At 59.9% G+C, this 115,343-nt stretch carries 91 protein-coding genes (1 of these 91 only partly in view); 48 read left to right on the top strand and 43 right to left on the bottom strand.

Annotated elements, in window-relative coordinates; all coding sequences use genetic code 11:
* Positions 1 to 85 precede the first annotated feature (85 nt).
* The 3 genes from C7534_RS17415 (at position 86) to mapR (ending at position 3,483) form a co-directional block, all read left to right on the top strand.
* Positions 86 to 319: a DUF3203 family protein gene (locus C7534_RS17415; RefSeq protein ID WP_109786492.1), complete on the top strand. Its 234-nt coding sequence runs from the start codon at positions 86 to 88 to the stop codon at positions 317 to 319.
* Between the two features lie 195 nt (positions 320 to 514).
* Entirely contained in the window at positions 515 to 1,942 is a 1,428-nt protein-coding gene (gene ccoG / locus C7534_RS17420; protein WP_109786493.1) for a cytochrome c oxidase accessory protein CcoG, read from the top strand.
* 131 nt (positions 1,943 to 2,073) lie between these two features.
* Complete coding sequence (gene mapR, locus C7534_RS17425) at positions 2,074 to 3,483, top strand: GntR family transcriptional regulator MpaR (protein WP_046032189.1); 1,410 nt, start codon at positions 2,074 to 2,076, stop codon at positions 3,481 to 3,483.
* A 145-nt stretch (positions 3,484 to 3,628) separates the two neighbouring features.
* On the opposite strand, the gene C7534_RS17430 is transcribed toward mapR, so the two are convergent.
* The 7 genes from C7534_RS17430 to tpx form a co-directional block, all read right to left on the bottom strand.
* Entirely contained in the window at positions 3,629 to 4,375 is a 747-nt protein-coding gene (locus C7534_RS17430; RefSeq protein WP_109786494.1) for an SDR family oxidoreductase, read from the bottom strand.
* A 274-nt stretch (positions 4,376 to 4,649) separates the two neighbouring features.
* Positions 4,650 to 6,731 (bottom strand): putative bifunctional diguanylate cyclase/phosphodiesterase, encoded by a 2,082-nt coding sequence (locus C7534_RS17435; protein ID WP_046032187.1) that lies wholly within the window; start codon positions 6,729 to 6,731, stop codon positions 4,650 to 4,652.
* A 375-nt stretch (positions 6,732 to 7,106) separates the two neighbouring features.
* The gene (locus tag C7534_RS17440; RefSeq protein ID WP_109786495.1) at positions 7,107 to 8,588 is read right to left on the bottom strand and encodes an efflux transporter outer membrane subunit; all 1,482 of its coding nucleotides are present in this window, start codon (positions 8,586 to 8,588) and stop codon (positions 7,107 to 7,109) included.
* On the bottom strand, positions 8,585 to 11,692 hold the full coding sequence (locus C7534_RS17445; protein WP_046032185.1) for an efflux RND transporter permease subunit: 3,108 nt from the start codon (positions 11,690 to 11,692) through the stop codon (positions 8,585 to 8,587). Before C7534_RS17445 ends, C7534_RS17440 begins: the two co-directional genes overlap by 4 nt.
* Positions 11,689 to 14,793: an MdtB/MuxB family multidrug efflux RND transporter permease subunit gene (locus C7534_RS17450; protein ID WP_109786496.1), complete on the bottom strand. Its 3,105-nt coding sequence runs from the start codon at positions 14,791 to 14,793 to the stop codon at positions 11,689 to 11,691. The genes C7534_RS17445 and C7534_RS17450 overlap by 4 nt, the downstream gene beginning before the upstream one ends.
* Positions 14,790 to 16,106: an MdtA/MuxA family multidrug efflux RND transporter periplasmic adaptor subunit gene (locus C7534_RS17455; RefSeq protein ID WP_109786497.1), complete on the bottom strand. Its 1,317-nt coding sequence runs from the start codon at positions 16,104 to 16,106 to the stop codon at positions 14,790 to 14,792. The genes C7534_RS17450 and C7534_RS17455 overlap by 4 nt, the downstream gene beginning before the upstream one ends.
* A 179-nt stretch (positions 16,107 to 16,285) precedes the next feature.
* On the bottom strand, positions 16,286 to 16,786 hold the full coding sequence (tpx, locus tag C7534_RS17460; protein ID WP_046032182.1) for a thiol peroxidase: 501 nt from the start codon (positions 16,784 to 16,786) through the stop codon (positions 16,286 to 16,288).
* 332 nt (positions 16,787 to 17,118) lie between these two features.
* On the opposite strand from tpx, the gene C7534_RS17465 reads away from it, so the two are divergent.
* The 14 genes from C7534_RS17465 to C7534_RS17530 all read left to right on the top strand — a co-directional run bounded on the left by C7534_RS17465 (position 17,119) and on the right by C7534_RS17530 (position 36,031).
* Positions 17,119 to 17,544 (top strand): YciI family protein, encoded by a 426-nt coding sequence (locus C7534_RS17465; RefSeq protein WP_109786498.1) that lies wholly within the window; start codon positions 17,119 to 17,121, stop codon positions 17,542 to 17,544.
* Positions 17,545 to 18,206: 662 nt separating this feature from the next.
* The gene (locus tag C7534_RS17470; protein ID WP_256594777.1) at positions 18,207 to 19,064 is read left to right on the top strand and encodes a transporter; all 858 of its coding nucleotides are present in this window, start codon (positions 18,207 to 18,209) and stop codon (positions 19,062 to 19,064) included.
* Positions 19,065 to 19,075: 11 nt separating this feature from the next.
* Entirely contained in the window at positions 19,076 to 20,056 is a 981-nt protein-coding gene (locus C7534_RS17475) for an AAA family ATPase (protein WP_109786499.1), read from the top strand.
* An 8-nt stretch (positions 20,057 to 20,064) separates the two neighbouring features.
* Positions 20,065 to 20,994 (top strand): DUF58 domain-containing protein, encoded by a 930-nt coding sequence (locus tag C7534_RS17480; protein WP_109786500.1) that lies wholly within the window; start codon positions 20,065 to 20,067, stop codon positions 20,992 to 20,994.
* Positions 20,991 to 21,479, top strand: coding sequence for a DUF4381 domain-containing protein (locus tag C7534_RS17485; RefSeq protein ID WP_109786501.1), 489 nt, complete (start codon positions 20,991 to 20,993; stop codon positions 21,477 to 21,479). The genes C7534_RS17480 and C7534_RS17485 overlap by 4 nt, the downstream gene beginning before the upstream one ends.
* Complete coding sequence (locus C7534_RS17490; RefSeq protein ID WP_109786502.1) at positions 21,466 to 22,458, top strand: vWA domain-containing protein; 993 nt, start codon at positions 21,466 to 21,468, stop codon at positions 22,456 to 22,458. Before C7534_RS17485 ends, C7534_RS17490 begins: the two co-directional genes overlap by 14 nt.
* Entirely contained in the window at positions 22,459 to 24,039 is a 1,581-nt protein-coding gene (locus tag C7534_RS17495; RefSeq protein WP_109786503.1) for a VWA domain-containing protein, read from the top strand.
* Complete coding sequence (locus C7534_RS17500; RefSeq protein ID WP_109786504.1) at positions 24,036 to 25,355, top strand: BatD family protein; 1,320 nt, start codon at positions 24,036 to 24,038, stop codon at positions 25,353 to 25,355. The genes C7534_RS17495 and C7534_RS17500 overlap by 4 nt, the downstream gene beginning before the upstream one ends.
* Positions 25,352 to 26,380: an HAD family hydrolase gene (locus C7534_RS17505; RefSeq protein WP_109786505.1), complete on the top strand. Its 1,029-nt coding sequence runs from the start codon at positions 25,352 to 25,354 to the stop codon at positions 26,378 to 26,380. Before C7534_RS17500 ends, C7534_RS17505 begins: the two co-directional genes overlap by 4 nt.
* Positions 26,381 to 26,452: 72 nt before the next feature.
* Positions 26,453 to 28,042, top strand: coding sequence for an arylsulfatase (locus C7534_RS17510; protein ID WP_046032173.1), 1,590 nt, complete (start codon positions 26,453 to 26,455; stop codon positions 28,040 to 28,042).
* 240 nt (positions 28,043 to 28,282) lie between these two features.
* Positions 28,283 to 30,805 carry a fused MFS/spermidine synthase gene (locus C7534_RS17515; RefSeq protein ID WP_109786506.1) on the top strand — a complete coding sequence of 841 codons (2,523 nt, stop codon included), beginning with the start codon at positions 28,283 to 28,285 and terminating at the stop codon, positions 30,803 to 30,805.
* 96 nt (positions 30,806 to 30,901) lie between these two features.
* Positions 30,902 to 32,524, top strand: coding sequence for a J domain-containing protein (locus C7534_RS17520; protein WP_109786507.1), 1,623 nt, complete (start codon positions 30,902 to 30,904; stop codon positions 32,522 to 32,524).
* A complete protein-coding gene (locus C7534_RS17525) occupies positions 32,521 to 33,516 on the top strand; it encodes a DUF3829 domain-containing protein (RefSeq protein ID WP_158283923.1) in 996 nt (331 codons plus the stop codon). Before C7534_RS17520 ends, C7534_RS17525 begins: the two co-directional genes overlap by 4 nt.
* Before the next feature lie 160 nt (positions 33,517 to 33,676).
* The gene (locus tag C7534_RS17530; RefSeq protein ID WP_109786509.1) at positions 33,677 to 36,031 is read left to right on the top strand and encodes a tetratricopeptide repeat protein; all 2,355 of its coding nucleotides are present in this window, start codon (positions 33,677 to 33,679) and stop codon (positions 36,029 to 36,031) included.
* 176 nt (positions 36,032 to 36,207) lie between these two features.
* On the opposite strand, the gene C7534_RS17535 is transcribed toward C7534_RS17530, so the two are convergent.
* The 4 genes from C7534_RS17535 to C7534_RS17550 form a co-directional block, all read right to left on the bottom strand.
* Positions 36,208 to 37,176, bottom strand: a complete 969-nt coding sequence (locus C7534_RS17535; RefSeq protein ID WP_109786510.1) for a hypothetical protein — start codon at positions 37,174 to 37,176, stop codon at positions 36,208 to 36,210.
* 72 nt (positions 37,177 to 37,248) lie between these two features.
* On the bottom strand, positions 37,249 to 38,058 hold the full coding sequence (locus C7534_RS17540) for a DUF6694 family lipoprotein (protein ID WP_109786511.1): 810 nt from the start codon (positions 38,056 to 38,058) through the stop codon (positions 37,249 to 37,251).
* Positions 38,059 to 38,288: 230 nt separating this feature from the next.
* The gene (locus C7534_RS17545) at positions 38,289 to 38,768 is read right to left on the bottom strand and encodes a DUF934 domain-containing protein (protein ID WP_109786512.1); all 480 of its coding nucleotides are present in this window, start codon (positions 38,766 to 38,768) and stop codon (positions 38,289 to 38,291) included.
* A complete protein-coding gene (locus tag C7534_RS17550) occupies positions 38,765 to 40,438 on the bottom strand; it encodes a nitrite/sulfite reductase (protein ID WP_109786513.1) in 1,674 nt (557 codons plus the stop codon). The genes C7534_RS17545 and C7534_RS17550 overlap by 4 nt, the downstream gene beginning before the upstream one ends.
* A gap of 423 nt (positions 40,439 to 40,861) precedes the next feature.
* On the opposite strand from C7534_RS17550, the gene ccoN reads away from it, so the two are divergent.
* Positions 40,862 to 42,289, top strand: a complete 1,428-nt coding sequence (gene ccoN, locus C7534_RS17560; protein WP_109786515.1) for a cytochrome-c oxidase, cbb3-type subunit I — start codon at positions 40,862 to 40,864, stop codon at positions 42,287 to 42,289.
* A 15-nt stretch (positions 42,290 to 42,304) separates the two neighbouring features.
* The gene (locus tag C7534_RS17565) at positions 42,305 to 42,526 is read left to right on the top strand and encodes a CcoQ/FixQ family Cbb3-type cytochrome c oxidase assembly chaperone (protein WP_109786516.1); all 222 of its coding nucleotides are present in this window, start codon (positions 42,305 to 42,307) and stop codon (positions 42,524 to 42,526) included.
* 121 nt (positions 42,527 to 42,647) lie between these two features.
* Here C7534_RS17565 and C7534_RS17570 read toward each other — a convergent pair whose 3' ends face one another.
* Complete coding sequence (locus C7534_RS17570) at positions 42,648 to 43,157, bottom strand: hypothetical protein (RefSeq protein ID WP_109786517.1); 510 nt, start codon at positions 43,155 to 43,157, stop codon at positions 42,648 to 42,650.
* Between the two features lie 240 nt (positions 43,158 to 43,397).
* Here C7534_RS17570 and C7534_RS17575 point away from each other — a divergent pair, with 240 nt between their 5' ends.
* Positions 43,398 to 44,090 (top strand): aspartate/glutamate racemase family protein, encoded by a 693-nt coding sequence (locus C7534_RS17575; protein ID WP_046032163.1) that lies wholly within the window; start codon positions 43,398 to 43,400, stop codon positions 44,088 to 44,090.
* Position 44,091: 1 nt separating this feature from the next.
* Here C7534_RS17575 and C7534_RS17580 read toward each other — a convergent pair whose 3' ends face one another.
* The 3 genes from C7534_RS17580 to C7534_RS17590 all read right to left on the bottom strand — a co-directional run bounded on the left by C7534_RS17580 (position 44,092) and on the right by C7534_RS17590 (position 46,154).
* The gene (locus tag C7534_RS17580) at positions 44,092 to 44,613 is read right to left on the bottom strand and encodes a GNAT family N-acetyltransferase (RefSeq protein ID WP_109786518.1); all 522 of its coding nucleotides are present in this window, start codon (positions 44,611 to 44,613) and stop codon (positions 44,092 to 44,094) included.
* A 92-nt stretch (positions 44,614 to 44,705) separates the two neighbouring features.
* Positions 44,706 to 45,626 (bottom strand): LysR family transcriptional regulator, encoded by a 921-nt coding sequence (locus tag C7534_RS17585; protein ID WP_109786519.1) that lies wholly within the window; start codon positions 45,624 to 45,626, stop codon positions 44,706 to 44,708.
* Between the two features lie 87 nt (positions 45,627 to 45,713).
* Entirely contained in the window at positions 45,714 to 46,154 is a 441-nt protein-coding gene (locus tag C7534_RS17590; RefSeq protein ID WP_046032160.1) for a carboxymuconolactone decarboxylase family protein, read from the bottom strand.
* Positions 46,155 to 46,360: 206 nt separating this feature from the next.
* Here C7534_RS17590 and pdxR point away from each other — a divergent pair, with 206 nt between their 5' ends.
* The 4 genes from pdxR (at position 46,361) to C7534_RS17615 (ending at position 49,848) form a co-directional block, all read left to right on the top strand.
* The gene (gene pdxR, locus C7534_RS17595) at positions 46,361 to 47,794 is read left to right on the top strand and encodes a MocR-like pyridoxine biosynthesis transcription factor PdxR (RefSeq protein WP_046032159.1); all 1,434 of its coding nucleotides are present in this window, start codon (positions 46,361 to 46,363) and stop codon (positions 47,792 to 47,794) included.
* Positions 47,795 to 47,917: 123 nt separating this feature from the next.
* Positions 47,918 to 48,211 (top strand): antibiotic biosynthesis monooxygenase family protein, encoded by a 294-nt coding sequence (locus C7534_RS17600; RefSeq protein WP_046032158.1) that lies wholly within the window; start codon positions 47,918 to 47,920, stop codon positions 48,209 to 48,211.
* Positions 48,212 to 48,494: 283 nt separating this feature from the next.
* Positions 48,495 to 48,908, top strand: coding sequence for a cupin domain-containing protein (locus C7534_RS17610; protein WP_109786520.1), 414 nt, complete (start codon positions 48,495 to 48,497; stop codon positions 48,906 to 48,908).
* 229 nt (positions 48,909 to 49,137) lie between these two features.
* Positions 49,138 to 49,848 (top strand): ATPase, encoded by a 711-nt coding sequence (locus C7534_RS17615; protein WP_109786521.1) that lies wholly within the window; start codon positions 49,138 to 49,140, stop codon positions 49,846 to 49,848.
* A 159-nt stretch (positions 49,849 to 50,007) separates the two neighbouring features.
* Here the strand turns inward: C7534_RS17615 and C7534_RS17620 are convergent, their stop codons facing one another.
* Positions 50,008 to 54,909 carry an NAD-glutamate dehydrogenase gene (locus C7534_RS17620; protein WP_109786522.1) on the bottom strand — a complete coding sequence of 1,634 codons (4,902 nt, stop codon included), beginning with the start codon at positions 54,907 to 54,909 and terminating at the stop codon, positions 50,008 to 50,010.
* A 503-nt stretch (positions 54,910 to 55,412) separates the two neighbouring features.
* On the opposite strand from C7534_RS17620, the gene C7534_RS17625 reads away from it, so the two are divergent.
* The 10 genes from C7534_RS17625 to C7534_RS17670 all read left to right on the top strand — a co-directional run bounded on the left by C7534_RS17625 (position 55,413) and on the right by C7534_RS17670 (position 68,632).
* The gene (locus C7534_RS17625) at positions 55,413 to 55,766 is read left to right on the top strand and encodes a hypothetical protein (RefSeq protein WP_109786523.1); all 354 of its coding nucleotides are present in this window, start codon (positions 55,413 to 55,415) and stop codon (positions 55,764 to 55,766) included.
* A 291-nt stretch (positions 55,767 to 56,057) separates the two neighbouring features.
* Complete coding sequence (locus C7534_RS17630) at positions 56,058 to 57,017, top strand: AAA family ATPase (protein WP_046032153.1); 960 nt, start codon at positions 56,058 to 56,060, stop codon at positions 57,015 to 57,017.
* A gap of 5 nt (positions 57,018 to 57,022) precedes the next feature.
* Positions 57,023 to 57,967, top strand: a complete 945-nt coding sequence (locus C7534_RS17635) for a DUF58 domain-containing protein (RefSeq protein WP_046032152.1) — start codon at positions 57,023 to 57,025, stop codon at positions 57,965 to 57,967.
* Entirely contained in the window at positions 57,964 to 58,458 is a 495-nt protein-coding gene (locus C7534_RS17640) for a DUF4381 domain-containing protein (RefSeq protein WP_109786524.1), read from the top strand. The genes C7534_RS17635 and C7534_RS17640 overlap by 4 nt, the downstream gene beginning before the upstream one ends.
* Positions 58,451 to 59,530, top strand: a complete 1,080-nt coding sequence (locus tag C7534_RS17645) for a vWA domain-containing protein (protein WP_109786525.1) — start codon at positions 58,451 to 58,453, stop codon at positions 59,528 to 59,530. Before C7534_RS17640 ends, C7534_RS17645 begins: the two co-directional genes overlap by 8 nt.
* Positions 59,527 to 61,263, top strand: coding sequence for a tetratricopeptide repeat protein (locus C7534_RS17650; RefSeq protein ID WP_046032149.1), 1,737 nt, complete (start codon positions 59,527 to 59,529; stop codon positions 61,261 to 61,263). Before C7534_RS17645 ends, C7534_RS17650 begins: the two co-directional genes overlap by 4 nt.
* A complete protein-coding gene (locus tag C7534_RS17655; RefSeq protein WP_046032148.1) occupies positions 61,260 to 62,900 on the top strand; it encodes a BatD family protein in 1,641 nt (546 codons plus the stop codon). Before C7534_RS17650 ends, C7534_RS17655 begins: the two co-directional genes overlap by 4 nt.
* A 256-nt stretch (positions 62,901 to 63,156) precedes the next feature.
* Positions 63,157 to 64,401, top strand: coding sequence for an exonuclease SbcCD subunit D C-terminal domain-containing protein (locus C7534_RS17660; RefSeq protein WP_109786526.1), 1,245 nt, complete (start codon positions 63,157 to 63,159; stop codon positions 64,399 to 64,401).
* Positions 64,398 to 68,039, top strand: coding sequence for an AAA family ATPase (locus tag C7534_RS17665; protein WP_109786527.1), 3,642 nt, complete (start codon positions 64,398 to 64,400; stop codon positions 68,037 to 68,039). The genes C7534_RS17660 and C7534_RS17665 overlap by 4 nt, the downstream gene beginning before the upstream one ends.
* The gene (locus C7534_RS17670; protein ID WP_046032145.1) at positions 68,036 to 68,632 is read left to right on the top strand and encodes a glutathione S-transferase; all 597 of its coding nucleotides are present in this window, start codon (positions 68,036 to 68,038) and stop codon (positions 68,630 to 68,632) included. Before C7534_RS17665 ends, C7534_RS17670 begins: the two co-directional genes overlap by 4 nt.
* A 159-nt stretch (positions 68,633 to 68,791) precedes the next feature.
* Here the strand turns inward: C7534_RS17670 and C7534_RS17675 are convergent, their stop codons facing one another.
* The 9 genes from C7534_RS17675 to C7534_RS17710 all read right to left on the bottom strand — a co-directional run bounded on the left by C7534_RS17675 (position 68,792) and on the right by C7534_RS17710 (position 75,753).
* The gene (locus C7534_RS17675; RefSeq protein ID WP_046032144.1) at positions 68,792 to 69,049 is read right to left on the bottom strand and encodes a hypothetical protein; all 258 of its coding nucleotides are present in this window, start codon (positions 69,047 to 69,049) and stop codon (positions 68,792 to 68,794) included.
* Positions 69,046 to 69,258, bottom strand: coding sequence for a hypothetical protein (locus C7534_RS17680; RefSeq protein ID WP_109786528.1), 213 nt, complete (start codon positions 69,256 to 69,258; stop codon positions 69,046 to 69,048). The genes C7534_RS17675 and C7534_RS17680 overlap by 4 nt, the downstream gene beginning before the upstream one ends.
* A gap of 115 nt (positions 69,259 to 69,373) precedes the next feature.
* Positions 69,374 to 69,499 (bottom strand): hypothetical protein, encoded by a 126-nt coding sequence (locus C7534_RS32840; protein WP_256577230.1) that lies wholly within the window; start codon positions 69,497 to 69,499, stop codon positions 69,374 to 69,376.
* A gap of 211 nt (positions 69,500 to 69,710) precedes the next feature.
* Positions 69,711 to 69,890, bottom strand: a complete 180-nt coding sequence (locus C7534_RS17685; RefSeq protein ID WP_046032142.1) for a hypothetical protein — start codon at positions 69,888 to 69,890, stop codon at positions 69,711 to 69,713.
* Between the two features lie 156 nt (positions 69,891 to 70,046).
* The gene (locus tag C7534_RS17690; protein WP_109786529.1) at positions 70,047 to 71,216 is read right to left on the bottom strand and encodes a lactonase family protein; all 1,170 of its coding nucleotides are present in this window, start codon (positions 71,214 to 71,216) and stop codon (positions 70,047 to 70,049) included.
* A complete protein-coding gene (locus C7534_RS17695) occupies positions 71,209 to 71,502 on the bottom strand; it encodes a DUF5629 family protein (RefSeq protein WP_109786530.1) in 294 nt (97 codons plus the stop codon). The genes C7534_RS17690 and C7534_RS17695 overlap by 8 nt, the downstream gene beginning before the upstream one ends.
* A gap of 200 nt (positions 71,503 to 71,702) precedes the next feature.
* Entirely contained in the window at positions 71,703 to 73,283 is a 1,581-nt protein-coding gene (locus C7534_RS17700) for an aldehyde dehydrogenase (NADP(+)) (protein WP_109786531.1), read from the bottom strand.
* 10 nt (positions 73,284 to 73,293) lie between these two features.
* The gene (gene araD1, locus C7534_RS17705; RefSeq protein ID WP_109786532.1) at positions 73,294 to 74,286 is read right to left on the bottom strand and encodes an AraD1 family protein; all 993 of its coding nucleotides are present in this window, start codon (positions 74,284 to 74,286) and stop codon (positions 73,294 to 73,296) included.
* 144 nt (positions 74,287 to 74,430) lie between these two features.
* Complete coding sequence (locus C7534_RS17710; RefSeq protein WP_109786533.1) at positions 74,431 to 75,753, bottom strand: MFS transporter; 1,323 nt, start codon at positions 75,751 to 75,753, stop codon at positions 74,431 to 74,433.
* Positions 75,754 to 75,946: 193 nt separating this feature from the next.
* Between C7534_RS17710 and C7534_RS17715 the strand changes: the two genes are divergently transcribed.
* A complete protein-coding gene (locus C7534_RS17715) occupies positions 75,947 to 77,683 on the top strand; it encodes an IlvD/Edd family dehydratase (RefSeq protein WP_109786534.1) in 1,737 nt (578 codons plus the stop codon).
* A gap of 219 nt (positions 77,684 to 77,902) precedes the next feature.
* Entirely contained in the window at positions 77,903 to 78,622 is a 720-nt protein-coding gene (locus tag C7534_RS17720; protein ID WP_109786535.1) for a FadR/GntR family transcriptional regulator, read from the top strand.
* 196 nt (positions 78,623 to 78,818) lie between these two features.
* On the opposite strand, the gene C7534_RS17725 is transcribed toward C7534_RS17720, so the two are convergent.
* From C7534_RS17725 to C7534_RS17765, 8 genes are all read right to left on the bottom strand, one after another.
* On the bottom strand, positions 78,819 to 81,194 hold the full coding sequence (locus C7534_RS17725; RefSeq protein WP_046032134.1) for an efflux RND transporter permease subunit: 2,376 nt from the start codon (positions 81,192 to 81,194) through the stop codon (positions 78,819 to 78,821).
* Between the two features lie 25 nt (positions 81,195 to 81,219).
* The gene (locus C7534_RS17730) at positions 81,220 to 82,272 is read right to left on the bottom strand and encodes a WD40/YVTN/BNR-like repeat-containing protein (protein WP_046032133.1); all 1,053 of its coding nucleotides are present in this window, start codon (positions 82,270 to 82,272) and stop codon (positions 81,220 to 81,222) included.
* Positions 82,273 to 83,482: 1,210 nt separating this feature from the next.
* A complete protein-coding gene (pepN, locus tag C7534_RS17740) occupies positions 83,483 to 86,140 on the bottom strand; it encodes an aminopeptidase N (protein ID WP_109786536.1) in 2,658 nt (885 codons plus the stop codon).
* Positions 86,141 to 86,150: 10 nt separating this feature from the next.
* Positions 86,151 to 86,981 (bottom strand): DUF2797 domain-containing protein, encoded by an 831-nt coding sequence (locus tag C7534_RS17745; protein ID WP_046032130.1) that lies wholly within the window; start codon positions 86,979 to 86,981, stop codon positions 86,151 to 86,153.
* A complete protein-coding gene (locus C7534_RS17750) occupies positions 86,978 to 87,238 on the bottom strand; it encodes a YeaC family protein (protein ID WP_046032129.1) in 261 nt (86 codons plus the stop codon). The genes C7534_RS17745 and C7534_RS17750 overlap by 4 nt, the downstream gene beginning before the upstream one ends.
* A 33-nt stretch (positions 87,239 to 87,271) precedes the next feature.
* Positions 87,272 to 88,141, bottom strand: a complete 870-nt coding sequence (locus C7534_RS17755) for a rhomboid family intramembrane serine protease (protein ID WP_046032128.1) — start codon at positions 88,139 to 88,141, stop codon at positions 87,272 to 87,274.
* Positions 88,138 to 89,112, bottom strand: coding sequence for a metallophosphoesterase (locus C7534_RS17760; protein WP_408981000.1), 975 nt, complete (start codon positions 89,110 to 89,112; stop codon positions 88,138 to 88,140). Before C7534_RS17760 ends, C7534_RS17755 begins: the two co-directional genes overlap by 4 nt.
* Positions 89,109 to 89,999, bottom strand: a complete 891-nt coding sequence (locus C7534_RS17765) for an NAD(+) kinase (protein ID WP_027923400.1) — start codon at positions 89,997 to 89,999, stop codon at positions 89,109 to 89,111. Before C7534_RS17765 ends, C7534_RS17760 begins: the two co-directional genes overlap by 4 nt.
* A 108-nt stretch (positions 90,000 to 90,107) precedes the next feature.
* Here C7534_RS17765 and C7534_RS17770 point away from each other — a divergent pair, with 108 nt between their 5' ends.
* Positions 90,108 to 91,058 carry a DUF1853 family protein gene (locus tag C7534_RS17770; protein ID WP_046032126.1) on the top strand — a complete coding sequence of 317 codons (951 nt, stop codon included), beginning with the start codon at positions 90,108 to 90,110 and terminating at the stop codon, positions 91,056 to 91,058.
* Positions 91,059 to 91,187: 129 nt separating this feature from the next.
* Here the strand turns inward: C7534_RS17770 and C7534_RS17775 are convergent, their stop codons facing one another.
* Together C7534_RS17775 and C7534_RS17780 are read right to left on the bottom strand one after the other, a co-directional pair.
* On the bottom strand, positions 91,188 to 92,471 hold the full coding sequence (locus C7534_RS17775) for an arsenic transporter (RefSeq protein WP_109786538.1): 1,284 nt from the start codon (positions 92,469 to 92,471) through the stop codon (positions 91,188 to 91,190).
* Positions 92,472 to 92,648: 177 nt separating this feature from the next.
* The gene (locus C7534_RS17780; protein ID WP_046032124.1) at positions 92,649 to 93,752 is read right to left on the bottom strand and encodes a DUF2855 family protein; all 1,104 of its coding nucleotides are present in this window, start codon (positions 93,750 to 93,752) and stop codon (positions 92,649 to 92,651) included.
* Between the two features lie 55 nt (positions 93,753 to 93,807).
* On the opposite strand from C7534_RS17780, the gene C7534_RS17785 reads away from it, so the two are divergent.
* Positions 93,808 to 94,467: a TetR/AcrR family transcriptional regulator gene (locus tag C7534_RS17785; protein WP_109786539.1), complete on the top strand. Its 660-nt coding sequence runs from the start codon at positions 93,808 to 93,810 to the stop codon at positions 94,465 to 94,467.
* Positions 94,468 to 94,582: 115 nt separating this feature from the next.
* On the opposite strand, the gene C7534_RS17795 is transcribed toward C7534_RS17785, so the two are convergent.
* Positions 94,583 to 95,143, bottom strand: a complete 561-nt coding sequence (locus C7534_RS17795; protein WP_046032122.1) for an NADPH-dependent FMN reductase — start codon at positions 95,141 to 95,143, stop codon at positions 94,583 to 94,585.
* 176 nt (positions 95,144 to 95,319) lie between these two features.
* Between C7534_RS17795 and C7534_RS17800 the strand changes: the two genes are divergently transcribed.
* The gene (locus C7534_RS17800) at positions 95,320 to 95,580 is read left to right on the top strand and encodes a hypothetical protein (protein WP_046032121.1); all 261 of its coding nucleotides are present in this window, start codon (positions 95,320 to 95,322) and stop codon (positions 95,578 to 95,580) included.
* 88 nt (positions 95,581 to 95,668) lie between these two features.
* On the top strand, positions 95,669 to 96,562 hold the full coding sequence (locus C7534_RS17805) for a LysR family transcriptional regulator (protein ID WP_046032120.1): 894 nt from the start codon (positions 95,669 to 95,671) through the stop codon (positions 96,560 to 96,562).
* On the opposite strand, the gene C7534_RS17810 is transcribed toward C7534_RS17805, so the two are convergent.
* The 5 genes from C7534_RS17810 to C7534_RS17835 form a co-directional block, all read right to left on the bottom strand.
* Complete coding sequence (locus C7534_RS17810; RefSeq protein ID WP_109786540.1) at positions 96,528 to 97,142, bottom strand: GNAT family N-acetyltransferase; 615 nt, start codon at positions 97,140 to 97,142, stop codon at positions 96,528 to 96,530. The two genes, C7534_RS17805 and C7534_RS17810, sit on opposite strands and share 35 nt — an antisense overlap.
* Before the next feature lie 14 nt (positions 97,143 to 97,156).
* On the bottom strand, positions 97,157 to 99,412 hold the full coding sequence (locus C7534_RS17815) for an Orn/Lys/Arg decarboxylase N-terminal domain-containing protein (protein WP_109786541.1): 2,256 nt from the start codon (positions 99,410 to 99,412) through the stop codon (positions 97,157 to 97,159).
* Positions 99,413 to 99,674: 262 nt separating this feature from the next.
* Positions 99,675 to 100,433 (bottom strand): DNA polymerase III subunit epsilon, encoded by a 759-nt coding sequence (gene dnaQ, locus C7534_RS17820; RefSeq protein ID WP_109786542.1) that lies wholly within the window; start codon positions 100,431 to 100,433, stop codon positions 99,675 to 99,677.
* A 204-nt stretch (positions 100,434 to 100,637) separates the two neighbouring features.
* A complete protein-coding gene (rnhA, locus tag C7534_RS17830; protein WP_007944583.1) occupies positions 100,638 to 101,090 on the bottom strand; it encodes a ribonuclease HI in 453 nt (150 codons plus the stop codon).
* Positions 101,091 to 101,182: 92 nt separating this feature from the next.
* A complete protein-coding gene (locus C7534_RS17835; protein ID WP_046032116.1) occupies positions 101,183 to 101,941 on the bottom strand; it encodes a methyltransferase domain-containing protein in 759 nt (252 codons plus the stop codon).
* 65 nt (positions 101,942 to 102,006) lie between these two features.
* Between C7534_RS17835 and gloB the strand changes: the two genes are divergently transcribed.
* From gloB to fabI, 8 genes are all read left to right on the top strand, one after another.
* Positions 102,007 to 102,774, top strand: a complete 768-nt coding sequence (gene gloB, locus C7534_RS17840) for a hydroxyacylglutathione hydrolase (RefSeq protein ID WP_046032115.1) — start codon at positions 102,007 to 102,009, stop codon at positions 102,772 to 102,774.
* Positions 102,775 to 102,873: 99 nt separating this feature from the next.
* A complete protein-coding gene (locus C7534_RS17845) occupies positions 102,874 to 104,316 on the top strand; it encodes a transglycosylase SLT domain-containing protein (protein ID WP_109786544.1) in 1,443 nt (480 codons plus the stop codon).
* A gap of 319 nt (positions 104,317 to 104,635) precedes the next feature.
* Entirely contained in the window at positions 104,636 to 106,450 is a 1,815-nt protein-coding gene (locus C7534_RS17850; RefSeq protein WP_442963221.1) for an extracellular solute-binding protein, read from the top strand.
* A complete protein-coding gene (locus tag C7534_RS17855) occupies positions 106,447 to 108,288 on the top strand; it encodes an extracellular solute-binding protein (protein ID WP_046032112.1) in 1,842 nt (613 codons plus the stop codon). Before C7534_RS17850 ends, C7534_RS17855 begins: the two co-directional genes overlap by 4 nt.
* A gap of 4 nt (positions 108,289 to 108,292) precedes the next feature.
* Positions 108,293 to 109,366 (top strand): microcin C ABC transporter permease YejB, encoded by a 1,074-nt coding sequence (locus tag C7534_RS17860; RefSeq protein ID WP_109786546.1) that lies wholly within the window; start codon positions 108,293 to 108,295, stop codon positions 109,364 to 109,366.
* Position 109,367: 1 nt separating this feature from the next.
* Positions 109,368 to 110,387 (top strand): ABC transporter permease, encoded by a 1,020-nt coding sequence (locus C7534_RS17865; RefSeq protein ID WP_109786547.1) that lies wholly within the window; start codon positions 109,368 to 109,370, stop codon positions 110,385 to 110,387.
* A gap of 1 nt (position 110,388) precedes the next feature.
* Positions 110,389 to 111,999, top strand: coding sequence for an ABC transporter ATP-binding protein (locus C7534_RS17870; protein ID WP_109786548.1), 1,611 nt, complete (start codon positions 110,389 to 110,391; stop codon positions 111,997 to 111,999).
* Positions 112,000 to 112,018: 19 nt separating this feature from the next.
* Positions 112,019 to 112,813 carry an enoyl-ACP reductase FabI gene (gene fabI / locus C7534_RS17875; protein ID WP_046032108.1) on the top strand — a complete coding sequence of 265 codons (795 nt, stop codon included), beginning with the start codon at positions 112,019 to 112,021 and terminating at the stop codon, positions 112,811 to 112,813.
* A gap of 184 nt (positions 112,814 to 112,997) precedes the next feature.
* On the opposite strand, the gene C7534_RS17880 is transcribed toward fabI, so the two are convergent.
* Positions 112,998 to 114,221, bottom strand: coding sequence for a delta-60 repeat domain-containing protein (locus C7534_RS17880; protein ID WP_109786549.1), 1,224 nt, complete (start codon positions 114,219 to 114,221; stop codon positions 112,998 to 113,000).
* 403 nt (positions 114,222 to 114,624) lie between these two features.
* Positions 114,625 to 115,343: the 3' portion of a LysR family transcriptional regulator gene (locus C7534_RS17890; protein ID WP_109786550.1), read on the bottom strand. The gene runs 142 nt beyond the window's last position; only the last 719 of its 861 coding nucleotides appear in the window; its start codon lies off the right edge, out of view — the gene reads right to left on this strand; its stop codon occupies positions 114,625 to 114,627.

The raw sequence follows: 115,343 nt of genomic DNA on the forward strand, positions 1-115,343 counted from the left end.
CGCTGACCACTAATCGGTTGCAGCGAACGATGGTCGTCAAATGCGCCCTAACGTTCATGTACTAGCAGAAAAAAGGACCCGCCCCATGACCGTGCGCATCGAAAACCAGACCTGCTTTTTTATCCTGGAGAACGGCGAGGAAATTCGCCTGTGCCCCGACGTCACCATCATCACCGACTCGGAAAAAGCCATGTCCGCTGTCGACCTGAACGGACAGCGCGTCTACATCACCGAAGCAGAAGCCGACGCATTGACCGTAGCAGGCGCGGTGGATGGTCGCCGGCATTTGAAGGTCACCGACAGTGATTCGGTGATTTGACTGACGCTGATCAACACTGTCCGCGCACGTCTGATTCACGCACGCACGTCCTGCTGTGGCAGGTGCTTCAAGTTGTCGCAGGTAGCGGGTCAGCGCTCATCTGATCCGCTTTTTATTGCAATACCTGAGTCTGTTATGCAAACAGATCGACGCTCATAGTGCGCTGGCCTGATGGAGGCTGATGAGCGACAGACCATGAGCGATAGAATCCCCGTCCGATTAGTTGAAAGCGCCCCTGTACAGACTTTTGAGCCTTCGCGTCCAAAGCTGAAGGCCAAGTCCAGCGACAACTTGATCCATACCCGCAGTTTTACCGGCCTGTTCCGCACCTTGCGCCTGAGCGGTGCGGGTTTTCTGTTTTTACTGTTTTTCGGCACGGTGTGGCTGAACTGGGGCGACCGCCAGGCGGTGCTCTGGGACCTTTCCGAAAGCAAATTCCACATCTTTGGCGCGACCTTCTGGCCGCAGGATTTCATCCTGCTCTCGGCGCTGCTGATCATCGCCGCATTCGGCTTGTTTGCGATCACCGTGTTCGCGGGCCGGGTCTGGTGCGGGTACACCTGCCCGCAGAGTTCCTGGACCTGGATCTTCATGTGGTGCGAGAAGATCACGGAAGGCGAGCGCAACCAGCGAATCAAGCTGCAAGCCGCGCCATGGGGCTTGAACAAACTCTTGCGCCGCTCAGCCAAGCACACGCTGTGGCTGGCGATCAGCCTGCTCACCGGCCTGACATTTGTCGGCTACTTCACACCGATCCGGCCGCTGGCCGAAGAACTGCTGACCTGGCATATGGGCGGTGTCAGCCTGTTCTGGGTGCTGTTCTTTACCGGTGCCACTTACATCAACGCCGGTTGGTTGCGTGAAGCCGTGTGCATGCACATGTGCCCGTATGCGCGGTTCCAGAGTGTGATGTTCGACAAGGACACCCTGACCATTTCTTATGATGCTGCCCGAGGCGAAAATCGTGGCCCGCGCAAACGTGAGGTGAAACCGGCCGAAGTCGGCCTGGGTGACTGCATCGACTGTCAGTTGTGCGTGCAGGTCTGCCCGACCGGCATCGACATTCGCGATGGCTTGCAGATGGAATGCATTGGTTGCGCGGCCTGCATCGACGCCTGTGATTCGATCATGGACAAAATGGGCTACGCCCGCGGGCTGATCAGCTATACCTCGGAGCATGAATTGCAGGGTGGCAAGACGCACCTGCTACGGCCACGGCTGATCGGTTACACGGCGGTGCTGCTGGTGATGATCGGCGCCCTCGCCCTCGCGCTGGTGGAGCGGCCAATGGTGTCGCTGGACGTGAGCAAGGACCGTGGACTGTTCCGCGAGAACAGCCAGGGCCAGATCGAAAACATCTACAGCCTGAAGGTCATCAACAAAACACAGCAGCGTCAGGACTATCGTTTGACCTTGGTCGAGGGTGACGGCTTTCAGTTGCAGGGCAAAACGCAGCTGAGCCTGGCGCCCGGCGAGATTGTCGATGTGCCGGTGTCGGTGGCAATGACCACGGAGCGGCCAGCCAGCAGCTCGCAGGCGATCACGTTCAGGGTTGTTGACAGTGATGAACCGGACATTTATAGCGAAGCGAAGAGCCGGTTTGTTGCGCCGATGAACCGCTGATCCCTTAGACTGCGGTGCTGCCATTCGCGGGCAAGCCCGCTCCCACAAGGACATCGCAATACCTGTGGGAGCGAGCCTGCTCGCGAAGAAGTCACCTCGGTTTTTCTGAATATCACCCATCCAGGCACCCGATGAAACGCTACGAAAAATTCGCCGACGACATCGCCGAACTGATCCGCTCCGGCGTCCTCGGTCCCGGCCAGCGCGTGCCATCCGTGCGCTACGCCAGTCAAACCTACGGCGTCAGTCCGTCCACGGTGTTCCAGGCCTATTACCTGCTCGAACGCCGAGGCCTGATCCGCGCCCGGCCGCGCTCCGGCTACTTCGTCAACGCCCACGCCCCGAGCCCGTTTTCGGAGCCGGTAATCAGCAGCCAAGTCAACGAGTCCACCGAAGTCGACGTCAGTGAACTGGTGTTCTCGGTGCTCGACTCGATCAAGGACCCTAATACCGTCGCGTTCGGCTCCGCCTTTCCCAGCCCCTCCCTGTTCCCGCTGCAACGCCTGTCGCGCTCGCTGGCCAGCGCTGCCCGGGAAATGGACCCGCGCATGGTCGTCACTGACATGTCGCCCGGCAACCCGCAATTGCGTCGACAAATCGCCCTGCGCTACATGGTCGGCGGGCTGATGCTGCCGATGGAAGAGTTGCTGATCACCAACGGCGCGCTGGAAGCCTTGAACCTGTGCCTGCAAGCGGTCACGGAACCCGGCGACCTGGTGGCTATTGAAGCGCCGGCGTTCTACGCGTGCCTGCAAATTCTGGAACGCCTGAAACTCAAAGCGGTGGAGATTCCGGTGCACCCTCGGGACGGCATCGACCTGGGTGTACTGGCCCAGACGCTGGAACGTCATCCGATCAAAGTCTGCTGGTGCATGACCAGCTTCCAGAACCCCATGGGCGCGACCATGCCCGAGGCGAAAAAGCAGGAATTGGTCGAGTTGCTGCGCCGTCATCAAGTACCGCTGATTGAAGATGATGTCTACGCCGAGCTGTATTACGGTCAGCAGGCGCCGAAACCGGCCAAGGCGTTTGATACGCAAGGGTTGGTGATGCATTGCGGCTCGTTCGCCAAAAGCCTGGCCCCCGGATACCGCATCGGTTGGGTCGCCGCCGGGCGTTACGCGCAAAAAATTGAACGCTTGAAACTCATGACCTCACTGTGCGCCTCGATGCCGGCGCAGGCAGCCATCGCCGATTACCTGCAACACGGTGGTTACGACCGGCATTTGCGTAAGTTGCGTTACGCCCTCGAAGAACAGCAAAGCGCCATGCTCGCCGCCATCGCCCGCTATTTTCCGGCACAGACCCGCGTCAGCCAACCGGCCGGCGGCTATTTCCTGTGGCTGGAATTACCGGCGCAGATGGATTCGCTGAAGTTGTTCCAGATGGCTTTGGCGCAGGGCATCAGCATCGCGCCGGGGCCGATTTTTTCGCCGACGCAGCGGTTTCGCAACTGCATCCGCTTGAATTACGGCAGCCCCTGGAATGAGGCGGCGGAGAAAGCCATGGAGACGTTGGGGCGGATTGTGCGGTCGTTCTGAACGATTGATGGTGCCGCTCGTTCCCACGCTCTGCGTGGGAATGCCGCTACGGACGCTCCGCGTTCGGCACTGGAAAGTGACGCAGAGCGTCACAGGATGCATTCCCACGCAGAGCGTGGGAACGATCAATCCCAATGGCTGAGGCTTACCGCCCACCGCCGAGATCAACAAACGTCCCGGTCGCATAAGAAGCCTTGTCCGACAACAACCAGACAATCGCCTCCGCTACTTCATCCGGGCGTCCGCCGCGCGCCATCGGAATCGCCGATTCAAGCTTGCTGACCCGGTCCGGGTCACCGCTCAGGGCATGGAAGTCGGTGAAGATGAAGCCCGGCCGCACGGCATTGACGCGAATGCCCTCGCCCGCGACCTCCTTGGACAAGCCGATGGTAAAGCTGTCCAGCGCACCTTTGGACGCGGCGTAATCCACGTACTCGTTGGGCGAGCCCAAACGCGAGGCCACCGAAGACACGTTAACGATGCTGCCACCCTGTCCGCCGTGTTTGGGTGACATGCGCAGGACCGCGTGCTTGGCGCAAAGTATCGGTGCCAGGACGTTGGTCTTGAGGATTTTGAGAATGCGGAATTCGGACATTTCGTCGACCCGGGATTTGTGCCCGACGGTGCCGGCGTTGTTCACCAGCGCCGTGATCCGACCCAGTTCAGTGTCCACCCGGTGGAACAGAGCGATCACTTCATCTTCAATGCTGACATCTGCGCGCACCGCAATGGCTTGAGCGCCCAGTGCTCGAACTTGCTCCAGCACGCTTTGCGCGGCGGTCTCGTCAGATTGGTAGTTGATACAAACCCGATATCCCTGCCTGGCGGCCAACAGAGCAGTAGCGGCACCGATACCGCGACCGCCACCGGTGATGACGATGACTTTGTCCATGTAGGCGTTCCCCCATTCCAGCGTAAGCAATCGGAATCAAGGATAACCGTCATTGCCGGCTTTTGCATGGTCACACATCAACAGACATTAGCAACACCCCGCCACACTACCGTCCGTAGCAGCTACCGAGCCTGCGAGGCTGCGTCCGGCTGCGAAGCAGTCGTAAACCCGATACACGCGGTCTTTCTGAAATACCGCGCCGCCAGATTTCACGACAGCTTCGCTGCCGAACGCAGCCTCGCAGGCTCGGCAGCTGCTACAGACGGTGGGATCTTCAGGCCGTCGACAGTTTCTCTGCGCGCCGGATGTCCACCATGAAGCGGTCGGCCGGCTGCGGGTGCCCCAGCAGATAGCCTTGCAACGAATCACACCCCAGTTTGGTCAGGAAGTCTTGCTGCACGCCGGTTTCGACACCTTCGGCGACGATCCGCAAGCCCAGGGCCTGACCGAGTGCAACAATCGCCGAGACAATCGCCGCGTCGTCGCTGTCGTGTTCCAAGTCGCGGACAAACCCACGGTCAATCTTCAACTCATTAGCGGGCAGGCGCTTGAGGTACATCAAGCTCGAATAACCCGTCCCGAAATCATCGATGGACAGATCGACGCCCATGGTCGAGAGCTCCTGCAACACCGTCATGCTGGCGTCCGCATCGCTCATGGCGGTGGTTTCGGTAATTTCCAGGGTCAGGCTATTGGCCGGCAGCCGGTGTGTGCTCAGGGCCTTGGCCACACTTTGAACCAGGCCTGCATGGCAGAACTGCAACGCCGAGAGGTTCACCGCGATCCGCCAGTCGGTGTAACCCTGCACATACCATTCGCGCATCTGACGGCAGGCTTCGTTGAGCACCCACTCGCCAAGCGGAATGATCAGCCCGGTCTTTTCCGCCAGATCAATAAAAGTGTCCGGCAGCATCATGCCCCGTGTCGGGTGTTCCCACCGCAGCAGCGCTTCGGCGCCCACCGGCCGGCCGTTGCTGGCGTCGAACTTGGGCTGGTAATAGAGGCTGAACTGTTCCTGATCGAGCGCATTGCGCAGGTCTTGCAACAATTGAAGCTGTTTGCGCGCGTTGCTGTTCATCGACGCGTCGAAGAAGCTGTAGCCGTTTTTACCGGCGCCCTTGGCGTGGTACATCGCCGCGTCGGCGTTCATCAGCAAATCCTGGGCGTTCTGGCCGTTACCCGGGTATAGCGCGATGCCGACGCTGGCGGAAATCTGCAAGTCATGTTCAGCCACCCGGAACGAGCGCGCGATCAACCCCACCTGACGCGCCGCCAGGCCGAGCGCGTCATCCGGCTCGGCGAGCCGCACCAGCAGCACAAATTCATCGCCGCCGATGCGCGCCAACGTATCCTGGCTACGCAAATCTTCACGCAGGCGCAACCCGACTTCGCGCAACAACTGATCGCCCATGTGGTGGCCAAAGGCATCGTTGACCGGTTTGAAACCGTCCAGGTCGATGAACATCAGCGCAAAACAGCCACCCTGCTCCTTGACCTTGGACATGGCCTGTTCGATGCGATCAGCCAGCAAGACGCGATTGGGCAAACCGGTCAGGGGGTCGTGCAAGGCCAGTTGGGTCAGTTCGCGGTTAGCCTCGGTCAGTGAGCGCGCCAGGTCAGCGGTGCGTGCTTCCAGTCGCGCATCGAGCACTGACGTCAGCAAAGCGATGCTCAACACCGCCAGCGTGGTGATCAGCACCAGATTGTCCAGGCCCTTGCCATTCAAGCCGCTGGCAGCAGCGCCACAGAAACTGCCCTCAGGAAAGCGCGCTGCCGCCATGCCGGTGTAGTGCATGCCGACGATGGCGATGCCCATGACCACCGCCGCGCCGCCACGGAACAGACCCACATACGGCGTGTGCTGTCGCAGCCGGAAGGCGATCCAGAGAGCCACGCCCGAGGCACCAACGGCGATCAGCAGCGAGGTGCCAAACAGCGTCGGGTCGTAATCGATGCCCGGTTGCATGCGCATGGCGGCCATGCCGGTGTAGTGCATCGCACTGATCCCGGCACCCATCACCAACGCGCCGAACGCCAGTTGCCAGGCCGGCAACCGTGGCTGGCTGACCAGCCACAGGGCAAATCCGCAAGAAAGGATCGCGGTCAGCAGCGACAGCAATGTGATGGTGAAGTCGTAGCCCAGGTCGATCGGCAAATTGAACGCGAGCATGCCGATGAAGTGCATCGACCACACCCCGATGCCCATGGCGAAGGCTCCGCCCGCCGTCCACAAATGCACCGCCCGGCCTCTGGCCGTAGCGATACGCCCGGTCAGGTCGAGCGCGGTATAGGACGCGAGAATCGCTACACAGAGCGAAATGATAACCAGCGTGGGGGAATAGCTACCGATCAGCATGAGACTTCTCGCGAGCGCCCGGCGTAGAGGGTTTTTACTCTGGGGGCAAATGCCGGCGATTGTACTGATTGCGTAAAAGAACGCACTTACAAAATAACCAAATAGCCATCAACCCGATGAAACGCTTGTTTGATGCCCACAAGGCTGCGTTAGCTTGTAGCAGCTGCCGAGCAGCGCGAGGCTGCGTTCGGCTGCGAAGCAGTCGTAAATCCACCGCACGCGGTTTTCCTGAAACACCGCGTCGCCTGGTTTCACGACTGCTTCGCAGCCGAACGCAGCCTCGCGCTGCTCGACAGCTGCTACAAGCTAACGCTGCCTCGCGCTGCTCGACAGCTGCTACGAGCAAACGCGGGCTCGGCAGCGACTACAGGGGGTCTACTGGTTTTCGCTGACCTGCAACGCCCCGTCCCAACCGCCACCCAGCGCGGCAATCAATTGCACGCTGGCAATCAACCGGCTCTGCAATAAATCCAGCACGTTGCGCTCGTTACTCAGTGCCGTGGCTTGAACCACCACCACATCCAGATAAGCAATCAAACCGGCCTTGTACTGATTCTGGGTCAGGCGCAACGAGATACGCGCTGCCTCCAGCGCTTCCTGGCGCACGCCGGCTTCCTGCTCCAGCACCTTGAGCTGCACCAGGTAGTTTTCCACTTCACGGAAGCCATCGAGCACGGTCTGGCGGTACTTGGCCACCGTCTCGTCGTAGGCGGCTTCGCTGCGATCGACTTCGGCCGAACGCTGGCCGCCATCAAACAAGGTCATTGCCAACTGCGGTCCGACCGACCAGAAGCGATTGGGTACGCTGATCCAGTTGGAATAGGTGCTGCTGCTATACCCGCCGTTCATGCTCAAGGTGAAATCCGGGTAATAGGCTGCCTTGGCCACGCCGATGTTGGCGTTGGCCGCCATCACCGAACGCTCGGCGGAAGCGATGTCCGGGCGACGTTCCAGCAATTGCGAAGGCAGGCCCACCGGCACTTCGGGCAAGGTCGGAATGGTGGTGGTTTCCGCCAGACTAAACTCGGCCGGGGGCAGCCCGATCAATACAGCGATGGCGTTCTCGAACTGGGCGCGCTGCCAGATCAGGTCAACCATGTCTGCCTGCGTGCTTTTGAGTTGAGTCTGCGCCTGCGCCACCGCGTCTCGCCCGGACACACCGGCGCGGTATTGGTTTTCGGTCATTGTCAGCGAACGCTGATAAGCCTCGACCGTCGCTTCAAGCAAGCGCTTCTGTTCATCGATCACGCGCAATTGCAGGTAGTTCTGCACCAGCTCCGACTGCTGACTCAGACGCATGGCAGCCAGGTCGGCATAGCTTGCCTGGGCGTTGGCGGTGTCGGCTTCAAGGCCTCGGCGTAATTTGCCCCACACGTCCGCTTCCCAACTGACACCGGCCTGGGCGGTGTAGGTGTCACGAATACCGCTGGAGGAGCTGGTCAGGCTCGAATTGCTGCTGCCGGTGCCCTGGCTGGAGCGGTTTTTACCGACGGTCAAATCAACCGTCGGAAAAAACGCCCCGCGGGCACTGCGCACCAAGGCTTGTGCCTGGCGGTATTGTGCCTCGGACTGGGCCACGGTCTGGTTGGAGCTGTTGAGTTTTTCGATCAGGCCATTGAGCTGCTGATCGCCATACAACTCCCACCAGGCACCGCGTGCCAGGGAATCGCTGGGGCTGGCCTGACGCCACCCCGCCGCTTCCTTGTACTGCACCGGCGCGGCCGCTTGCGGGCGCTGATAATCCGGGCCCACGGCACATGCGCTGAGCATTGCCGCGCACAGCGCCAGGCTCAGCAAACGCGAGCCTCGGGCAGCGGCCAGCGGGGCGGCCAGATGGATAAGCGAACGGTCAGTCATAGCGGAGTTTCCAAAGCAGCATCGGTACGTACCCCACGCCATTTATTGAAGCGATGGCGCAGTTTGTCGAGATAGAGGTAAACCACTGGCGTGGTGTAAAGGGTCAGCACCTGGCTGAAGATCAGCCCGCCGATGATGGTCAGGCCCAGTGGCTGGCGCATTTCCGCACCTTCGGCACGGCTCAGCAGCAACGGCACGGCACCGAGGATCGCCGCCAGCGTGGTCATCAGGATCGGTCGCAGGCGTTGCAGGCAAGCACTGCGAATCGACTCCAGCGGTGCCAGGCCTTGATGGCGTTCAAGTTGCAGCGCGAGGTCGATCATCAGGATGGCGTTTTTCTTCACCACGCCAATCAGCAGGAACAGGCCCAGCAGCGAAATCAAACTGAACTCGCCGCCCAGCGCGTAGATCGAGAGCAATGCACCGACCCCGGCCGACGGCAAGGTCGACAGAATCGTCAGCGGATGAATGTAGCTTTCATACAGCACACCCAACACCAGATAGACCGCCAACAGCGCGCCGAGAATCATCCACGGCTGGCTCTTCTGGGTCGCGGCGAACGCATCGGCGGTGCCCGCCATTTTCGCGATCACGTCTTCGGGAAGTCCGAGCGTGGCAATCGCCCTTTCGATGGCTGCGGCGCCCTGCTCTACCGTCACGCCTTCGGCCATGTCGAACGACAGGCTTTCGGAGGCAAACTGGCCTTCGTGGCTGACCCGGTCGTTTTCCAGGCTTCTTTCGTAATGGGCGATGGTCGACAACGGAATCCGTGCGCCATCGGCTGTAATCACCTGCACCTGTTTGAGGGTGATCGGGTCCTGTGCGTATTTCGGATTGACCTCCATCACCACCTGATATTGGTTGAGGCTGTCGTAAATCGTTGAGATTTGCCGCTGGCTATAGGCGTTGTTAAGCACCGAGGTGACCATGTCCATGTCGACGCCCAGGCGCTTGGCCTGATCGCGATCGACAATCAGCGTGACCTGTTGCGCACCACGACCTTCCCGAGCGTCAATCGCCGTCAACTCCGGCAGCGCCTTGAGCGCGGTGACGACTTTTGGATACCACTCGCGTAACGCGCCCAGATCACCGCTTTGCAGGATGTAGGAATACTGCGACGACGTCTGTTCGCGACCGCCGCCAAATTGCAGGTCCTGGTCCGCCATCAGCATCAACTGTGCGCCAGGGACCTTGGGCATTTCCTTGCGCAGGCGCTCGATGACTTTTTGCGCGGAAATGTTGCGTTCCTTGATCGGTTTCAGGCGCACCAGCATGAACGCGTTATTGGTGCCGTTGCTGCCGCCAATGAACCCGGCGACGCTTTCCACCGCATCGTCCTTGAGCACGGCACGGCGGAAGGTTTCCATTTTCGGCTGCATCACGCTGAACGACAGACCGTCGTCACCGCGCACGAAACCGATGAGCTGACCGGTATCCTGCTGCGGCAAAAACGTCTTGGGCACCACCACGTACAACGCGATATTCACTCCGATCGTCACAAACAGGCTGAGCAAGGTCAATCGGCGGTGGCGCAATACCCAGTCGAGGCTCGTCGCGTATTTGCCGACCATCCATTCGTTGGCGCGCTGGCTCCAGCGCTGCAAACGGTTTTCCTGGCCCGGCGTATGCGGCTTCAGCCAACGGGCGCAGAGCATCGGCGTCAGCGTCAGCGAAACCACCAGCGACACGACGATGGACGCTGCCAGGGTGATGGAAAACTCACGGAACAGGCTTTCAATGATGCCGCCCATGAACAGGATCGACAGGAACACCGCGACCAATGAAACGTTCATCGACAGCAAGGTAAAGCCGACTTCCTGGGCGCCCAGGTACGCGGCTTTCATCGGTGGCACGCCTTCGTCGATGTGCCGGGAGATGTTCTCCAGTACAACGATGGCGTCGTCGACCACCAGACCGGTGGCCAGGATCAGCGCCATCAGCGACAGGTTATTCAGCGAGAAGCCATAGAGGTACATCACCGCAAAGGTGCCCACCAGCGACACCGGGACCGCCAGTGTCGGAATCAGCGAGGCACGGAAGTTACCGAGGAACAGGAAGACCACCAGAATCACCAGCGTCACCGCGATCAGCAGGGTCATTTCCGCTTCGTGCAGGGTCGCCTTGATCACCGGCGAACGGTCCATCGCCAGGTTCAGCTTGACACTGGCCGGCAGCACCGCCTGCAACGCCGGCAGCTGCGCCTTGATCTCGTTGACCGTCTCGATGATGTTGGCGCCCGCCTGACGGTTGATCACCAGCAACACCGCCGCGTCGTCGTTGAAGAAGCCGCTGTTGTAGCGGTCCTCGACGCCATCGCTGACCTTGGCCACATCCTTCAGACGCAAGGCTGCACCGCCGTTGTAGTGGATGATGAGCGACTCGTAATCCTTGGCTTTTTCCAGCTGATCGTTGGCCTGCACTTGCCACAACCGCTCGCCGTCTTCGACCGAGCCCTTGGGCCGACGCACGTTGGCATTGGCGATGGTGTTGCGCACATCATCCAGCGCCACGCCGTACTGATTGAGCGCCTGCGGCTCGAGTTCGATACGCACCGCCGGCAACGAACTGCCGCCGATCTGCACTTCGCCCACGCCCTGCACTTGTGACAGGCTCTGGGACAGGATCGTCGAGGCCAGATCGTAGAGTTGGCCCTTTTCCAGCACGTCCGACGTCAGCGACAACACCATGATCGGTGCCTGGGACGGGTTGACCTTTTTGTAGGTCGGCATGCTGCGCATCCCGCTCGGCAGCAGGTTGCGCGAGGCGTTGATCGCGGCTTGCACTTCCCGGGCCGCACCGTTGATGTCGCGGTCGAGGTCAAATTGCAGGATCACCCGGGTCGAGCCCTGACTGGAGCGGCTGCTCATGGTGTTGACCCCGGCGATGGTGCCAAAGGACCGCTCCAGCGGCGTAGCCACGGTCGAGGCCATGACCTCGGGACTCGCGCCGGGCAGACTGGCCTGCACCACGATCACCGGGAAATCCATCTGAGGCAGCGGTGACACCGGCAACAGGCCGAAACTCACGCCGCCCAGCAACATGATCGCCAGGCTCAGCAACATCGTCGCGACCGGGCGCTTGATGAAAGGTCCGGACAGGTTCATGGCTGCTCTACCGCTTCCACGGCTTCAGACTTACGGCCCCAGCGCCGACCGAGGCGATCGAAGTACAAGTAGATGACGGGCGTGGTGAACAAGGTCAGCACCTGACTCAGCAGCAAACCACCGACCATCACCAACCCCAGCGGTTGACGTAATTCCGCGCCGGAACCAGTGGCCAGCATCAGCGGCACGGCGCCGAACAACGCCGCCAGGGTGGTCATCAGAATGGGCCGAAAACGAAGCAACGCGGCTTGATAGATCGCGGTTTCCGGGTCGATGCCCTGATTGCGCTCTGCATCGAGGGCGAAGTCGATCATCATGATCGCGTTTTTCTTCACGATGCCGATCAGCAAAATGATGCCGATGATCGCGATCATGCCCAGGTCATTGCCGCTCAGGATCAAGGCCAGCAACGCGCCGACCGCCGCCGAAGGCAAGGTCGAGAGAATGGTGATCGGGTGGATGTAGCTCTCGTACAACACGCCGAGCACGATGTACATGGTCACCACCGCCGCCAGAATCAGCAGCAAGGTGCTCGACAGCGAGGCCTGGAACGCCTCGGCCGCGCCCTGGAACTGCGTCTGCACGCCAATCGGCATGCCGATGTCTTTCTGCACCTGGTCGATGATCTCGACGGCATGCCCCAGCGCCACGCCCGGTGCCAGGTTGAACGACATCATCACCGCCGGGAACTGGCCGATGTGGGTGATTGCCAGTTGCGCCTGACGCTCTTCGATGTGCGCGAGGCTGGACAGGCGGACTTGCCCGCCGTCGGTAGTTTTCACGTGAATCTGATTCAGCGCATCCGGGCCGATCTTCTCCCCGGACTGCGATTGCAGCACCACGCGGTACTGGCTGGCCTGGGTGTAGATGGTCGAAATCTGCCGCTGGCCAAAAGCGTCGTACAGCGCATCGGTGATGTTCGACACCGACACCCCGACCCGCGAAGCGGCATCACGGTCGATCACCAGATAGACCTGCAAACCCTTGTCCTGCAAGTCGCTGGCAACGTCGGTCAGCTCGGGTCGTTGGGCCAGCGCTTCGACGAGGCGCCCGCTCCACCGGCTCAGCAGCTCTGCATCTGGCGATGACATGCTGAACTGGTATTGGGTGCGGCTGACGCGGTCTTCGATGGTCAAGTCCTGCACCGGCTGCATGAACAGGCGAATGCCTACCAGCTTGTTCACTTCAGGTTGCAGGCGTGCAATCACCTCGGTTGCGCCCACGTCACGATTGCTGTGGGACTTGAGGTTGATCAGCAGGCGACCGCTGTTCAGCGTCGAGTTGTCACCGTCCACACCAATGTAGGACGACAGGCTTTCAACCGCCGGGTCGGCAAGGATCACCTTGGCCAGCGCTTGCTGACGGTCACTCATGGCCGCGAAGGAAATCGACTGCGGCGCCTCGGAAATCCCCTGGATCACCCCGGTGTCCTGCACCGGGAAGAAGCCTTTTGGCACCACCATGTAAAGGAATACGGTCAACGCCAGGGTGCCGACGGCCACCATCAACGTCAGTGGCTGGTGCTTGAGCACCCACTGCAATTTGCGCCCGTAAGCGGCGATCATCCAGTCAATCGCCGCGCCGCTGGCCCGGTAGAAACGGCCCTGCTCTTCTTCCTTGGGTTCACGCTTGAGCAAACGCGCGCACATCATTGGCGTCAGGGTCAGGGACACCACCAGCGAAATCAGGATCGCCACCGCCAGGGTGATCGCAAACTCCCGGAACAGGCGCCCCACCACGTCAGCCATGAACAGCAGCGGAATCAGTACCGCGATCAGCGACAGCGTCAGGGAAATCAGGGTGAAACCGATTTGCTTCGCGCCCTTGAGCGCTGCATTCAGCGGGCTGTCGCCCTCTTCTATAAACCGGGAAATGTTCTCCAGCATCACGATCGCATCGTCCACCACAAAACCGGTGGCGATGGTCAGTGCCATCAGGGTCAGGTTATTCACCGAGAAACCGGCGAGGTACATCACGCCGAACGTGCCGATCAACGACAGCGGCACGGCAATCGAAGGAATGATCGTGGCACTGGCGCGGCGCAGAAACAGGAAAGTAACCATCACCACCAATGCGATGGCGATCAGCAATTCATGCTGCACGTCCTTGACCGAGGCGCGAATGGTTTGGGTGCGGTCGGTCAGTACCGTGACGTCGAGGCCGGCCGGCAGGTTGTCGGTGATGCTTGGCAGCAAAGCCTTGATCCGGTCGACCACTTCAATGACGTTGGCACCGGGCTGGCGCTGAATGTTGAGCAGCACGGCCTGGTTTTCATTGGCCCACGCCGCCAGGCGTTCGTTTTCGGCGCCGTCGACGATTTCCGCGACATCCTTGAGTCGCAACGGCGCACCGTTGGCGTAGGCCAGAATGAGGTTGGCGTAATCCTTGGGCGAAGTCAGTTGATCGTTGGCATCGAGCATCGACACCCGGGTCGGGCCGTCGAAGTTGCCTTTGGGTTGGTTGACGTTGGAGGCGCCGATCAGCGTGCGCACATCCGACAAGTTCAGACCGTTGGCCGCCAGGGCCTCGGGGTTGACCTTGATCCGCACCGCCTGGCGCTGCCCCCCGGCAATGCTGACCATGCCGACGCCGCTGATCTGGGCGATTTTCTGCGCCATGCGCGTGTCAACCAGGTCATTGAGCTTGGGCAACAACATGGTTTTGGAGGTAATGGCCAGGGTCAGCACCGGGGTGTCCGCCGGGTTGACCTTGTTGTACACCGGCGGTGCCGGCAGGTCCTTGGGCAGCAAATTGGTGGCGGCGTTGATCGCGGCTTGCACCTGCTGTTCGGCGACGTCCATGTTGATGTCGAGACTGAAGCGCAGCGTCAGCACCGAGGCACCGCCCGAACTGGTCGAAGCCATCTGGGTCAGGCCGGGCATTTGCCCGAACTGGCGCTCCAGTGGCGCCGTGACCGCGCTGGTCATGACATCGGGGCTGGCACCGGGATAGAACGTCATGACGCGAATCGTCGGGTAGTCGACTTGTGGCAACGCCGACACCGGCAGCAACCGATAGGCAATCAAACCGGCCAGCACAATGGCCAGCATGCTCAGGGTCGTGGCGACCGGGCGAAGGATGAACAGCCGCGAGATGTTCATGCGCCGCCCTTTTTCGCCTTGTCGGCGGCTGCCGGCTCAGTCATGTCCGCCGCCGATTTGCCTTGCAGGTGTTCGGTCGGGGTGGCCGGCACTTCCTGGGGGTTATTGACCACTTCGACTTCGCTGCCTTCCTTCAAGCGGTCGGTGCCTTCAAGCACTACGCGATCCCCGGGGGCCAGGCCTTCGGTGACCACGGTATTGAGCCCGTCGCTGGCGCCGACTTTCAACGCGCGAATGGTGACTTTTTTGTCGCCGTCCAGGGCATAGACGAAGGTGCCGTTGGTGCCGAACTGAATCGCCGCCGACGGCGCGAGCACCACCCCTTTGAGGGTGTCGGCCAGCAAGTGGACGTTGACGAACTGATTGGGGAACAGCGCTTGATCGCGGTTCTCGTAGCGTGCCTTGAACTTCAGCGTACCGGTGGTGACGTCGATCTGGTTGTCCAGGCTTTGCAGCACACCGGTGGCCTGCAATTGGGTGTCGCCACGATCCCAGGCTTCGGCGGGCAGTTTGGCCCCGGTGCGATAGCGTGCCAGTACAACGTCGAGGCTGTTTTCCGGCAAGGTGAAAGCAACGCTGATCGGCTGGGTCTGGGTGATGATCGCCAGCGCCGTGGTGTCGTTGGCGGCGACGAGGTTGCCGACGTCCAGCTGACGCAGGCCTACACGCCCGGTAATCGGTGCGCGGATCTTGGTGAATTCGAGATTGAGTTTGGCGTCGTTGACCGCCGCCTGGTTGGTCTTGACGGTGCCTTGGTACTGACCGACGAGGGCCTCGGCGGTGTCCAGGGTTTGCTTGGCGATACTGTCTTCACGGTACAGGCCGCGATAACGCTCGACATCGACCTGGGCGTTCTTCAATTGCGCCTGGTTTTGCAGCAACGTGCCTTCAGCCTGGAGCAAGGCGTTCTGGTACGGGCGTGGGTCGATTTCTGCCAGCAGGTCACCGGCCTTGACCATCTGCCCTTCTTCGAAGGAAATCTTGATCAGCTCCCCGCCCACACGGCTGCGCACATTGATGGTGTTGAGTGCAGTGACAGTGCCGAGCGCTTTGTAGTACAGCGGGAAATCACCCTTGACCGCAGGGGCCACACGCACGGGCACCGGGCCGGTCGCCCCGCCGAAGCCCGGGCGCATGCCACCGGACTTGCCGGTATGGCCGGCCACGGCTTTCTGCCCTGTGCCCTCCTTGTGAGTCGCACTGGTGGGCCAGAATTTCCAGCACACGCCTGCGATGACCAACAGGACAAGCAGGCCGAACAGCCAGCGACGAGGACTACGGGGAGCGGAGGATTGCATTGAATGATCAACCATTGGGCGCGTGGGCTTCTTCTACATGAGGCTGAACGATAAGCACTGGCGGCTATTAAGCAAAGCGGCTTTACCGGCAATTTACCTTCGGCTTACGTAACAGGTTGTTTGGCCAAGACACTGAATCACAAATGAAAACGGCCTGGACAGGGCCAGGCCGTTAACAATTGTAAAGCTGTCGCTTATTTCAGAACGGCGAGTGCAGCTTCGTAGTTCGGTTCTTCAGCGATTTCCTTGACCAGTTCGCTGTGCAGGACGTTGTCGTTTTCATCCAGAACCACGACCGCACGGGCGGTCAGGCCTTTGAGCGGGCCGTCTGCGATGGCAACGCCGTAGTTCTCGATGAACTCGGCACCACGCAGGGTCGACAGGTTTTGCACGTTTTCCAGGCCTTCGGCGCCGCAGAAGCGTGCCTGGGCGAACGGCAGGTCAGCGGAGATGCACAGCACAACGGTGTTGGCGACATCGTTGGCCTGGGCGTTGAACTTGCGTACCGAAGTGGCGCAGGTCGGGGTGTCGACGCTTGGGAAGATGTTCAGCACTTTGCGCTTGCCGGCAAAGTCTTTCAGGGTGACGTCGGACAGATTGCCGGCAACCAGGGAAAAGGCTGGCGCCTTGGAACCGGCTTGTGGCAGTTGGCCGTTGACTTGAACCGGGTTGCCTTTAAGAGTGACTTGAGCCATGAACTGAGTCCTTCTGAACGTTGTGGTGGAGAATTTTGAAGAGGCCGAAGTTAACCACGAAATCGCCCGACGACCTATGCCCAGATACAAATCGTGAAGTCTTGCTGGCGAAACTGGATACAACCCTTCCAAACCCCGCATGGCCACAGGCACGCAGCCCGGGTTGCTCTATAGCGTACAGCCCTCCCCGGCCACCACTTGGTGTTCTTGACGAAAGGCAACCGAAAACCCACGGGCTCAATCGCTGGTCTTTAATTTGGCAGCACTGTCGATTTAGACGACGTTCATTCGACTAGTCAGCGAGTCCAGTCAAATCCAGCGGAGATACAGCCATGCGATTCATGATCATCATCAAAGCCAGCCAGGATTCCGAAGCCGGCATCATGCCCAGCGAAGAACTGCTGACCGCCATGGGCAACTACAACGAAGAACTGGTCAAGGCAGGCATCTTCGTCGAAGGCGAAGGCCTGCAACCCAGCAGCAAAGGCACACGTGTTCACTTTTCAGGGGACAAACGCACCGTCATCGACGGCCCGTTCGCCGAAACCAAGGAGCTGATTGCCGGCTACTGGATATGGCAGGTGCAGTCGAAACAGGAGGCGATCGATTGGGTCAAGCGCTGCCCGAACCCAATGCCGGGCACCGAGGCCGAGATCGAGATTCGCCAGGTGTTCGAAGCTGAGGATTTCGGTGCCGAGTTCACCCCGGAACTGCGCGAGCAGGAAGAACGACTGCGCGCCGAGGCCAAAAAACGCTGAACATTTTCAGGCCGGGTTTGCCGGGTGCACGCGTGATTGTTTTACGCGGTGTATCAGGTGAATCCGGCGTCGCCTGAACACCAGGATCGGCGGTAACCCCATGATTTGGTATTAACTTTTTAGTACACACAAATAACGAAGTTCTGTGCACAAAATCAAAGATTTAATCCTTTTGACTGGAAAAGTCGTGACTAGCTGCTAGCGTCAGATTTGTCCTACGGGCTTGGTGGGAAATTGATTACGTATTAACGGCCAGGAAGTGCCGAGTAACCCAATGAGCCAGAAGGGAATCGGGAATGATGTTTCAGCATAAAAAAAATAACGCTTTGTTGTTGGCGGCAGCACGCTTTTCGCCCGCCGTTTACGTGCAGGCCAATAACGCCGATGCACTCAACAAAATTAACCCTGCACGGAACCTTTCGCTCAGCGCCGCCCAGTCATCCGGCACTCGCCTCGCTCCCCATAACGCCAGCGTCACCTGCCTCGGCGCCCCGAACCTGTTCGACATTTCAAGTCCGAAAGCACACCCGCGGCCAATGGATAATGCCGCCACTGACACTCGTTGGCGCAAAGCCATGAACCACGCACCCAAAACCTGCTGGAGCACCGTGATGGGACTGAAGACGACAAGGAAAGCCGCATTCACCGCACTCACGCTATCCATGACGCCACTGGCGGGCCAAGCGGACAACGCGCGTGACTGGCAGAACCTGCCGACCGACCTGAACATGGTGTTCGGCTATTACAACCTCGTTAATAGCAACACGCCGATCGATACGTCATTGCCGCTTGATGGCTTGTCCCTGAACGCGGACCTGTACATCGCCCGTTTTGCCCGCTCGTTTGCCATCGACGGGCGTAACAGTGCGGTTCAGGTCCTGCAACCTTACGCCGACGTTTCCGCCTCGTTCGATAATGGCCAGTTCTTCAATGGCACCAAGCACAACGGCGGTCTGGGCGATACGCAGGTGGTGCTGGTGCACAACGTTTTTGGTGGCCCGGCGCTGACCCCGCAAGAATTCGCCACCTGGACACCCGAGACCTTTCTGACGGGGGCGTTGTGGATCACCGCGCCCACCGGTGATTACGACAAGGACCGGGTCATCAACATCGGCGCCAACCGCTGGGCGTTCAAGCCGGAAATTGCCTTCGGCACGCCGATTGGCCCGACCTGGCTTGAACTCAACACCTACGTCTCGCTGTACGGCGACAACGACGATTACCACGGCGACGGCACACTTGAGCAAAAAGCGCTGTATTCCATCGAAGGTCACTACAGCTACAGCTTCAACCGCGCGCTGTGGGCCTCGATCGATGGCACCTACAACCGAGGCGGCGAAACCAAAATCAATGGTGACTGGCAGGACAACAAACAGGAAAGCAGCCTGTTGGGTGCCACGGTCGGCTTCATGCTGTCGCCCCAGTTTGGCGGGTTGATCGCCTATTCGGACACGGTGTCCGAGCGCAGCGGCTCCCCCGACGTCAACACCTGGACCTTACGCTTGCAATACGCCTGGTAAAGGAAACGCCCATGACCGCACTCAATGACCTCAACGCCCTGCAAGCCAGCATCGCCGAAAGCGTACTTGGGCAGGATCAGGTAATCCGCCAGATTCTGCTGGGGCTGTTGGCCAACGGCCATTTGCTCCTGGAAAGCTTGCCCGGCCTGGCCAAGACCCGCACGGTCAAGGCACTGGCCCGGCACCTGGACGCGAAGATGAGCCGCATCCAGTTCACCCCTGACCTGCTGCCGTCGGACATCACCGGCGCCGAAGTGCTGCATCAGGTCGATGGCCAAAACCAGATCCAGTTCCAGCCCGGCCCGCTGTTCGGCAACCTGATCCTCGCCGACGAAATCAACCGTGCCCCGGCCAAGGTCCAGGCGGCGCTGCTGGAAGCCATGGAAGAACGGCAAATCACCGTGGCCGGCAACAGCCATGTGCTGCCGGAACTGTTCATCGTGGTCGCCACGCAAAACCCGATTGAACAGGAAGGCACCTACCCCCTGCCGGAAGCGCAGATGGACCGGTTTCTGATGAAGGTGTTGCTGGATTACCCGACCGCGGAAAACGAGAGCCAGGTGTTGCGATTGCTGCGCGAAGAAGAATTTGCGGCAGGCGCTAAAACGGCCCCGACCCAAGGTTTTGCACTGTCTCAGGAGGTGGTTTTCGCGGCCCGTCACGAAGTCAGCGCCGTTCACGTCTCCCCGGCCATCGACCGCTACCTGATCGACCTGATCAACGCCACCCGCCACCCGGCGGACTATGACGCCGATCTCGGCCGCTGGATCGCTATCGGCGCCAGTCCTCGGGGCGGTATCGGCCTTGACCGCTGTGCCCGCGCCGATGCCTGGCTACAAGGGCAGGATTTCGTTTCGCCGGACAATGTGCGCGCCGTGGCCCACCCGGTGCTGCGTCATCGCTTGCAACTGAGTTACGACGCGGTGGCGGATGGCGTAACGGCCGACCAGGTGCTCGACCGCTTGCTCGACAAAGTTGCAATACCGGCCTGAGGTTGAAAATGAAAAGCACGGACGGCCTGGTCTATGTCTCTCTGGCGCAATTGATGGCGTTGGAGTTCAAGGCCCGTGACTTGAGTTTTCTGGCGCGCCAGCCCCAGGGCAGCCTCCTCGCCGGCAACCATGCTTCGCGGCTGCGTGGTCGCGGGTTGAATTTCGACGAACTGCGCCGCTATCAACCGGGCGACGATTTGCGTCATCTGGACTGGCGAGCGTCACTGCGCACCGGCAAACCGGTGGTGCGAACCTTCACCGAAGAGCGTGACCGCCCCGCGTTGATTCTGGTCGACCAGCGCATGTCGATGTTCTTCGGCTCGCAACGCAGTTTTAAATCGGCGATTGCCGCCGAACTCGGCGCGCTGGCGGCGTGGATGACCTTCAACGCCGGTGACCGGGTCGGCGGTCTGGTCTTCAATGACAAACGCATCGACAGCATCGCCCCGCTACGCAGTCGCAAACGCCTCGAGGCCTTTTGCAGCCGTATCGCCGAGCAGAATCAGCTGCTCAATGCCGCCAACCCGGACGCCGAAGGTGAGGACCAACTCGACAAGGTCTTGCAACATTGCCTGGCGGTGGCCGGCCATGATCATTTGATCTGCATCGTCAGCGACTTTGCCGGCGCCGGTGAACGCACCTTGCAATTAATGCGGCAATTGGCGGCGCACAACGATGTGATCGCGATGCAGGTGTATGACCCCTTGGCGCTGAACCTGCCGAAAAACGGCCGTTTACTGGTGACCCAAGGCCAATTGCAGGTGGAACTGGCGGTCGAGCAACGCAGCGTGCATCAGCCGCTGGGGGATTTTCTCAGCGGTCGGCTCAAGGATGTCGCGACGTTGCTGCGTCGTAGCCAGGTGCCGCTGATGATGTTCAGTACCGCGACCGATGCGCAGGAACAGCTGCGAGCCGAACTCGGCAGAGGCCGGCGATGAATCCGAACATCCCGAGCATCGACCAACTGAAGGAAATCGCACTGCCGGCGCCGGTCAGTTATGCGCCGCAGACGTGGGGTTGGTGGGCGCTGCTCAGTGTGTTGGTGCTTGCCGTGTTGCTGGTCAGCGCACGGCGGTATTGGCAATGGCGCCGTGATCGTTATCGGCGTGAAGCGCTGGTGCGACTGGCTGAACTGCAAAGCAGTGACGATCAACTGAGGGCCCTGCGCGAACTCCCGGAACTGCTCAAACGCGTCGCCCTGTCCATGCCCACTACATACCCTGTGGCAGCACTTGGGGGTGAGGACTGGCAAACGTTTTTGGTGCGCCACAGTCCGCAGCCCCTGCCGGCAGATTTCAGCCAGCAACTCGCGCAGTTGGCCTATGCGCCGAACAGCACACTGCTGACGCTCAAGGAAGAACAGCGCGAGCGGCTGTTCAACACCAGCAAACGTTGGGTGGAGCAGCATCATGTGGCAGTTTGATTACCCTTGGCTGCTGATCCTTTTGCCACTGCCATGGTTGGCCTACCGCTTCCTGCCTGATTACCGCGAAGCCCGCAGCGCCGTGCGCGTGCCTTTTTTCAGCGCCATGAGCCGCGCGGTCGGTCAGGCACCGAGCCAGGCCGGGACACGCAGCAATCGCTGGCAACTGGTCTTGAACCTGATGGTCTGGGCATTGTTGTTGCTGGCGGCGGCTCGACCGGAACTGGTCGAAAAACCCATCGAACGCCAACAACCGGTGCGCGACCTGATGCTGGCCATCGACATTTCCCAATCGATGGAAACCAACGATTTCACCGACGCCAACGGGCAAAAAATCAATCGCCTGGCGGCGGTCAAGGAAGTGGTCCACAGCTTTATCGACAAACGTAAAGACGATCGCCTTGGCCTGATCGTGTTTGGCAGCGGCGCCTATCCGCAGGCACCGCTGACGCTGGATCACGCCAGTCTGTCGCTGTTGCTCGATGACACCGGCATTGGCATGGCTGGCCCGAACACCGCGATTGGCGATGCGATCGGCTTGAGCTTGAAATTGCTTGAGCAGACGCATGAACCCGAGAAAGTGCTGATCCTGCTGACCGACGGCAACGACACCAGCAGCGCGATTACCCCGGACCACGCCGCGGCCATGGCAGCCGCCAAAGGCGTGGTGATTCACACCATCGGTATCGGTGACCCGAACGCCTCCGGAGAAGCCAAGGTCAACCTGCAAGGTTTGCAGCAAATCGCCGAAGCCACGGGCGGCAAGTTCTTTCGCGCCGAGGACCGCAATGCATTGAATCAGGTGTACAGCACCCTCGACAAACTGACCCCACACCAGGTTAAAACCCTCAGTCATCAGCCGAAAAAGGATTTGTTCTGGTGGCCACTGGGGGCCGCTATCGGTTTGCTCGCGCTCTACCATTTGGGCGCCCTGCTCCGGCCTCATTTGATGCTCGCGCGTCAGCGGCAGGAGGGGTGAGTGGATATAAACCTCAGCGAGTTCCATTTCCTGCGCCCACTGTGGCTGTTGCTGGTGCCGTTCGGCGCCTTGTTGCCCTGGCTCTGGCGGCGCAGCCGTGACGTACAGCGGCGCTTGCGCAGCAATATTGCCGAACACTTGCTGCCGCACTTGCTGATAACGCCACAGGACCAACAACGTTTGCGCCCCGTGCATCTGGTGTGCGCAGTGTTGGTGCTGGGTGCCCTCGCGGCGGCCGGCCCCACCTGGGAGCAGGACCGTCCGGACTTTCTGGAAAACCGCGCGCCGCTGATCATCGCCATCGACCTGTCGCCCTCCATGGACGCCACGGATGTGCAGCCCAGTCGACTGGAAGCGGCCAAACACAAACTGCACGACCTGATCCAGCGCCGAGCGGGGTCACGCAGTGGTTTGATCGCGTATGCCGGCAGCGCCCATTTGGTGCTGCCGCCGACCGACGACCCCGAACTGCTCAACACCTTCATCCAGGCCCTGAGTACAGACCTGATCGCCAAACAGGGCAAAGACGTCGGCGCGGTCATCGAGCAAGCCAAACGGCTGCTGGCTGCCGACAAAAGCCCGGGCACGCTGTTGCTGATCACAGACGGCGCCGATACATCACAACTTGGCGGTCTCGATAAGCAATTGAACGATAGCCCGCTGCAAGTGCTGATTCTGGCGGTCGGCAGTGCAGACGGCGGGATCATCCATGACGCCAATGGCCAACCGCGCACCGACAGTAATGGTCGCCCGGTGTTGGGCAGTTTTGATCAGGCGGCGCTCGAAAAACTGGCTTCCGCAGTCGACGCGCCGTTGGGCAGCCTGACGCTCAATGACGATGACCTGCAATGGATTGAACTGCACGCCCAGCAGCATTTCCAGGCCGCCAGCGATGAACAGCGCGAACTGCACTGGAAAGACGCCGGTTATTGGTTGTGCTGGCCGTTGCTGCTGATCGGGTTGTTCAGCGTGCGCCGGGGCTGGAGCCTGAACTGGATGGCAGGCCTGTTATTGGCACTGGGCATTGGCTGGCAACCGGCTCCCGCCGAAGCCAACGCGTTGACCGATGCGTTTTTCACCCCCGACCAGCAAGGTCGCTGGGCGTTCGAGCACGAACATTTCCCGCAAGCCGCCGCGCATTTTGTCGACCCCTACTGGAAAGGTATCGCGGCCTACAACGCGGCGGATTTCGACCTGGCACTGGCCAGTTTTGCGCGACTGGAAACGCCGCAAGCGTATTTCTACCTGGGCAATATTTACGTGCGTCGTTTCAAATTTGACCAGGCGATTGCCGCGTACACCCAGACGCTGAAGTTGCAGCCGCAGTTCCCCGAGGCCACGGCCAATCTGGCGTTGGCGATTGCCTTGCAGAAAGACACCGACAGCGCCGCGCAGAATGCGCCCGAGGTCAAACCAGACGAAATCAAAATGGACAAAGCGCCGGGCAAGGGCCAGAGCAAAGCCGTGCAGACCGAGCAAGCAACGTCCGATGCACAGTGGCTGGAAAACCTGAGCACTTCACCGGCGAAGTTCCTGAAGCAGAAGTTCAGTTTGCAGGATCAGGCGGGGGGCAAACCATGAGTCTTTCGATAGACCGTGTCGTGGCCCTGCTCCTTTGCCTGTTCACCACCGCGGCATTGGCCGCTGAACCAGAGCTGAAAGTCCAGGTGAGCCTGCAACCCACCAACAATGTCATGGTTGGCAGCGTTGTCGAACTGCAACTCGACGTCTTCACCGACAGCTGGTTCACCGAAGCCCCCACCCTGCCCGACCTGAAGCTGTCCGGCGCACTGGTCATGCCGCCGGACGGTCATGCCGAACACCTCAATCAGACGCTCGACGGCAAGTCATTGAGCGGCATGCGCTACCGCTACCGGATCACCCCCAATCTCGCTCAGGGCTTCGACATACCCGCGCTGACCGTGCGCGCCACACCCGGTCAGGCCACCACTGAGCTCAGCGCCCAAAGCCAGCCCTTGCACTTCGACGCCGCGCAACCGCCAGGGTTTGAACCCGGCGAACCGGTATTGGTCGCGCAAGGGCTGCGCTTTACGCAAAAAATCGTCAACTCGGCGACGCCCCTCAAAGTCGGCGACAGCGTTACCCGGGAATTGACGTTGCAAGCCGATGGCGCCCTGGCGATGTCCTTGCCGACGCCATCACTGAGTGATGTCAACGGTCTGAGCCGTTACCCGAAAGCCCCCCAGATCAGCAACCTCGGTGACGGTCGGGGCAATTTCAGCAGTGGCCAGCGCATCGACACCGTGACCTACCGGATCGACACCGATGGCTCGCACAGCTTGCCGCCAATCTCATTGAAATGGTGGGATGCCGGCACCCGCCAGGCCCGTACCGCCCAAGTCCCGGCGGTCACCTTCCAGGCCACCGCCAACAGCGCTTATCGCCCGGTGTTTTCAATTACCGCAGACCTGAAAAAACTCGGTCAGCCCAGTCGCCTGTACCTCTCCGGGCATTGGCTGGCATTGATTGCACTGCTGCTGGCCATTGCCGTGCTCGGCTGGTTTACCCGCCCGCTCCTCCACCGTGCCTACCTTGCTGTCCAGGCCCGGCGCCGTGCCCGGCACGCCGTTTGGCTGGCGTCCGCCGACTACGCCTGGCGGCAGATTCCGGCGCAGATCGACGGCCAACCTGCCCAATTGAGCGCGCTGTACCTGTGGGCCAGGCGCCGGCGCATGGGACTGAAGCTGAGCGCTCTAGGACCGCGCCTGCAGGACTTTTTGCGCGCCTGTTATGGCAGTGAATCGGCCAAAGATCAGGCGTTGCGTCAATTCAACGAATCCTTGGCTACGCTGAACAGTCAGGCTGCGCCCAACAAGACACCTGCCGCGCCGGCATTACGGCCACTCAACCCCGTTCACGAGAAGGAATTCCCATGACGAGTCCGATATCACTGCGCCAACTTCACGGGTTCAAGTTTTTGCTGGCGCTGGCCCTGAGCCTGCCGTTGCTGGTTCAGGCTGCAGAGCCGTTGCCCTCCTGGAATGATGGCCCGTCCAAGAAGAGCATCATCGAGTTCGTCCAGGCTGTCACCGATCAGAGCAGCAAGGACTTCGTCAAACCCGAGGAGCGCATTGCGGTGTTCGACAACGACGGCACCCTGTGGAGCGAGCAGCCAATGTATTTCGAGCTGCTGTTTGCCCTTGAGGAAGTCAAGCGCACCGCAGCGCAGCACCCGGAATGGAAAACCACACAGCCGTTCAAAGCGGTGCTGGAAAACGACCACAAGGCGCTGGAAGCCGCCGGCCTGGAAGGCATCATGAAGATCTTCGTTGCCACCCACACCGGCATGACCACCGAAGCGTTCGACGACTACGCCAAGACCTGGCTGGCCCAGGCCAAACATCCAAAGACCGGCAAGCTGTATACCGAAATGGTCTTCCAGCCGATGCTGGAATTGCTCGACTACCTGCGCAGCCAGGACTTCAAAACCTACATCGTGTCCGGCGGCGACACCGGGTTCATGCGCGCCTTCGCCGAGAAGTCCTATGGCGTCCCGCCGGAGCAAGTGATCGGTACGACGTTTGTCACAGCGTTTGAGTACAAGGACGGCAAGGCCTCGATCCTGCGCACGCCAAAACTGGCACACAACGATGACGGGGCGGGCAAGCCCGAAAGCATCAACGCGGTGATCGGACGCCGGCCAATTCTGGCCTTCGGCAACTCTGACGGCGACCAGCAAATGTTGCAGTGGACCGCCGCCGGGTCGGGCAAACGATTCATGGGGTTAGTGCATCACACCGACGCCAAGCGTGAATGGGCGTACGACCGTGACTCCAAAATCGGGCGTCTGGACAAGGCCCTGGACGAAGCAAAATCCCGTGGCTGGACTGTCGTGGACATGGCCGCCGAGTGGCGCCGGATCTACCCGCACGAGTCCGCCACCCCAGAGCAAGTGCAATAAAAAGCGTGACGCAGGACTGCAATAAACGTTTGTCGCATTAGGCGGCGCAAGTCAGAAAAAGGAGCAAGTCAGATGACTCGCATACACAAGTGGCTACCGAAACTCGCCCTCGTGGCAGCCTCGGTGATGGCGATTTCGGCAACAGCCGGGGCCGCTGAAAAACCCAACATCCTGGTGATCTTTGGCGATGACATCGGCCAGACCAACATCAGCGCCTATTCCATGGGTGTGGTCGGGTACAAGACTCCCAATATCGACCGCATTGCCAAAGAAGGCATGATGTTCACCGACTACTATGCGGAGAACAGCTGCACGGCAGGACGGTCATCCTTCATCACGGGTCAGACGCCGCTGCGTACCGGTCTGTCGAAAGTTGGCGCGCCGGGTGCACCCGTGGGCCTGCAAAAACGCGACATCACCATCGCCCAGGCACTCAAGTCCCAGGGTTATGCGACCGGCCAGTTCGGCAAGAACCACCTGGGCGACAAGGACGAATACCTGCCGACCAACCACGGTTTCGATGAATTCTTCGGCAACCTGTACCACCTCAATGCCGAAGAAGAACCTGAACGCCCGTATTGGCCCAAGGACGACCCTGCGTTCCTCAAGTCATACGCTCCGCGTGGTGTGATCCACAGCTTTGCCGACGGCAAGATCGAAGACACCGGCGCATTGACCACCAAGCGCATGGAAACCATCGACGACGAGACCACCGCCGCCGCCCAAGCGTTCATCGAGAAGCAGGTCAAGGCAGACAAACCGTTCTTCGTCTGGATGAACACCACCCGCATGCACTTGTTCACCCACGTGCGCGAGTCGATGAAGGGCCAGAGCGGCATGCCCGGCAACGACTATGCGGACGGCATGCTTGAGCACGACGGCGACGTCGGCAAACTGCTGAAAACCCTCGATGACCTGAAAGTCACCGACAACACCATCGTCGTCTATACCACCGACAACGGCCCGAACCAGTTCTCCTGGCCGGATGCGGCGACCACACCGTTCCGTAACGAGAAGAACTCCAACTGGGAAGGCGCCTACCGGGTGCCGGCGATTGTTCGCTGGCCAGGAAAGATCAAGGCCGGTGAAGTCTCCAACGAGATGTTCTCGGGCCTGGACTGGTTCCCGACCCTGCTGGCAGTCGCCGGTGAAGACAGCGTAAAAGACAAGCTGCTCAAAGGCTGGGCGCCGGTAGCGGGTGGCACCAACTTCAAGGTGCACCTGGACGGCTACAACCAACTGCCTTACCTGACCGGCCAACAGCCTAAGGGCGAGCGCAAGGAGTTCTACTACTTCAACGACGACGGTTTGCTGGTGTCGATGCGTTTCGACAACTGGAAAGCGGTGTTCTGCGAACAACGTGCACCAGGCGGTTTCAAGGTGTGGAGTGAGCCGTTTGTGTGCCTGCGGGTGCCAAAAATCTTCAACCTGAGAATGGACCCGTATGAACGCGCCGATGTGGTTTCCGATCAGTATTACGATTGGCTGACCAAAAACGTCTATCTGGCGGCCGTGGCCACGGGTAAAGCGGCGGTGTTCCTCCAGACCTTTATCGACTATCCGCCAAGCCAGAAACCGGCCAGCTTCAGCGTTGACCAGATTCGTGCTGCGGTAGACGCCAAAATCGCTGAAAAAATGAAAGCTGCACCGGCTGCACAGTAACACTGCGTGACTGCCGCTCGCCTTAACCGGCGAGCGGCCCTATTTTGTGTGAACACAACCCTGTAGCAGCTGCCGAAGGCTGCGTTCGAGGACGAAGTCCTCGTCAAACATGCGCCTCGGCCTATCTGACACACCGAGTGGTCCGGATTACCACTGCTGCGCAGCGGGACGCCGCCTTCGGCAGCTGCTACGGGGTGTTGTGTTCATCGTCAGAAGATGTTTTGCACAAGGCAATCCGCAATGTCCTCACGTGTCGCCAGCAAGTCGTCGGCCATACCTGCCCCGCAAACCGCCACCTCCCCGACCCTGCTGATTCCAGCATTGCTGCTGTTCGTCTCGGGCGCGGCGGCGCTGGTGTACCAGGTGCTGTGGATCAAGCAACTGTCGTTGGTCGTCGGCGTTGAGGTGTACGCCATCACCACCGGCATCAGCGCCTTTTTTGCCGGGCTGGCGCTGGGGGGATTGCTGTTCGGGCGCTGGGCTGATCGCTTGCAGCAACCGGTGTTGTTGTATGCCGGGCTTGAAGTGCTGGTGGCGGTACTGGGCGTTGGCGCGACCTTCGCCATGAGCATGGCGGCCAGTCCTTTTGCCTGGCTGGAACAGCACATCGGATTGCTGGCCTGGGTGTTGCCCTTTGCGCTGGTGGGCATTCCCGCGCTGTTGATGGGCGGCACGCTGCCGGTGCTGGTGCGCTCGTTGGCCAGCGACCCGCACCATTTGGGCAAGGCTGGCGGACAACTCTATGCCGCCAATACCGCGGGCGCGATTGCCGGCACCTTGCTTGCTGCCTTCGTGTTGATCGCCACCCTCGGCGTGCGCGGCAGTGCCCTCGCCGCCGCCATGCTGAACCTGGTGGGCGCCGCCGGTGCCCTGTGGTTTCAACGCCAGCGCCCGGCGGTGGTCCAGGAGCCGACCCGGCATCACGAACACAAAGCGCCGGATCGCCTGGCCCTGTGGCTGTATTCCATCGCAGGCGGTGTGGCACTGGGTTACGAAGTGGTCTGGTCGCAATCCATCGTGCAATTCATGAGCACCCGCACCTACGCCTTTGCCGTGGTGTTGGCGACGTACCTCACGGGGTTGTTCATCGGCAGCGCGCTGCTGGCCCGTCGGGTTGATCGTATTCGCGATCCATGGGGCATATTTGGCTTGCTGATCGCCGGGGCCGGCTTGATCGCATTGCTGGAAGTGGCGTTTCTCGGGCGCTGGCTGGTGTTCTTGCAATCCCAGGCCGAAACCGCCGCGCTGGCGATGGGCGGCAGCGAATTGCTGGGCATGAGCGCACGGTTTGCCATGGCCGCGCTGAGCATCGTGTTTGTCCCGACCTTGCTGTTGGGGGCGGCGTTTCCTTTGGCGCTGCGATTGAGTGTCGGCCCTGAGCGCGTCGGTCGGGATGTGGGCGCCGTGGTGGCGTTCAACACCCTGGGTGGGATCGTCGGCGTGATGCTCTGCGGATTCTTGCTGATTCCGCTGCTGGGGCTGGTGCGAACCTTGGGACTGTTGGCGATTGTGGCAGCAGGGATCGGCTATTTCGCCGTGCGCAAGGGCCATCACGTCAAGAAAGGCCGGCGTCAGGGCGTGGTCGCCATCGGACTGCTGTCGGTGGTCGTGGCGCTGTTCACTCCGGTCGACAAACTCGCCAGCCTGCTGCCCGGCGCCCGCAACGGCACGTTGGCGTTCTATGAAGAAGGACGTGGCGGCACCGTCGCCGTGGTCACGCAGGGCAAGGGTCAGAAGAGCTTTCAGCGCTTGTATATCCAGGGCGTGTCAAACACCGGTGACGCCATGCCATCGCTGCGCTACATGCGGATTCAGGCGCTGCTGCCACTGCTGATCCATAACGGCGAACCGCACTCGGCGCTGGTGATCGGTTTCGGCACTGGCATTACCGCAGGCGCCCTGACCCGCTATCCGGGCCTTGAACACCGTGTGGTCGCGGAGTTGCTACCGTCGGTGGTCAAAGCCGCGCCGTTGTTCAAGGGCAACTTCAATGCCGCTGCCGATCCGACGGTCGATGTTCGCCTGCGCGACGGTCGCCAGGAGCTGCTGCGCAGTGCGCAGCGCTACGACCTGATCACTCTCGAACCGCCACCGCCCTCCGCCGCTGGCGTCGTGAACCTGTATTCGCGCGACTTCTACCAATTGGCCGCCAGTCGCCTGGAGACACAGGGCCTGGTCGCGCAATGGCTGCCACTGCCGACGCAGAACATCGACGATTCGCGTTCGCTGGTGCGCAGCTTTCTCGATGTATTCCCCTACGCCACGCTGTGGACCAGCGAATTCCACGAAATGCTGCTGGTGGGCTCGATGGAGCCGATTGAACTGGACGCTGCGAAAATCAGCCAGCGCTTCCAGCAGGACACCGTGCGCAGTACGTTGCAAGACGTGGGCATCGGTTCGGCGCCGGCCTTGATGGCGACCTGGGTGACCGATCGCGCCGGGCTCGAACGCTTCGCAGGCGATGCCCTGGCGGTGACCGATGATCAACCACGGATCGAATACGCCCCCTGGGTGCGCGCCAAGGAAATCAGCCGCGTGCTGCCGGCGTTGCTGGATTTGCGCCTGCCACCGCCGCTGCTCAATGCCGATGCCGGTTTCATCGAGCGCATGAATGCCCATCAGCAGCGCCTGATGCAGTTCTATCGGGCGAGCCTGCACGCCTATGACGGTGACCGCGACGCCTGGGCCAGGGACATCCGTGAAGTGATGATGGGTGATGGCGGCAATCCGTATTACCGCTGGTTTGTCGGTGACGGGACATAAGACTCGAGGACATTTCGACGCGAAACAGGTAGGGTGCGCAAAATCAAATGGCCATCACTGAATCGCGTCGCAGGTTTTCATGGAGTTGCACCCACAATGAGTTGCTGGACTGTCCTGGGCCTTTCGGCAGACGCCGATACGCGCACGATCAAACGTCACTACGCCGCCCTGCTCAAACAGACGCGTCCGGACGAAGATCCCGAAGGGTTCCAGCGCCTGCGCGAGGCCTATGAACAGGCACTGACCGCCAAGGAATGGGAACAGTTCAGTGAGCAGGACCCACAGGAAGAAGCGTCGTGGGACCTGACCGATCTGTCGGGGACACAAATCGACGTGCTGCAACAGGTTACGCGCTCGCTCAACGACGTCAGCCTTGGTGAGCTGCAGCAACGCCATGCGCTGGCCCTCGAACACGGCGCGCTGGATGTCTTGGAAGACGAGGTGCTGCGCCATTGCGTCGAGCATCCCGACACGTCCGAAGACCTGTTGGAGTGGGCGATCAAGACTTTCCAGTGGTTCAGCGCCTGGCAACGTCTGGAACTCGACGAGGAGCAGATCTATCAGGTGTTGGCGCAGCGGCGCCAAGGCATCACGCACACTTTGCGCGAGGCACTTGAACGCGAAGACGCCGAAGGTTTTTTGCAGGCCTATGCCCAGTGTTTTCGCCATCAATGGCTCAAGGGCGAGCACCATCGCCAGTGGTTCAACGGGCTGCTGAGCCAGTTATTGCTGGAAAGTCGTTTCTGGTCATCGACGATTTTTGAAGCGGTCTCAACCGGGCAAGGCTGGCATGCCGGGCCCGCCAGCCCCTGCCCGAAAACCGAATGGCAGCGCCTGGTGGACCGTCACGAAGCGCCGATCTTCCTCGCCAGGCAACAACACCTGGCCACTCAACCGGCCGCCACCCCCGAGCATCGCGCCGCTCGCCTGCTGCTGGCACCGGGCAGCTTCAGTCAACGCCGGGCGTTGGCCCGACGCTTGCGCGACGATGATTGGACGCAGTGCCGTCAGCTGAGCTCAGCGCTGTACGCCAACCACCCGAAGCTCTGCGAGGCCATGCCCGGCGGCACGCCGTTCTTCTGGCGCGAGTGGGAACACACTTTCGACAGCTGGCCGATCTACCTCGGCATCGCCCTCGCCTGCCTGATTGGCAGCTTTGTTCTATACGCCCCCAATGGCGAGCGCCTCGGGAGCTTGATCGGCGTCGCAGTGTTCTGGTCAGTGATATTTTCAGCCGGCGGTTGGGTACTGCACTGGCTGATGCATCAGTTCGCCCATCGCGTGTGGTTGCTCGATGATCGACTCAGTGCGTACCTGTTACCCGGGTTCAACCCGCCACCGTTTGGCGTACTGCGCGACCTGTTGCCTTGCGCCGTGATGGCGGCAGGCATTGGTAAGGTGTATGGCCTGATCGGCAGTGGCGTTTACGTCGCCACGCTTGTGGCTGTGGGTCTGATTCGCCGGTACGAGGGCAAGCCACGCGTCTCTTGGAAGCCCTCCAATCCGTGGATCAAACGCAGCCTTGCAGGTGCAGGGATTTTGCTGTTGGTGGCGTTGCTGGGCGTGTTCAAAGTGATCTCCAGCCAAGGCACGGTCAATCGCAATCAGGGCCTGCAACAATGGACAGAACGCTTGTGCAGCCGCATGCCGGCCAGTACCAGCGAATGTGGCGCACCGGCCACGATGGAACAGTGGTACGGCAAGGAGGCCGGACAATGACTCGGGAATGGTTGTTCCCCGTGGGGATATTCTGGGGGGTGATTACCCTCGGGATGATCGGGGCTGGAAAACCCCTGACCACGTTCGACCTGTGGCTGGACAAACACGATGCGCCCATCACTGCGCAAGCCAATGCATTGAGCCCGGTCATCAACTGCATCAATCGGGTCGACGTGCAATGGCACCTCGCTTACGAGCGTTACACGTCACCGGCGCAACTCGGGGAACCCGTTCGGAACTGGATGGCCAACCAACATGATTTCGACGACGGCGTTGCCACTACAGTGAACGAGGCCCAAAGGGATGTCTGTTCGCCGAAAATCAGTGAGAAACTCTCGATCCTTGGCTACGAAAAGTCGCTAGTGACGCTGGCAGACGACTACGTGCAGGCACTGGAGCGCGTGACGCCGCTCACGCTGAAAATCCGTTTTTACCAGCAACCGGTTTTCTCACAGCCCACCTATGAATTGCCGCCCGAATTCGCCGTGCAATTTCAGCCCAGGGCTGACGCGTACCTTTTGGCCTCTGCGGCGTTAAGACAGCGTGTCGAAACGCTGGACCTTGAACAACGACGCGAGCAGCTGAAACTGATCGAAGCCCGACATGGCAAAGACATTCATTGGTACCTGCTGGACTACATGATTCAAGCCAAAGACACACTGAACGTGGTCAGCGACGGGGTCAAAAACCGCAGCCTGACCCCGCAGGCGCTGGCCTTGACCACCCGAGAGCTGCAACTGGCCTGGGATTACCGGCAGCAATTCAACCATGCAGAGTTACCCGAAACGAGAAAACGCAACGAAGTGCCGCGCTACCTCTGGGACCACATTACCGGGCCTGCGCAGAAGTACCTCGATGCCTTGAATACCTTGCACAACGACTGGCAGAACAAGGCTGAACCGCAGCGATTGAGCGAAGACTTTTATGCCGTGACGCGGGGGTATGACTCGCTCGTCAGCCACTACAACCGAATGGCTCGCTTTGATTATTGAAGAGGCGAGTTCCGCGACAGGTCGCTAAAAAACTCACTATTGACCCAACGCTGCCGGCCATTTCACAACCGTCATTTGACAGATGCCCGGCATCCGGCAAAGCTGCATCAAGCTTGATCGCGCGCCCAAGGGCAAACGCACCTGGACTATGGAAGTCGCAATGCCGAAACATAAAAATAAAGCAGCAAGCCCAAACCCTGATTCGCAACCGAACCTGATCAATCGCTACCTTTTTCCTGTAACCATCGGCACATTGCTGCTGGCGGTCATCGCCATCGGCTGGTTTCTGTTCAGCAGTTCACCGGCACCGCTCAAGCCTGTTCCCGTCAGCGCCCCTGTCGCGCAACAGGCCAAACCGCAACCGGTCGCGATGGCCCCGGCGAAGATGGTCGATGAACAACAGTGCCAGGGTTGCCACAGCGAGCAGGTCAAGGACTGGCAAGGCTCCCATCACCAATTGGCGATGCAACCGGCCAATGCCGAAACGATGCTGGGCGACTTCAATAACGTCACGTTCAAGGCCGAGAACGAAACCACCGTGTTCTCACGCAAGGACGATGGATTCTGGGTCAATACACCAGGCATTGATGGCAAGAATGCCGATTTCAAGGTGGCTTATACCTTTGGTATCGCGCCGTTGCAGCAATACCTGATCGAGGTCGGCGAAGGACGTTTGCAACCCTTGGGCGTGGCCTGGGATACCGAAAAACACCGCTGGTTCCACCTCTATCCCGGCCAGGGTGTGAACTTCAAGAATCCGTTGCACTGGAGCAAGCCAAGCCAGAACGCCAACTTCATGTGCGTCGAGTGCCATACCACAGGCTATAAACGCAATTTCGATGCCGCCAAAAACACCTTTGACAGTCAATGGAACAGCCTCGGTGTCGGCTGCCAGGCATGCCACGGCCCGGCCTCCAATCACCTGGAATGGACGGCGAAAAAAGGTGATTTGATTCACGCCGGTTTTGCCGTCGACCTCAAGGACAAGAACGCAACTGTCGAAATCGAAACCTGTGCCCGCTGCCATTCGCGCCGCGCCCCGCTGAGTGATGGCTACACCGTTGGCAAACGCCTGATGGATGACTACCTGCCAAGCGCCCTGACCCGCGAGTTGTATGCACTGGACGGCAAGATCAAGGACGAGGTGTTCGAACATGGCTCCTTCGCCCAAAGCAAGATGTTCGACAAAGGCGTGCGTTGCAGCAACTGCCACAACCCGCACAGCAGTGAGCTGAAAGCCCCGGGCAACGGTGTTTGCCTGCAATGCCACAACACGGCGGGCAAGACGTCGGTGGAAGGCGTCGACGGTAAAGGCCTGCAAGCGAAAAACTACGATTCCATCGAACACACTCGCCACACCATGGGCCAACCGGGCTCGCAGTGCGTGGATTGCCACATGCCCGGCAAATTCTATATGGGCAATGACTTCCGGCATGACCACAGCTTCAGTATCCCGGACCCGGAGCGGGCGAAAAAACTGGGAACACCGGATGCCTGCCTCACTTGCCACCAGGGTAAGGACGGCGACAAGGTCACTGAGCAATTCAAACTCTGGAACAGCGCGCCAACCGCGCAGGCCCCGCGTTATGACGAAAGCCTGTGGCTGATTCGCAACGGCCAGCCCGGTGCGGCGCAAGCTTTGTACGAGCAATTGCAACGGAGCAATTTGCCGGCGATTCAACGGGCAACCTTGCTCGCCGAATTGCCGATGTACCCGAGTGAACAGGCGCTGAAACTGGCCACCAAGGACTTGAGCAACCCGGCCCCCCTGGTGCGTGAAAGCGCCGTGCGGGCCATCAGCGCATTCTTGCCGCCGCCCGAACGTGCGCCGCTGTTGTCGCCGTTGCTGGCAGACCCGGTGAAGGCGGTGCGCATCGCCGCGGCCCGCGATTTGCTGGGTCTGGCCAGTAACGGATTGGGCAATGCCCAAGCGAATTGGAATGCGGCCATTGCGGAGTACGAAGCGGTACAGATGAGCCTGCTGGAACGGGCCGAAGCCAATCTCAACCTGGCGATGCTCTATCAGGCCAGCGGCCGCAATAACGAGGTCGAAAAATACCTGCGCACGGCCCTCGAACGCGATCCGGATTTCTACCCGGCGCTGGTGACGCTGGTGCAATGGCTGGAAGCCAATGGTCGCAGCCAGGAGGCTCAGACGCTGCTGGCACAAGCCTTGAAAGACCACCCGGACGCAGCGCTGTTGCAATACACCCAAGGCCTGTCGCTGGTGCGGGCAGGCAAATCGGACCAGGCCATGCCAGCGTTACGCAAAGCCGCACAACTGGAACCGCAGAACGCCCAATACGGCTACGTGCTGGCCGTGGCGTTACACGACAAAGGCAAGGTTGAAGAGGCCTGCGAAGTGCTGGAGCAATTGTTGAAAGTGCAGCCGGCCAACCGCAATGCGCGGCTGTCGTTGATCCAGTACTACCTGGCCAATGGACAAGAGCCCAAGGCACAGGTGTTGTTGCAGGGCTGGAAGAAAATGAACATGGGCGATCCGGCGTTGAAATAACCCTTGATCCACACCGCCTGTAGCAGCTGCCGAGCCTGCGAGGCTGCGTTCGGCGACGCAGTCGTCGTGAAATCAAACGATGCGGTTTTTCAGGAAACCGCGTTCGCCGGGTTTACGACGACTGCGTCGCCGAACGCAGCCTCGCGGGCTCGGCAGCTGCTACACGGGTCGTGGGACTACCACGAAGAACCACTCTTCAACGCCAGCTCCCGCCGACTGTTGGCTCGCATCGCCTTGATCAGCGACACCGTCCCCACCAGCAAAATCGCCGCCGCAAACAAAAAGTCGATTTTGTACAGCTGGAAGTCATTCAGCGGCCCCACCAAAAACACCCGTATTGCCCCGACGCTGACCAGCGTCGCCAGAAAGTCGATACCCGGCTCGTCGCGATAAAACACGTGCAGCAGCGGCAGGCAGATCACCAGCAGCAACAGCAGGACAATCACCTTGAATGAGCCCTTGCGCTCGACACTGAACGCACACTCATTGGCGGCATACGGTTTGTAGTCTTCCTCGCGCGCCAGCGAGTTTTTCTCGTTGATGTACTCCGCGCGGTTGTACTTTTGAATCGGCGTAAAGGTGTTCGACATCTCCATGCTGGTGGTGATGTGCTTGAAATTCAGGTCGATGCGCTCGTTGCCCTTGAGGTAATACAGCACCGGCTTGTAACCGTAGCGGTAAGTGTCGAACGGGAAGTCCGTCGCCCTCCCCTGAACGCCGATCGTTCGGAGTTCGAGTTCGGCATAGGCACTCTTGTTGAGCGACGACAGGTTGCGGCTCAGGGGCTTGATTTTGACCTGCTCCAGAAACACCGGGGTGACGCCGTAAGACCACTGCAACGGTTCCAGGCGCAGCCGCAGTTCGTTGCGGCCCAGGTCATATCGATCAAACGTTCGCTCAGAGACGATGACAGTGCCCGCGAGTGCGAACTCACCACGCACATTGTTGGTGATGCGCAGTGTCAGGCGATCCTTGCCCAAAGTGGCGGCATCACTGGCCGGCGGTGTGCCGCACCAGGCGTAACTGTCTCGCGCCCCCGCGAGTTGGCCCTCGCGGTCCTCTTGAAACAGATAAAAGTAACTGCCCCACAAGGCCAACATCAGCAACAGCGCGATCAGCCCCAACACCTTCTTGCCCACACTCACGGCCAGACTCCTTTCTCTGTTTCTTCCATGCAGCCGAAAACCCGTTGACGTGGGTTCCGAAAATGCCAGTGATTAGTTAACGGCGTATTTGTTTTGCAGCGCTTGCAAGCGCTCGGTTTGTTGCGGGGTCAGGCCACTGGCATCGAACAGCACGGCGCCATCGGCCCCAACGAGTTTGATGATTTCCAGGCTGAACAATGCTTCTGCGGGCGCATCAAGCTTGCCCCATTCGCTGAACTGGTTCGGCGTAATTTCCCAGGTAGGTGACTCGCCCGGCTCGATACCGCCAGGAATCGGCAATTCAACGGTGCCCACGAACCATGGCGTGGCGCGGCCCGCGCTGGCCACGGTGCCTTTGAAACCGACACGGGCGATGGAGAACGTCGTGCCGTTCTTGACCTTGGCCACCACCACCGGTTGACCGTGCGGCGCCGCCGAATTCTTGTTCTTCTCCGTGAAATAAAATTCCGACTTGAGAATCTGGAACTTCGCCATCTCTACCTTGGCAATCTGGGCCGCCTGCTGGATGTCCTGCAGTTGCTTGATCTCGGCGAGGGCTTGCTGCTTTTCCTTCAATGCGCGTTCGGTGCGCAGATTGGCGGCGATGACGGCGACGTCCTCAGCGGTTTTTCCGTTGAGCGTGGTGCGCACGTTATTTTTGGCCTGCTCCGCCGATACCTGGCCACTCAAGGCCTCGCCGATATTGCTGAAGGTGATGAGTTTCAAATCTTCCAGGAGTTGGGCTTTCTTGTCTTGCGGCAGGTCTGCCGTGACTTTATCCAGCGATGAAGTGAGGCTCTCATCGCTAGTGCCGTCCAGTTTCGGACCACCACAACCGGCCAACATCAATGTCACCAACCCTGCCGCGAACATCCTGCGCATACCCGACTCCTTTTTGATAATGCGCGGACTCTACCAAAATGCCACCACTGGCCCAAGCAAAAACACGCCCTGTAGCAGCTGCAGAGCCTGCGAGGCTGCGTTCGGCGACGCAGTCGCCGTGAAATCAGGCTCTGCGGTGTGACAGGAAAACCGCATTCGAAGGGTTTACGACGACTGCGTCGCCGAACGCAGCCTCGCAGGCTCGTCAGCTGCTACAAAATGGTGTGTTGTCAGCGTCGTCTGAACAACGGCCGAGGCTCAATCACCGAACGGCCGTACAACACGCTCATCCCGGCCAACCCCTTCAGCGCATCCTCGGCCGATTTGTCTTCGCGCACCGCGAAGCTGTCGAACCCGCATTGGCGCATATGGCTGAGTTGATCGCGCAGCACATCACCGATCGCGCGCAGTTCACCGGTCCATCCCATGCGGGTGCGCAGCAAGTACGCCTGGCTGTAACCGCGACCGTCACGAAAGCTCGGAAAATCCAGGGCAATCAACGGCAGCGTCTCAAACCATGGGTTAAGGCGTTCCACCTCATCATCCGGCCCCAGCCACACCGCATGCTGTGCAGGATTGAGCAGCCAGCGGTTCAACGGCAAAATCAGTGACCCGGCAGGCATTTCACCCTCCTGGTCCCTGACCAGCACCCACGGATCGTCAGCCACAATCCGCGCCACACCCTCCTCCAGCCGCAGCAGATTGTTCATGCCGTCACCTCCAGTACCTTCGGATACACCTGCTCCTTGAACGGCTCAAGACCGATGCGTAGCAGGGTGTCAACGAACAGTTCTTCGCTCTCGCGGTAATCGACAAACGTGTCGATGATCCGCTCGATTACCTCGGGTACTTCGGTGGCGCTGAAGGACGGGCCGATGACCTTGCCCAGCGCACTGTTCTTGCCCTGGCTGCCGCCGAGGGTGATCTGGTACCACTCGCTGCCGTTCTTGTCGACGCCCAGAATGCCGATGTTGCCGATGTGGTGGTGGCCGCAGGCATTCATGCAACCCGAAATGTTGAGGCTGATGTCGCCCAGGTCGTGAAGGTAATCCAGGTCCTCGAAACGTGCCTGAATGGCCTGGGCAATCGGGATCGATTTGGCATTGGCCAGTGCGCAGAAGTCGCCGCCGGGGCAAGCGATGATGTCGGTCAGCAAACCGACGTTGGCGCAACCCAGCCCCTGCTCGCAGGCCAGGCACCACAGCGTATGGAGATCCGCCTTGGGCACATCCGGCAGCACGATATTCTGTTCATGGGCGATGCGGATTTCACCGAAACCGAATTGCTCGGACCACTCGGCCACGGCCTGCAGTTGCTCGGTCGTCACATCCCCGGGTGGCGAGGCGATCCCGGGTTTCGTCGACAGCACCACGCTGGTGTAACCCGCGACCTTGTGCGGTTGAACATTGCGGGTGACCCAGCGTGCGAACGCCGGGTTCTCGGCCAGGCGTGTGCCAAATTCCAGGTCAATGTCGGGCAGTGAACGGTAGTCGGGGGCCACGAAAGCACTGGCGACACGCTCATACTCGGTGCTGGTCAACTGCGCCGGCCCGTCCTTGAGGTACTGCCACTCCTCCTCCACTTCCTTGGCGAACGCTTCGATCCCCAGGGCTTTGACCAATATCTTGATCCGCGCCTTGTACTTGTTGTCCCGCCGACCGTGGCGGTTGTAAACCCGCAGCACCGCTTCGACATAGGACAGCAAATGCTGCCACGGCAAGCCCTCGCGGATCTGCAAGCCAAGGATCGGCGTGCGCCCCAACCCGCCACCCACAATGACCCGCAACAGCTTTTGTCCATGGTCATCGCGATAAAGATAAAGACCTATGTCATGCATCATGATGGCGGCGCGGTCCTGCTCCGCCGAACAGATGGCGATCTTGAACTTGCGCGGCAGGAACAGGAATTCCGGGTTGATGGTCGACCATTGACGCAAGATTTCCGCCAGCGGACGTGGGTCCATCAGCTCGTCCGCCGCCACACCGGCGAACGCTTCGGTGGTGATGTTGCGCACGCAGTTGCCAGACGTCTGGATCGCATGCATTTGCACCTGCGCCAGGCGTTCGAGAATGTCCGGCACTTGAGCCAGCTCGATCCAGTTGAACTGCATGTTCTGCCGGGTGGTGAAGTGGCCATAACCGCGATCGTAATCCCGGGCGATGCTCGCCAGCGTACGCATCTGGCCGGCGCTGAGCGTGCCATAGGGAATCGCCACGCGCAGCATGTAAGCGTGCTTTTGCATGTACAGGCCGTTCTGTAAACGCAACGGCAGGAACTCTTCTTCGCTCAGCTCGCCGGCCATGAAGCGTTCGACCTGATCGCGAAACTGCGCAACCCGTTCGAAGACCAGGGCCCGGTCATAGTCATCGTATTGATACATGTGGCGACCTCATCAGGGTTGTTCGCACGCTCTGCACCTGTAGCAGCTGTCGAGCACCGCGAGGCAGCGTCCGGCTGCGAAGCAGTCGTAAATCCTGTGCACGCGGTTCAACTGACAGACCGAGTCGCATGGTTTGACGACTGCTTCGCAGCCGGACGCTGCCTCGCGGTGCTCGACAGCTGCTACAGGGGGGTGGCGGTGTTTGTGGGTCGACTATGGACCTGCGGCGCAGTGCGTTACAGATTCAGGTAAACACTAAAAAACCGTATCAGAGCGCAGCAGATGACCGCAGGCAAACCTCGCATCTGATCCGCATAACTTTGGTTTTTCTGAGTCTGTTTTGTTTCAGGCAGGGTTTCTACAGTCGACAACCTGCCAGGCCGGGTGGTCTGGCAAGACTTTGCAACCGTGGAAGCATTGACCATGAGCACAGCAACAATCGGACAGGCCTATAACTACAAGGTCGTGCGCCAATTCGTCGTGGCAACCATCGTATGGGGTGTCATAGGGATGGCGATGGGGGTGTGGATCGCCTCGCAACTGGTATGGCCCGAGATGAACCTCGACCTGCCGTGGACCACCTTCGGCCGCTTGCGCCCGTTGCACACCAGCCTGGTGATTTTCGGTTTTGCCGGTAGCGCGCAATTTGCCGCCAGTTACTACGCCGTACAGCGCACCTGCCAGGTGCGGCTGTACTCCGACACCCTGGCCGCATTCACTTTTTGGGGGTGGCAATCGGTGATCGTGATCATGCTGGTCACCCTGCCGCTGGGCTATACCACCACCAAGGAATACGCCGAGATCGAGTTTAGCGGCGCGGTGTGGATGACCGTGGTCTGGGTCGCTTACGCCATCGTGTTTTTCACCACCGTGGTGCAGCGCAAGACCAAACATATCTACGTCGGCAACTGGTTCTTCGGCGCGTTCATCGTGGTCATTGCGATGTTGCACGTGGTCAATCACCTGTCGATTCCGGTGGACTGGTTCAAGTCCTATCCGGTGTATTCCGGGGCGACCGACGCCATGGTGCAGTGGTGGTACGGGCACAACGCGGTGGGGTTTTTCCTGACCACCGGTTTCCTCGGGATGATGTATTACTTTGTGCCCAAACAGGTCGGGCGCCCGGTGTATTCCTATCGCCTGTCCATCGTGCATTTCTGGGCGCTGATCACCCTGTACATCTGGGCCGGTCCGCACCACTTGCACTACACCGCATTGCCAGACTGGGCGCAGTCGCTGGGCATGGCGATGTCGCTGATCCTGCTGGCGCCGAGCTGGGGCGGGATGATCAACGGCATGATGACGCTCTCGGGCGCCTGGCATAAATTGCGCACCGACCCGATCCTGCGGTTTCTGGTGCTGTCGCTGGCGTTCTACGGCATGTCGACCTTCGAAGGCCCGATGATGGCGATTAAAACGGTCAACGCCCTCTCCCACTACACCGACTGGACCATCGGCCATGTGCACGCCGGGGCACTGGGCTGGGTGGCGATGATCACGTTCGGCGCGGTGTACCACATGGTGCCGAAAGTCTTCGGCCGCGAGCAGATGCACAGCATCGGCCTGATCAACGCGCACTTCTGGCTCGCCACCATCGGCACCGTGCTGTACATCGCGTCGATGTGGGTCAACGGCATTACCCAGGGCTTGATGTGGCGTGCAATCAACGACGACGGCACGCTGACCTACTCCTTCGTCGAAGCCTTGCAGGCCAGCCATCCGGGGTATGTGGTGCGCTTTATCGGCGGCGTGTTCTTCCTCAGCGGCATGCTGTTGATGGCCTACAACACCTGGCGCACGGTGCGGGTGGCGGACGTGATGATGGCTGAACGTGAAGCGCAGTTTGCCTGAGGCAAGGAGCCATACATGTATGAAGTTCTGTTGAATGCGATGGTCGTATCAGTGCTTTGGCTGGGGGTTGAGTACAGCCTCAAGCGGCAGACGCCGCAGAGTCTGGAGGATGCCAGCCTGATTCCATTTGCCGACGACCCCGAGGTGGCGCGGCGGGTGGAACTGGCCACCGGGAAGGTTGTGAATGCAGTGGCGCCGGAAGAGGTGAAGCCCGGTTGGATCAACCTCGACATCTGACCCACCACCTGTCCGTTGTAGGAGCCGAGCTTGCTCGCGATGCGGCCATTCCAGCCAACATCAATGTTGACTGTCAGTCCGTCATCGCGAGCAAGCTCGGCTCCTACACGGGGGGATTGGGTCAGTCAGGGAGGACCTGGCCGCGATCGCGCGGAATCAGGAGCTGCAACTGCTGCGCCAGAAAGTTTGCATCGAACGCAAACGTGTCTGGGTCTTTCAAGCCGTTGGTCTTGCGCCACTGCCAACTGGTCGACGGCGGCAGGCACACCAGCGACACGCTGCCATAGCGCGCAGCCGTCAGCCCCATCACCGCCAATGAAATCTGACCGCCAGCACCCATTACATCCGGCACGAACTCCACCGGCTTGCCGGCGATGACAATTGACAGCTTCTCAGTCTTGAACATCGACGTCTCGACCGGCACGCTCGGCCCTGAAGCGACATACGCCTCACGACTCACTTCCAACAGATTGGGCGCCTGGACCGGTTCCAGCCACTGCTGGATCTGATCGAACAACTCACCGATACGCGTCGCCCAAACCGCCGATTGCGATTCAAACAGTTGCTTCTTGTGCGCTTCACTTTCTGCGTAGTGGCGAAGCATCTCGCCCAGTTGCTGTACGTCGTCCATTGCGGTGTTCCTTTCGTTGGAGCGGTGCTGCGGACATTGAGCATGGCAGATCCACGCCGATGACGTACGTAAAAGTCCACCGGCCTCTTGCGCCGCCCGAACCCGCGTCAGAAAAGACACCATGACACTTCACTGAAAGATCGGCGGTACAGTTGTTTTCCGCTGGAATCCGCCCACGAACCTAGGGACACTCGATCCTCGGGTGACTTTCCGACACAGATCATCGCTTGAGGAGATCCAATGCGCACCATCGGCCTTATCGGCGGCATGAGCTGGGAGTCCAGCGCCGAATATTATCGCCTCATCAACCAACAGGTCCGCGACCAGCTCGGGCCGCTACGCTCGGCGCAACTGCTGATGTACAGCGTCGACTTCGGTCCGGTCGAACAGGCCCAGCACGCCGGGCGTTGGGACGATGCGGCGGCGATTCTGGTGGATGCCGCGCAACGGCTGCAAGCGGGCGGTGCCGAGTGTGTGGTGCTGTGTACCAACACCATGCACAAGGTCGCCGCGCAGATTCAGGCCGCGATCAACATTCCGTTCCTGCACATCGCCGACCCGACCGGTCAAGCGGCGGTCGATGCCGGTACGTTGAAGGTCGGATTGCTGGGGACTGCGTTCACCATGGAACAGGACTTTCTCAAGGATCGCCTGAGCGCAATGGGGCTGACAGTGCTGGTGCCAGAAGCCGAGGAACGCCAGGCGGTGCACCGGATCATCTACGACGAATTGTGCGTCGGCGTGATCAGCGACACATCGCGCGAGGTCTATCAGCAGGTGATTGAGTCGCTGACCCAGCGCGGTGCACAGGCGATCATCCTCGGTTGCACCGAAATCGGCCTGCTGATCAAACCCGAACACAGCGCCCTGCCCCTGCTCGACACCACCGAACTGCATGCGCAGGCGGCGGTGGCGTTCGCACTGGGCGACTGAGTCAATCGGCGTTAAGCGTGCGACGCAGACGCGCCATGCTCAAGGTGTCGACCAGTCGGCCGTCACGCACGGCGTAGTCACGGAACAGGCCTTCGGTCTCGAAACCGAACTTTCGGTACAGACCGATGGCGGCTTCGTTGTCGGCGTACACCGAAAGCTCGACCCGTTGCAGATTCATCCAGTTGTCGGCGATGTCCAGCACCGCCGCCAACAGCTTCGAACCCACGCCTTTACCCTGCCATGCCACCGCGACGCCCATGCCGATACTGCCGGCATGGCTGCGGCGGATCCGCGAAAACTGCTCCAGGCCAATGTTGCCGATGACCGAGCCCTGATGCAGCGCGACCAGTTTCACCAGGCGCTCGTTATCCGAGGCCAGGCGTTGGCGCCAGATCTCGGTGGATTGAAATGGCATTTGCAGGACCTGACGGGTAATGGCCGGGTCGTTGTAGAGCGCGGTGACGCCCTCAATATGGGATTCGCTGAAACGTTCGAGGGTGATAAACGGTTCGGTGACGGGCATGGGTGATTCATCCTTGATGCAGACATGGCCGCTTACTGTACAACGCTACTTCCTGTAGGCGTGAGCCTGCTCACGCCTACAATTGACTGCGTTCAGCTCTCGAACCACTCCCGGCGCTCATTGAAGGTGTTGTGGATCAACTCGACAATCATCTGCACGTCGCCCTCTCCCTGTGTTTCGGCGTTGGCCGCCATCCACACCTGACGTTGCATCGGCTGTTCGAACAACCCCGGCAATGCAATCAGTCCGCGGTCAAACTGGCTCATGTAGCGCGGCAGCAAGCCGATGCAAGCGCTGCATCGGATCATCTCCAGCATCAGCTCATAAGAATGCAAGTGCACCACGCCGGCCAGACGCTGATCGACCACGCTGTTCCACGGCCGAAAACTCTCGACCTGACGGTCATACTGCCATTGCACCAGCAGGAAGTCGGCCAGGTCATCGAGGCTGTCAGGCCGCGCCGCGACGCGCGAATAGCGTTTGGCGATGTGCGGCAGGTATTCAAGACGCGCCAGCCGCCGGGGCTCGCTGACGGCGAAACTCGGACCGGGCAGCGGCGAATCCGGGCCGGCCAGCCACAGCACTACGTCCGCGCTGACCGCTTGCAGGGCCAATTCGCTGTCGAGGGTGATGATGTCCAGACGCACACTGGCATTGCGTCGCAACAAAGCGACCAGATCGCGGCCGAGTATGTCGTGCAGAATCGACTCCGCCACCGCCAGGCGAATCAACGGTTGCTCTATCACCGGCGCATCGCGCTCGTGGGCCAGGGCGATCAACTGTGCCTGCAGCGCCAACCCGTCACGACTCAGGGCCAGGCCACTGTCCTGATGATTGAACAGCGTGCACTGCAACTGCGCTTCAAGCTGCACCAGATGTTTGCGTAACTGGGTGGATTTGATATTGAGGCTGCGGGCGGCCTGCATGAAGCACCCGCAACGGGCGCTGACCCTGAAAGACTGCGCCAGCACCGGGTCGATGCCGGCAGCGCGAGTGGACTCCATGAATGACATCAATGACTCCTTGTCGATCGATCCTTGAAAACCTCATCCTGCGCAGCGTTTATGAACCTGATGTGACACCGGGGAGGGAAAATCGATTCAGCCGCCGGGAGTTTGCCGAAAACTCACGGCGAGGCGGTTCCAGCTGTTGATGGTGGTGACGGCAATCGTCAGGTCGACCATCTCGCCTTCATTGAACTGCTCGCGCGCCAAGGCGTAGACGTCGTCGGGCACATGGCTTTCAGACAGCAAGGTAACGGCCTCGGTCCAGGCCAGTGCTGCGCGTTCCCTGGGGTTGAAAAAGCCGCTGTCGCGCCAGACCACGATCGAATACAGGCGACGATCGGTCTCGCCCAGGCGCCGTGCATCCACTGAATGCATGTCGGTGCAAAAGGCGCAGCCGTTGAGTTGCGAGGCGCGGATTTTGATCAGGTGCAGCAGCGCGGGTTCGATACTGAGGTTGCTGGTCAAGGCTTCCATGGCAATCATCGCTTTCATCGCTTTGGGCGATGCGCTGTAGTAATCCAGGCGGGAACTCATGGGGCGACCTCGTGAAGCGATGATGTTTTTTCACGGTAGTCGTCGAGGCCGCGGTGTGACAGATCCAATTCTGCGAAATACCCCCGCACCACTCGGCACCAGACCAATCCCCGGTTTTTCCACTGCGCAACTTCTGCGCAGCCGCCCATGCGGGTAATCTGGCGCGACGCACACGCGCCTCAATTTGCCCCTGGAGCCCCAACGGTATGGAACTTCACGTTGTCATCAACGGCCGCAAGGACCTGGCAGGCCAGTTGTACAACCAGCTGCGCAGTGCCATCGAATCCGGACGCCTGGCCGCCGGGACGCAGCTGCCGCCCAGTCGTTTGCTGGCCGAACAGTTGGGGATATCGCGCAAGACCATTTCCGACACGTACGCGCAGCTGACCTATGAAAATTTCCTCACCGGGGTGATTGGCAAAGGCACCTACGTGAATGCCCGACCGGCAAAAATCGCCCGCAAACAAAGCCATACCGAGTTGGCGAGTTACGACGTCATTGAATCCTGGCGCAATCTGCCGGTGTTCCTGCGTCACCCCACGCTGGAAGGGTCGTTGCGTTACGACTTCATTGGCGGCGCCACCAGCAAGGGCCAGTTCCCGCAGGATGACTGGCGACGCTGCACCTCCCACGCCTTGCGCCAGATTGCCGGCTCCAAAGGTTTCTACAGCCTGCCCGAAGGCCTGCCGGCGCTGCGCAATGCCATTGCGCGGCACATCGCGTTCTCGCGCGGGGTCAATTGTCAGGACGAAGACGTGGTGGTGTGCAATGGCGCGCAACAAGCGCTGGACCTGATTTCCCGGGTGATGACGCGCCCCGGCAGCATTGTCGCCATGGAAGATCCGGGCTACCCGCCGGCCCGCCTGTTGTTCGGCTCGCACGGTGCCACGGTGATCGGTGTGCCGGTGGATGCCGAAGGCATTCAGGTGGATAAAATCCCCCTCGGCACACGGCTGATTTACGTCACGCCGTCGCATCAATTCCCGCTCGGTTTGCCGATGAGCCAGGAGCGTCGGGTGGCGCTGCTGGAACGGGCTTATGAACTGGGCGCGATCATTATCGAAGACGATTACGACAGCGAGTTTCGCTACGAGGGCCGCCCCACGGATTCGCTGCAAAGCATGGATGAGCGCGGGATCGTCGCTTACGTCGGCACCTTCTCGAAAACCTTGCTGCCGGAATTGCGCCTCGGTTATGCAATATTGCCGCCGGCGATTCTCGAAGCGGTGATCCGCGCCAAGCAACTCACCGACCTGCACACGTCCACGTTGCCACAGTGGGCGCTGGCCAAATTCATCGCCGAGGGCTGCCTGCTCAAGCATATCCGGCGCTGCCATACGATTTATGCCGGGCGTCGCGAACGGATTCTGGCGCGCATGGCGGGCGACCTGTCGCCGTGGCTGGAGCCGGTGCCCACCACGGCCGGGTTCCACATGGTGGTGATGTGCAAAGTGCCTATCGATCTTCCATTGGTGATAGAACTGGCAAAAAAAGTCGAAGTCGGGCTCTACTCCATCGAGGCCTTTTACTTTCAGCAGACGCCGCAGGCCGGGCTGTTGCTGGGTTTTGGCGCCATTGAAACCCTGGACATCGATACGGCCCTGGACCGTTTGCGCGACATTTTGCAGCAGGTTGCCTGACAGATTGGTCTGCGCCTTTACCGGGCGATTGGCTATTGGTGGTCCGCAGCAGCAGGCCTATCCTGCATAAGCGTTATCCCTCAATGAGCAGGATTCGTCCGGCCTGATTCAGGAGTGTGAGCAATGTCCCAAGAAGTGATCAATACCGTACAGGTGCAGGCCGTCGCTGGCCGCTCGGATGAACTGGGCAAGCAACTGCAAAAGATTGTCGAAACCCTGCGTGAACTACCGGGCTGCGACTCCTATATGGTCGACCGCTGCCCCGAGGACACCAACCGCTGGACCGTCAGCGCTCGCTGGCAATCGGAAGCGGCCATGCACTCGCATTTCAATTGCCCCGAAGTTCAGGGTTTTATCGGTCTGATTGACAACCAATTGGCAAATGCCGTGGATTTCAACAGCTTTCCGATCCGCTAAAACCCCAAGCACCCACCGCACCCGCCTCGTAGCAGCCGTCGAGCAGCGCGAGGCGGCGTTCGGCTGTGCAGCAGTCGTGATATTTGGCGATGCGGTGTTTCAGGAATATCACATGTTCAGGTTTTACGACTGCTGCGCAGCCGAACGCCGCCTCGCGCTGCTCGGCAGCTGCTACAGATTTTCGTTGGATTGGTCCCCTCGCCTTCGCGAATATTGGCTGTTTGATTGCCCTGCCCTGCGGACTATCGTTGCTCCAGACGATAACCACCGCAGGTGATAAACCATGAAAGCTTTGCGTTTCCTTGCTGCCCCCCTTGCTGCCCTCGCCCTGACTGTTTCGGCCGCCGCCCTTGCTCACGAAGGCCCGTCTGAAAAGGTCACGGTATTGCAGGACCAAATGCTCAAGAACGTGCCCAATAAAAAGGCGCTGATGATTGAAGTGGACTACGAGCCAGGCCAGTCTTCCATCGCCCACAAGCACGAAGGCACCGCCATGGCTTACGTGATATCGGGGGAGATAGTTTCTCAAGTGAAAGGTGAGCAGCCGAAAACCTACAAGGCCGGTGAGTATTGGTATGAAGCGGCCGGGTCGGAACATTTGGTGTCGAAGAATGCCAGTGCCACCCAGCCTGCCAAACTCTTGGTGTTCATGGTATTGGCACCCGATGAGAAAGTTTTGATCCCGTTGGAAAACTGATAGCTGTAACGCCAGCCATAAATAAACAGGCCCAAATGAGACATTCGGGCCTTTTTATTTCCAGGCGTCATTAACTGAACGCTTTTAAACCAAACAAAACTATTGCCGTACCCATAAGCTCATCTACTGGCTAGTTTCTTTTGCAACGACAGGTTTAGTCTGGAATCACCGCCGACACTACTCGGCAACTTAAGCTTTCCGACTCAAGTTGTTTCACTGGAGATACACCATGAAACGTGTGCTTGTCAGTGCATTCACAATGACTGCTCTTTTATCTGGCTGCTCGATCCCCACGGCGCCAACTTCCGTCTCTTACCTGGACGGTCTCTTGCCTGAGCCCGTGGGTCGCAGCAACGCCACGCAAGTAAACAATGGCCATAACGTTGCGCTCGGCGTTGTCTACAGCCGAAACACCCAGGCCAACCGCTCCTACCTTCAAGACTATCAGGCCAACGCCGGCACCGGTTTCGGCCAGAGCCTGCTGGTTCAACCGATTCACGACGCCTACGTCAGCACCTCCCAACCCGACCTGGCTGTGGATTGGGTCAAGGCATCCCTGGGGCGGCAGTTTGGCTCGGTCACGGTGTACCCGGACATGCAAAGCCTGAGGGCGGCGAAACCGGATGTGATCGCCATTGTCGACAGCCGCAGTCAATTGATTACCTCGCGCAGTTCGGATATAGCGGCTGATGTCAGTGCCGATTTCTATGATGCGAACTTCAACTACATTGGCACGGCACAAGGGCATGATGCTAAAGCACTGACTCCGGTCTGGGCCGACTTTAAACGCACTGAAGAGATAGTCGCGGACATTAACGAACAACAGAATGTTCAAGTTCGGGTATTGCAGAAGTTTGACCAGTCGCTCAGTAATTTATTGACCAAGCCGACAGATAAAGTATCCATGCTAGATAACACTTCTAGCCAAAAATTATATTAAGGCTAGTGGCCTTGTCGCGGGCAAGCCCGCCCCCACATTGGAATGCATTGTAATTGTGGGAGCGGGCTTGCCCGCGATAAGGCCTGAACTGACACCTTGTAACCATCAGGCAAAAAAAACCCGCATGTCTCCATGCGGGCTTTTTCATTCAGCGCCTGATCAGGCCGCCGGTTCCAGCTCTTCGCTGGCAACCGCAGTGGTAGTCACCACCGCTTGCCCGCTCAACGCCAGGTCCAGCAACTCACGGTTGGCCACCGCATACATGGCGTAGTCCGTGCCGCTGGCGGCACGAATTTCAACCAGCATGGCGCGCCAGCGTTCGATCATGCCTTCGTGCGCTTCCATCCACAGCGCCAGGCGTGTTTCCACGTCCTGAGTGCCGTCGCCCTGTTGCAGGACGGAGATGGTGATCGCACGTTGCTGCCAGTCGACGTCGTCGCGGAACGCTTCACGGGCCAGGGCTTGCCAGTTGTTTTCAACCGGCAGAGCGCTGATCTGTTGCAGGTACCAGGTGATGTCCAGCGCGCTGCCGACGGCGAAGTAAGCCTTCGCTACGTCTGCTGCGTTCTGACCGGTCACATCCGACGCTTCGATGATCGGCAACAGGGTGTACAGGTGAGTGGTGCCTGCAACCATGCGCGCCAACAACTCCGGAACGCCAGCGGCGACGTACGCCTGATAGCGGGTCTGCCAGCCTTCGCGGGTCGGGCCTTCCAGCAGTTCGTCGAGCTTGAGGCCCAGCGCTGCGAGATGTGGACCGAAGTGCGCGACGTCACGAGCGGCATTCTGCTCGTTGCGACGGCTGCGCAGGAACCAGCGTGTGGCGCGACGGCCCAGACGCATCAGCTCGTCCATCAGCTCCAGTTGAACGTCGGCCGACACCTGGTAGTCCAGGGCTTCGATCTGACGGAACCAGTGCGGGAGGTGGAAAATGTCACGCACGATCACGTAGGCGCCGGCCACGTTCGCCGGGCTCATGCCGGTCGACTCTTTGAGTCGTTGAACGAAGGTGATGCCCATGTGGTTGACCAGGTCGTTGGCGATCTGGGTGCTGACGATTTCGCGCTTCAGACGGTGACGGCGCATGGCTTCGGAGAACTTGCTCACCAGCGTCGGCGGGAAAGCGGTTTCCATGTCGCGGGTCAGGTAGTCGTCATCCGGCACCAGGGAGCCCAGCAGCTGCTCCTTGAGGTCGATCTTGCTGTACGAAATCAGCACCGACAGCTCGGCACGGGTCAGGCCATGGCCTGCCGCAACGCGCTCGTTGATGGCCTCTTCAGTCGGCAGGAACTCGATGGCGCGATCCAGCTTGCCGCGACCTTCCAGATCGTTCATCAGACGCTTGTATTCAGCGATCCGCGGCAAGGCACGACGCGCCGCCAGGGACAGGGCCTGAGTCTGCTTGTAGTTGTTGCCCAACACCAGGCCACCGACTTCGTCGGTCATGCTCGCCAGCAACAGGTTACGTTGCTTGTCGGTCATGTCGCCGGCTTGAACCACTTCGTTCAGCAGGATCTTGATGTTCACTTCGTGGTCGGAGCAATCCACGCCACCGGCGTTGTCGATGAAGTCGGTGTTGGAACCGCCGCCATTGAGGCCGAACTCGACACGACCCAGTTGGGTCATGCCCAGGTTACCGCCCTCGCCCACAACTTTGCAGCGCAGTTCGTTGCCGTTCACGCGCAGTGCATCGTTGGCCTTGTCGCCGACATCGGCGTGGCTTTCGCTGCTGGCCTTGACGTACGTACCGATGCCGCCGTTCCACAACAGGTCTACCGGGGCCTTGAGCAAGGCATTGAGCAGTTCGGTCGGGGTCAGCTTGTCGGCCTGAATGTCGAAACGCTCTTGCATCTGCGGGGAGATCGCGATGCTCTTCGCGCTACGGGAGAAGATCCCGCCGCCTTCGGACATGATGCTGGTGTCGTAATCCGACCAGGCCGAACGCGGCAGGTCGAACAGGCGCTGACGCTCGGCGAAGCTGCTGGCAGGCTCCGGGTTCGGGTCGATGAAGATGTGCAAGTGGTTGAATGCGGCCACCAGTTGCAGGGTCTCGGACATCAACAGGCCGTTACCGAATACGTCACCGGCCATGTCGCCGACACCGACCACGGTGATGCTGTCTTTCTGAACATTGATGCCGCGTTCGCGGAAGTGACGTTGCACGCCAACCCACGCGCCCTTGGCGGTGATGCCCATTTTCTTGTGGTCGTAACCGGCCGAGCCGCCCGAGGCGAATGCATCGCCGAGCCAGAAGCCGTAGTCGATGGCAATACCGTTGGCGATGTCGGAGAAGGTCGCAGTGCCCTTGTCCGCAGCGACTACCAGGTACGGGTCATCGTCGTCATGACGCACGACGTTGGCCGGCGGAACCAGCGCGCCGTCCTTCAAGTTGTCGGTGATGTCCAACAGACCCGAAATGAAGATGCGGTAGCAGGCGATACCCTCGGCCGCGATCTCGTCACGGCTGCCGCCCAGTGGCAGGCGACGCGGCAGGAAGCCGCCCTTCGCGCCGACCGGCACGATGACCGAGTTCTTCACTTGCTGGGCTTTTACCAGGCCCAGGACTTCGGTGCGGAAGTCTTCTTCACGGTCAGACCAGCGCAGACCACCACGAGCGACGTTGCCGAAGCGCAGGTGCACGCCTTCGACGCGAGGCGAGTAAACGAAGATTTCGAACTTCGGTACTGGCTTTGGCAGCTCTGGAATCTGGTGCGGATTGAACTTGAAGCTGAAGTACGACTTGTTATGGCCGTTGGCGTCAGTCTGGTAGAAGTTGGTGCGCAGAGTGGCTTTGACCAGGTCCAGGTAACGACGCAGGATGCGGTCTTCGTTCAGCACCTGGACGTCGTCCAGTGCGCTCAGAATCGCGTGTTCCAGACGTTGTTGCTTGTCTTCCAGATCATCACCGGACAGCTTGCGTGCCAGGTAGAAACGGGTTTTGAACAACCGGGTCAATTCGCGAGCGATGTCGGTGTGGTTGTTCAGGGTGCTGGCGATGTAGCCCAGGTCGAAGCCCAGACGGATCTGCTTCATGTAGCGAGCGTAAGCACGCAGCAGCGCCACATCGCGCCACGGCAGGCCGGCGGTCAGTACCAGACGGTTGAACGCATCGTTCTCGGCATCGCCACGCACGATGTGGACGAACGCGTCCTGCAAGGTGTCGTTGAGCTGCTGGATGTCGAGTTCCAGGCCTTCGGCAGCGGTGAACGCGAAGTCGTGAATCCAGAACTCGCGACCGTTGGTGTGACGCAGGCGATACGGGAATTCACCCAGCACGCGCAGGCCGAGGTTTTCCAGGATCGGCAGCACGTCGGACAGTGCCAGCGGCGTATCGGCGTGATACAGCTTGCAATGCAGCATGCGCTGGCCGGAAACCTGACCCAGCGGCTGATAGAAGCTCATGACCAGTGGGTTTTTTTCGCTCAGGCTCAGCAGGTGTTGCATGTCGACCACAGCCGAGTGAGCGGCAAACCGCTCGCGGTAACCGGCCGGGAAGCCTTTCGGGAAGTCGGCCAGCACGTTGGTGCCGTGGGCTTCGCCGAAGCTTTCGACGGTCAGTGCGGCGTAGTCGTCCTGCCAGCTGCGGCAGGCTTGCACCACTTCTTTTTCCAGCAGCAACGGGTCGATGTCGATGCGGTTTTTCGGGTCAACACGCAGAATCAGCTGTACGCGGGCCAGCACGGATTCGGAGAAGAACGTCCAGAATTCGCAGTCCGAGGCTTTCAGGCGATCCATCAGCACTTGCTGGATCTTCTGGCGCACTTCGGTGGAATAGATGTCGCGTGGCACGTAAGCCAGGCAGTAGCAGAAACGGCCGTACGGGTCTTTGCGCAGGAACACGCGAATCTTGTTGCGTTCCTGGATCTGCACGATCGACATCACGGTGCTGAACAGTTCGTCGACCGGCGTCTGGAACAGGTCATCGCGCGGCAGTACTTCGACCACCTGCGCCAGTTCCTTGCCCAGGTGGGCCTTGGCCTGGAAGCCGGAACGGCGTTCGATTTCCTCGACCTTGCGACGGATGTACGGAATGACCCGCACGCTCTCGCCATACACCGAGGAGGTGTACAGGCCCATGAAACGGCATTCCTTGATGACATTGCCGTCAGCGTCGATTTCGCGGATCGACACGTAATCCGGGTAAGCCGGACGGTGTACACGGCTTGGGTGCGCGGCCTTGGCGAAGGACAGCAGGGTCGGTTCGCGCAGGTAGTTCACGGCGTAGTCTTCGATGCGCAGGTCATCGTAGGTCAGGCCGGTACGCAGCAGTTTGGTCAAGCCCAGGAAGGAGTCCTGGTCGTAGACGATGTGGCCGCCGTCGGCTTCATCGCGCACCACGAACTCTTCGTAGCCCAGGAACGTGAAGTGGTTGCCCACCAGCCATTCCAGGAAGCTTTTGATTTCGCCTTTTTCTTCCGGGTCGACAGCGAACTGGCTGTTGTCCAGGCCGGTCAGGATTTCCTGGACCTTGGCTTTCATCGGCTCGAAATCGGCGACCGCGACGCGGACTTCACCTAGCACCTGCTCCAGCTCTTTGCTCAGGACATTGAGCTCGGCGGTGTTGGCGCAACGGTCGATTTCCAGGTACATCAGCGATTCTTGAAGAATGCCTTCGCCCTGGGTGCCTTTAGGCAGGATTTCCAGCAATTCGCCTTTGCTGCCGCGACGCACGCTCAGCACAGTGGTTTGCAGGGTATGAATGCTGTAGCCGCGACGGTTCAGCTCGGTACGCACCGAGTCCACCAGGAATGGCAGGTCGTGGTGCAGCACTTCGACCGCGGTGTGGGTCGACTGCCAGCCGTGGCGTTCGTAGTCAGGGTTGTAGACGCGCACTTGCGGTTGAGCGTGATCGAAGCGCTCAAGCAGGCGCCACGCAGAAAGGGTGCAGCCGGCGAGGTCGGACAACCGACGCTGGGTCAGCTCGTCCAGGGAAATGATGCCAAAGAATTGTTCGGCGAACAGCGCCACTTGTGGCAGTGCCTGTTCACTGATGTGCTGTGCCAGTGCCGCTTGCAGTTGGTGCTGGAAGTCGGCTTTGCTGGCTGCGGTGAAGAACGCCATCTGTGGTACTCCGCTTGGGCTTGTTATTGATGGAAGCGTCGCGTGCAAAACCCCTTTCGGGGTGGTCCGTCACCCGGTTCCTGATTCTCGGGCAGAGGAAACAGGGCGACAGGTGGGTGAAGCTGGACGAGACACTCAGGTCACATTCACCTTCCATGAATGGGCATCTGCAAAAACGACTGGACTGCATGCAGCGCAATGTCTTTACAGGTGCTCATCCGTTGCGCAGCTTAACGAGTGCGGCAAGGCCCGTGCTTGCGGTGCTGCGACATATTCGGTCATCGGTACGCAGCTAATGGCCCACGCCTCGAACAACACTAGCAGCCGTGGCCGAAAACGGGCGTTTTATCCCCGGTTTTACGGCACTCGCGTACCAGAAATGACCAGCAACACTTCAAGTGTCCACGCCCCTCCTCTGACACTCGACCGAGCAGAAATTCCCTTCCACTGGCACAATTGCGCTTTGTTCGTCTTCACCATGCTCGCCGAGCCAGGAATTGCCCATGCAAATGACCACCGACCTCTTGATTGTGAACCCTTGCGATGACGAGGAAGACAACATGGCCATGCTCGCCTGCCACAGCACTCAGGGCGATATGTTCCTGATGACCCGCTACCCGGATGAAGACGAACTGGAAATTACTCTCGATGGCGAGCCTTCGACGCTGGACGGGGTCAAAGTCACTCTGAGCCCTACCCGCCTGCTGATCGAAATCGCGGCGGCGGATGCGGATGCGCTGAATGGGGATGACTCGCTGGAAATCATTCACAACACCGATGCCAGTGATCTGGCTGAAGTAGAAGAAACACTACGTAACATTCTTGACGGGACTGGTACTTATATAAGCGAGCTTTGATAGCGCCTGAGCGGGCCTCATCGCGGGCAAGCCCGGCTCCCACAGGTTCGGAGGTGTTGCAAGCATCGCAAGCGCACCGCCGATACTTGTGGGCGCCGGGCTTGCCCGCGATAGCGTCCGAAAGAACGCCACCAGCCTGCGAGCCTGAAAACTTCCAACCCTTCGCCAATCATTTCCCGCACTTTGCACAAAATGCCGTTAGTCGCCGCCCCCCGCGATGGATTAAAGTAACGCCCCCAGCCCTGGCGTTATTCGAACGTCTTCGGTCACCCTTTCCAGGAACAGTCATCGATGGAACATCGTGAAGCGCTGCTCGCGCTGCGAACCTTTCTTTCAACGCAGATTCTCGGCCAGGAAAAACTCATCGAGCGCTTGCTCATCGCTTTGCTTGCCGACGGCCACATGCTGGTCGAGGGCGCCCCGGGCCTGGCCAAGACCAAGGCCATCAAAGAGCTTGCCGAAGGTATCGAAGCCCAGTTCCACCGCATCCAGTTCACCCCTGACTTGTTGCCTGCCGACATTACCGGCACGGAAATCTATCGCCCGGAAACCGGCAGCTTTGTGTTCCAGCAAGGCCCGATCTTCCACAACCTGGTACTGGCGGACGAAATCAACCGCGCCCCGGCCAAGGTTCAATCGGCGCTGCTCGAAGCCATGGCCGAACGTCAGGTCAGTGTCGGGCGCAGCACGTATGAGCTCTCGCCGCTGTTTCTGGTGATGGCGACGCAAAACCCGATTGAGCAGGAAGGCACCTACCCGCTGCCCGAAGCCCAGCTCGACCGCTTCCTGATGCACGTAAAAATCGGTTTCCCGGACGCAACGGTGGAACGCAAGATCCTGCAGCAGGCCCGTGGTGAAGCCCTGAACGGCGAAACCAAACCGGAACGCCGGGTCAGCCAGCAGGCGATCTTCGCCGCGCGCAAGGAAATCCTCGGTTTGTACATGGCCGACGCCGTGGAGGAATACCTGGTGCAACTGGTCATGGCCACGCGCAACCCTGGCAAGTTCGACCCGGAGATGGCCGACTGGATCGCCTACGGCGCCAGCCCTCGTGGCTCTATCGCGCTGGACCGTTGCGCACGGGCTCACGCGTGGCTGGCCGGGCGCGACTTCGTCAGCCCTGAAGACATCCAGGCCGTGCTGTTTGACGTGTTGCGCCATCGCATCATCCTGTCCTTTGAAGCCGAAGCTGCTGGCATCGACCAGGACCGGGTGGTCCAGCGGATTCTCGACGTCGTAGCTGTCGCTTGACCCCGATGAACGCCCTTGCGCCGCCCGAGCCGGGCATCCGCGTCAGCCTCGCCGAGCTGATCGAGATGCGCCATCGCGTGCGTGAAGTGCAGTTGTTTTCCACGCCGAGCCAACGCAGCCCGCTGATCGGCCTGCACCACTCCAAGTTTCGTGGACGCGGTGTGGATTTCGACCAGGTGCGGGTTTATCAGGCCGGCGACGATGTGCGCACCATTGACTGGCGCGTGACGGCACGCACCCAGGAGCCCCACACCAAGCTGTTCCATGAAGAACGCGAACGGCCGATTTTCATCATGGTCGAGCAAAGCTGCCGGCTGTTCTTCAGCTCGGGCCTGATGTTCAAATCGGTCCTTGCCGCCCAGGCCGCCAGTCTGATCGGGTGGGCCGCACTGGGCCATAACGACCGGGTGGGCGGACTGGTGTTCGGCGACAACGAGCACTACGAAATCAAACCCCGGCGCAGCAAACAAAGTCTGCTGCAATTGCTCAATCGGCTGGTGCGGGTCAATCAATCGCTGCACGCCGAAACCGAGCAGAACCGTGATTCTTTGAACATGGCACTGCGTCGGGCGCGGGAAGTGTTGCGCCCCGGCAGTCTGGTTATCGTCATCTGCGACGAGCGCGCCCTGACCGAAGGCTCGGAACAACAACTGAGCCTGCTGTCGCGCCATTGCGACCTGTTGCTCCTGCCTTTGTCCGATCCACTGGACCATGCCCTGCCTGCCGCAGGCTTGCTGCGTTTTGCCGAACGTGGCGCGCAACTGGAGCTCGACACGCTCAATTACGACCTGCGCCAGACCTATCGCGCACAAGCCGAAGCGCGCATCGCTCGCTGGGAACTGCTTGCACAAAAACTGCGCGTCTTGTTGATGCCCTTAAGCACCCAGACCGAGATGGTCGAGCAACTGCGCGAATACCTGAACCCACAAAAACCGGGGAAAGGTCGATGAGCAGTCTCGATCAACTGCAACCGCTGATTACCCCGCCACCCATCGAGTTCTGGCCACCCGCGCCGGGCTGGTGGTTATTACTTTTATTGCTGCCACTGATCGGCGTTGGCCTGTGGCGGTTGCGACACGTGTTTGCGCGCACACAGCCCGTCGTTCGCGCCGAACAGCCACTGGACCCGGTGCGTGTCGCTGCGCTGGCCGAACTGGCACTGATGCCCAAACCCTACGACGGTGCGCCGGCCGGTGCCTGGCTACAGCAACTCAATGGCTTGCTCAAGCGCCTGTGCCGCAACCATTACCCCTACAGCCAGAGCCACACCCTCAACGGGCGCAAATGGCTGGCGTTTCTCGACAACCGCTGCCCGGCTGCCGGCCTGACGCGCTGGATGGTCCTGGTCGAAGGTGCCTACAAACCCGAATGCAAACTCGACGACAAGGCCATCGCCGGCCTGACCCAAGCCGTCGACACCTGGATTCGCAAGCATGTTTGAGTTCGCCTGGCCGTGGATTTTTGCCTTGCTGCCCCTGCCTTGGCTGATGCGCGTGTTGCTGCCGGTCGCCGACAGCGGCGAGCCGGCACTTAAAGTCAGTTTCCTCAGCGACCTCGAAGGCCTCACTCGACGCCGCGCCCGGGCGAATCTGCCGGCCTGGCGTCAACAGGCACCGTTCATGCTGCTGTGGCTGTTGCTGCTGATCGCCGCCGCGCGCCCGCAATGGCTCGGCGAGCCGCTGCCGATTGCCGCCAGTGGCCGCGACTTGCTGGTGGCGGTGGACGTGTCCGGCTCGATGGATTTCCCCGACATGCAGTGGCAAGAGGAAGACGTCAGCCGTTTGAGCCTCGTGCAGCATTTACTCGGTGATTTCCTGGAAAGCCGCGATGGCGATCGGGTCGGTCTGATTCTGTTTGGCAGCCAGGCCTACCTGCAAGCCCCGCTGACCTTCGACCGGCACACCGTGCGGGTCTGGCTCGACGAAGCGCGCATCGGCATCGCTGGCAAGAACACCGCCATCGGCGACGCCATTGGCCTGGCCCTTAAACGCCTGCGCACACGTCCGGCACAGAGCCGTGTGCTGATTCTGGTCACCGACGGCGCCAACAACGGAGGCGAAATCGACCCGTTGACTGCTGCGCGGCTGGCGGCAAACGAAGGGGTAAAAATCTACCCGATCGGCATTGGTGCCAACCCGGAAGAAAGCGGCACACTGGGCTTTCTGGGCATCAACCCGAGCCTGGACCTCGACGAACCGGCCCTGCAAGCCATCGCCCAAGCCACCGGCGGTCAATACTTCCGTGCCCATGACGGCAACGAACTGCAAGCCATCAAGGACACCCTGGACAAACTCGAACCGGTGACGCAACAACCCACCCAGGCCCGTCCGGCGCAGGCGTTGTATCACTGGCCGCTGGCGATGGCGTTGCTGTTGAGCATGTTGTTGGTGGTGCGCGAACGCTGGCCGGATAACCCGTTTCTACGCTTGTTTACCAAGGATCTGTTCTTGCACTCGCCACTGCCTGACTGGCGTCAGCGTCTCAAACGCCTGCGCTCGCGGAGACGCCGATGAGCGCGCTCTGGCCTTTCTGGTTCCGCCCATGGTGGCTGTTGCTGTTGCCGATATTGGGCTGGTTGCTGTGGCAACTCTGGCACCGGCAAAAACGTGCCGGGCGCTGGCAGATGATTCTGCCGCCGGCCTTCCATGCCGCCCTGCTCAGTGGCGGCAACGGACGCGACAGCAAACTGCCATGGGTGGTCCTCGGACTGGCCTGGATGTTGACCGTACTGGCACTGCTGGGGCCGAGCTGGCAACGGGTCGAACAAGCCAGTCAGAAACCTGCCGACCCGCTGGTGGTGGTGCTTGAACTGACCCCGGAAATGCTCGCCACCGACGTGGCGCCGAACCGGCTTGAACAGGCACGACGCAAGCTGCTCGACCTGCTGCAAGTGCGCAGCGACGCCCAGACCGCCATCGTCGTCTACGCCGGCAGCGCCCACACGTTGGTGCCGTTGTCGGATGACCTGTCGACCAGCCGCAACCTGCTGGACGCGCTGAAACCTTCACTGATGCCCGAAGCCGGCCATCGCGCCGATCTCGCGGTAAACAAAGCCCTTGCATTGCTGAGCCAGGGCGCCTTGGGCGACGGGCGGATTTTGCTGATCGGCTCGACCCTGACCGAACAGGAACGCCAAGGTATTCGTCAGGCACTGGCGGGGCACTCGACGCAGTTTTTGATGCTGGGCATTGGCACCGCCGAAGGTGCACCAGTCGCTCAGGAGGACGGCAGCTTCCTCAAGGACAGTGACGGCGCGATTCTGGTGCCACGCCTGGACACCCCCAACCTGAAAGCCTTTGCCAGCGATCTCGGCGGAGAGTATCGCCAGGCGCGTCTGGATGATTCAGACCTGCGCGCACTGGGCCTGCTCGATGGCCCGCGTGCGCTGCGCAACGACGGGCAAACGCTGCGACTGGACACTTGGGCCGACCAGGGTTACTGGCTGTTGCTACCACTGTTGCTGTTGGCGGCCTGTGCCGGACGGCGCGGCTGGCTGTTCTGCCTGCCATTGCTGTTGATGCTGCCGCAACCGAGTTATGCCTTCGACTTCCAGGACTTGTGGTTGCGCCCGGATCAACGGGGTCTGCACCTGCTCAACCAAGACCACCCGGCCAGGGCGGCACAGTATTTTCAGGACCCGCAGTGGCAAGGTGTGGCGCTGTATGAAGCCGGCGACTACAGTGGCGCCGCCCAGCGGTTCGCCCAAGGCAATGATGCCCATGCCCACTACAATCGTGGCAACGCCCTGGCCAAAAGCGGTGAGCTGGAAGCCGCGCTGGATGCCTACGAACAGGCGCTGGAACTTCAACCGGATTTGCGTCCGGCCTTGACCAACAAGGCGTTGGTGGAAAGTCTGCTGAAGCAGAAAAACACCCCAGCGCCCGTGGAGCCGGAAACCAGCGACGACAGCGAGGCGCAAAACGCCGAGCAGGAGCAGCCAGGCGCCGCCACGCAACCGACGAGCAATGGTGAACCGCAAACTGACGCACAACCGGCCACCGCGGAGACCGAACAACAGACCACCACGCCGCCGAAACCCGGCGGCAATGAAGTCCCGGGCAGCGAGTTGGCCGACGAGCAAAGCACCAAACCGCCACCGCGCCCGACCAGCGACACGCTCCAGGGCGAGCAGCTTCAGGCGCTGGAGCAATGGTTACGCAAGATCCCGGATGATCCGGGTGAATTGCTCAGGCGCAAATTCTGGTACGAACAGCAACAACATCAGGATCAGGGAAAAACTCGATGACCCGCTTCACCCTCTTCATGCTTGCCTTGTTGTGCTGCACCTTTCAGGCCCAGGCGTCGGGGCTCGTCGCCAGTGTCGATCGCAGTCGCCTGAACTCCGGCGAGACGGTCGAACTGACCCTGGAATCCAGCGACGTGACACAGTTCGGCAAGCCGGACCTGACCCCGCTCGAACCCCTGTTCGAAGTACGCGACACCCGCCAGGTCAACCAGTTGAACACCCTCAGTGGCGACAACCGCGCGACCACGCGCTGGATTATCACGTTGCTGCCCAAGGAAAACGGCAGCGTGACGATTCCACCCTTGCAACTGGGCGAGGTGCAGAGCCAGCCCATTACGGTGCAAGTGGTCGAGAGCGAAAACCAGGACACCGCGAGCAAACTGGCGCCGGTGTTTATCGATGTCAGCCTCGACCAGACCAGTGTGTACGTACAGGCGCAGGCGATCCTGACCTTGCGCATCTACCATTCGGTGTCGCTGTACGACGACAGCAGCCTGACCCCGTTGCAGGTGCCCGACGCGCGTATCGAACAACTGGGCGAGTCACGCACCTATGAAAAAGTCATCAACGGGCTGCGCCATGGCGTGATCGAAATGCGCTACGCGATCTACCCGCAACACAGCGGCGAACTGACCATTCCAGCGCAAATATTCAGCGCCACGCTGGTCGACACTCAACCCGCTCAGGACGCCGCTGCACAGGGGCCAAAAACCGGGAAACTGATGCGTGTCAGCTCCACGCAAACGTTACTGACGGTCAAGGCCAAACCCATCACTTACCCCGCGGACCTGCCCTGGTTGCCGGCCCGCAGCGTGAGCCTGGGCGAAAGCTGGAACCCGCAACCGGACCATGCACAGGTGGGCGATTCGTTCACCCGCAGCCTGACCTTGAAGGTAGAAGGCCAGGCCAGCTCGCAATTGCCGCCCTTGCCCGCCACTGACGTCAGCGGCTTGCGGCGTTATCCGGATCAACCGATGCTGAGCAACGAGAACAGTGAGCGCGGCCTGATCGGCATTCGCGAAGACCGTGAAGCCCTGGTTCCGGCCCGCAGCGGCGCCATCGAGCTGCCGACGGTGGACGTGGTCTGGTGGAACACCTTCGAAGATCATCTGGAACACAGCAGCCTGCCGGCGCGCACCCTGCAAGTCGCCAACAACCCAAGCATGCTGGTCGACGCGCCGGCCGGGACGCCTCAAGTCAGCTCGGCTGCCGACAACGAAACCCTGTGGCGCTGGAAACTCAGCACGCTGATCCTGGCCTGCACCACCCTGCTCGGCTTCGGCCTCTGGTGGCGTGCCCGCTGGCAACCGGCGATCCTGCGCGCCACACAAACCGGCCCGAGCCCGCGCACCGTCCTCGACGAACTCAAGCGCGCCTGCCAGGCCAACGACTCACACGCCACCCGCCAGGCGCTCGACGCCTGGGCCCGGCAACAACCGGAAACCCTGGCCGACATGGCCGCCCGTTTCGTGCCGCTGTCCGATGCCCTCGACGGCCTGAACGGCGCGCTCTACAGCGAAACCGGCCAATACTGGCAAGGCGAAGAACTGTGGCGCGCGATCAAGGCCATCCCGATTGCCGAACGGGTTCACGACCCGGTGGGTGACAGTGGGTTGCCGCCGCTTTATCCCAAATAATCACCCTCTGTAGCAGCGGCCGAGCCCGCGAGGCTGCGTCCGGCTGCGCAGCAGTCGCAATGTCTGCATACGCGGTTTGCCAGACAATCCGCGTTGCAGGATTTACGACTGCTGCGCACTCGGACGCCGGCTTCGCCAGCTGCTACAGGGTTTTCGTGTTGCTGGCCACATCGGCTGTGTTTGCCAGTAAACTCCCTCCCCTTTAGCCGCCATCATTCCCCCCGCGGCCATCACCTTATTTCCTACGGAGTACGCCTTGCGTCTGTTTCACACCTCCGACTGGCACCTTGGGCAGAACCTGCACGGCCAGGAGCGCGACTTTGAGCACGCCTGTTTCCTCGAATGGCTGTTGCGCCAGCTGAAGCTGGACCAGCCTGATGTGCTGCTGATCGCCGGCGATATCTTTGACACCGTCAACCCGCCGGTCAAAGCCCAGGAGCGCCTCTACGATTTCATCGTCAGCGCCCATGAGCAGCAACCTTTGCTGACCATCGTGATGATCGCTGGCAACCACGATTCCGGCTCGCGGATCGAACTGCCCGCGCCGTTGATGCGGCGCTTGCGCACTCACGCCCTCGGTCGCGTGCTGTGGCTCGATGACGGCCAACTGGACGCTGAACGCCTGCTGCTGCCGCTGCCCGACGCCTCCGGCGAAATTGCCGGTTGGTGCCTGGCGCTGCCGTTCCTGCGCCCCGCTGAAGTCACCGGCGCACAGTTGGGCGACAACTACTTGCGCGGCATCGGCCAGGTGCATGAATGGCTGATCGAAGCAGCCAACGCCAAACGCAAGCCGGGCCAGGCGCTGATTGCCATCAGCCATGCGCACATGGCCGGCGGTTCGGTCTCGGAAGACTCCGAGCGCAGCCTGATCATCGGCAACGCCGAGGCCCTGCCCGCCAGTCTGTTCGGGCCAAGCATCAGTTACGTTGCCCTTGGCCATCTGCACAAGCCGCAGAAGGTCAATGGCGAAGAGCGCATCCGCTACAGCGGCTCGCCCATTCCGCTGTCGTTCTCCGAGATCAGCTATCAGCATCAGATCCTCGACATCACGCTCGACGGCGAAACCCTGGTTAGCGTCGAGCCCAAGCTGATTCCCCGCGCCGTCAACCTGCAACGCATCGGCCCGGCGCCGTTGGCGGACATCCTCCTGCAACTGGCCGACCTGCCGAATATCGATCTGCTGGCCGACATCCAGCGCCAGCCGTGGCTGGAAGTGCGGGTGCGTCTCGATGAACCGCAACCCGACTTGCGCCACCAGGTTGAAACTGCCCTGCAAGGCAAAGCCGTGCGCCTGGTGCGCATCGCCGCCGAATACGCCGGAAACGGCAGCCGCGATGGCGTCGATGACAGCACCACCCTGGTCGAACTCGATCAGCTCACGCCGCAGGAGCTGTTCAGCCGCGCGTGGCAGGACAGCTATGGCAGCGAGGTCGATGAGCAAACGCTGAAGGACTTTGCCGAGTTGTTGCAAGACGTGCAGATGGAGAGCGAACAGCCATGAAAATCCTCGCGATCCGCCTGAAAAACCTCGCCTCCCTGGCCGGGCCGTTTGAAATTGATTTCACCGCTGAGCCATTGGCCAGTGCCGGTCTGTTCGCGATTACGGGGCCGACCGGTGCCGGCAAAAGCACACTGCTTGATGCCTTGTGCCTGGCGCTGTTTGGCGCCGTGCCGCGCCTGAGCAATGCTCAAGTGTCCGCTAAAGCGCCGGACGCCGACGGTGAAATCAGTACCGGCGACCCGCGCACGCTGCTGCGTCGCGGCACGGGTGAAGGCTATGCCGAAGTTGATTTCGTCGGCATCGATGGCCGCCGCTACCGTGCGCGCTGGGAAGCCAATCGCGCACGGGAAAAGGCCGGTGGCAAGCTGCAAGCCAGTCGTCAGAGTTTGCGCGACATCGATCAGGACCAACTGCTGGCGAGCCAGAAAGTCGAGTTCAAAACCCAACTCGAAGCCGTACTGGGCCTGAACTTCGAGCAGTTCACCCGCGCCGTGTTGCTCGCCCAGAGTGAGTTCAGTGCGTTCCTCAAGGCCAATGACAACGAACGCAGCGAACTGCTGGAAAAGCTCACCGACACCGCGCTCTACACCCAACTCGGGCGCCGCGCGTTCGACAAGACCAAAGAAGCACGCGAAGCCCACAAGCTGTTGCAGGACCAGGCCACGGGCGTGACGCCACTGTCGCCCGAAGCGCGGGTCGAGCTGGATGAGCGCTTTAATGAGGCGCAGCAACAGCTGAAGACTCAACAGGCGCAGCTCAAACAACTTGAGTTGCAGCACACCTGGCTCAAGGAGTTGCGTCAACTACAGGACGAACAGCAGAGCGCCGCCGAGCAACTGACCGGTGCTCAGCAACATTGGGACGGTCTTGCCGACCAACGCTTGAAGCTGACGCGTCTGGAACAACTGGCCCCGCAACGCCATCAATTTGCGCGAACAACCGAACTCACCTCGCAGCTCACGCCGCTGGCAGCGCAGATCCAGCAGCACATCGAGCAGCAAACCGCGCTGAACGAACGGCAAGCACAACTCGAGGCCAGTCTGAGCACTGCGCAGGCTGCACTGGTCGAGGCGCAAAGCCAACACGCCGCCAATGCACCGTTGCTGCGACAGGCCTTTGAAGAACAGAGCACCCTCGCCCGCCTGGTCAAGGAAACCGCCACCAGCGCCGACCTCAAGCAACACGCCGAACAGGCCTGCGCTCAAGGGCAGAGCACCATTCAAGGCCTGCTTGAGCAACAGCAGCAAGTGGCCGCGCGCCTGCAACGGATGGCCGGAGAGCTGGAACAGAGCGTTCACCTGGCGCCGTTGAGCGATGCGTGGAATGCCTACCGCGATCGCCTGCAACAACTGATGTTGATCGGCAATCGTTTGAACAAAGGCCAAGCGGAACTGACCGCCCTGGAGCAAAACGCTACCCGCGCCAGCGAAGAACTGACCGCGCAAAAGCAACAGCTGGAAGTGCTCTATAAAGAGGCCGGCGCCGAGCCTGAAGCGGTGGCCGAACAGATCCAGTTGCTCGGCACCCTGTTGCAGGACAACCGCAAACAACTCCGTGCGTTCGAGGAGCTGACAAGGCTGTGGGCCAGTCAGCAAGACCTGGACAAGCGCAGCGCCGAACTGCACCAGCGCCAACTCACGGCCCAGCAGGCGCGTGATCGCCTGACGCAGGACGGTGTGAAGGCCAAGAATGAATTGGCGGTCGCCGAACAGACCCTGAGCGTCACCCGCGAACTGCTGGAGCGTCAGCGTCTGGCCCGCAGCGCCAGTGTCGAAGAGTTGCGCGGGCAGTTGCAGGACGATCAACCGTGCCCGGTGTGTGGCAGCGCTGACCATCCTTATCATCAGCCCGAAGCGCTGTTGCAAAGCCTCGGTCGGCATGATGAAAGCGAACAGGCCAACGCGCAGAAAGCCGTCGATCTGTTGAAGGAAAAACTCACCGACTTGCGCGGCGAAGTGGGTGGTTTGATTGCTCAGCAAAAAGAGCTGCTGCAACAGCAAGAACAGCTCGTGACACAACAGCAGGGCCTGACACCAAGCCTCGAAGCGCACTCGCTGTCAGCCCAACTGCTGGCCCAGGACGCCGTCAAGCGTGACGCATGGCTGGCCCAGCAAAACAGCCAGTTGAACCAAAGCATCACGCAAGACGAACAACGCCAAGCCGCCCTGCTCACCCTGCAACAGGACGCCGCGCGCCTACAGCAGCAACTGCGCAACGCGGAGTCGGCCAGCCAGCAGGCCACTCAACACCTGGTCAACCAGCAACGCGAGTTGAGCAGTGATCGCCAGCGTCTGGATGAGGAACTGACTGCGTTCAGCACCTTGCTGCCGGCAGACACCCTGCAAGCCTTGCGCAACGAACCTGCCGCGACGTTCATGCAACTCGACCGGCAGATCGCCCAACGCCTGGAGCAACTCGACCAGCAGCGCGACGAGCTGAGCGAGCAGCAGCAACGCCAGCAGACGCTGGAGAAAGAACAGGACCGCCAACTGACACGCGTCCAGCAACTGGACGCGACTCAGCAGCAGTTCAACGCGCTCGCCGAGCAGCAACAGGCTTGCCAGCGCAAACTATCGCAATTGTTGGGCGAGCACCGCAGCGCCGAGCACTGGCTGGAGCAATTGGACAAGGCCGTCGAACAGGCCCGTCATGCCCAAACCTCGGCCTCTCAGGAACTGCAAAGTGTGCTCACGCGCCTGGTGCAATTGGCCGCCGAGCTCAAGGCACAGCAAGATCGCTCACTGGCGTTGGAAGCCGAAAACCGTGAGTTGGCGGGCAAGATTGCCGACTGGCGCGCCCAGCACCCGGAACTGGACGACGCCGGCCTGGAAACCCTGCTGAGCGTCGACGATCAGCAGGTCAGTGAACTGCGCGAACACTTGCAGCACAGTGAAAAAGCCATTGAGCAGGCCAAGGTTCGCGTGCAGGAGCGCGATCAGCGCCTGCTCAATCATCAGGCGCAACACAATGGCAACCTCGACGCCGAGCAATTGGCCACGGCCCTCACCGACGTGCAAAACCTGTTTGCCGCCAGCGAACACCGCTGCGCCGAACTGCGCGCCGAACAGGCCGAGGATCAGCGCCGGCAGAACGCCAATCAGGCCCTGGCCCAGCAGATCGCCGATGCTTACACCGAGTTCCAGCGCTGGGCACGCCTGAATGCGTTGATCGGTTCGGCCACCGGCGATACCTTCCGCAAAATCGCCCAGGCCTACAACCTTGATCTGCTGGTGCATCACGCCAACGTGCAGTTGCGCCAACTGGTGCGCCGTTATCGGTTGAAGCGCGGCGGTAGCATGCTGGGGTTGCTGGTGATGGACACCGAGATGGGCGATGAACTGCGCTCGGTGCATTCGCTGTCCGGCGGCGAGACATTCCTGGTGTCGCTGGCGCTGGCCCTGGGTCTGGCGTCGATGGCGTCGAGCACGCTGAAAATCGAGTCGCTGTTCATCGACGAAGGCTTCGGCAGCCTCGATCCGGAGTCCCTGCAATTGGCCATGGACGCGCTCGACGGCTTGCAAGCCCAGGGCCGCAAGGTGGCGGTGATTTCCCACGTTCAGGAAATGCACGAACGGATTCCGGTGCAGATTCAGGTCCATCGCCAGGGCAATGGCTTGAGCACCCTGGAGGTGAAATGAATACGCTGTATTCCTTCCGCCGCTGCCCCTACGCCATGCGCGCCCGCATGGCGCTGCGCTACGCGGGGGTCGCGGTGAACATTGTCGAAGTCAGCCTCAAGGCCAAACCCGCCGAGATGCTCGCCCTGTCGAGCAAAGGCACGGTGCCGGTGCTGGACGCGGATGGCCGGGTCATCGATGAAAGCCTGGCGATCATGCATTGGGCGTTGGCGCAGAACGATCCGCAAGACTGGTTGCTCAACGAGGATGCCGCCGGACAAGCGCGCATCGCCGCCCTGATCGAGACGAACGATCAGGCGTTCAAGGTGCATCTGAATCGCTACAAATACGCCGAACGCTACCCCGAGCAACCGATGGCGGTTTATCGGGCCGAAGGTGAGGCGTTTTTGCGCACGCTTGACGCATTGCTGGAGGGTCGCGATTACTTGCTGGCGGACCATCCAAGCCTGGCAGATGTCGCCTTGATGCCGTTCGTGCGCCAATTCGCCCACGTCGATCGCGAGTGGTTCGCGCAGACGCCATACGTGCGGCTGCAGGCCTGGTTGCAGCGGTTTCTGGAGTCAGACCTGTTTACCGGCGTGATGCACAAGTAACCCCCTGTAGCAGCTGGCGCAGCCTGCGTCCGGCTGCGCAGCAGTCGTAAATCCTGCTTGCTCGGTTTGTCTGATACACCGCATGTGCTGATTTTACGACTGCTGCGCAGCCGGACGCAGGCTGCGCCAGCTGCTACAGGATCGCGTTGTCTGGGGGATTCAGGCGAACACTTCACACATCTGCAACACCGAGCAGTCCACCTGGAACGGCCCGAAGAAATCGACCTGGCGTTTGATCGGCGGATTGCCGGCCAGCAGCCCCATGGCCTTTTGCGTTTCGATGTTGCGAGAGAGGTCGTGTTTGGCCTCGATCGAGCGTGCCACGGAACCTACTGAGCCCTGCCCTATTCCCAGTAACGAAAATCCATTGGTGATGAAGGCCAGGAAGGCAATCACCCAGAGATTGCGCCCTTTCATGCCCCGACCACTCCCGCCAGCTCTACGTGTTCAACCCCTGCGTTTTGCGCACGGTGTTCGAACTGGATGGCGGGATTAGCGACCTGAATCGGCGCGTCGGTGGTGTAGTGCGATTGAGCCGAGAGGCTGAAGACCAACACCATCGCCACGTAAAGACCGATGGCCAGGTAGGCGCCGTGTTTGGCAGAAGTGAGGATTGAACGGGCCATGGTGATCTCCGTGGGCATGTGTCGATGCGCACAGAATCAATCAAAAAAGCCGTAGCAACCACTCAGGGTTATCCATAGTGACCATCAGCTTCGTTGATCATTAAGCCCGTCTATTTCAGTCTTCGATAAAACTCATCAAGCGCTCACGGGCCGCATCCGGCTCGTCTGGAACGGGCTGGGCAGTCGAAGAAATGGGGGCGGAATAGAGGAAAAGAAGAACCACTGCCAGACGCATCGCCATGCTATCGATCCCTTGTTTTTAGAATTGGACTGAAAAAGGCAGCGTCCAATCTAAACATATGGCCATGTGATATCAAGGCGCACGTTAATGGCAATGTGATGCTGTCGTAAACGCGCTATGCAGGAGCGACATCACTCAGGTTTCTCGAAGCTGTTCAGCTTGATCGACGTCAGTGACTTCGCTCCTGCATAAAAGGTGCAGGGCTGAAATTTCAGTGTTGGGTTTTGTGATCCAGGGCGGCGTAGAAGTTGGCGCTCTGTTGCAGGTATTTCTGGGTGTAGCTCTGGGCGTGGGATTTTTTGTCGCTGATTTCAACGTTGGCACTGGCTGGCAGCGCAACGGAGGCAGAGATGGCAGAAGCGGCGATAACGGAGAAGAGATTGAAGTTCATGGCGGTATTCCTCGTGTTCAGTTGGCTTGCTTGCCCGGTGGGGCCGTGAAGCAAACTTAACCTTCGAGGCTCGGCATCTTGAAATGCTTTGTAGCATTAGCAGATATCAGCAGCATTAATAGAAGGATGCAGGCCCCTTGAACCGGGGCCTGCGGCCTATTGACGCAGCAGGAACTTGAGATCGCTGGGTGCGTCCATCGGCAATTTCTGCACGGTTTTACCCAGCAAACCGGTCTTGGCATCGCGTTCGACGACGACAATCTGGTTGCTCTTCTGATTGGCAATCAACACGAAATGGCCACTGGGATCGAGGCTGAACTCACGCGGATGATCACCTTCCACTGAGCGACGTTGCAGTTCCTTCAGGTGGCCGGTCGCAGGGTCGATGGCGAACACCAGCAACTGATTGGCGGTGCCGCGGTTGCTGACATAGAGGAATTTGCCATCCGCCGAAGCATGCAGCGCCGCGGCTGCTTTATCGGACACAGGCTGGCCGGCCGCCAGGTCGATCATTTGTGTTTGCTCAAGTGTGCCGTCCTTGTAATCGAACACGGCCACCTGCGCACTCATCTCCATGGTCAGCCAAGCGTGCTTGCCATCGGCACTGAACAGCAAATGACGCGGCCCACTGCCCGGCGGCAACGGCACGAACGCAGGCGTTGCAGGCGTTAATGGCAGGTCCGGATTGGCTTTGGGGTCGAAGCGGTAAACAAAGACCTTGTCTGCCCCCAGGTCATTGGAGAACACGTAATGGCCGTCCGGCGAGGAGACGGTCGAATGCACGTGCGCCGACAGCTGCCGCTCGGGATTGACCCGACTCGCGGGATGACTGCTCATCTGCACCACAGGTTTCAGCGTGCCATCAGCGCCCACCGGCAACACCGCGAGCGTGCCGCCTGGATCTTCAGCTACCGAGTAGTTGCTGACAAACAAATGACTGGCATCACCGCTGAGGCTTGAATGCGTCGGCTCATTGCCCAGGCTTTGCACCTGATTGATCAGGCTCAGCGCATGGGTCTTGGGATCGATCACAAAACTGCTGACGCGCCCGACCGGGTCTTTCTGCCCCGGGCCGTTTTCGTTGACCACGAACAGGTGACGCTGATCCTTGGCCAGGGTCAGCCACGAAGGGTTTTCGCTGTTGACCACTTGCAGTGGCCGGGCGTTGATCTGCCCGGTCGAGCTGTCGAAGTTCAGGCGATAAATCCCCTGGCTCTGCCCGGCCGTGTAGGAGCCGACCAGCAACTGAAGGTTGTCGGCCGACGCAACCTGAACGCCCATTGCGCCGATACTGCCGGCCATCAACAGGGGCCAGAGATTACGCATCCTCCAGCTCATCATCGTCGTCATGACCACCAATAGCGGTCAAGCACACGAGGCGATGCTCGCCGGAATCACCAGTGATCACCCAGCTTTGCAGGGTCGGATCGAAGGTTGCCGCCTGAACCTGCGCCGGAGTGAACTCCCAATGCTTGGCCGCTCGGCCGTCCATGCATTCGATGTGCAGGTTGTCGAATTCATCAAGGGCAAATTCGAATGCGTGCAACCCGTCGATTTCCACCATGTCGCAGTGTTCGAGGGTGTTGAGCAAGGTGTCGGTTACGGCAGTCATGGCAATCAATCTTTAAATGGGAAAAACGCAATGATAGCTCAAAGCGCGGGCAGCCCAGTGCCGACCGCAAAACGCCGGCTCAACACAGAACAAATGGGGGAGCGGGCTTGCCCGCGATTACGATTTAACATTCAACATCAATGCTGGCTGTCAGTCCGCCATCGCGGGCAAGCCCGCTCCCACAGGGGGGGAACGATCAGCTACAGCGCTTCCCGGGACGGTTGCCCATCCACCAACCGCTGGATACGCAGCGGATTGCCATTCTTCAGCGGCTCCGGCAACAGGCTGTCCGGGTAGTTCTGGAAGCACACCGGGCGCAGAAAACGGTCGATCGCCAAGGTGCCCACCGACGTGCCGCGCGCATCCGACGTTGCCGGGTACGGCCCGCCGTGGACCATCGCATCGCAGACTTCCACACCGGTCGGATAACCGTTGAGCAGAATCCGTCCGACCTTTTGCTCCAGCAGCGCCGTCAACTCGCCGAACTGTTCAAAGTCCGCCGGGTCGCCAATGATCGTCGCCGTCAGTTGCCCATGGAGCCCCTTCAGCGCTGCGTTGAGTTGCGCCTGATCAGCCACTTCCACCACCACCGTGGTCGGGCCGAACACTTCTTCCTGCAAGACTTCGTCGCCGCTGATCAACAGGCTGGCGTCAGCCTTGAACAGTTGTGGCTGAGCTTGCTTGCCCTGTTGTGTGCTGCCCGCCAGATGGGTGATACCGGGGTGAGCGTTAAGTTTTTCCAGACCCTGGCCATAGCTGCTCAAGGTTCCGGCATTGAGCATGGTTTGCGCCGGCTGATCGTTGATCATCCAGGCAACTTGCTGCACGAACGCGCTGAACTGCGGTGAACGAATGCCGATCACCAGCCCCGGATTGGTACAGAACTGACCACAGCCTTGAACCACCGATGCCGTCAGGTCACGGGCGATGGTTTGCGCCCGGGCTTCCAGCGCCTGTGGCAACACGATCACCGGGTTGATGCTCGACATCTCGGCGAATACCGGGATGGGTTGCGCACGCGCGGCGGCCATGTCGCACAAGGCGCGACCGCCCTTCAGCGAGCCGGTAAAGCCCACCGCTTGAATCACCGGATGCTTGACCAGCGCTGCGCCGACCCCGCCCCCGTAGATCATGTTGAACACACCGGCCGGCATGCCGGTTTTTTCCGCGGCGCGCAGTATCGCGTCAGCCACCCATTCGGCGGTGGCCATGTGACCGCCATGCGCCTTGAACACCACCGGGCAACCCGCCGCCAGGGCCGAGGCGGTGTCGCCGCCAGCCGTCGAAAACGCCAAGGGAAAGTTGCTGGCACCAAACACCGCGACCGGGCCGACGCCGATGCGGTATTGGCGCAGGTCCGGGCGAGGCAACGGTGTGCGCTCGGGCAACGCCTTGTCGATTCGCGCAGCGTAAAAATCACCACGGCGCAGCACCTTGGCGAACAAACGCATCTGGCCACTGGTGCGACCGCGTTCACCCTGGATTCGTCCGGCGGGCAACGCGGTTTCGCGACAGACCACGGCGACAAAGTCATCGCCGAGGGCATCGAGTTCATCGGCGATGGCGTCAAGAAACTGCGCCCGTCGCTCGGCACTCAAGCTGCGAAAGGCCGGATACGCGGCGCCGGCAGCCGTGGCGGCGGCGTCCACTTCTTGCTCGGTGGCCTGATAAAACTCATGAGGCAAGGCCTCGCCCGTGGTGGCGTCGACGCTCTGGAGTTTGACGGTGCCCGTCGCACTGCGCAGACCGCCGATGTAATTGTGACCAAGGATCTGGGTCATACGGATCTCCTTAAAGGCTGCCAACGGTGCCGGGTTCGAATGCCGCTTCAACCGGCGCAATGCCGTTGATCAGCGGTGCGCCGAATTCGGCCTGGCTGATTTCGAATACATCACCCGGTCGGGTGCGGATGCCATCGGCAAACGACAGCGTCGCGGTGCCGAAGAAATGAATGTGCACGTCCCCCGGGCGCAGGAACTGGCTGTATTTGAAATGGTGGTACTCAAGGTTTTCCAGGCTATGGCACATGTTGGCTTCGCCGCTGAGAAACTCGTTCTGCCACAGCACTTCACCGTCACGCAGGATGCGACTGGTGCCGGCCAGGTGTGGCGGCAAATCACCGACGCGAAGTTCCGGACCATAACTGCAACTGCGCAATTTGGAGTGCGCCAGGTACAGGTAATTTTTTCGCTCCATAACGTGATCGGAGAACTCGTTACCGACCGCATAACCGAGGCGATAAGGCTTGCCATCGTGGCCGATGACGTAGAGGCCGGCGAGTTCCGGCTCTTCGCCCGCGTCTTCGGCGAAGGGCGGCAGCGGGAACGGCTTGCCCGGCCGAACGACGATGCTGCCGTCGCCCTTGTAGAACCATTCCGGTTGCACACCGGCCTGCCCTGCTTGCGGTTTTCCGCCTTCCACGCCCCATTTGAAGATGCGCATGGTGTCGGTCATGGCCGCTTCGTCACCGGCGTGTTGATGCATCTTGTCCCGGGCCGAAGCGCTGCCCAAGTGGGTCAGGCCCGTACCGCTGACCAGCATGTGTGCCGCGTCCGGGTGATCCAGTGGCGGCAGGATACGCAACGTGGCCAGCAACTCGGCGTAGTCGTGGCTGATGCCCAGGCCGAGGACTTTCACCTGTTGCGCCAGATCAGTGCCCGCCTCAATTGCTGCCAACGCCAGGTCGCGGACTGTGTGCGCATCCTGCACTTCACGCACCAGACCGCCCTCGACGACGCCGACGCGACGCTCGCCGTTACTCAATTCGAACTGAACCAAACGCATGGTTTTCTCCTGTAAACAATTCTTCAAAACACCGCTAACCCCCTGTAGGAGCAAAGCTTGCTCGCGATTGCGACCTGACAGATGACATCGATGCTGAATGTTCTGCCGCCATCGCGAGCAAGCTCTGCTCCTACAGGTTTTGTGTCAGGAACGGGTTGCGCCGCGCGCACTGGCGGCAAACTGATCAGCCGGCAGCACTTGCTTGCGCTCCAGCAACCGATAGACCACGCCGGTCAGCACCAACCCGAACACCATCACGCAGGACAGGAAATACAGCCCCGACGCGAGGTTGCCGGTGTACTCCTTCAGCGCACCGATCACGAACGGACCGATGTAACCGCCGAGGTTGCCCACCGAGTTGATCAGGGCGATACCGGCCGCCGCGCTGGCGCCGGCAAAGAAACGCCCCGGCAAGGTCCAGAACACCGCCGTGCAGGAAAACAGCGCAAACGCCACCAGGCACAGGGCCGCCAGTTGCAGCACCGGCACGGTCAGCCAGGCGCTGAGGAACAGGCCGATGGCACCCAGCACATACAAGACGGCCAGATGTCCGTAGCGATCATTCAAACGGTCGGAACTGCGCGGAATGATCAACAGGCCGACGATCCCGAAGATGTACGGCACCGCCGAAACGAAACCGGTGACCAGGTCGCTGCCGCCAAACTGCTTGATCAAGGTCGGCAACCACAGGCCCAGGCCATAGATGCTCAACGTCACCGGCAGATAAAACAGCGCCAGCAGCAAGACTCGCTTGTCTTTGAGCGCATGCAACGGGTTGCCGTGGCGGGTCTGGCCGTATTCCTCAAGGTCTTTTTTCAGCTCGCCGGCGAGCCAGCCCTTCTCGGCCTGGTCCATCCATTTCACTTGCTGCGGGCCATCAGGCAGGTAACGCAGCACCGGCCAGGTCAGCAGAATCGCCGGCGTGCCAATGACGATGAACAACCACTGCCAGCCGTGCAAACCGAGCGTGCCGTCCATGCCCAGCAAACCGCCGGACACCGGGCCGGTGACCATCATTGCGATCGGTTGGGAAAGGATGAACAGGCCGAGGATTTTGCCGCGATGGCGAATCGGGAACCACTGAGTGATGTAGTACAGAACACCCGGAAAGAACCCGGCTTCCGCCGCACCGAGCAGAAAGCGCATCACATAGAAGCTGTTCGGCCCCTGGACGAACGCCATGCCGATGGTGATGGCGCCCCAGGTGACCATGATCCGCGCAAACCAGCGTCGCGCGCCGAAACGGTCGAGCATCAGGTTGCTGGGAATTTCCAGCAGGAAGTAGCCGATGAAAAACAACCCGGCACCCAGACCGTAAGCGGCATCACCGAGGCCAATGTCGGCGCCCATGTGCAACTTGGCAAACCCCACTGCGGAGCGATCCACATAGGCGATCAGGTACAGCAGGATCAGGAAGGGAATCAGTTTCAGCGTGATGCGGCGGATAAGCCGCAGTTCCTGGCTCATGAGATCGGTCTCCGATTGTTGTTGTTATAGAACCTCGGGGGACGCCTCTCGCCAAAAATCGCCAGGACCATCCCTCCGTTGAAAACGACTATATAGTAATACTAATTACTCAACAACACTTCCAAACCGACGAATTAGAGCTTATGTTACGCCTCACCCAGAACAATATAGTCATACAATAAGAGAATCGATCATGTCTGATAAGAAACCCACCCTGCGCTCCGCCCAATGGTTTGGCACCGCCGACAAGAACGGCTTCATGTACCGCAGCTGGATGAAGAATCAGGGCATCGCCGACCACCAATTCCAAGGTAAGCCGATTATCGGCATCTGCAACACCTGGTCGGAACTGACCCCGTGCAACGCGCACTTCCGTCAGATTGCGGAGCACGTCAAACGCGGGGTGATCGAAGCCGGGGGCTTTCCAGTGGAATTCCCGGTGTTCTCCAACGGCGAATCCAACCTGCGCCCTACCGCCATGTTCACCCGTAACCTCACGAGCATGGACGTCGAAGAAGCCATTCGCGGCAACCCGATTGATGGCGTGGTGCTGCTGACCGGTTGCGACAAAACCACCCCGGCCCTGCTGATGGGCGCAGCCAGTTGCGACGTGCCAGCCATCGTCGTCACTGGCGGACCGATGCTCAATGGCAAGCACAAGGGTCAGGACATCGGCTCGGGCACTGTGGTCTGGCAGCTCAGCGAGCAGGTCAAGGCCGGCACCATCACCCTCGACGATTTCCTCGCGGCCGAGGGCGGCATGTCCCGCTCGGCCGGCACCTGCAACACCATGGGCACGGCCTCCACCATGGCGTGCATGGCCGAAGCACTGGGCACGTCCCTGCCCCACAACGCAGCCATTCCGGCGGTCGACTCACGCCGCTATGTACTGGCGCACATGTCCGGCATGCGCGCGGTGGAGATGGTCCGCGAAGACTTGAAGCTGTCGAAAATCCTCACCAAGGAAGCCTTCGAAAACGCCATCCGTGTCAACGCGGCAATCGGTGGTTCCACCAACGCGGTGATCCATTTGAAAGCCATTGCCGGCCGTATTGGCGTGCAACTGGACCTGGATGACTGGACCCGCATCGGTCGTGGCATGCCGACCATTGTCGACCTGCAACCGTCCGGGCGCTTCCTGATGGAAGAGTTCTACTACGCCGGTGGCTTGCCCGCCGTGCTGCGTCGCCTGGGCGAAGCGAACCTGATTCCCAACCCGAACGCCTTGACCGTCAACGGCAAGACCCTCGGCGAGAACACCAAGGACGCGCCTATTTATGGTCAGGATGAAGTGATCCGCACCCTCGACAACCCGATCCGCGCCGACGGCGGCATCTGTGTCTTGCGCGGCAACCTGGCCCCCCTGGGCGCAGTGCTCAAGCCGTCCGCCGCCACGCCGCAATTGATGCAACATCGTGGGCGCGCAGTGGTGTTTGAAAACTTCGACATGTACAAGGCACGGATCAACGATCCGGAACTCGACGTCGACGCCAACTCGATTCTGGTCATGAAAAACTGCGGACCCAAGGGTTATCCGGGCATGGCCGAAGTCGGCAACATGGGCTTGCCGGCCAAGTTACTGGCCCAGGGCGTGACGGACATGGTGCGTATTTCCGATGCGCGCATGAGTGGCACCGCGTATGGCACCGTGGTGCTGCACGTCGCGCCAGAAGCGGCGGCTGGCGGACCATTGGCCGCGGTAAAAGAAGGCGACTGGATCGAACTGGACTGCGCCAGCGGCCGTTTGCACCTGGACATTCCGGACCCCGAACTGGCGGCGCGCATGGCCGACCTGCAACCACCGCAACAGATGATCCTTGGCGGATATCGTCAGCTGTACATCGACCATGTGCTGCAGGCGGATCAGGGTTGCGACTTTGACTTCCTGGTGGGCTGCCGCGGGGCTGAAGTGCCGCGCCATTCTCACTGACCCACCCGACCGATCGTTCCCGCGCTCTGCGTGGGAACGCCTCAAGGGACGCTCCGCGTCCCCCCGAAACAAGTGACGCAGAGCGTCACGAGCGGCATTCCCACGCGGAGCGTTGGAACGATCATGAACAAGGCATTCGCTGACTTCTGATCTGATGAATGCCCGTCGTGCCTGTTATCATGCGCGACACCTCCATCGCACAGGATCGCGCCGTTCCCCATGGATTACCGCAAACCCTCCGACCGTAAAAGCATGCACTCGCGCATTGTCCAGGAGCTGGGCATGCAGATCGTTTCCGGGCGCTTCAAACCGGACGACAAACTGCCCGCAGAAGCCCTGCTGTGTGAGGAGTACGCGGTCAGCCGCCCGGTACTGCGAGAGGCCACCCGGGTATTGGTCGCCAAAGGCCTGGTGTATTCGCGTCCACGCGTCGGCACTGTGGTCAAGCCGCGCAAAGACTGGCACATGCTCGACCCCGATGTGCTGCATTGGCTGATGCAGAGCAGCCCGCAGAATCAATTTTTCGACCTGCTGACCAGTGTTCGCGCCATCATCGAACCCGCTGCAGCTGCCCTCGCCGCGCAGTTCGCGACCGATGCGGACATCGCCTCCATCGGTGAAGCCTACCAACGCATGGAAGCCGCCCCGACTCCGGAAGCACTGCTGCAACCCGATCTGGATTTCCACAGCCGAATCGCCGACGCCACCCACAACGATCTGTTGGCCAACCTGTGCAACATGCTGTCGGTGGCAATTGCCGAAGCGTTGAAGCATTCCAACCAGCGGCCGAACCTGCATGAACTGGCGCTGCCCCGGCACAAGGCAATCCTCACCGCCATCGAGAACCGCGATGCGCTCGGTGCACGGCACGCGACGCTGGTGCAGCTCGATGATGCACGCAGTGCGTTGAATGTGGTGTTGGGTAGCGATCCCAACTGACCCAACACATTCCAACTGTTGGAGAAATCCCCTGTAGGAGCAGAGCTTGCTCGCGATGTCGGAGTGTCAGTCAACATAGATGTTGAATGTTCTACCGCCATCGCGAGCAAGCTCTGCTCCTACAGGGGTTAGCGCTGAATTCGGGATGTAAAAAAAGCCGCAACCAAGGTTGCGGCTTTTTTATTTCAGGCAAGGATCAGTGAGCGAACAGCGAGTTGCCCTTCTGCCCGGCCAGTTTCTCCGGTTTGATCAGGAAACGGGCCAGCGCAGGTAGCAGCCACAGCGCGCCGAACATGTTCCAGAGCAGCATGAAGGTCAGCATCAGGCCCATGTCAGCCTGGAACTTGATGGCCGAGAAGATCCAGGTGCACACACCGATGGCCAGGCACAAACCGGTGAACAGCACGGCTTTACCGGTGGATTTTAGCGTCTGGTAATAGGCTTCCTGCAACGGCAGGCCGGCACGCAGGAAACTTTCCAGGCGGCTGTAGATGTAGATGCCGTAGTCCACGCCAATCCCCACACCCAGCGCCACCACCGGCAGGGTCGCGACTTTCACGCCGATGCCCATGAAGGCCATCAGGGCGTTGCCGAGTACCGACGTCAACACCAGAGGCAAGACGATGCACAAGGTCGCCGCCCACGAGCGGAAGGTGATCATGCACATGGTCGCAACGCAGATGTAGACGAGGATCAGGATGGTCAGCTCGGACTCCTTGATCACCTCGTTGGTGGCCGCTTCGATCCCTGCGTTACCGGCGGCGAGGATGAATTCCAGGCCGTCCTTGTTGTTCTCCTTGGCGAAGTCCTGCACCGCATGGACGGCGCGATCAAGGGTCGCCGCCTTGTGATCGTTGAGGAACACCAGCACGGGTGCCAGGGAGCAGCTGTTGTTGTACAGGCCATCGGCACGGGCGATGGAGTTGTTCAACACGTCCGGGTTACGCGACAGGGTTTCCCATTTCAGGTTGCCCTCGTTCATGCCCTTGATCATCTGCTTGGACACGGTCACCAGAGAGATCGCCGACTGCACGCCCTCGGTGTTCTGCATCTTCCACATCAGCTCGTCGATGGGCCTCATGGCTTCGTAGCGCGAGCAGCCTTCAGCCTTGGTCTTGACCATCACCACCAACACGTCGGAACTGGTGGAGTAGTTGCTGATGATGAAGTTGTTGTCCTTGTTGTAGCGCGAATCCGGACGCAGTTCAGGTGCGCCCTGATCGAGGTCACCGATTTTCAGGTTCTGGCTGTACCAGAGGCCGCCACCAAAGGCCAGCAAGGCCAGCACGATGGACACCGGCGCAACTTTCGGGCTGGCAAAGTTCGACAGCAGGCGCCAGAACGGGTGCTCGCGGTGTGCGTCTTTCTTGCTACGTTCAACGGCGCGCTTGCTGATACCGACGTAGGAAATCGCCACCGGCAGCAGGATCAGGTTGGTAAACACGATCACCGCCACGCCGATGGACGCGCCGATGGCCAGTTCACGAATCACACCGATATCAATGATCAGCAGCGTGATGAAACCCACCGCATCCGCAAGGATCGCGATCATCCCCGGCAGGAACAGTTGACGGAACGTGCGTCGCGCAGCGGTCAGCGCGTTGTCGGCCTCGCTGGATTGCAAGGCAATACCGTTGATCTTCTGTACGCCGTGGGAAATACCAATGGCGAAGATCAGGAACGGCACCAGCATCGAATACGGGTCAAGCCCGAAGCCGAAGAAGTGCATCAACCCAAGCTGCCAGACCACCGCCACCAGCGTGGTACTGAGTACCGCCACGGTGCTGCGCATGCAGTTGGTGAACCAGTAGAGCAGGATCAGCGTGATGATGAAGGCAACGCCAAAGAACATCACCACCATGACCAGGCCATCGATCAGATCGCCGACTTTCTTGGCGAAACCGACGATGTGGACCTGCACGTTAGGGTTCTGCTTTTCAAACTTGTCGCGGATCTTTTCTTCCAACTGGTGGGAGAACTGACGGTAGTCCAGTGCCAGCAACTTGCCCTGGTCCTGCGGGTCCGGGTAGGACTCCAGCAGCGGGATATCGACAATGCTCGATTTGAAGTCGTTGGCCACCAGACGCCCGACCTGACCGGACTTGAGGACGTTATTGCGCAGCAGATCAAGGCTTTGCTGCGACCCGTTATAGCTCTGCGGGATCACTTCACCACCGGCGAAGCCCTCCTCTGTCACCTCGGTCCAGCGCACGCTCGGACTCCACAGCGACTTGAGGCCGGAACGGTCGACGCCGGAAATGTAGAACACCTCGTCGTTGATCTGACGCAGGGTCTCCATGTATTCCTTGGAGAAGATATCGCCGTCAGTGGCTTCTACGGAAATTCGTACCGTGTTGCCCAGGTTCGCCAGATCGTTGCGGTGCTCCATCATCTTTTGAATGAAGGGATGCTCCAGCGGGATCATTTTTTCGAAACTGGTGGATGGCCGGATCAGCGTTGCCTGCCAGAACAGGAAAATGCTGACCAACAGGCAGATCGTGATCACTGCCGGGCGGTTGTTGAAAATCAGGCGCTCAAGAAACGTCGCCTTGTCTTGGTGATGACTTGTCATGGATGTCATAGCTCCGCCCTTCTTATTATTTGCCCAGCTCTGAGCCGGTTGGCGAAGTAGCGCGAACGCCGCCCTGTCCTGCCAGAATCAGATTACCGTTGCCCGCCGCCGTGACTGCCGAAACGGAAATGCGATCCGGACGGTTGAACACGCTGAAGGTTTCGCCGTTGTCGTTGCTGCGGATCACCGAGCCGCCGTTGCCGACGATCACGATGGAGCCGTCGTCGAGCAGCGTTGCGCCCGACAACCCGAACTCCAGCGCGCCGCGAGCGGCTTTCAGCTCAACCTGTTCCCAGGTGCTGCCGAAATCCGTGGAGCGGTAGAGATTGCCGCGCAGGCCGTAAGCCAGCAGCGTATTGGCTTGCGCCGTACCGATCACGCCGAACAGCGAGCCTTGGTACGGGCCTTCAAGTTTTTCCCAGGTCTGGCCCCAATCGGCGGAGCGGAACATGCTGCCCTGTTCGCCTACGATGAACAGCCCGGCATCTTTTACAGATGCGATGCCATTGAGGTGGTACTGGTCTTCGTTATCCAGGCGGTCACTGGCGTCTTCCCAGTGTTTGCCGCCGTCGGTGGTTTCCAGCAGTGCGCCATACGCGCCCACGGCAAAGCCGCTGTTGACGTCCTTGAACCAGACGTCGAGCAACGGCGCTTCGCGTTTCAAATCTTCGAATTGCTTGGTCCAGGTGACGCCGCCGTCCTCGCTGGCGAGGATCTGTGCGTCATGACCGACGGCCCAACCGTGTTTGTCATCGACGAAAAACACCGACGTCAGCAGTGCGCGGGTCGGCACCTTGGCTTGAGCCCAGGTCGCGCCCTGGTCATCGGAATACAAAATATGCCCACGATCCCCGACCGCCACCAGGCGCTTGCCGGCGTGGACGACATCGAGCATCAGACTTTTGGCAGCCTTGGCCGATTCGATGGCATATACGGTATCGGATGCTGGCGCTGCGGCGGCCAGCACTGGTGCCGACAACACGGCACAGCCCAACAGCGAGAGCGCTGTAGCCAGCAACGCGATTTTGCGTAATGCCGGCGGGCGGCAGATACCCACACCCATGACAGGCTCACTCATAGACCTTCCCCCATTATTATTGTTAGGTCATTCAACCTTTCAGGGCGCCGTAAGGGTGCTTGTTGCGATTGGCTGTTTTGGAGTTGAGTCCTGAAACGCGCAATCTAGAGCCCCTTCGGAAGCTGGCTTATCCTATCGGGGTTTGGAAAGGTCTGACAATCGACGCCACGTTATGTTTTGTTAACCTGAGGGGGATGGGTGGCTGCTGAATAGCAAAGCATTCGGATGCGTGATTTCGATGTGTGTACATATCCGTTGCTGCGGTAACGGCTTCTGGCGGTTTCGCTCTTACAGCGACTCACTTTTCCAGACGCCGAAAAGTAAGCAAAAGGCTTCGCCCCGGCGTACGGCACTTCGCTAAAGCTCAGTGTTCCCTCGCTACGATGTCCATCAGGGGGCATCGCCTACGGTCTGCTTCGCGACGACCTCCTCTCGATGTGTGCGGCTTCGCCGCACGGCGCTACGCGCCTAACCCCCTGATGAACACCTACGCTCGGCCTGCCGAAGGGGCGAAAGATCAAAAGCAGATCAAGATCAAGATCAAAAGCCAAAAGCCAAAAGCCAAAAGCCAAAAGCCAAAAGCATCGCGAGCAGGCTCGCTCCTACAATTGGACCGGGGGTCGTCTGTTAGAGACTGGTCTGCCGGCAGGTCGCCATCGCGGGCAAGCCCGGCTCCCACAGGGAATGTGTACACCGGCAAGAGATCGGTCGGCTGTCAGGCCGCCATCGCGGGCAAGCCCGCTCCCACAAAAAGCAAAACACCCCACACCCGCTCTTGCCCCTCACCACTCACCAGGCCGAGCGTTAGCTCGCCTGCAGCTTTTGATCTTGATCCACCCGCCCCTTCGGGAGGCTGAGTGGAGGTGTTCATCCGGGGAGTGGCGCGTAGCGCCGTTCGACGCAGTCGAACACGCTGCATGTAGGTCGTAGCGAAGCAGACCGGAGGGCAGTGTCCCCGGAGGGATACCGGAGCGAAGGAACGCCGAGCTTTAGCGAGGGGCCGGACGCTCGGGGCGAGCCTTTTTTTGCTTACTTTTTTTTGGCGTTTGAAAAAAAAGTGAGTCGCCGTAAGGGCGAAACCCTAAGTGGCCGTTACCGCAGGAATGGATATGTACACCATAAAAAATCCCGGTCGGCTCTAAGGCCGCCATCGCGAGCAAGCTCAGCTCCTACAGGGTTCAGGTGAACCACTGCAGGAGCGAACCCAGAGTCAGGCCAGACTCTTGCTAACCACTTCAAACACATCGCTGGACAGCTGACCCGAAGCACGAATGCGCTCCAGCTCACCTTTCATCAACGCCTGACGCGCATCGTCATATTTGCGCCAGCGAGTCAGCGGCGCCAATTGACGCGAAGCGATCTGCGGATTGAAACCGTTCAGCTCAATCACCAGATCCGCCAAGAAGCGATAACCAGAACCATCAGCCGCATGGAAGTTGATCAGGTTCTGCCCGGCAAACGCACCGACCAGCGCCCGCACCTTGTTCGGGTTCTTCATGTTGAACGCCGGATGCTGCATCAACTGACGCACACGCTCCAGACCACCCGGCAACGCACTGCCCGCCTGAACGCTGAACCACTGATCCATGACCAGCGGATTGTCCTTGAAGTGCTCGGCAAAACTCGCCAGCGCCTTGGCTTTCTCTGCTTCAAACGACGAATTGACCAGCACCGCCAACGCCGTCAGGCGCTCGGTCATGTTGTCGCTCGCCTCGAACTGTTCAAGCGTCGCCGCCAACACTTGCGGTTTAGCGCTCAACATCAGGTACGACAGCGCAATGTTCTGCAACGCGCGACGAGCGAAGTGCTCGGCCTCGGCCACGTACGGCGTTTTCTTCGACAGCTCGCGATTGGCCTGATAACGCAGCCACAACGCCTCGAACAACCCTTCAGCCAATTGCTTGCGAGCAAACTCACGGGCAATGTGAATCGCATCGACATCAGCCACTTCGCTGATTTCAGTCAGGTACGCCTCACCCGGCAACGAAAGCATTTCCGCGACCATGGCCTGGTCCAGCGTCTCGTCGGACAGCACGGTGCGCAACGCCGACACCAGGCGCTGATCCAGCACCAGGGCTTCGCCGGCCTGGTGTTGGGCGATCAGCTCTTGCAGCACTTGCACCGACAATTGCTGGCCCGCATCCCAGCGGTTGAAGCCGTCGCTGTCATGCTGCATCAGGAACATCAGTTGATCGCGGTTGTACGGGAAGCTCAGTTTGACCGGCGCCGAGAAACCACGCAGCAATGAAGGCAACGGCTGTTCAGCGATGTCGACGAAGGTGAAGGTCTGCTCGGCTTCAGTCACCGAGATCACCCGCGACGTGCCCTGAGCGCTGGCTTCGCCGGACAGGCGCAAGGCAATCGCCGCACCTTTGGCGTCCAGCAGGCCCAATTCCACAGGAATCACGAACGGCAGTTTTTCAACCTTGTCCGGGGTCGCCGGGCAGCTTTGACGGAAGGTCAGGCTGTAGGTTTTCGCCGCAGCATCATAAGACTCGCTCACCGCCAAGCGCGGAGTACCGGCCTGGCTGTACCAGCGCTTGAACTGGGTCAGGTCGACACCGTTGGCGTCTTCCATCGCCTTGATGAAGTCGTCGCAGGTCACGGCCTGGCCGTCGTGGCGGTCGAAATACAGGTCGCTGCCCTTACGGAAACCTTCGGCGCCGAGCAAGGTGTGGATCATGCCGACCACTTCCGAGCCCTTTTCGTACACGGTCAGGGTGTAGAAGTTGGAAATTTCGATGAAGCTGTCCGGCCGCACGGCGTGAGCCATGGGGCCTGCGTCTTCAGCGAACTGGTGCGTGCGCAGGTAAGCCACGTCCTGGATGCGCTTGACCGTGGCCGAGTTCATGTCCGAGGAGAACCCGGCATCGCGGAACACGGTGAAGCCTTCTTTGAGCGACAACTGGAACCAGTCGCGGCAGGTCACGCGGTTGCCCGACCAGTTGTGGAAGTATTCGTGGGCGACGATGGCTTCGACGCGCTGGTGCGCGGCGTCGGTTGCGGTTTCGGCGCGGGCCAGCACGGCGCTGGAGTTGAAGATGTTGAGGCCCTTGTTCTCCATGGCGCCCATGTTGAAGTCGTTGACCGCGACAATCATGAAGATGTCCAGGTCGTACTCGCGACCGTACACTTCTTCATCCCAGCGCATCGACTTCTTCAGGCTGTTCATGGCGTGCTGGCACTTGTCGATGTTTTCCGGCTCGACGTAGATACGCAATGCCACGGAACGCTCGGTCATGGTGGTGAAGGTGTCTTCGACGCACCACAAATCACCGGCCACCAGCGCGAACAGGTACGCCGGTTTCATGAACGGGTCTTCCCAGGTCGCCCAGTGCCGGCCGTCTTCGCCGGGACCGCTGGCAATCGGGTTGCCGTTGGACAGCAGCACCGGATAGCTATGCTGCTCGGCGACGACCGTGGTGGTGAACTTGCTCATCACGTCCGGGCGGTCGAGGTAATAGGTGATCTTGCGGAAGCCTTCGGCTTCGCACTGGGTGCAGAACATGCCGCTGGATTTATACAAACCTTCCAGCGCGGTGTTGGTTTCCGGGTGGATCTTGACGCTGGTATCGACCGTGAACGTGGTGCTGGCCGGATGCAGGGTCAAATGATTTTCCGTCAACTGATAGTCGCTTTCGCTCAGCTCGCGATCCGCCAGGGTCACCGACAGCAGCTCCAACTGCTGGCCGTCCAGTACCAGCGGCGGCAGGCCCGGGCCGCGCTCGGGATTGCGGCGCATCACCAGTTGCGCATGGACCAGGCTGTGGTCCTCGAACAACTCGAAGGTCAGGTGCGTCTCGTCGATCAGGTACTCGGGCGCCTGATAGTCTTTCAGGTAAATCATCTTCGGTTGTTCGGTGCGCATGCTGGAGTCCTTACTGATGCACGGCGAGCTGATAAGCCGTGTATTTACGAATATTGATCACGCCAGTGTCGAAGATCAGGTATTGGCCCTTGACCCCCAGCAGCGTGCCTTCGGCAATCGGGTTCTTGTCCAGGTTGAAGCTGACGATCTTGGCCGGGTACTGCTCGACCGGATAACGGATCTCGAGCGTTTCTACGTCGGCAATGGTCTGGATCGCTTGCAGGCCAAATCGTTCCTGCAATGTTTTCAGGCCCTCGGCGCAGCTATCAAACAGTTGATCGCGAACCTCGGCCAGGTCCGCCGACGCCGCCTCGCCCTTGAGCAACGCACGCCAGTTGGTTTTGTCCGCCACTTGACTGCGGAACAGGTCTTCGACGAACCCCGACTGCTGACGGGTCGACACGCGCATGATCGGCAACGCCTGACGGGCGCCCTGATCGATCCAGCGGGTCGGCAGTTGGGTAGCGCGGGTAATCCCGACTTTCACCCCCGACGAATTGGACAGGTACACGATGTGATCGGTCATGCAGAACTGTTCGCCCCATGCCGGCTCACGGCAAGTACCAGCATCGTAATGGCAACGCTCCGGGCTCATGATGCAGAGGTCGCACTGCGCCAGTTTGGTCATGCACGGGTAGCAATACCCTTGGCTGAAACTGGTTTTGGTCTTGCGTCCGCAATGGGTGCAATGAATCGCCCCCAGGTATTCCAGGCGCACGGTAGTGCCGATCAATGGATTGACCGGCACCTCGACATCACCCAGACGCAATGCGTACTGCACGTCGGACCCGTCAAGACGCGCCGACATTTTACTGATTGCACCTCGGCCAATCTCGATCAATGGACGGCATCCGATTTGAACAGAATATTGGGTATTTCAATCGATTTGGAGCCGCATTCCTGCACCCCCATGAAGCCCGTCCGCTCTTCTTCGGGCAGGTTCTGGATTTCCCAGGCGATCATCGCTTGCAACGACAGCTCGCGTTGTTCCGCGGTGAGTTTGCCACCGTCGGACCATTTGCCGATTTCCACCGCCAGTTTCAGGCTCTGGTAGATATCGGGGGTGATGTTTTTGATCATTTCGTTAAAAGAGGACATCAGGGTCTCCGCGCGATTGAATACATAACTTGTTTAGACGGCCAGTTTACGGCGGTTGTACAAACCACCCAACAAACCGGTCAGGCATCCGACGAGCAACCCGCTGACGTGGGCCGCATTGGCGATCTCACCGAAACCGATCATCGAGATCAGCCCGGACATACACAGCACCAGCCACACCAACATCATCACCAACACACCACGCGGCAGGCGATAAGCCGGGTTCGGCGACAACAACTGGAAGATCCAGCAATGCCCGAGCAGGCCGTACAGTACGCCGGACAAGCCGCCGAACAAGGTCGGGCCGCTGAAAAAATACTGCGCGTAGTTGGACACCAGGCTGAACAGCAGCGTCAGGCCGATCAGGTTGATGCTGCCCTGTCGCGATTCGATACGCCGACCCAGTTCCCAGTACCACATGCCGTTCATGGCCAGGTGCAAGATGCCGAAGTGGATCAGCATCGGCGTCATCAGGCGCCACCACTGCCCCGCCGCCAGGCTGTCGGCCAACGGGACGAAATGGATGTATTCGCCCACCACGCGGAAATCGAGGAAGGTCAGCCAGCGCATCGTGTCGAGGTTTTCGCCCAACAACGTCACCGCGCCGACGAGGATGCTCAGCAGCAAAACCGCCGCGGTGGCCTTGGCATAGCGAAGTTGTTCGACGAAACCGGGGCGTTGGGTCGTTTGCGCCACCGGAATGTCCAGTTGCTGATCGGGATCACCGGCCGGAAAGCGTTCGTACAACGAGCGCACGTCTTCGCTGATATTGGCCGGCACCCAGAGCACCTGTTCGCCCGACTCTTCGCTGACGCGATGCGGCACCTGCATGCGCTGCAGCAATTTGACGAACCCGCTCAAGTCCACCGCCAGTGGCAGACGCAATACGGCAACAGCACTCATTGCAGCACCTCCGGCCGTTCGACATCGACCCAGACAAATTTGTGCGGATCGAGACGGGTCTCCTGATCCAGGCGATAGGCGACCAGTTTGCCGTAGAGCACTGCGCTGTAATCCAGACAGGCCAGGTTCGGGCGAATCGGTGCCGGTTTGCCGCTGCGCCAGTAGTGGCCAACGAACAACAGTGGCTCATCGATCCCATAGCGCAGCAACGTGTTCTTTTCCGTGGAAGACAGTGGCGTCTGCGCCACCGGCTCAGGCAATGCGTCCGGTTGGAACACGATGTCTCCGTAGGTTTGCGGGTCGTCTTCCCAGAACTTGGTGCGAAAGAACGAACGCACCAGACCGTCGCCGCTGGTCATGGTCAAGCCATGGGGCAAGCGCATGTCGGTGCCGCGCAGCAGCCGGTCGAACACGGTGCAGGCGAAACTGCCGGGCACGGCCGATGCCTGAAGGAAATGCTCATCGACGCAGCCATTGGGGAACAGCCCGCGCAACGGCTCGATCAGGCCCGAATCCCAGCAGGCATGCACCACCCGGAAGCGCCCGGCATCGATAAACAACGGCAACTCGTAGAACCATTGCAGGAAGTCATGCCAGTCGCCGGGATGATCTTCGAACTGGCTGAGGGTTTCGCCCAGTAACCGGGCATGGCGCGGCGTGTGCTCACGGACAAACTGTTTGCCGCTGCCCGGTGGCGCCGGGGTGCTCCAGCCCAGCGCGTTGAATTCATGGTTGCCCATGATGCACAGCGCCTGGCCGGCCTCGACCATGTCATGGACGATGTGCAGCGCCTCGCGAATGCGCGGGCCGCGGTCGATGATGTCGCCGACGAACACGGCCATGCGCGATGGATGCCGCCAGACGCCACCTTGTTTGTGATAACCGAGCCGGTCGAGCAAGTGCTCAAGGGTCAGAGCGCAACCGTGCACGTCACCGATCAGGTCGTAGCTACGCGCGGGATCGAGCATCAGTCGCCTCCACCACCCAATCGGCTGCCCCAACCGAGCTTGGTCCGGCAGACTTCATAGTAATTGTGGTCAAGGGGGTGGATCAGCCGCAACTTCTGCGCTTTTTTGCTGATGGTGATGGTGTCACCCGGTGCGCAGGTGAAGTGGTTCTGCCCGTCACAGGAGACTTGCGGGTAAATCTGCATATCTTTGGACACGACGATTTTCAGCTCACTGTTGCCATCGACCACTATCGGCCTACCCGACAAGGTATGGGGGTACATCGGCACAATCACAATAGCGTCAAGCTTGGGATGCATGATCGGCCCACCCGCTGACAGCGCGTAGGCGGTCGAACCGGTGGGCGTCGCGACGATCAGGCCGTCGGCCTTCTGGCTGCAAACGAACTGGCCGTCGATGTACAGCTCGAACTCGATCATCCGAGTCGATTTGCCGGGGTGCAGCACCACGTCGTTCAGCGCATCACCCTGGCCGATGGCTTCAGCGTGACGGCGGACTTCGGCTTGCAGCAGGAAGCGGTTTTCCACCAGGTAGTGCCCGTCGAGCACTTCGGCGACTTTGACTTCCAGTTCATCAGGGCGAATATCGGTCAGGAAACCGAGGCTGCCACGGTTGATACCAAGCACCGGGATATTGTGCTTGGCCAGCGCCCGGGCGGCGCCCAGCAGGCTGCCGTCACCGCCGACCACAATCACCATGTCACAGACTTCGCCGAGCATCTTGCGTGACGAGGTTTGCAGGCCATGCCCCGGAAGGACTTCGGCGATGGTGTCCTCAAGGATCACGTGCAAGTGACGATCGAGCAGAAACCGTTTCAGTCGGCGGACGGTATCCAGCACCTGAGAACTGCCCAGGCGACCGATGATGCCGATATTACGAAATTGCTCCATGGGGTTCCTGCAAGGACGGCGAAAAAGGCGATTATGGGCGAAAGCGCGGGATAGACAAAATCCTTTCAGCCACAAGGGTGTACTCATGTTTAGGGCTATGCTCGCAAGATGATCCTATTTCCCGATTTGCTCACGTTGCCCCATCAGTTGCGCCACCCCGAAGTGCGCGACCTGGCGTGGGTCATCCTCGCACCGCCGATGCTCCTCGATACGCCGTGGCCGCAACGTCATCCGCTGGCCGGCAGCGAGTGGGTGCAACAACCGGAACACCTGGAGCGCTGGTTGCGGCAACTGGACCGCGACAGTTATGACTTGTTGCACTGGCTGTCCCAGGCCCGAACCCGGCGTTTAGGCCTGTACTACGAACGGTTATGGCAATACGCGGTGCGGCACGCCCCGGGGATCGAGCTGATTGCCGCCAACCTGCCGATCAGACGTGAAGGGCATACGCTGGGCGAGCTGGACATGTTGCTGCGCGACCGCGACGGTGTGCATCACCTGGAACTGGCGATCAAGCTCTATCTCGGACCGCAAAATGGTAACGGGCAAGACACCGCGCAGTGGCTCGGTCCCGGTTGTCATGATCGGCTGGACCGCAAACTGGCGCACCTGACTCAGCATCAACTGCCCATTTCTGCCCGTACCGACAGTCGCGAAGTGCTCGCGGCCCTCGATATCCAGCAGTTCAGTGCGCACTTGTGGCTCGGCGGTTACCTGTTGTATCCGTGGCCTGGACACGCCGAGCCACCCGACGGTGCGCATCCGCAGCATTTGCGCGGTAGCTGGCTGCATCAGAAAGACTGGGCAGACTTTGTCGTGCGACGGCCTTACGGCCGATGGCAACCCCTGCCCCGCCATGCCTGGCTGGCGCCGGCGCATTATCCCGCAGAACAGACATGGAGCCCGGAACAACTGAGCGCCTGGCTGAGCGACCTCCAACCCCAGGCCCCGGCGCAGTTGATGGTGCGCCTGACCGAAAATACCGAAGGGGATTGGGAGGAAGCGGAACGGTTGTTTCTGGTGGCGGATCTTTGGCCGAATGTGCCGGGCAGTGGTTGAGATTGGTAGTGGCAGATATGGCCCCATCGCGGGCAAGCCTTGCTCGTACGGGTCGTGTGTCAATCGCAAAATTCGTGATCGACCCGATCCTGTAGGAGCAAGGCTTGCCCGCGATGAGGCCAACTCGGTCTAAAAGGACAACCGCACCGCCAGCGCCGCCAACGTCACCAACAACACCGGCACGGTCAACACCACCCCGACCTTGAAGTAATAGCCCCAGCCGATCCGGATACTCTTGCGCTCCAGCACATGCAGCCACAATAACGTCGCCAGACTGCCAATCGGCGTGATTTTCGGCCCCAGATCGCTACCAATGACGTTGGCATAAATCATCGCCTCCTTCACCACGCCGCTGGCCTGGCTCGCATCGATCGACAGCAAACCGATCAGTACCGTCGGCAAATTGTTCATGATCGACGACAAAATTGCCGTCAGCACACCCGTGCCCAGCGCCGCGCCCCAGACACCGTACTGTGCAAACCCGTCCAGCCAGCCCGCCAGATACCCGGTCAGCCCGGCATTTCGCAAGCCATACACCACGAGGTACATGCCCAGCGAGAAAATCACGATCTGCCACGGTGCTTCTTTCATCACCTTGCGCGTGGAAATTTTGTGGCCACGGGCAGCGATTGCCAGCAGCAGCGCGGCGCACACCGCAGAAATGGCGCTGATCGGAATGCCCAGCGGTTCCAGGGCAAAACACCCCACTAACAGAATCACCAACACCGCCCATCCGGCGTAAAACGTCGCCTTGTCATGGATCGCAGTGGCGGGATGATCCAATTGCTCGGGGTCGTAATTCCTGGGAATGTCTCTGCGAAAGAACCACATCAGCATCGCCAACGTTGCCGCGACGCTCACCAGGTTGACCGGGATCATCACCGCCGCATACCGATTGAAGGTGATATGGAAGAAGTCGGCGGACACAATGTTCACCAGGTTCGACACCACCAGCGGCAGGCTCGCCGTGTCGGCGATGAAACCGGCGCCCATCACGAACGCCAGCGTCGCCGCCGGAGAAAATCGCAATGCCAACAGCATCGAGATCACGATGGGTGTGAGAATCAACGCCGCGCCATCATTGGCGAACAATGCCGACACCAACGCACCAAGCAGCACCATATAAGCAAAAAGCTTGCGTCCACTGCCCCGCCCCCAGCGGGCCACATGCAAGGCAGCCCAGGCAAAAAAGCCCGCCTCGTCCAGCAACAGGCTGATGATGATCAGCGCGACGAAGGTGCCGGTGGCGTTCCAGATGATCTGCCACACAATGGGGATATCGCTTAGCTGCACGACACCAAATATCAGTGCCAGCACCGCCCCGAAGACTGCACTCCAGCCGACACCCAGGCCTTTGGGTTGCCAGATCACCAGCGTGATGGTCAGCAGGAAAATCAGTGAAGCAGTCAGCATGCAAAGCAACCTTGTGCGCAAAAAACAAACCGCGATTCAGCCGCAACACACGAACAGAGTAAAGCCCCCATTTTCTACACAACGAATCCCGTAGCAGCTGTCGAGCAGCACGAGGCTGCGTCCGAGCGCGGACCGAGCCGGACGCAGCCTCGCGCTGCTCGTCAGCTGCTACACAGGTTACAAACGGATGACATGCCCTTGCACTGGCGCGACCTGGCCGTTGAACAACCGCGTAATCACCGTCTGCGCCGCCTCATAACCGTCGCTTTGCACCACCTCAAGCAGCGGGTTGGCGGATGCGGTCACTTGCCCATAAAACCGCTGCAAGCCATCGCCGATATGTTGGCTGACTCGCTCTGGCCCCCACTCGGCATTGCGCTTGCGCAACTGGATCGGCGCAAAAAAGAACACCGGTTGCGGGCCCTCGATGGCGCTCAGTTGTGCTTCATCCGTGCTTTGTGCCGAACCGGCGAAGCAGCTGTAAACCAGTTGTCCGGCGAATTGCTGATGCACACGATCACGCAAACCCAGGTCGCCAGAAAAATCCACGTACAGAACAGGACGGTCATTGGCCAGGCTCGGCAGCTCCTCGTAAGACACTGTTCGCTCATAACAGCCGAGCGCTTCGACGAAGGACGTGTTACCGGCCGAGGTCAGCGCAACCCGCTCGATATCGGGGTAGTTTTCCAGACACACAGCGGTGCCATAGGCGGTTTTGCTCGAAGCGCTGGAAAACACCAGCCGGGTCGCACCGAAGAATTGGTTGTCTTGCAGGAAATCCGCCAGCATTGATGAGGTCAGAAACAGCGGTTTGAGCAAGATCTGCAGGTTTTCGGTGTCATGGCTGTAGTATGGATCCCAACTGCACCGGGTGTACTGGTTATAGGCCGAGGTCAGTGCCTGCCGGTGTTCGGCGCCATCATAGAAACCTCGCTCGGTGACCCGCTCGGGGCGCATCCACAGGTGACTGGCAATCGGAAAATAGCCGTAGAAGCGCTCCCCCACCGCAACCCCTTCAACCGTCGAAGCGATCACATCGGCGAAGCCCCAGGCCGGAATGTGCCCCATTTCCGCGTTCCCGGTAGGGAAAAAACCCCAGTAATTCATCGAATCGCCATACGCGGCATAAGTGATGTTGTTGGTGGTCAGCGCACAGCGGTCGATTTTCACAATCACCTCCCCTTCGGACGGAGTCAGACTGCGCTGCTCCTGCTCGATTCGACTCTGGTCGAGGGCGTTTTTGCGGGTGATCAGCCGTGTTACCGTGATCGGACTTTGCATCTTTCAGACTCCTGCTGCGAGTGAGTGGCGGGTAGCACCAGAGTAGTGGCAGCCGATGAAGAGCGGGTTCGGAAACACCAAGGGCACTGCGCCTACCCTCAATCCCCGCGCCAAACCGCTGAAACGGCCGAGCCAGTCTCGGGCGATCTTCACCGTGGATGCGATTTACGAGGCGTTTGTTCGGATTTGGCGACGTGATGGCTGGTCGGGGCTGACCACGCGCGCGGTGGCGCTGGAAGCCGGCGTTGCCATCGGTACGTTGTACGATTATTTCCCGAGCAAGGAAGCGCTGCTGTCCGGTTATGTCCGCCATTGCCTGGAGAATCTGTTGCAGCACATCGATGACCAGGTTGTACGGCCCACGCATCTGGACTGGCAAGCGCGAATCAATCGTTTGATCCGTATGACCTGCGACCCGACCGATGCTGATCAGCCGTTGTTCGACTATGAGCTGATGACCCATGAACACCAGATCGCCGAACCCAAACACCACCGGCGGGTGTTCCAGGAGCTGTCGCAGAAGTGGCGCGAAGCGTTTGCGGCGTGTAGCGATTTACCTGAGCAGCCATCAGAAACAACCATCGATGCCTGGCTGATCACCGCCTGGGGTGGCCGCCGTTATTGCGTTACCGCACAACCGGCGGCAGCGCAAACGGCTGCGTGGCTGGCGGAGATCGAGTCGATGATCCGTGGCCGATTGCTGCACACCCCCTAACCCCCAATACCCTGTAGGAGCGAGCCTGCTCGCGATAGCAGTGTGTCAGGCAAATCAATGCCAACTGACATACCGCTATCGCGAGCAGGCTCACTCCTACAGGGGGACGGTGTTGTCACTCTTTTTTGTGTTGCTCGACCCATTTTGCATAAGCGTTGATAAAACTCTGCAGGAACGGCCTGACCGACTCGGACAGCTTGCCCGCCTCGTCGAACGCCGCGCCGGCGCCTCCAAGGTAGGCTTCGGGTTGCTGCATGCATGGCACATCCAGAAACACCATGGACTGGCGCAAGTGGTGGTTCGCGCCGAATCCGCCGACAGCACCCGGCGAAGCACTGATTACCGCACCCGGTTTGCCGCTCCAGGCGCTCTGGCCATAGGGCCGCGAACCCACATCGATGGCATTCTTCAAAGGCGCCGGTACCGAACGGTTATATTCCGGGGTGACGAACAGCACTGCGTCGGATGAACGCACCTGTTGGCGGAAAGTGCTGTAGGCTGCCGGCGGTGAAGCACCATCGATGTCTTCGTTGTAGAGCGGCAGGTCGCCGATTTCAACGATTTCAAGCCTGAGATTGGCCGGTGCGAGATCGGCCAGGGCCAGCGCCACCTTGCGATTGATCGATGCCTTTCTCAAGCTGCCGACCACAACGGCGATCTTGTAGACGTTGCTCATGGAAGATGTCTCGACTGTGCGATGGAAAGAACTTGTAGTTATAGATGACGAATTACCCAGCGGGCCCTGAATTTCATCGCCCCTGACTATTTTTTTCCTGTAGGAAAACTTACTTCACCCAACCACGGTCTACAGAACCGAAAATTGAGTGATTTATCTCCAGAGGTTCTAAACAGATGGCAGCAGTACTTGTCGGTCAGTTCCATGCAAGAGATGCGGAAGGCCGTGTTTATTCAGTGCATGAGTTCCAGGAATCCACCCTGTCGGCGGACGGCCTTGGCGGCACGGAGCCTGTCACCACCTACAAACTGGCCATTGGCGATCGTGTCAAGAAGCTCGATGAAAACCAATTCCTGCTGGTGCAAGCGGACGTGACCATCGTCCGTGAACCCGACACGTATGTCGGCAGCCTGCCAGAAGTCAACGTCGCCTCATAACCGCGTGTTATGAGCAGAAGTCATATGCGCGCACTTGAGTTAGGATTCAGTCACTGATCCTCTCACCTGCTGAACATGGACTTCACGCATGCGTTTACGCCATATCGAAGTGATCCACGCGCTTGTGCAGACTGGCCACCTGGGCACCGCCGCCGAATGGCTGCAGTTGCCGGTGGCCGAGGTTGAACGCCTTTTGCGTGAGGCCGAGGGTCAGTTGGGTTTCATGCTGTTTTCCAGCGTGCGTGGACGCTTGCAGGCGACCCGCGAAGCGCGGGAACTCCAGGTCGAAATTGCCCACGTTTACGAAGCGCTTGAGCCCGTCCAGCGGCTGGCCTCCAGCCTCAAGCATTATCAGGCAGCCCCCCTTCGCATTATTTGCACCCCGCCCCTGGCCCAACAATTGTTGCCTCAAGGCATCGCTGCCCTGCGCCGACGCTTGCCTGATGCGCCGTGCAACCTGCTGAGCCAGCCGACCCGCGAGATCATCAAGACCTTGTTGTTGCGCGAAAGCGACCTGGGGTTGAGCCTGCATGATCCCGATCACGCCGACATCCATTGCCAGGTCATTGCCCAAGGCAAGCTCCAGCTTCTGGCGCCCCACGGCTGGCTGCAACCCAAGCAGAAATACATTTCGTTGCAGGATCTGGCAGGTCAGTCGATGGTCGGTCTGGAAGGTCATGACCCGCTAAGCCCGGCACTGGAGAACAAACTGCAGGCCTTGCGCCCTGCCCCGGTCGTACATATCCGGGTCCAGACGCATCAGATGATGCGCAGCATGGTCGAGGCCGGTGAAGGCCTGGCGATTGTCGACCCGTTTACCGCCCTCGGCGCCAAATCCAGCGGACTGGATGTGTGTCCGCTGGCCCCGGCAGTGCCGATCAGCCTCTACGCCCTGACCCTGAAAAACGGCGAACCCAACGCCGCTGTTCAGACACTGCTGGACATCATTACGGAACAAGCCGCGGCGATGCTGGCGAACTGAGCGAGTCTTCCAGCGAGTTATCGAACAAGCGATACCAAAACAGTGCCACTTCGGCGGTGTTTGGGTCGATCCCGCGATAACGCAAATGATCGATCCCGCCAATCACATACCCGCACCGCTCATAGAGCCGACAGGCGCCCAGGTTGTTGTTCTGGGTTTCGAGCATGATGCCGGGCAGTTTTTTCTTGCGGCTCCAGAACTGGGCCACATCCAGCAGCGCTTTGGCCACGCCATGGTGCCGCGCCGGGGCATGCACCGCCAACTCGTCGATATGCGCAAAACCGTTCCAGTTGGTGCTGACCACCAGATGGCCGACCGGCTCATCGTCGAGATACGCCATGAAAATCGCGCTGTCAGCGGCATCACGGAAACTGCTGAACTCCTCCGGGTCAATGCCGTAGCACTTTCGATACGGAATGATCGGCGTCACCGACCACTGTTCGACCGGTTTGCCAATTTCGGCAGCACCATAGGCGGCGACTTCAAAACTGAAGTCACTGCCCCATATATAGGCCGCAAAGCCGTCATCGGCGACACGCACCGACAGGCCCGGGAACTTGGCATTGATCACAGGTTGCATGCTGGGAAAGGTCCTCACTCCTTGATGCAATCGACGGTGTAGTGCCGTCCATTGCCCTCGTCTTCGTGTTGCAAGCCATGCACATCGACGATAAATCCTGGGAAGCTACTGTCAAAAGTACGCGCAAATGAAAGGTAGTCAATGATTGACCGGGTCGCCTCGGTGAACCGCTCGCCAGGCATGATGAGCGGAATACCTGGTGGATACGGCACCAGCATGACCGCAGCGATTCGTCCGTCCAGAGCATCGATGGACACCGCCTCCACCTCGCCTCTCACTAAATGATCATAGGCGTGAGCGGGCTTCATGACGACTTCCGGCAGCACGGTGTACATGCGCTTGAGGTGCTTGGCCGTGGCATTGCTGCGATAACAGGCGTGCAATTGATCACATAAGTCGCGCAAACCCATGCCTTGATAGCGCCCGCCGCTCTGTTGTGCCACGCACGGCAGGCAGGCTGCCAGGCTGACGTTGGCGTCGTAGCTGCGCTTGAACTCCAGCAACTCGGTCAACAACGTGCTCCACTTGCCTTTGGTGATGCCCATCGAGAACAGCACGAGGAACGAATACAGCCCGGTCTTCTCGACCACCAGCCCACGCTCCCAGAGGAATTTACTGACCACGGCCGCCGGAATCCCGCGTTCACTTAGCGCGCCACCTGCCGTCAAGCCTGGCATCACCAGAGTGACTTTGATCGGATCGAGCAGCACGTAATCGTCGGTCACACCGCCAAAGCCATGCCAGTCGGCGTCGGGTTGCAGCAGCCAATCCTCGGTGACCACGCGATCAATGCCTTCCACCGATGGCGGCTGCCAGATGGAAAACCACCAGTCGTCCGCCGCGATGTGCTGGCGCAGATTGGCCAGGGCCCGACGAAAGCTCAGGGCTTCGTCGAACATTTCCTGCAACAGCGAACGCCCGGCCGGCCCTTCCATCATCGCCGAGGCCACGTCCAGCGATGCAATGATGCTGTACTGCGGCGAAGTGGAGATGTGCATCATGAACGCTTCGTTGAACCGGTCGCGATCCAGTTGCCGTGCGCCACCGTCCTGGACATGAATCATCGACGCCTGGCTGAACGCTGCCAGCAACTTGTGCGTGGAGTGCGTGGTAAACACCAGCGGGCTGTCTTCGCTGCGTGAAGTACCCATGCCGTAACGCCCGGCGAAAAACTCGTGGAACGCCGCGTAGGCATACCAAGCCTCGTCGAAATGCAGCACCTCGACGCTGTTGCCCAGGTTTTGCTTGATCAATTCGGCGTTGTAGCAAAGGCCGTCGTAGGTCGAGTTGGTGATCACCGCCAATTTGACCTTCGGCGCTCGCCCCTTGGTCAGCGGGCTGGCGTCGATCTTGGCCTGGATCGACTCGCGGCTGAACTCGCTCAACGGAATCGGGCCGATGATTCCCAGTTCATTGCGCTCAGGGCACAGGTACAACGGGATGGCGCCGGTCATGATGATCGAATGCAATACCGACTTGTGGCAGTTGCGATCCACCAGCACCAGATCATCACGCGCGACCATCGAATGCCAGACGATTTTATTGGCGGTCGAGGTGCCATTGATCACGAAAAAGGTGTGATCGGCGCCGAAATTGCGCGCGGCTCGTGCTTCTGCTTCGGCCAGCGGCCCTGTGTGATCGAGCAAGGAACCCAATTCGGGAACCGACACGGATAAATCCGAACGCAGGGTATTTTCCCCGAAAAACTGGTGAAACGCTTGCCCGACGGGGCTCTTGTGATACGCCACGCCACCGCCGTGGCCCGGTGTGTGCCAGGAATAATTGGAGTCGGCGGTGTGTTGCACCAGTGCCTTGAAAAACGGTGGCAACAGTCCATCCAGGTACTTGCGCGCAGCCCGCGCCACTTGCCGGGCCAGGAACGGCACGGTGTCCTCGAACAGGTAAAGAATCCCGCGCAGCTGATTGAGTTCGGCCATGGCATCAGCCGGGGCGTTTTCCAGGGTCACCTGCTCACCCAGGGCAAAGATCGGCAGATCCGGCGCACGCACTCGCGCCAGGCCAATCAGTTCGGCCATGTTCTGCAATAAATGGGAATGGGCGCTGGCGTCTTCAGCGGCAATTAACATGCACGAGAGGCCGTGATGGGTCGACGCAACTAGCCGCCCTTCGGTGTAATCCACCGCCGAAACAATGCTGAAGCCTTCCTGCTCCAGCTCCCGGGCGATGCCCCGCACGCGATCACCGGCGACGGTGTCGGCCTTGATGTCGCGATGGACGATCAGGACCGGGAATTTCAAATCTTTATACATGGGGCTCAGTGTCCTGAGGCGGCAGACCATGGTCTGCCAATAACCTCAGGGTAGAGGGTTGAAGCGGATGTGGCGAGTGTCGATACATGCACGACCTGTAGCAGCTGCCGAGCACCGCGAGGCTGCGTTCGGTGCGGGCCGCGTTCGGACGGAGCCGTCGTGATATCGGATAGTGCGTTGTTTCAGGAAAACCTCGCGTCCAGGTTTTACGACGGCTACGCCGCCGAACGCAGCCTCGCGGTGCTCGGCAGCTGCTACGGACTCAGGCCTGGGCCTTGGCATCCGCCAGTTGCTGCCACAGCGAAGGCGTGCCGGCGGCTTTAGCGATGGCTTCCAGTCGTGCCACATGCTGGGCCAGGTCATCTTCGCTGGCGCGGATGATTCGGGCGGGGGTGCGGTCGGCCGGCAAGCGACGGATTTCGGTGGCGGAATTGTCCGCACCTTCACCGGAACCATTACCGTCGGACGCATTACCGGCCAGTGACAGGCTGGTCTGGCCGCCGGTCATGGTCAGGTAGACGTCAGCGAGAATCTCGGAGTCGAGCAAGGCGCCGTGCAGTTCACGGCCAGAGTTATCGACGCCATAACGTTTGCACAAGGCGTCGAGGCTGTTGCGCTGCCCGGGGTGACGTTCCCGGGCCATCATCAGGGTGTCCAGGATCGAGCAGTGTTGCGTGATGTCCGCGCGATCGTGCTGGCCCATCAGGGCGAATTCGTTGTTGATGAAGCCAACGTCGAACGCCGCGTTATGGATGATCAGCTGGGCGCCCTTGATGAATTCGAAGAACTCATCGGCCACTTCAGTGAAACGCGGCTTGCCCACCAGAAATTCGTTGGTGATGCCGTGGACGCCGATGGCGCCTTCGTCACTCTCGCGATCGGGTTGCAGATAAACGTGAAAATGCCGGCCCGTCAGGCGCCGACCGATCAACTCGACACAACCGATTTCGATAATCCGGTGGCCGTCGGTCACCGGCATGCCGGTGGTTTCGGTATCGAGTACAACGGATCTGGTGGCCATCAGTGTTCAGCTCTCAACGGGTCAATCGTGCAAAAGCGGCGATGTTAACACGCTCGCGGGATCAGGCGCGCACCGCCAGCTTGATGCTGCGATGCCCTGTGGGAGCCGGGCTTGCCCGCGATGCAGACGCTGCGGACTTTCAGTAAAGCCGCGTCATCGTTCATCGCGGGCAAGCCCGGTTCCCACAGGTGAACGATGGAATCATCAAGCCTGCTTGAACCCGCGCACTTCATCCACGCCACGGTTGGCCAACTGGTCCGCCCGCTCGTTACCGTGGTGACCGATGTGCCCGCGCACCCATTTCCAGGTGACGTTGTGGCGATTGACCTGCTCATCCAGCAACTTCCACAGGTCGGCGTTTTTAACCGGCTCCTTCGCTGCTGTTTTCCAGCCGCGTTTCTTCCAGTTGTCCATCCATTCGTTGATGCCTTTCATCACGTACTGGGAGTCGGTCACCAGCAGCACGTCGCAGGATCGCTTGAGTTCTTCAAGGCCACGGATCGCCCCCATCAGCTCCATGCGGTTGTTGGTGGTGTTGGCCTCGCCGCCCCACAGTTCCTTTTCAACCCCTTTGCACACCAGCAATGCACCCCAGCCACCAGGACCAGGGTTGCCTTTGCAGGCGCCATCGGTAAAGAGTTCTACGCTATCGCTCATGCCAATCTATCCAGAAAATGCGGTGGCTCGTCGATCAGTGACCGACGATGCCCGAGGCCGGGGATTGACCCGGCCGGGAATATAAAAGGGGATTACGGGTCGATACGGCGTCGATTGACCTTGGCCATCGGCAAAGGAATCAGCTTGCCCATCGGTTCGCGCCGCTCCTGACGAAGTGGACGCAGGCCGACCACGATCTTGCGCGCCACCAACAAATAGAAACCGCCACCCGACAGTTGCCAATCACCGGCCTTGCGTTCCCAACCGGCCAGACGAGCCTGCCAGGCAGGTGACGCAAGCGGCGGACGATAGCACCCGAAGCGGCGTTTCTCCAGCGCGAAACCCAACAGGTTCAACCAGTCGGCAACGCGTGAAGGCGAGATGCAACGCGCCTTGCGCATGGCGTCATGGGCGAACACATGACGCAAGCCCCACGTGCTCCAGGGATTGATCCCGATGATAAGCAAGTGCCCGCCGGGCCGCACACTGCTCGCCGCTTCCCGCAGTAACCCGTGGGGTGACAGACAGAAATCCAGGCCATGCTGCAACACCACCACATCGGCGGCGTGCTCGCTCAAGGGCCAGGCCTGTTCTTCACACACGATCTCGACACCGGGCAACGGCGCCCCGAGCCGCACGTTGCGCTGCACCTGGGGTGCCGCCGGCGGGGTCTGGGCCGACGGACCGTAATGCACCAGATAGCCGCCAAAGAAGCGCCCCAACTCGTCTTCGAGCATGCGCCGCTCTTCATCCAGCAAAAATTGCCCGATAGGGCCGGACAGCCATTCACGGGCCGCGCTGATCAAGGCCAGCCACTCGGGATCAGCCTGAGCGAACGCTTTATCGGTCATTGCATTCTCCAACGCGCCAGGAAGTTCTAAGATGCGCCATTGTTTTCCGCTTGGCGAATCCGACGATGATACAGATCAGTGCCCTGCCCGCCTTCACCGACAACTACATCTGGTTGTTACAAGACCACCGCACCCAGCGCTGCGCCGTGGTCGATCCGGGCGATGCCGCGCCCGTGCAGGCCTGGCTTGCGGCGCATCCGGGGTGGGTCTTGAGCGATATTCTGATCACTCATCACCATCATGACCACGTCGGCGGCGTCGAGTCGCTGAAAAAGGCGACAGACGCGACAGTCTACGGTCCGGCCAGCGAATCCATCCCGGCCCGGGATGTCGCGCTCAAGGACAACGACAAGGTCAGCGTGCTGGGCTGGGACTTCGATGTTTTCGCCGTGCCCGGTCATACCCTGGGGCACATTGCCTACTACCATCATGGCCTGCTGTTCTGCGGTGACACGCTGTTTGCCGCCGGGTGTGGACGGTTGTTCGAAGGCACGCCCGAACAGATGCACGCCTCGCTGTCACGCCTGGCCGAATTGCCGGAAGACACACTGGTCTATTGCACTCATGAATACACCCTGAGCAACCTGAAATTTGCGGCAGCTGTCGAACCTGACAATCCGGATACCGCCGAACGCCTGGCCAAAGTCACCCGACAGCGTGAAGCCGGGATCATCACGCTGCCTTCGACGCTGGCCCTGGAAAAGCTCACCAACCCTTTTTTACGGTCCGCTGAAACATCTGTTAAAGAAAAAGTGGACGAACGGATCGGCCCCAATAACCGGGCTCCGAGTGCGGTTTTTGCGGCCTTGCGGGCTTGGAAGGATACGTTCTAAGCCGTCATCCTATTGCAATGAAAATTCTGAATGGTTGACCGCAGGGGGTACCCTTTCTAGAATCTCTCGACATTTTTGCCCGGAACTTACTTCCAGCCAATGTCGTCATCTATTCGTAAAGCCATCAATTCAGACGCATTGACCCGCTTGGCTCAAGCCATAGCGGTGGCTGTGTCCGCCACTCTGGCGGGTTGTTCCAGTCATGTGCCGCAGACCGACGCGTCACATACCCCCAATATTGCCGCCCGAGCCAAACAGAAACCCATTTGGCTCAGCGAAAAACCCTCGCCGCAAGTCCCTCAGGATGTCTGGGAGCGCATGCGCCAGGGCTTCCAGTTGCAGGATGGTCTGGGCGTCAACCCGCGCATCGAGCAACAGCGCCTGTGGTTCGCCAGCAACCCTTCCTTCCTCGAAAACGCCGGCGAACGCGGCAGTCTCTACATTCACTACATCATCGAACGCCTTGAAGAACGCAACATGCCGCTTGAACTGGCGCTGTTGCCGGTGATTGAAAGCGCCTACAACCCGATGGCCTACTCCCGGTCCGACGCAGTGGGTCTCTGGCAATTCATCCCGTCTACCGGGCGCTACTACAACCTGCGCCAGACCCGTTTCTACGACGGCCGTCGCGACATCACCGCCTCGACCACAGCGGCGCTGGACTACCTGACCCGCCTGCACGACATGTTCAACGGTGACTGGATGCTCGCCCTCGCCGCTTACAATGCCGGTGAAGGCACGGTCAGCCGGGCGATCGAGCGCAATGAAAGGCTCGGCCTGCCGACCGATTACTGGAACCTGCCGTTGCCGTCGGAAACCCAGGCCTACGTGCCAAAACTGCTGGCCTTGTCGCAAGTGGTGCTGGCTCCCGAAGCCTACGGCGTGAACCTCAACCCGATCGCCAACGAACCGTACTTCCAGGTCGTCGAAATCAACCAGCGCATGGACCTGTCCAAGGTTGCCGCGGTGGCCAACATCGACGAAGACGAACTGTTCCAGCTCAACCCGGCCTTCAAGCAGCGCACCACGATCGACGGCCCCCAGCATCTGCTGGTGCCAACGTCCAAAGCGCAGTTGCTGACTACCAGCCTGTCGACCATGCGTCCGGAAGAGTTGATCAGCAAGAAGTCGTTCAAACCGGTCTTCGAAGGCGCCGACGAGACTCAAGTCGCCAGCATCAAGCGCGCCTACCGGGTCAAACGCGGCGATAGCCTGGGCTCCATTGCCAAGGCCAACAACGTTGACGTCAAAGACCTGCAGCGCTGGAACAAACTCTCCGGTAAAAATCTCAAGACAGGCCAGACGCTGGTGATGCAGGACACCACCAAGCGCAATAGCGGCCGCGTCAACACGGTCATCGCCGCGAACAGCAAAGCCGACAAGAAGAAACCGCAGACCCAATACAAGGTTCAGCAAGGCGACTCGTTGTACATCGTTGCCAAACGTTTCAATGTCGAGATGCAGCATCTCAAGCGCTGGAACCCGCGCGTCGGCCAGGCGTTGAAGCCTGGACAGATGCTGACGGTGTCTTCACCACGCTAAAAAACAGCCCCTGAAATCAGGGGCTTTTTTTTGCCCGAAAAACGAACCAATCTCTTGTAGCAGCCTGCGTCGGCCGGTCCGCGTTCGGGCGCAGCAGTCGTAAATTCAAACGGCGCGGTATGACTGGAAGACTGTGATTGCCGGATTACGACTGCTGCACAGTCGGACGCAGGCTTCGCCAGCTGCTACAAGGGACCCGTAAGTCCAATTAACCCGGCATTACCCCCTGTCTTTTTCCTGTCGATACAAGCTGTTACTGTACGGCCCACAAAGCCCAAGCCGCCTGGATCGGATCTCTGACTTGAAGCGTCCCCTCCTCCTGCTCCTGATCAGCCTGGCCTTGAGCTCCACCGCAAGCGCGACGATCAGCGAAAGCCACGGTTATGCGCAGTTCGGCACGCTCAAGTACCCGGCCCGATTTACCCACTTCGACTGGGTCAACCCGCAAGCGCCCAAGGGCGGTACATTGCGGGTGATGGCGTTTGGCACCTTCGATACGCTCAATCCTTACACCTTCAAGGGCACGAGCCCGGTGACCACGTCGAATTTCCTGCAATACGGGATCAATGAGCTGAATGAACCGCTAATGGTCGGCACCGGCCAGTACGCACCGTCCGGCGACGAGCCGACTTCCAGTTATGGCCTGATCGCCCAGTCGTTGGAATACACCGAAGACCGCAGTTGGGTGGTGTTCAACCTGCGCCCCGAAGCGCGGTTCCACGATGGTTCGCCAATCACCGCGTACGACGTCGCGTTCTCCTACCGCATGCTGCTCAAGGAAGGTCATCCGCTGTACCGCACCAGCCTTCAGGAAGTGTTGCGCGTCGACATCCTCAACCCGCACCGCGTTCGTTTCGTCTTCAAGCGCGCCGGCAATCCGTTGTTGATCCTGAGGCTGGGCGAATTGCCGGTGATGTCCCGGCACTACTGGAAAGGTCGCGACTTCAAGGCCACTACCTTCGAACCGCCACTGGGCAGCGGGCCGTATCGCATCACCTCGGTAACCCCCGGGCGGCAGATCGTGTTTGAGCGGGTCAAGGATTACTGGGGCAAAGACCTGGCGGTCAATCGCGGCAAGTACAACTTCGATCGTATGGAGGTCGAGTTCTACCGTGACAGCGATGTCGCCTTCGAAGCCTTCAAGGCCGGCGAGTTCGACGTTTACATCGAGCATCAGGCGAAGAACTGGGACAACGGTTACAACTTCCCGGCGGTGCGTCGCGGCGAGGTGATCAAGGTGCAGATCCCGCATCAGATCCCGACCCAGAGCCAAGGCCTGTTCATGAATACCCGACGGCCGACCTTGGCCGAAGTCAAGGTCCGGGAAGCGCTGGGCCTGATGTTTGACTTCGAGTGGACCAACCGAACGCTGTTCAGCGGGGCCTACAAGCGCGCCTTGAGTTATTACCCCAACAGCGAGTTTTCTGCGACCGGGCTGCCCGTTGGTCACGAATGGCTGATGCTCAAGCCGTATCGCGAGCAGTTGCCCGCCAAACTCTTCACCGAGCCGTTCAGCCTGCCGCACACCGACGGCCGCGGCATTCCCCGGGAAACCCTGCGCAAAGCCCTTGGGCTGCTTGCTGAGGCCGGCTGGAAACTCAATGGCCAGCGCATACAGAACGCCGCTGGCCAACCGCTGCGATTCGAGATCCTGCTGGTCAACCCGAACCTGGAGCGCATCCTCCAGCCCTACGTCGAGAACCTCGCCAACATGGGCATCGACGCGCGACTTCGCACCGTCGACCGCGCCCAGTACAAACAGCGCCTCGATCAGTTCGATTTCGACATGATTTTGATGACGCTCAACCAGACCCTCAGCCCGGGTCTGGAGCAGTGGCAGTATTTCCACTCCAGCCAGGTCGGGATCAAGGGCAGTAAAAACTATGCCGGTATCGCCAACCCGGTGGTCGATCATTTGCTTGAACAATTGCTCGCCGCTCAAAGCCGCGACGAACAAGTGGCCGCGGGCAAAGCGCTGGACCGCGTATTGCTGTGGCAGCACTACAGTATTCCCAACTGGTACCTCAATTATCACCGCCTGGCCTACCGTAATCGCCTGGCCTTTGTGACCACGCCGCCCTACACCCTGGGCCTGAGCGCGTGGTGGCTGAAATCTTCGGAGAAAGATCAATGAAACCCGTACGCGCCCTGCTGTTGCAGGCCAGCGGTCTGCTGTTCGCCGGGCTGGCCTGCGCCGCCCCGCAACATGCCGTGACCCTCTACAACGAGCCGCCGAAGTACCCGGCCGATTTTAAATATTTCGACTACGTGAACCCGGATGCGCCCAAGGGCGGGATCTTCCGTCAGGCCGGTTTCGGTGGCTTCGACAGTCTCAACCCGTTTATCAGCAAGGGCGTTCCGGCCGACGACATCGGCATCATCTATGACACCCTCGCCAAACAAGGGCTGGACGAGCCGTTCACCGAATATGGACTGGTGGCCGGCAAGATCGAGAAAGCCCCGGATAACAGCTGGGTGCGTTTCTACCTGCGCCCCGAAGCGCGCTTCCACGACGGCCACCCGATCCGCGCCGAAGACGTGGTGTTCAGCTTCCAGATGCTGACCAAGGACGGCGCGCCGCTCTATCGCGGTTACTACAACGACGTTGCGGAAGCGGTCGCCGAAGACCCGCTGACTGTGCTGTTCAAGTTCAAACACTCCAACAACCGCGAGCTGCCCTTGATTCTCGGCCAGTTGCCGGTGCTCCCGAAACATTGGTGGGCGGACCGCGATTTCAACAAGGGCAACCTCGAAATGCCATTGGGCAGCGGCCCGTACAAAGTCAGCGAGGTGAAGGCCGGGCGCTCCATTCGCTATGAGCGGGTCAAGGATTACTGGGGTAAGGACTTGCCGGTCAATCGCGGGTTCTACAACTTCGACGTGATGCTCACCGAGTACTACCGCGACAACACCGTCGCGCTCGAAGCGCTCAAGGCCGGGCAGTTCGATTACTGGCTGGAAATGACCGCGAAGAACTGGGCCAACGCCTACAACGTCCCGGCCGTCACCGAGGGCCGGCTGATCAAGGAACAAATCCCCAACGGCAACCCCACCGGCATGCAGGGTTTTGTGTTCAACCTGCGCCGCCCACTGTTCCAGGATGTACGCGTGCGCAAGGCCCTGGCGCTGCTGCTGGACTTTGAGTGGACCAACAAGCAGTTGTTCAACAGCGCCTATGCGCGCACCCGCAGCTATTTCGAAAACTCGGAAATGGCCGCCACCGGCCTGCCGGATGCCGACCAACTGGCGATCCTCGATCCGTTTCGCAGCCAGATCCCCGCACAAGTGTTCAACGAAGCCTTTGAGAACCCGAAGACGGATGGCAGCGGCATGATTCGCGATCACCAGCGCGAAGCCTATCAACTGCTGCAAGAGGCCGGTTGGCGGATCGTCGATGACAAAATGGTCGATGCCACGGGCAAACCGGTGAAAATCGAATTCCTGCTGGCCCAGACCGAGTTCGAGCGTGTGCTGCTGCCGTTCAAGCGCAATTTGAGCGATCTGGGGATCGACCTGGTCATCCGCCGGGTCGACGTCTCGCAATACATCAACCGCGTGCGCTCACGCGACTTCGACATGATCGTCGGCAGCTTCCCGCAGTCCGGTTCTCCGGGTAATGAACAGCGTGAATTCTGGATGTCGGCCGCCGCCGACAAACCCGGCAGTCGCAATTCGATGGGCCTCAAAGACCCGGTGGTGGACCAGTTGGTCGAGCAACTGATCAACGCCGATTCGCGCAAAAGCCTGGTGGCCCATGCCCGCGCACTGGACCGCGTCCTGCAATGGGGTTATTACGTGATCCCCAACTGGCATATCAAGACGTGGCGCGCGGCGTACTGGAACCACATCGGTCATCCAAAAATTTCACCCAAGTACGACATCGGCATCAACACCTGGTGGATCAAGCCGGATGCGAAACCGGCAATAGAAGTCGAAATCAAACTGCAAGCCGACCCTGTGGGCACGGAGTAATCAGATGCTGGCGTATATTTTTCGGCGACTGCTGCTGATCATTCCGACCTTGTTCGGCATTTTGCTGATCAACTTCGTGATCATCCAGGCCGCGCCCGGCGGCCCGGTAGAGCAGATGATCGCCAAGCTCGAAGGCTTCGAAGGCGCCACCAGCCGCATCGCTGGTGGCGGTGCCGAAGTGTCGGTGGCCGGTTCCGCCTATCGCGGCGCCCAAGGCCTGGACCCGGCGCTGGTCAAGGAAATCGAGCACATGTACGGCTTCGACAAGTCGGCGCCGGAACGCTTGTGGATCATGGTCAAGAACTACGCCTCACTGGATTTCGGCGACAGCTTCTTTCGCGACGCCAAGGTCATCGACCTGATCAAGGAAAAGATGCCGGTGTCGATCTCGCTCGGGTTATGGAGCACGCTGATCATGTACCTGGTGTCGATCCCGCTGGGGATCGCCAAGGCCACCCGGCATGGCAGCCACTTCGACGTCTGGACCAGTTCGGCGATCATCGTCGGCTACGCAATCCCGGCCTTCCTGTTTGCGATCCTGCTGATCGTGGTGTTCGCCGGCGGCAGCTATTTTCACTGGTTCCCGTTGCGCGGCCTGACGTCGAACAATTTCGATGAGCTGAGCATGGGCGGCAAGGTCCTCGATTACTTCTGGCACCTGGCGCTCCCCGTCACCGCGCTGGTGATCGGCAACTTCGCGACCATGACCCTGCTGACCAAAAACAGCTTTCTCGATGAAATCAACAAGCAGTACGTGGTCACCGCCAAAGCCAAAGGCCTGACCCGTCATCGCGTGCTCTACGGCCATGTGTTCCGCAATGCGATGTTGCTGGTGATCGCCGGGTTCCCGTCGGCCTTCATCGGCATCTTCTTTACCGGCTCGTTGCTGGTGGAAGTGATTTTCTCCCTCGACGGCCTCGGCTTGATGAGCTTTGAAGCCGCGATCAACCGCGATTACCCGGTGGTGTTCGGCACGCTGTTTATCTTCACGTTGCTGGGCCTGGTGGTGAAACTCATCGGCGACCTCACCTACACCTTTGTCGATCCGCGCATCGACTTCGAAAGCCGGGAGCATTGAGATGAACCTGTCCCCGCTCAATCGACGACGCTTCGAACTGTTCAAGGCCAACAAGCGCGGCTGGTGGTCGCTGTGGCTGTTCCTGCTGCTGTTTGGCCTGAGCCTTGGCGCCGAGCTGATTGCCAACGACAAACCGCTGGCGGTGCATTACGACAACAGTTGGTACTTCCCGGCGCTCAAGCGCTACCCGGAAACCACGTTCGGCGGCGAATTCCCGCTCGAAGCCAACTACAAGAGCCCGTACATCCGCGAACTGCTCAAGGCCAAGGACGCCTGGGTGCTGTGGGCACCGATTCCGTTCAGCTATCAAAGCATCAACTACGACCTGAAGGTCCCGGCCCCGGCACCGCCATCGGCGGATAACCTGTTTGGCACGGATGACCAGGGTCGGGACGTGCTGGCGCGGGTGATTTACGGCTTCCGGATTTCGGTGTTGTTCGCCCTCACCCTGACCATTTTCAGCTCGATCATTGGCGTGATCGCCGGGGCCTTGCAGGGCTTTTACGGCGGCTGGGTGGATCTGGCCGGGCAGCGTTTCCTGGAGATCTGGTCCGGGCTGCCGGTGCTGTACCTGCTGATCATCCTCGCCAGCTTCGTACAGCCGAATTTCTGGTGGCTGCTGGGGATCATGCTGCTGTTTTCATGGATGAGCCTGGTGGACGTGGTGCGCGCCGAGTTCCTGCGTGGCCGCAACCTTGAATACGTGCGCGCGGCGCGGGCGCTGGGCATGCAGAACGGTGCGATCATGTTCCGCCATATCCTGCCCAACGCCATGGTCTCGACCATGACGTTCATGCCGTTCATCCTGACCGGCGCCATCGGCACCCTGACGGCGCTCGATTTCCTCGGTTTCGGCCTGCCGGCAGGCAGCCCGTCACTGGGCGAACTGGTGGCCCAGGGCAAATCCAACCTGCAAGCGCCGTGGCTGGGCATCAGTGCGTTCGCGGTGCTGGCGCTGATGTTGAGTTTGCTGGTGTTTATCGGCGAGTCCGCTCGCGATGCCTTCGACCCGAGGAAGTGAAATGAATCAGGACAATCTGATCGAAGTGCGCGACCTGGCCGTCGAGTTCGGTATTGGCGAACGGGTACAGCGCGTGGTCGAAGGCGTGAGCTTTGATATCAAGCGTGGCGAAACCCTGGCGCTGGTCGGTGAAAGCGGTTCCGGTAAATCGGTCACCGCCCACTCGATCCTGAGACTGCTGCCCTACCCGCTCGCCCGGCATCCATCCGGGACCATCGAGTACGCTGGCAAAAACCTGCTGAACATGGGCGAAAAGTCCATCCGCCATATCCGTGGCAACCGGATCGCGATGATTTTCCAGGAGCCGATGACCTCGCTCAACCCGTTGCACTCCATCGAAAAGCAGATCAATGAAGTGCTGGGCATTCACAAAGGCCTGACTGGCAAAGTGGCGACCAAACGCACCCTGGAACTGCTGGAGATGGTCGGCATCCCCGAACCGCATAAACGCCTCAAGGCCCTGCCCCACGAGTTGTCCGGCGGCCAGCGCCAGCGGGTCATGATCGCCATGGCCCTGGCCAACGAGCCGGAACTGCTGATCGCCGACGAGCCGACCACCGCACTGGACGTGACCGTTCAGCTGAAAATCCTCGAATTGCTCAAGGAATTACAGGCCCGATTGGGCATGGCGCTGCTGCTGATCAGCCATGATTTGAACCTTGTGCGAAGAATTGCGCATCGCGTATGTGTCATGCAGCGCGGTTGCATCGTCGAACAGGCATCGTGCGAAGAATTGTTCCGCGCGCCGCAGCATCCGTACACTCGGTTACTGCTGGCAGCGGAGCCCAGCGGCACGCCGGCGACCAATATAGTCGGGCCGCCATTGCTGCAAGTCGAGGACCTGAAAGTCTGGTTCCCGATCAAGAAAGGCTTGCTGAAAAAGACCGTCGACCACATCAAGGCAGTGGACGGGATCAATTTCAGCTTGCCGCAGGGGCAGACCCTGGGGATTGTCGGTGAAAGCGGTTCGGGCAAGTCGACGCTCGGTCTGGCGATTTTGCGGCTGATCGGCAGCAAAGGCGCCATCCGTTTTGAAGGCCAGCAGCTAGACTGCCTGACGCAGCAACAGGTCAGGCCGCTGCGGCGGGAGATGCAGGTGGTGTTCCAGGACCCGTTTGGTAGCCTGAGCCCACGGATGTGCGTGAGCCAGATCGTCGGCGAAGGCCTGCGGATCCACAAGATGGGCACCGAGGCACAACAGGAACAAGCGATTATTGAAGCGCTCAAGGAGGTAGGTCTGGACCCGGAAACCCGGCACCGCTACCCCCACGAATTTTCCGGCGGGCAACGGCAGAGAATCGCCATTGCCCGGGCATTAGTGTTAAAACCGGCGTTGATTTTGCTGGACGAGCCGACCTCGGCCCTCGACCGCACCGTACAACGCCAAGTGGTGGAGCTGCTGCGTTCACTGCAAACCAAGTACAACCTGACGTATTTGTTTATCAGCCATGACCTGGCTGTCGTTAAAGCGCTGAGCCACCAGTTGATGGTGGTCAAGCATGGCCAAGTGGTCGAACAGGGAGACGCGCAAAGTATCTTTGCCGCCCCCCAACATCCGTATACACAGCAGTTGCTGGAAGCCGCTTTTTTGGCACCAGCCACTGCGCAATAACCTGAAAGAGGAGCAACACATGGGTTTTCTCGCCGGTAAGCGCGTACTGATCGTCGGTGTCGCCAGCAAGCTGTCCATCGCATCCGGCATCGCTGCCGCCATGCATCGCGAGGGCGCTGAGCTTGCCTTCACTTATCAGAACGACAAGCTGAAAGGTCGTGTCGAAGAATTCGCACAAGGCTGGGGCTCGAGCCCTGAACTGTGCTTCCCGTGCGACGTGGCCAGCGATGAAGAAATCGCCAAGGTCTTCGAAGCACTGAGCAAGAAGTGGGACGGCCTGGACTGCATCGTGCACTCCGTCGGCTTCGCCCCGGGCGACCAACTGGACGGCGACTTCACCGAAGCCACCACCCGCGAAGGTTTCCGCATCGCTCACGACATCAGTGCCTACAGCTTCGTGGCCCTGGCCAAGGCCGGTCGCGAAATGATGAAAGGCCGCAATGGCAGCCTGCTGACCCTGTCGTACCTGGGTGCCGAGCGCACCATGCCGAACTACAACGTAATGGGCATGGCCAAGGCTTCGCTGGAAGCAGGCGTGCGTTACCTGGCCGGCTCCCTGGGCCCGGACGGCACCCGCGTCAACTGCGTCTCGGCTGGCCCGATCCGCACCCTCGCCGCTTCCGGCATCAAGAACTTCCGCAAGATGCTGGCCGCCAACGAAGCGCAAACCCCGCTGCGTCGCAACGTCACCATCGACGAAGTCGGCAACGCCGGCGCCTTCCTGTGCTCGGACCTGGCGTCCGGCATCAGCGGCGAAATCATGTACGTTGACGGTGGCTTCAACACCACTGCAATGGGTAGCCTCGAAGAGTAATCTTCGGCTAGCCACTCAAAGGCTCGCCAACAATCAGGCTGTGTGAAAGTCTGGTGATTTGTTGGCTGGTTAAAGAAAGCGCCCGTATCGCTAGATACGGGCACTTTTTTATGCGCGATACCCAACGTCAACCCTTCTCCCAGAGTAATACCCCATGCGGCTAGACACATGAGTTAAATAACTGTCAACTTTGAATCCCAAGAATAAAGGAACTATAGGCGTCCGCCATATGAACCATGATAATTCTTTGAGTGTTACTTTGTATAAAGCCGTCTCCTACCGAACCTTCACCATATTTGACGATGCCCTGATCGCCAAACTCTTCATCAAGGACTCCTTCATTTTTTACACGTATAAGATGAGGCCACCATTGCCCCTCATATGTCGTAACAGCCAGGATAATTTTCCCATCTGACTGAACCGAGAGAACCTCTGGGTAATTCGCTACTTGATCAAGATCGATCAACAGGGTAGTCGCATTGTTAAATGTCGGATCCAGCAAACCTTCGGCTGTCAACCTGGTTACCAAGACAAGACTTTTCTCGGATGGGCGAAGATGTGTTCCTAACACGATGATTCTGTTTTCATGCACAATCATTTTATAAGCGTGGCTAAAGATGGACTCCTCCCAATAACCACTCTTGCCAAAACCCTGATCAAGTCTGCCATTACGCATGTAACATGCCAACGATGCTCTTGAGTTCGCCTCATGGCCCAAGACTCGGTTAAGGGTTGTGCCGACGATTATTTTCTGGTCCTGCAGAACGGCTATGCTTCTTACTTCCGTGTCTTGGCCATTAACTCTTACGTCAATATAACCCCGAACACCGAATGTCAGATCTGGCGAACCGTCGTCATTGAGGCGATGCAGTCGTCCCGCTTGATAGATGGAATCCCCGTGTTCGTCAACTACCTGATAATTGGATACCAGCAAGATCCTGCCGTCGACCTGCAGGCGCGCAGTGGGTTCGAAAAGACCCATGCGAACGTGCTCTGGGTCTTCGGGAAATGGAAGAAATCTCGTACCGAAGATCAAATCAGGACTGCCATTGGGGTGAAATCGCGTGATAGCGGTACGCCACATAAAAATTGTCTTTTGTGAGATACCCATCACCAACAATTTTCCATCTTGCTGCCGTAACAGCTGAAACGCCAATGACGTCTCGCCACGTTCAAACTGCCAGGTCACAGCACCGTTGACCCCGAAGCTCAGATCAGGTGAACCATCCGCAAAGGCGCGACGCAAACGACATTCCTTTGATACGTTTACAACATAGACAATGCCACCTTCATCTTCTATGGCTACTTTTGCGTGTCCTAAGTCGGAAACTATAATCCTGCCGTTATTGGCGAAGTCTGGATCCAGATCCCCTGCTTTTTTAGGTGTGTGTTTTTCTGATTGAGCCATCTTTCAATCCTCTGGAAAGTTAGCTGGAACTTCAGTCAGAAAGACTACCAACCTAGGCAATATGGGAAGTATTGGTACAGGTCACATCTGAGCACTGAGCAGCAACGCCGTCTACTGTCATAAATAACAGTAGACAGGCTTTAAATTTTAATTTTCGATTTAGTAAATCAGTTTCTCACAGGGGATATAGTTGTAACCTGATGCAGCCATGCGCAAACAACTGCACTTTGTTTAGCCATTGAAAAACCCGCCTGCCCCGGCGGGTTTTTTATGCCTGGGATTTCAGGGTTGATGAATCCCCTGTGGGAGCGGGCTTGCCCGCGAAGGCGGACTCACGATCAAAATGGATGCCAACTGACACACTGCTATCGCGGGCAAGCCCGCTCCCACAGGGGTTATGTGTTTAGTCGTTAGTGAGGCAATCGGCAAACAACTGCTGAATCGGCTGCATCCGCTGGCTGTAACGCTGCAACAACACCATCTCCCGATAGAACGTCAGTTCGCCCAACCGGATGATCCGGACCTTCGCCCCATACTCAAGCCACAGCCCCGCCTCCGGCAGCAGCGATACGCCCAGCCCGCACTCGACCATTTTCACGATCGCTTCCAGCTCATCCAGTTCCAGCGCCACTTGCACGTCAATCTGCTGTTCGCGCAAAAACCGCGTCACCAGGCGACCGCCGAACGAGTTACGGTCATAGCGCACATGGGGATGGCTCGCGAGGATCTGCAACGGGTCATCGCCCTCCAGCGCCGTCGGCACGATCAACACAAACGGCTCCCGGCGAATGACCTGTGCCGACAGTTCCTTGGGCAGCTCAAACGGCGGCTTGATCAGAATGGCCAAATCCACTTCACCGGTGTCCACCTGACTCAACAGATTCAACGACACACCCGGCACCAGTTTCGGCTCCAAAAGCGGCGCTTGCTGGCGCAATCGCAACAGTGCCTGGGGCAACAATCCAGTCTGGGCGGTGGCCACCGCACCGATTTTCAACTCACCGCGAAACTCGCTCACATCGTCACTGACCGCCATGCGGCTGAACGTGTCCAGCATCTCCTTGGCCATCGGCAATGCCCGTTGCCCGGCGGCATTGAGAATCGCCTGACGCCCGGTACGGT

Source organism: Pseudomonas sp. OV226 (assembly GCF_003148705.1).
Taxonomy (GTDB): domain Bacteria; phylum Pseudomonadota; class Gammaproteobacteria; order Pseudomonadales; family Pseudomonadaceae; genus Aquipseudomonas.

Excerpts from the sequence above, each read along its gene's own strand:
- C7534_RS17810 (WP_109786540.1), bottom strand. The coding sequence starts at position 97,142 with ATGCAACCTGTGATCAATGCCAAGTTCCCGGGCCTGTCGGTGCGTGTC.
- C7534_RS17415 (WP_109786492.1), top strand. The coding sequence starts at position 86 with ATGACCGTGCGCATCGAAAACCAGACCTGCTTTTTTATCCTGGAGAAC.
- C7534_RS17865 (WP_109786547.1), top strand. The coding sequence starts at position 109,368 with ATGAACCTGTCCCCGCTCAATCGACGACGCTTCGAACTGTTCAAGGCC.
- fabI (WP_046032108.1), top strand. The coding sequence starts at position 112,019 with ATGGGTTTTCTCGCCGGTAAGCGCGTACTGATCGTCGGTGTCGCCAGC.
- ccoN (WP_109786515.1), top strand. The coding sequence starts at position 40,862 with ATGAGCACAGCAACAATCGGACAGGCCTATAACTACAAGGTCGTGCGC.
- C7534_RS17800 (WP_046032121.1), top strand. The coding sequence starts at position 95,320 with ATGGCAGCAGTACTTGTCGGTCAGTTCCATGCAAGAGATGCGGAAGGC.
- C7534_RS17570 (WP_109786517.1), bottom strand. The coding sequence starts at position 43,157 with ATGGACGACGTACAGCAACTGGGCGAGATGCTTCGCCACTACGCAGAA.
- C7534_RS17565 (WP_109786516.1), top strand. The coding sequence starts at position 42,305 with ATGTATGAAGTTCTGTTGAATGCGATGGTCGTATCAGTGCTTTGGCTG.
- C7534_RS17805 (WP_046032120.1), top strand. The coding sequence starts at position 95,669 with ATGCGTTTACGCCATATCGAAGTGATCCACGCGCTTGTGCAGACTGGC.
- rnhA (WP_007944583.1), bottom strand. The coding sequence starts at position 101,090 with ATGAGCGATAGCGTAGAACTCTTTACCGATGGCGCCTGCAAAGGCAAC.
- pepN (WP_109786536.1), bottom strand. The coding sequence starts at position 86,140 with ATGCGCACCGAACAACCGAAGATGATTTACCTGAAAGACTATCAGGCG.
- C7534_RS17450 (WP_109786496.1), bottom strand. The coding sequence starts at position 14,793 with ATGAACATCTCGCGGCTGTTCATCCTTCGCCCGGTCGCCACGACCCTG.
- C7534_RS17835 (WP_046032116.1), bottom strand. The coding sequence starts at position 101,941 with ATGACCGATAAAGCGTTCGCTCAGGCTGATCCCGAGTGGCTGGCCTTG.
- C7534_RS17795 (WP_046032122.1), bottom strand. The coding sequence starts at position 95,143 with ATGAGCAACGTCTACAAGATCGCCGTTGTGGTCGGCAGCTTGAGAAAG.
- dnaQ (WP_109786542.1), bottom strand. The coding sequence starts at position 100,433 with ATGGCCACCAGATCCGTTGTACTCGATACCGAAACCACCGGCATGCCG.
- C7534_RS17550 (WP_109786513.1), bottom strand. The coding sequence starts at position 40,438 with ATGTATCAATACGATGACTATGACCGGGCCCTGGTCTTCGAACGGGTT.
- C7534_RS17590 (WP_046032160.1), bottom strand. The coding sequence starts at position 46,154 with ATGAGTTCCCGCCTGGATTACTACAGCGCATCGCCCAAAGCGATGAAA.
- C7534_RS17670 (WP_046032145.1), top strand. The coding sequence starts at position 68,036 with ATGAATACGCTGTATTCCTTCCGCCGCTGCCCCTACGCCATGCGCGCC.
- C7534_RS17620 (WP_109786522.1), bottom strand. The coding sequence starts at position 54,909 with ATGGCGTTCTTCACCGCAGCCAGCAAAGCCGACTTCCAGCACCAACTG.
- pdxR (WP_046032159.1), top strand. The coding sequence starts at position 46,361 with ATGGAACTTCACGTTGTCATCAACGGCCGCAAGGACCTGGCAGGCCAG.
- C7534_RS17680 (WP_109786528.1), bottom strand. The coding sequence starts at position 69,258 with ATGGCCCGTTCAATCCTCACTTCTGCCAAACACGGCGCCTACCTGGCC.
- C7534_RS17645 (WP_109786525.1), top strand. The coding sequence starts at position 58,451 with ATGTTTGAGTTCGCCTGGCCGTGGATTTTTGCCTTGCTGCCCCTGCCT.
- C7534_RS17435 (WP_046032187.1), bottom strand. The coding sequence starts at position 6,731 with ATGCTGATCGGTAGCTATTCCCCCACGCTGGTTATCATTTCGCTCTGT.
- C7534_RS17640 (WP_109786524.1), top strand. The coding sequence starts at position 57,964 with ATGAGCAGTCTCGATCAACTGCAACCGCTGATTACCCCGCCACCCATC.
- C7534_RS17500 (WP_109786504.1), top strand. The coding sequence starts at position 24,036 with ATGAGTCTTTCGATAGACCGTGTCGTGGCCCTGCTCCTTTGCCTGTTC.
- C7534_RS17685 (WP_046032142.1), bottom strand. The coding sequence starts at position 69,890 with ATGAACTTCAATCTCTTCTCCGTTATCGCCGCTTCTGCCATCTCTGCC.
- C7534_RS17610 (WP_109786520.1), top strand. The coding sequence starts at position 48,495 with ATGAAAGCTTTGCGTTTCCTTGCTGCCCCCCTTGCTGCCCTCGCCCTG.
- C7534_RS17480 (WP_109786500.1), top strand. The coding sequence starts at position 20,065 with ATGAAAAGCACGGACGGCCTGGTCTATGTCTCTCTGGCGCAATTGATG.
- C7534_RS17470 (WP_256594777.1), top strand. The coding sequence starts at position 18,207 with ATGACGCCACTGGCGGGCCAAGCGGACAACGCGCGTGACTGGCAGAAC.
- C7534_RS17485 (WP_109786501.1), top strand. The coding sequence starts at position 20,991 with ATGAATCCGAACATCCCGAGCATCGACCAACTGAAGGAAATCGCACTG.
- C7534_RS17545 (WP_109786512.1), bottom strand. The coding sequence starts at position 38,768 with ATGAACAATCTGCTGCGGCTGGAGGAGGGTGTGGCGCGGATTGTGGCT.
- C7534_RS17710 (WP_109786533.1), bottom strand. The coding sequence starts at position 75,753 with ATGAGCCAGGAACTGCGGCTTATCCGCCGCATCACGCTGAAACTGATT.
- C7534_RS17625 (WP_109786523.1), top strand. The coding sequence starts at position 55,413 with ATGCAAATGACCACCGACCTCTTGATTGTGAACCCTTGCGATGACGAG.
- C7534_RS17540 (WP_109786511.1), bottom strand. The coding sequence starts at position 38,058 with ATGCGCAGGATGTTCGCGGCAGGGTTGGTGACATTGATGTTGGCCGGT.
- C7534_RS17635 (WP_046032152.1), top strand. The coding sequence starts at position 57,023 with ATGAACGCCCTTGCGCCGCCCGAGCCGGGCATCCGCGTCAGCCTCGCC.
- C7534_RS17855 (WP_046032112.1), top strand. The coding sequence starts at position 106,447 with ATGAAACCCGTACGCGCCCTGCTGTTGCAGGCCAGCGGTCTGCTGTTC.
- C7534_RS17715 (WP_109786534.1), top strand. The coding sequence starts at position 75,947 with ATGTCTGATAAGAAACCCACCCTGCGCTCCGCCCAATGGTTTGGCACC.
- gloB (WP_046032115.1), top strand. The coding sequence starts at position 102,007 with ATGATACAGATCAGTGCCCTGCCCGCCTTCACCGACAACTACATCTGG.
- C7534_RS17770 (WP_046032126.1), top strand. The coding sequence starts at position 90,108 with ATGATCCTATTTCCCGATTTGCTCACGTTGCCCCATCAGTTGCGCCAC.
- C7534_RS17730 (WP_046032133.1), bottom strand. The coding sequence starts at position 82,272 with ATGAGTGAGCCTGTCATGGGTGTGGGTATCTGCCGCCCGCCGGCATTA.
- C7534_RS17675 (WP_046032144.1), bottom strand. The coding sequence starts at position 69,049 with ATGAAAGGGCGCAATCTCTGGGTGATTGCCTTCCTGGCCTTCATCACC.
- C7534_RS17615 (WP_109786521.1), top strand. The coding sequence starts at position 49,138 with ATGAAACGTGTGCTTGTCAGTGCATTCACAATGACTGCTCTTTTATCT.
- C7534_RS17845 (WP_109786544.1), top strand. The coding sequence starts at position 102,874 with ATGTCGTCATCTATTCGTAAAGCCATCAATTCAGACGCATTGACCCGC.
- C7534_RS17575 (WP_046032163.1), top strand. The coding sequence starts at position 43,398 with ATGCGCACCATCGGCCTTATCGGCGGCATGAGCTGGGAGTCCAGCGCC.
- C7534_RS17655 (WP_046032148.1), top strand. The coding sequence starts at position 61,260 with ATGACCCGCTTCACCCTCTTCATGCTTGCCTTGTTGTGCTGCACCTTT.
- C7534_RS17465 (WP_109786498.1), top strand. The coding sequence starts at position 17,119 with ATGCGATTCATGATCATCATCAAAGCCAGCCAGGATTCCGAAGCCGGC.
- C7534_RS17600 (WP_046032158.1), top strand. The coding sequence starts at position 47,918 with ATGTCCCAAGAAGTGATCAATACCGTACAGGTGCAGGCCGTCGCTGGC.
- C7534_RS17525 (WP_158283923.1), top strand. The coding sequence starts at position 32,521 with ATGACTCGGGAATGGTTGTTCCCCGTGGGGATATTCTGGGGGGTGATT.
- ccoG (WP_109786493.1), top strand. The coding sequence starts at position 515 with ATGAGCGATAGAATCCCCGTCCGATTAGTTGAAAGCGCCCCTGTACAG.
- C7534_RS17870 (WP_109786548.1), top strand. The coding sequence starts at position 110,389 with ATGAATCAGGACAATCTGATCGAAGTGCGCGACCTGGCCGTCGAGTTC.
- C7534_RS17755 (WP_046032128.1), bottom strand. The coding sequence starts at position 88,141 with ATGAGTGCTGTTGCCGTATTGCGTCTGCCACTGGCGGTGGACTTGAGC.
- C7534_RS17720 (WP_109786535.1), top strand. The coding sequence starts at position 77,903 with ATGGATTACCGCAAACCCTCCGACCGTAAAAGCATGCACTCGCGCATT.
- C7534_RS17700 (WP_109786531.1), bottom strand. The coding sequence starts at position 73,283 with ATGACCCAGATCCTTGGTCACAATTACATCGGCGGTCTGCGCAGTGCG.
- C7534_RS17815 (WP_109786541.1), bottom strand. The coding sequence starts at position 99,412 with ATGTATAAAGATTTGAAATTCCCGGTCCTGATCGTCCATCGCGACATC.
- C7534_RS17440 (WP_109786495.1), bottom strand. The coding sequence starts at position 8,588 with ATGACTGACCGTTCGCTTATCCATCTGGCCGCCCCGCTGGCCGCTGCC.
- C7534_RS17765 (WP_027923400.1), bottom strand. The coding sequence starts at position 89,999 with ATGGAGCAATTTCGTAATATCGGCATCATCGGTCGCCTGGGCAGTTCT.
- C7534_RS17630 (WP_046032153.1), top strand. The coding sequence starts at position 56,058 with ATGGAACATCGTGAAGCGCTGCTCGCGCTGCGAACCTTTCTTTCAACG.
- C7534_RS17505 (WP_109786505.1), top strand. The coding sequence starts at position 25,352 with ATGACGAGTCCGATATCACTGCGCCAACTTCACGGGTTCAAGTTTTTG.
- C7534_RS17510 (WP_046032173.1), top strand. The coding sequence starts at position 26,453 with ATGACTCGCATACACAAGTGGCTACCGAAACTCGCCCTCGTGGCAGCC.
- C7534_RS32840 (WP_256577230.1), bottom strand. The coding sequence starts at position 69,499 with ATGGCGATGCGTCTGGCAGTGGTTCTTCTTTTCCTCTATTCCGCCCCC.
- C7534_RS17725 (WP_046032134.1), bottom strand. The coding sequence starts at position 81,194 with ATGACAAGTCATCACCAAGACAAGGCGACGTTTCTTGAGCGCCTGATT.
- C7534_RS17695 (WP_109786530.1), bottom strand. The coding sequence starts at position 71,502 with ATGACTGCCGTAACCGACACCTTGCTCAACACCCTCGAACACTGCGAC.
- C7534_RS17785 (WP_109786539.1), top strand. The coding sequence starts at position 93,808 with ATGAAGAGCGGGTTCGGAAACACCAAGGGCACTGCGCCTACCCTCAAT.
- C7534_RS17430 (WP_109786494.1), bottom strand. The coding sequence starts at position 4,375 with ATGGACAAAGTCATCGTCATCACCGGTGGCGGTCGCGGTATCGGTGCC.
- mapR (WP_046032189.1), top strand. The coding sequence starts at position 2,074 with ATGAAACGCTACGAAAAATTCGCCGACGACATCGCCGAACTGATCCGC.
- C7534_RS17665 (WP_109786527.1), top strand. The coding sequence starts at position 64,398 with ATGAAAATCCTCGCGATCCGCCTGAAAAACCTCGCCTCCCTGGCCGGG.
- C7534_RS17520 (WP_109786507.1), top strand. The coding sequence starts at position 30,902 with ATGAGTTGCTGGACTGTCCTGGGCCTTTCGGCAGACGCCGATACGCGC.
- C7534_RS17490 (WP_109786502.1), top strand. The coding sequence starts at position 21,466 with ATGTGGCAGTTTGATTACCCTTGGCTGCTGATCCTTTTGCCACTGCCA.
- C7534_RS17880 (WP_109786549.1), bottom strand. The coding sequence starts at position 114,221 with ATGGCTCAATCAGAAAAACACACACCTAAAAAAGCAGGGGATCTGGAT.
- C7534_RS17585 (WP_109786519.1), bottom strand. The coding sequence starts at position 45,626 with ATGTCATTCATGGAGTCCACTCGCGCTGCCGGCATCGACCCGGTGCTG.
- tpx (WP_046032182.1), bottom strand. The coding sequence starts at position 16,786 with ATGGCTCAAGTCACTCTTAAAGGCAACCCGGTTCAAGTCAACGGCCAA.
- C7534_RS17445 (WP_046032185.1), bottom strand. The coding sequence starts at position 11,692 with ATGAACCTGTCCGGACCTTTCATCAAGCGCCCGGTCGCGACGATGTTG.
- araD1 (WP_109786532.1), bottom strand. The coding sequence starts at position 74,286 with ATGCGTTTGGTTCAGTTCGAATTGAGTAACGGCGAGCGTCGCGTCGGC.
- C7534_RS17860 (WP_109786546.1), top strand. The coding sequence starts at position 108,293 with ATGCTGGCGTATATTTTTCGGCGACTGCTGCTGATCATTCCGACCTTG.
- C7534_RS17780 (WP_046032124.1), bottom strand. The coding sequence starts at position 93,752 with ATGCAAAGTCCGATCACGGTAACACGGCTGATCACCCGCAAAAACGCC.
- C7534_RS17750 (WP_046032129.1), bottom strand. The coding sequence starts at position 87,238 with ATGTCCTCTTTTAACGAAATGATCAAAAACATCACCCCCGATATCTAC.
- C7534_RS17475 (WP_109786499.1), top strand. The coding sequence starts at position 19,076 with ATGACCGCACTCAATGACCTCAACGCCCTGCAAGCCAGCATCGCCGAA.
- C7534_RS17690 (WP_109786529.1), bottom strand. The coding sequence starts at position 71,216 with ATGCGTAATCTCTGGCCCCTGTTGATGGCCGGCAGTATCGGCGCAATG.
- C7534_RS17515 (WP_109786506.1), top strand. The coding sequence starts at position 28,283 with ATGTCCTCACGTGTCGCCAGCAAGTCGTCGGCCATACCTGCCCCGCAA.
- C7534_RS17530 (WP_109786509.1), top strand. The coding sequence starts at position 33,677 with ATGCCGAAACATAAAAATAAAGCAGCAAGCCCAAACCCTGATTCGCAA.
- C7534_RS17775 (WP_109786538.1), bottom strand. The coding sequence starts at position 92,471 with ATGCTGACTGCTTCACTGATTTTCCTGCTGACCATCACGCTGGTGATC.
- C7534_RS17650 (WP_046032149.1), top strand. The coding sequence starts at position 59,527 with ATGAGCGCGCTCTGGCCTTTCTGGTTCCGCCCATGGTGGCTGTTGCTG.
- C7534_RS17580 (WP_109786518.1), bottom strand. The coding sequence starts at position 44,613 with ATGCCCGTCACCGAACCGTTTATCACCCTCGAACGTTTCAGCGAATCC.
- C7534_RS17455 (WP_109786497.1), bottom strand. The coding sequence starts at position 16,106 with ATGGTTGATCATTCAATGCAATCCTCCGCTCCCCGTAGTCCTCGTCGC.